General features: G+C 68.0%; 103 protein-coding genes and 4 pseudogenes. 48 read left to right on the forward strand and 59 right to left on the reverse strand.

Annotated features, from left to right (window positions below):
* The 3 genes and pseudogenes from ACFXKA_RS31220 to ACFXKA_RS31230 all read left to right on the forward strand — a co-directional run.
* Positions 1-423 (forward strand): annotated as a pseudogene (locus tag ACFXKA_RS31220) (DNA-directed RNA polymerase subunit beta); the annotation flags it as partial.
* 99 nt (positions 424-522) lie between these two features.
* A complete protein-coding gene (locus ACFXKA_RS31225) occupies positions 523-1,437 on the forward strand; it encodes an ADP-ribosylglycohydrolase family protein (protein ID WP_379430029.1) in 915 nt (304 codons plus the stop codon).
* Between the two features lie 418 nt (positions 1,438-1,855).
* Positions 1,856-2,113: a hypothetical protein gene (locus ACFXKA_RS31230; protein WP_354849952.1), complete on the forward strand. Its 258-nt coding sequence runs from the start codon at positions 1,856-1,858 to the stop codon at positions 2,111-2,113.
* A gap of 232 nt (positions 2,114-2,345) precedes the next feature.
* Here the strand turns inward: ACFXKA_RS31230 and ACFXKA_RS31235 are convergent, their stop codons facing one another.
* Positions 2,346-2,600 carry a response regulator transcription factor gene (locus ACFXKA_RS31235; protein ID WP_379430030.1) on the reverse strand — a complete coding sequence of 85 codons (255 nt, stop codon included), beginning with the start codon at positions 2,598-2,600 and terminating at the stop codon, positions 2,346-2,348.
* Between the two features lie 209 nt (positions 2,601-2,809).
* Complete coding sequence (locus tag ACFXKA_RS31240) at positions 2,810-3,319, reverse strand: ATP-binding protein (protein ID WP_379430031.1); 510 nt, start codon at positions 3,317-3,319, stop codon at positions 2,810-2,812.
* A gap of 560 nt (positions 3,320-3,879) precedes the next feature.
* Between ACFXKA_RS31240 and ACFXKA_RS31245 the strand changes: the two genes are divergently transcribed.
* Positions 3,880-5,949, forward strand: coding sequence for an SDR family oxidoreductase (locus ACFXKA_RS31245; protein ID WP_379430032.1), 2,070 nt, complete (start codon positions 3,880-3,882; stop codon positions 5,947-5,949).
* 209 nt (positions 5,950-6,158) lie between these two features.
* On the opposite strand, the gene ACFXKA_RS31250 is transcribed toward ACFXKA_RS31245, so the two are convergent.
* Positions 6,159-6,809 (reverse strand): cutinase family protein, encoded by a 651-nt coding sequence (locus ACFXKA_RS31250; protein ID WP_379430033.1) that lies wholly within the window; start codon positions 6,807-6,809, stop codon positions 6,159-6,161.
* Positions 6,810-7,077: 268 nt separating this feature from the next.
* Between ACFXKA_RS31250 and ACFXKA_RS31255 the strand changes: the two genes are divergently transcribed.
* Complete coding sequence (locus tag ACFXKA_RS31255; RefSeq protein WP_379430034.1) at positions 7,078-8,478, forward strand: wax ester/triacylglycerol synthase family O-acyltransferase; 1,401 nt, start codon at positions 7,078-7,080, stop codon at positions 8,476-8,478.
* A gap of 16 nt (positions 8,479-8,494) precedes the next feature.
* On the opposite strand, the gene ACFXKA_RS31260 is transcribed toward ACFXKA_RS31255, so the two are convergent.
* Together ACFXKA_RS31260 and ACFXKA_RS31265 are read right to left on the reverse strand one after the other, a co-directional pair.
* The gene (locus ACFXKA_RS31260; protein ID WP_379430035.1) at positions 8,495-9,418 is read right to left on the reverse strand and encodes an alpha/beta fold hydrolase; all 924 of its coding nucleotides are present in this window, start codon (positions 9,416-9,418) and stop codon (positions 8,495-8,497) included.
* An 84-nt stretch (positions 9,419-9,502) separates the two neighbouring features.
* Positions 9,503-10,348 (reverse strand): expansin EXLX1 family cellulose-binding protein, encoded by an 846-nt coding sequence (locus ACFXKA_RS31265; protein ID WP_379430036.1) that lies wholly within the window; start codon positions 10,346-10,348, stop codon positions 9,503-9,505.
* 281 nt (positions 10,349-10,629) lie between these two features.
* Here ACFXKA_RS31265 and ACFXKA_RS31270 point away from each other — a divergent pair, with 281 nt between their 5' ends.
* Positions 10,630-11,487: a cyclopropane mycolic acid synthase family methyltransferase gene (locus tag ACFXKA_RS31270; protein WP_379430037.1), complete on the forward strand. Its 858-nt coding sequence runs from the start codon at positions 10,630-10,632 to the stop codon at positions 11,485-11,487.
* Here ACFXKA_RS31270 and ACFXKA_RS31275 read toward each other — a convergent pair.
* Positions 11,471-12,484 carry a zinc-binding alcohol dehydrogenase family protein gene (locus tag ACFXKA_RS31275; protein ID WP_379430112.1) on the reverse strand — a complete coding sequence of 338 codons (1,014 nt, stop codon included), beginning with the start codon at positions 12,482-12,484 and terminating at the stop codon, positions 11,471-11,473. The two genes, ACFXKA_RS31270 and ACFXKA_RS31275, sit on opposite strands and share 17 nt — an antisense overlap.
* A gap of 264 nt (positions 12,485-12,748) precedes the next feature.
* Between ACFXKA_RS31275 and ACFXKA_RS31280 the strand changes: the two genes are divergently transcribed.
* Positions 12,749-14,335 (forward strand): glycosyltransferase family 39 protein, encoded by a 1,587-nt coding sequence (locus ACFXKA_RS31280; RefSeq protein ID WP_379430038.1) that lies wholly within the window; start codon positions 12,749-12,751, stop codon positions 14,333-14,335.
* A gap of 102 nt (positions 14,336-14,437) precedes the next feature.
* Here the strand turns inward: ACFXKA_RS31280 and ACFXKA_RS31285 are convergent, their stop codons facing one another.
* The 17 genes from ACFXKA_RS31285 to ACFXKA_RS31365 all read right to left on the reverse strand — a co-directional run bounded on the left by ACFXKA_RS31285 (position 14,438) and on the right by ACFXKA_RS31365 (position 28,856).
* On the reverse strand, positions 14,438-15,190 hold the full coding sequence (locus ACFXKA_RS31285) for an SDR family NAD(P)-dependent oxidoreductase (RefSeq protein WP_379430039.1): 753 nt from the start codon (positions 15,188-15,190) through the stop codon (positions 14,438-14,440).
* A 110-nt stretch (positions 15,191-15,300) separates the two neighbouring features.
* Positions 15,301-15,915 carry a methyltransferase domain-containing protein gene (locus ACFXKA_RS31290; RefSeq protein ID WP_379430040.1) on the reverse strand — a complete coding sequence of 205 codons (615 nt, stop codon included), beginning with the start codon at positions 15,913-15,915 and terminating at the stop codon, positions 15,301-15,303.
* 118 nt (positions 15,916-16,033) lie between these two features.
* On the reverse strand, positions 16,034-16,672 hold the full coding sequence (locus ACFXKA_RS31295) for a TetR/AcrR family transcriptional regulator (protein WP_379430041.1): 639 nt from the start codon (positions 16,670-16,672) through the stop codon (positions 16,034-16,036).
* A complete protein-coding gene (locus ACFXKA_RS31300) occupies positions 16,669-17,373 on the reverse strand; it encodes a TetR/AcrR family transcriptional regulator (protein ID WP_379430113.1) in 705 nt (234 codons plus the stop codon). The genes ACFXKA_RS31295 and ACFXKA_RS31300 overlap by 4 nt, the downstream gene beginning before the upstream one ends.
* Positions 17,313-18,002, reverse strand: coding sequence for a hypothetical protein (locus tag ACFXKA_RS31305; protein WP_379430042.1), 690 nt, complete (start codon positions 18,000-18,002; stop codon positions 17,313-17,315). The genes ACFXKA_RS31300 and ACFXKA_RS31305 overlap by 61 nt, the downstream gene beginning before the upstream one ends.
* Before the next feature lie 14 nt (positions 18,003-18,016).
* The gene (locus ACFXKA_RS31310; protein ID WP_379430043.1) at positions 18,017-18,967 is read right to left on the reverse strand and encodes an MlaD family protein; all 951 of its coding nucleotides are present in this window, start codon (positions 18,965-18,967) and stop codon (positions 18,017-18,019) included.
* Positions 18,968-19,993, reverse strand: coding sequence for an MlaD family protein (locus tag ACFXKA_RS31315; RefSeq protein WP_379430044.1), 1,026 nt, complete (start codon positions 19,991-19,993; stop codon positions 18,968-18,970).
* Positions 19,990-20,919: an MCE family protein gene (locus tag ACFXKA_RS31320; protein WP_379430045.1), complete on the reverse strand. Its 930-nt coding sequence runs from the start codon at positions 20,917-20,919 to the stop codon at positions 19,990-19,992. Before ACFXKA_RS31320 ends, ACFXKA_RS31315 begins: the two co-directional genes overlap by 4 nt.
* On the reverse strand, positions 20,920-21,933 hold the full coding sequence (locus ACFXKA_RS31325) for an MlaD family protein (RefSeq protein ID WP_379430046.1): 1,014 nt from the start codon (positions 21,931-21,933) through the stop codon (positions 20,920-20,922).
* Entirely contained in the window at positions 21,933-22,940 is a 1,008-nt protein-coding gene (locus tag ACFXKA_RS31330; RefSeq protein WP_379430047.1) for an MCE family protein, read from the reverse strand. Before ACFXKA_RS31330 ends, ACFXKA_RS31325 begins: the two co-directional genes overlap by 1 nt.
* Positions 22,937-23,965 carry an MlaD family protein gene (locus tag ACFXKA_RS31335; protein ID WP_379430048.1) on the reverse strand — a complete coding sequence of 343 codons (1,029 nt, stop codon included), beginning with the start codon at positions 23,963-23,965 and terminating at the stop codon, positions 22,937-22,939. The genes ACFXKA_RS31330 and ACFXKA_RS31335 overlap by 4 nt, the downstream gene beginning before the upstream one ends.
* Positions 23,966-23,968: 3 nt before the next feature.
* Complete coding sequence (locus tag ACFXKA_RS31340) at positions 23,969-24,838, reverse strand: MlaE family ABC transporter permease (RefSeq protein WP_379430049.1); 870 nt, start codon at positions 24,836-24,838, stop codon at positions 23,969-23,971.
* On the reverse strand, positions 24,838-25,668 hold the full coding sequence (locus ACFXKA_RS31345; protein ID WP_379430050.1) for an MlaE family ABC transporter permease: 831 nt from the start codon (positions 25,666-25,668) through the stop codon (positions 24,838-24,840). Before ACFXKA_RS31345 ends, ACFXKA_RS31340 begins: the two co-directional genes overlap by 1 nt.
* Positions 25,669-25,967: 299 nt before the next feature.
* The gene (locus ACFXKA_RS31350) at positions 25,968-27,257 is read right to left on the reverse strand and encodes an NAD(P)/FAD-dependent oxidoreductase (protein WP_379430051.1); all 1,290 of its coding nucleotides are present in this window, start codon (positions 27,255-27,257) and stop codon (positions 25,968-25,970) included.
* Positions 27,254-27,436: a rubredoxin gene (locus ACFXKA_RS31355; RefSeq protein ID WP_379430052.1), complete on the reverse strand. Its 183-nt coding sequence runs from the start codon at positions 27,434-27,436 to the stop codon at positions 27,254-27,256. Before ACFXKA_RS31355 ends, ACFXKA_RS31350 begins: the two co-directional genes overlap by 4 nt.
* Positions 27,433-27,618 carry a rubredoxin gene (locus ACFXKA_RS31360; protein WP_379430053.1) on the reverse strand — a complete coding sequence of 62 codons (186 nt, stop codon included), beginning with the start codon at positions 27,616-27,618 and terminating at the stop codon, positions 27,433-27,435. The genes ACFXKA_RS31355 and ACFXKA_RS31360 overlap by 4 nt, the downstream gene beginning before the upstream one ends.
* Entirely contained in the window at positions 27,618-28,856 is a 1,239-nt protein-coding gene (locus tag ACFXKA_RS31365; RefSeq protein ID WP_379430054.1) for an alkane 1-monooxygenase, read from the reverse strand. The genes ACFXKA_RS31360 and ACFXKA_RS31365 overlap by 1 nt, the downstream gene beginning before the upstream one ends.
* Before the next feature lie 108 nt (positions 28,857-28,964).
* On the opposite strand from ACFXKA_RS31365, the gene ACFXKA_RS31370 reads away from it, so the two are divergent.
* Complete coding sequence (locus ACFXKA_RS31370) at positions 28,965-29,573, forward strand: TetR family transcriptional regulator (RefSeq protein WP_354849888.1); 609 nt, start codon at positions 28,965-28,967, stop codon at positions 29,571-29,573.
* Positions 29,574-29,619: 46 nt separating this feature from the next.
* On the opposite strand, the gene ACFXKA_RS31375 is transcribed toward ACFXKA_RS31370, so the two are convergent.
* Positions 29,620-31,569: a GMC family oxidoreductase gene (locus ACFXKA_RS31375; RefSeq protein ID WP_379430055.1), complete on the reverse strand. Its 1,950-nt coding sequence runs from the start codon at positions 31,567-31,569 to the stop codon at positions 29,620-29,622.
* A 348-nt stretch (positions 31,570-31,917) separates the two neighbouring features.
* Between ACFXKA_RS31375 and ACFXKA_RS31380 the strand changes: the two genes are divergently transcribed.
* The 4 genes from ACFXKA_RS31380 to ACFXKA_RS31395 all read left to right on the forward strand — a co-directional run bounded on the left by ACFXKA_RS31380 (position 31,918) and on the right by ACFXKA_RS31395 (position 40,982).
* Positions 31,918-32,583 (forward strand): respiratory nitrate reductase subunit gamma, encoded by a 666-nt coding sequence (locus ACFXKA_RS31380; protein ID WP_379430056.1) that lies wholly within the window; start codon positions 31,918-31,920, stop codon positions 32,581-32,583.
* A gap of 103 nt (positions 32,584-32,686) precedes the next feature.
* Entirely contained in the window at positions 32,687-36,982 is a 4,296-nt protein-coding gene (locus tag ACFXKA_RS31385; RefSeq protein ID WP_379430057.1) for a TIR domain-containing protein, read from the forward strand.
* Positions 36,979-37,860 carry a DUF4231 domain-containing protein gene (locus tag ACFXKA_RS31390; RefSeq protein WP_379430058.1) on the forward strand — a complete coding sequence of 294 codons (882 nt, stop codon included), beginning with the start codon at positions 36,979-36,981 and terminating at the stop codon, positions 37,858-37,860. The genes ACFXKA_RS31385 and ACFXKA_RS31390 overlap by 4 nt, the downstream gene beginning before the upstream one ends.
* Positions 37,861-37,970: 110 nt before the next feature.
* Positions 37,971-40,982: an alpha-mannosidase gene (locus tag ACFXKA_RS31395; protein WP_379430059.1), complete on the forward strand. Its 3,012-nt coding sequence runs from the start codon at positions 37,971-37,973 to the stop codon at positions 40,980-40,982.
* Positions 40,983-41,035: 53 nt separating this feature from the next.
* On the opposite strand, the gene ACFXKA_RS31400 is transcribed toward ACFXKA_RS31395, so the two are convergent.
* The 4 genes from ACFXKA_RS31400 to ACFXKA_RS31415 form a co-directional block, all read right to left on the reverse strand.
* A complete protein-coding gene (locus ACFXKA_RS31400; RefSeq protein WP_379430060.1) occupies positions 41,036-41,467 on the reverse strand; it encodes a hypothetical protein in 432 nt (143 codons plus the stop codon).
* 643 nt (positions 41,468-42,110) lie between these two features.
* Positions 42,111-42,461: a hypothetical protein gene (locus ACFXKA_RS31405; RefSeq protein ID WP_379384847.1), complete on the reverse strand. Its 351-nt coding sequence runs from the start codon at positions 42,459-42,461 to the stop codon at positions 42,111-42,113.
* A gap of 91 nt (positions 42,462-42,552) precedes the next feature.
* Positions 42,553-42,810 carry a hypothetical protein gene (locus ACFXKA_RS31410; protein WP_379430061.1) on the reverse strand — a complete coding sequence of 86 codons (258 nt, stop codon included), beginning with the start codon at positions 42,808-42,810 and terminating at the stop codon, positions 42,553-42,555.
* A gap of 115 nt (positions 42,811-42,925) precedes the next feature.
* Positions 42,926-44,305 carry an ABC1 kinase family protein gene (locus ACFXKA_RS31415; protein ID WP_379430062.1) on the reverse strand — a complete coding sequence of 460 codons (1,380 nt, stop codon included), beginning with the start codon at positions 44,303-44,305 and terminating at the stop codon, positions 42,926-42,928.
* 170 nt (positions 44,306-44,475) lie between these two features.
* Here ACFXKA_RS31415 and ACFXKA_RS31420 point away from each other — a divergent pair, with 170 nt between their 5' ends.
* Positions 44,476-46,026: an acyl-CoA carboxylase subunit beta gene (locus ACFXKA_RS31420; RefSeq protein WP_379430063.1), complete on the forward strand. Its 1,551-nt coding sequence runs from the start codon at positions 44,476-44,478 to the stop codon at positions 46,024-46,026.
* 16 nt (positions 46,027-46,042) lie between these two features.
* Here ACFXKA_RS31420 and ACFXKA_RS31425 read toward each other — a convergent pair whose 3' ends face one another.
* Together ACFXKA_RS31425 and ACFXKA_RS31430 are read right to left on the reverse strand one after the other, a co-directional pair.
* Positions 46,043-47,422 (reverse strand): lipase family protein, encoded by a 1,380-nt coding sequence (locus ACFXKA_RS31425; RefSeq protein WP_379430114.1) that lies wholly within the window; start codon positions 47,420-47,422, stop codon positions 46,043-46,045.
* A gap of 182 nt (positions 47,423-47,604) precedes the next feature.
* The gene (locus ACFXKA_RS31430; RefSeq protein ID WP_354849857.1) at positions 47,605-48,438 is read right to left on the reverse strand and encodes an acyl-CoA thioesterase domain-containing protein; all 834 of its coding nucleotides are present in this window, start codon (positions 48,436-48,438) and stop codon (positions 47,605-47,607) included.
* Between the two features lie 144 nt (positions 48,439-48,582).
* Here ACFXKA_RS31430 and ACFXKA_RS31435 point away from each other — a divergent pair, with 144 nt between their 5' ends.
* The 3 genes from ACFXKA_RS31435 (at position 48,583) to ACFXKA_RS31445 (ending at position 50,068) form a co-directional block, all read left to right on the forward strand.
* A complete protein-coding gene (locus ACFXKA_RS31435; RefSeq protein WP_379430064.1) occupies positions 48,583-49,170 on the forward strand; it encodes a hypothetical protein in 588 nt (195 codons plus the stop codon).
* 70 nt (positions 49,171-49,240) lie between these two features.
* A complete protein-coding gene (locus ACFXKA_RS31440) occupies positions 49,241-49,486 on the forward strand; it encodes a hypothetical protein (RefSeq protein ID WP_354849852.1) in 246 nt (81 codons plus the stop codon).
* A gap of 333 nt (positions 49,487-49,819) precedes the next feature.
* Positions 49,820-50,068 (forward strand): hypothetical protein, encoded by a 249-nt coding sequence (locus tag ACFXKA_RS31445; RefSeq protein WP_354849849.1) that lies wholly within the window; start codon positions 49,820-49,822, stop codon positions 50,066-50,068.
* A 123-nt stretch (positions 50,069-50,191) separates the two neighbouring features.
* On the opposite strand, the gene ACFXKA_RS31450 is transcribed toward ACFXKA_RS31445, so the two are convergent.
* Positions 50,192-51,079, reverse strand: coding sequence for a helix-turn-helix transcriptional regulator (locus ACFXKA_RS31450; protein WP_354849846.1), 888 nt, complete (start codon positions 51,077-51,079; stop codon positions 50,192-50,194).
* Between the two features lie 86 nt (positions 51,080-51,165).
* Positions 51,166-51,396 (reverse strand): DUF397 domain-containing protein, encoded by a 231-nt coding sequence (locus tag ACFXKA_RS31455; RefSeq protein WP_354849842.1) that lies wholly within the window; start codon positions 51,394-51,396, stop codon positions 51,166-51,168.
* Positions 51,397-51,890: 494 nt separating this feature from the next.
* On the opposite strand from ACFXKA_RS31455, the gene ACFXKA_RS31460 reads away from it, so the two are divergent.
* Together ACFXKA_RS31460 and ACFXKA_RS31465 are read left to right on the forward strand one after the other, a co-directional pair.
* Positions 51,891-52,082 carry a hypothetical protein gene (locus ACFXKA_RS31460; RefSeq protein WP_354849841.1) on the forward strand — a complete coding sequence of 64 codons (192 nt, stop codon included), beginning with the start codon at positions 51,891-51,893 and terminating at the stop codon, positions 52,080-52,082.
* 135 nt (positions 52,083-52,217) lie between these two features.
* Positions 52,218-52,511 carry a hypothetical protein gene (locus ACFXKA_RS31465; protein WP_379430065.1) on the forward strand — a complete coding sequence of 98 codons (294 nt, stop codon included), beginning with the start codon at positions 52,218-52,220 and terminating at the stop codon, positions 52,509-52,511.
* A 78-nt stretch (positions 52,512-52,589) separates the two neighbouring features.
* Here the strand turns inward: ACFXKA_RS31465 and ACFXKA_RS31470 are convergent, their stop codons facing one another.
* Positions 52,590-53,366, reverse strand: coding sequence for a GntR family transcriptional regulator (locus ACFXKA_RS31470; RefSeq protein ID WP_379430066.1), 777 nt, complete (start codon positions 53,364-53,366; stop codon positions 52,590-52,592).
* Between the two features lie 173 nt (positions 53,367-53,539).
* On the opposite strand from ACFXKA_RS31470, the gene ACFXKA_RS31475 reads away from it, so the two are divergent.
* Complete coding sequence (locus ACFXKA_RS31475; protein WP_379430067.1) at positions 53,540-55,546, forward strand: APC family permease; 2,007 nt, start codon at positions 53,540-53,542, stop codon at positions 55,544-55,546.
* 3 nt (positions 55,547-55,549) lie between these two features.
* Here ACFXKA_RS31475 and ACFXKA_RS31480 read toward each other — a convergent pair whose 3' ends face one another.
* Entirely contained in the window at positions 55,550-56,254 is a 705-nt protein-coding gene (locus tag ACFXKA_RS31480; RefSeq protein ID WP_379430068.1) for a polysaccharide deacetylase family protein, read from the reverse strand.
* 7 nt (positions 56,255-56,261) lie between these two features.
* Complete coding sequence (locus ACFXKA_RS31485) at positions 56,262-56,621, reverse strand: winged helix-turn-helix transcriptional regulator (protein WP_379430069.1); 360 nt, start codon at positions 56,619-56,621, stop codon at positions 56,262-56,264.
* Positions 56,622-56,680: 59 nt separating this feature from the next.
* On the opposite strand from ACFXKA_RS31485, the gene ACFXKA_RS31490 reads away from it, so the two are divergent.
* From ACFXKA_RS31490 to ACFXKA_RS31505, 4 genes are all read left to right on the forward strand, one after another.
* Positions 56,681-57,457, forward strand: a complete 777-nt coding sequence (locus ACFXKA_RS31490) for an SDR family oxidoreductase (protein ID WP_379430070.1) — start codon at positions 56,681-56,683, stop codon at positions 57,455-57,457.
* Between the two features lie 271 nt (positions 57,458-57,728).
* Positions 57,729-58,370, forward strand: coding sequence for a LysE family translocator (locus ACFXKA_RS31495; protein ID WP_379430071.1), 642 nt, complete (start codon positions 57,729-57,731; stop codon positions 58,368-58,370).
* Between the two features lie 406 nt (positions 58,371-58,776).
* Positions 58,777-59,127 carry a hypothetical protein gene (locus tag ACFXKA_RS31500; RefSeq protein WP_354849816.1) on the forward strand — a complete coding sequence of 117 codons (351 nt, stop codon included), beginning with the start codon at positions 58,777-58,779 and terminating at the stop codon, positions 59,125-59,127.
* A gap of 141 nt (positions 59,128-59,268) precedes the next feature.
* Positions 59,269-59,475 carry a hypothetical protein gene (locus tag ACFXKA_RS31505; RefSeq protein WP_379430072.1) on the forward strand — a complete coding sequence of 69 codons (207 nt, stop codon included), beginning with the start codon at positions 59,269-59,271 and terminating at the stop codon, positions 59,473-59,475.
* Here the strand turns inward: ACFXKA_RS31505 and ACFXKA_RS31510 are convergent, their stop codons facing one another.
* The 4 genes from ACFXKA_RS31510 to ACFXKA_RS31525 form a co-directional block, all read right to left on the reverse strand.
* Positions 59,476-60,873, reverse strand: a complete 1,398-nt coding sequence (locus ACFXKA_RS31510; RefSeq protein ID WP_379430073.1) for an FAD-dependent oxidoreductase — start codon at positions 60,871-60,873, stop codon at positions 59,476-59,478.
* A 53-nt stretch (positions 60,874-60,926) separates the two neighbouring features.
* Positions 60,927-62,459 (reverse strand): LCP family protein, encoded by a 1,533-nt coding sequence (locus ACFXKA_RS31515; protein ID WP_379430074.1) that lies wholly within the window; start codon positions 62,457-62,459, stop codon positions 60,927-60,929.
* A gap of 207 nt (positions 62,460-62,666) precedes the next feature.
* Entirely contained in the window at positions 62,667-64,070 is a 1,404-nt protein-coding gene (locus ACFXKA_RS31520; RefSeq protein ID WP_379430075.1) for an amino acid permease, read from the reverse strand.
* A 162-nt stretch (positions 64,071-64,232) separates the two neighbouring features.
* Positions 64,233-64,646 (reverse strand): pyridoxamine 5'-phosphate oxidase family protein, encoded by a 414-nt coding sequence (locus tag ACFXKA_RS31525; RefSeq protein ID WP_354849802.1) that lies wholly within the window; start codon positions 64,644-64,646, stop codon positions 64,233-64,235.
* 400 nt (positions 64,647-65,046) lie between these two features.
* On the opposite strand from ACFXKA_RS31525, the gene ACFXKA_RS31530 reads away from it, so the two are divergent.
* Positions 65,047-65,814: a hypothetical protein gene (locus ACFXKA_RS31530; protein WP_379430076.1), complete on the forward strand. Its 768-nt coding sequence runs from the start codon at positions 65,047-65,049 to the stop codon at positions 65,812-65,814.
* Between the two features lie 2 nt (positions 65,815-65,816).
* Here the strand turns inward: ACFXKA_RS31530 and ACFXKA_RS31535 are convergent, their stop codons facing one another.
* Positions 65,817-67,253 carry a hypothetical protein gene (locus ACFXKA_RS31535; RefSeq protein ID WP_379430077.1) on the reverse strand — a complete coding sequence of 479 codons (1,437 nt, stop codon included), beginning with the start codon at positions 67,251-67,253 and terminating at the stop codon, positions 65,817-65,819.
* Positions 67,254-67,963: 710 nt separating this feature from the next.
* Between ACFXKA_RS31535 and ACFXKA_RS31540 the strand changes: the two genes are divergently transcribed.
* The 5 genes and pseudogenes from ACFXKA_RS31540 to ACFXKA_RS31560 form a co-directional block, all read left to right on the forward strand.
* Positions 67,964-68,680 carry a type 1 glutamine amidotransferase domain-containing protein gene (locus tag ACFXKA_RS31540; protein WP_379430078.1) on the forward strand — a complete coding sequence of 239 codons (717 nt, stop codon included), beginning with the start codon at positions 67,964-67,966 and terminating at the stop codon, positions 68,678-68,680.
* 217 nt (positions 68,681-68,897) lie between these two features.
* Complete coding sequence (locus ACFXKA_RS31545) at positions 68,898-69,815, forward strand: acetoacetate decarboxylase family protein (protein ID WP_379430079.1); 918 nt, start codon at positions 68,898-68,900, stop codon at positions 69,813-69,815.
* A 58-nt stretch (positions 69,816-69,873) separates the two neighbouring features.
* Positions 69,874-70,827 (forward strand): alpha/beta hydrolase, encoded by a 954-nt coding sequence (locus tag ACFXKA_RS31550; protein ID WP_379430080.1) that lies wholly within the window; start codon positions 69,874-69,876, stop codon positions 70,825-70,827.
* Between the two features lie 13 nt (positions 70,828-70,840).
* Positions 70,841-71,209, forward strand: a pseudogene (locus ACFXKA_RS31555) (aldehyde dehydrogenase family protein); the annotation flags it as partial.
* Between the two features lie 24 nt (positions 71,210-71,233).
* Positions 71,234-71,518, forward strand: a pseudogene (locus ACFXKA_RS31560) (zinc-binding dehydrogenase); the annotation flags it as partial.
* Positions 71,519-71,562: 44 nt separating this feature from the next.
* Here ACFXKA_RS31560 and ACFXKA_RS31565 read toward each other — a convergent pair.
* Positions 71,563-72,156 (reverse strand): TetR/AcrR family transcriptional regulator, encoded by a 594-nt coding sequence (locus ACFXKA_RS31565; RefSeq protein ID WP_379430081.1) that lies wholly within the window; start codon positions 72,154-72,156, stop codon positions 71,563-71,565.
* A gap of 442 nt (positions 72,157-72,598) precedes the next feature.
* Between ACFXKA_RS31565 and ACFXKA_RS31570 the strand changes: the two genes are divergently transcribed.
* On the forward strand, positions 72,599-72,961 hold the full coding sequence (locus ACFXKA_RS31570) for a hypothetical protein (RefSeq protein ID WP_379430082.1): 363 nt from the start codon (positions 72,599-72,601) through the stop codon (positions 72,959-72,961).
* A 14-nt stretch (positions 72,962-72,975) separates the two neighbouring features.
* On the opposite strand, the gene ligD is transcribed toward ACFXKA_RS31570, so the two are convergent.
* Together ligD and ACFXKA_RS31580 are read right to left on the reverse strand one after the other, a co-directional pair.
* Complete coding sequence (ligD, locus tag ACFXKA_RS31575; protein ID WP_379430083.1) at positions 72,976-74,022, reverse strand: non-homologous end-joining DNA ligase; 1,047 nt, start codon at positions 74,020-74,022, stop codon at positions 72,976-72,978.
* A gap of 217 nt (positions 74,023-74,239) precedes the next feature.
* Positions 74,240-74,938 carry a response regulator transcription factor gene (locus ACFXKA_RS31580; protein WP_379430084.1) on the reverse strand — a complete coding sequence of 233 codons (699 nt, stop codon included), beginning with the start codon at positions 74,936-74,938 and terminating at the stop codon, positions 74,240-74,242.
* 218 nt (positions 74,939-75,156) lie between these two features.
* Between ACFXKA_RS31580 and ACFXKA_RS31585 the strand changes: the two genes are divergently transcribed.
* The 4 genes from ACFXKA_RS31585 (at position 75,157) to ACFXKA_RS31600 (ending at position 78,614) form a co-directional block, all read left to right on the forward strand.
* On the forward strand, positions 75,157-76,824 hold the full coding sequence (locus ACFXKA_RS31585; RefSeq protein WP_379430085.1) for a cytochrome bc complex cytochrome b subunit: 1,668 nt from the start codon (positions 75,157-75,159) through the stop codon (positions 76,822-76,824).
* A gap of 215 nt (positions 76,825-77,039) precedes the next feature.
* Entirely contained in the window at positions 77,040-77,465 is a 426-nt protein-coding gene (locus ACFXKA_RS31590) for a hypothetical protein (protein ID WP_379430086.1), read from the forward strand.
* A 26-nt stretch (positions 77,466-77,491) separates the two neighbouring features.
* Entirely contained in the window at positions 77,492-77,644 is a 153-nt protein-coding gene (locus ACFXKA_RS31595; protein ID WP_354850676.1) for a hypothetical protein, read from the forward strand.
* Between the two features lie 52 nt (positions 77,645-77,696).
* Complete coding sequence (locus tag ACFXKA_RS31600; RefSeq protein WP_379430087.1) at positions 77,697-78,614, forward strand: 2-hydroxyacid dehydrogenase; 918 nt, start codon at positions 77,697-77,699, stop codon at positions 78,612-78,614.
* Between the two features lie 24 nt (positions 78,615-78,638).
* Here ACFXKA_RS31600 and ACFXKA_RS31605 read toward each other — a convergent pair whose 3' ends face one another.
* Together ACFXKA_RS31605 and ACFXKA_RS31610 are read right to left on the reverse strand one after the other, a co-directional pair.
* The gene (locus tag ACFXKA_RS31605) at positions 78,639-79,232 is read right to left on the reverse strand and encodes a hypothetical protein (RefSeq protein ID WP_379430088.1); all 594 of its coding nucleotides are present in this window, start codon (positions 79,230-79,232) and stop codon (positions 78,639-78,641) included.
* 336 nt (positions 79,233-79,568) lie between these two features.
* The gene (locus ACFXKA_RS31610; RefSeq protein ID WP_379430089.1) at positions 79,569-80,162 is read right to left on the reverse strand and encodes a dihydrofolate reductase family protein; all 594 of its coding nucleotides are present in this window, start codon (positions 80,160-80,162) and stop codon (positions 79,569-79,571) included.
* Between the two features lie 170 nt (positions 80,163-80,332).
* Here ACFXKA_RS31610 and ACFXKA_RS31615 point away from each other — a divergent pair, with 170 nt between their 5' ends.
* Positions 80,333-81,325, forward strand: coding sequence for a sigma-70 family RNA polymerase sigma factor (locus ACFXKA_RS31615; RefSeq protein WP_379430115.1), 993 nt, complete (start codon positions 80,333-80,335; stop codon positions 81,323-81,325).
* Positions 81,326-81,698: 373 nt separating this feature from the next.
* Here ACFXKA_RS31615 and ACFXKA_RS31620 read toward each other — a convergent pair whose 3' ends face one another.
* Both ACFXKA_RS31620 and ACFXKA_RS31625 read right to left on the reverse strand, forming a co-directional pair.
* The gene (locus tag ACFXKA_RS31620; protein WP_379430090.1) at positions 81,699-82,355 is read right to left on the reverse strand and encodes a TetR/AcrR family transcriptional regulator; all 657 of its coding nucleotides are present in this window, start codon (positions 82,353-82,355) and stop codon (positions 81,699-81,701) included.
* Between the two features lie 33 nt (positions 82,356-82,388).
* Positions 82,389-83,948 carry a multicopper oxidase family protein gene (locus ACFXKA_RS31625; protein WP_379430116.1) on the reverse strand — a complete coding sequence of 520 codons (1,560 nt, stop codon included), beginning with the start codon at positions 83,946-83,948 and terminating at the stop codon, positions 82,389-82,391.
* 251 nt (positions 83,949-84,199) lie between these two features.
* Between ACFXKA_RS31625 and ACFXKA_RS31630 the strand changes: the two genes are divergently transcribed.
* Positions 84,200-85,501 carry an MFS transporter gene (locus tag ACFXKA_RS31630; protein ID WP_379430091.1) on the forward strand — a complete coding sequence of 434 codons (1,302 nt, stop codon included), beginning with the start codon at positions 84,200-84,202 and terminating at the stop codon, positions 85,499-85,501.
* Positions 85,502-85,562: 61 nt separating this feature from the next.
* On the opposite strand, the gene ACFXKA_RS31635 is transcribed toward ACFXKA_RS31630, so the two are convergent.
* The gene (locus ACFXKA_RS31635) at positions 85,563-86,069 is read right to left on the reverse strand and encodes a nitroreductase family protein (RefSeq protein ID WP_379430092.1); all 507 of its coding nucleotides are present in this window, start codon (positions 86,067-86,069) and stop codon (positions 85,563-85,565) included.
* 96 nt (positions 86,070-86,165) lie between these two features.
* Here ACFXKA_RS31635 and ACFXKA_RS31640 point away from each other — a divergent pair, with 96 nt between their 5' ends.
* The 5 genes from ACFXKA_RS31640 (at position 86,166) to ACFXKA_RS31660 (ending at position 89,442) form a co-directional block, all read left to right on the forward strand.
* Positions 86,166-86,504, forward strand: a complete 339-nt coding sequence (locus ACFXKA_RS31640; RefSeq protein WP_379430093.1) for a hypothetical protein — start codon at positions 86,166-86,168, stop codon at positions 86,502-86,504.
* 77 nt (positions 86,505-86,581) lie between these two features.
* On the forward strand, positions 86,582-87,778 hold the full coding sequence (locus tag ACFXKA_RS31645) for an AI-2E family transporter (protein ID WP_379430094.1): 1,197 nt from the start codon (positions 86,582-86,584) through the stop codon (positions 87,776-87,778).
* 199 nt (positions 87,779-87,977) lie between these two features.
* A complete protein-coding gene (locus tag ACFXKA_RS31650) occupies positions 87,978-88,226 on the forward strand; it encodes a hypothetical protein (protein WP_379430095.1) in 249 nt (82 codons plus the stop codon).
* Positions 88,227-88,235: 9 nt separating this feature from the next.
* Positions 88,236-88,832 (forward strand): transglutaminase family protein, encoded by a 597-nt coding sequence (locus ACFXKA_RS31655; protein ID WP_379430096.1) that lies wholly within the window; start codon positions 88,236-88,238, stop codon positions 88,830-88,832.
* Positions 88,833-88,938: 106 nt separating this feature from the next.
* On the forward strand, positions 88,939-89,442 hold the full coding sequence (locus tag ACFXKA_RS31660; protein WP_379430097.1) for a flavin reductase family protein: 504 nt from the start codon (positions 88,939-88,941) through the stop codon (positions 89,440-89,442).
* Between the two features lie 178 nt (positions 89,443-89,620).
* Here the strand turns inward: ACFXKA_RS31660 and ACFXKA_RS31665 are convergent, their stop codons facing one another.
* The 3 genes from ACFXKA_RS31665 to ACFXKA_RS31675 form a co-directional block, all read right to left on the reverse strand.
* On the reverse strand, positions 89,621-89,893 hold the full coding sequence (locus tag ACFXKA_RS31665) for a hypothetical protein (RefSeq protein WP_379430098.1): 273 nt from the start codon (positions 89,891-89,893) through the stop codon (positions 89,621-89,623).
* 278 nt (positions 89,894-90,171) lie between these two features.
* Entirely contained in the window at positions 90,172-92,478 is a 2,307-nt protein-coding gene (locus ACFXKA_RS31670; RefSeq protein ID WP_379430099.1) for a glycoside hydrolase family 65 protein, read from the reverse strand.
* On the reverse strand, positions 92,475-93,248 hold the full coding sequence (locus tag ACFXKA_RS31675) for a beta-phosphoglucomutase family hydrolase (protein WP_379430100.1): 774 nt from the start codon (positions 93,246-93,248) through the stop codon (positions 92,475-92,477). The genes ACFXKA_RS31670 and ACFXKA_RS31675 overlap by 4 nt, the downstream gene beginning before the upstream one ends.
* Positions 93,249-93,383: 135 nt before the next feature.
* Here ACFXKA_RS31675 and ACFXKA_RS31680 point away from each other — a divergent pair, with 135 nt between their 5' ends.
* The 5 genes from ACFXKA_RS31680 to ACFXKA_RS31700 are packed head-to-tail and all read left to right on the forward strand — an operon-like array spanning position 93,384 to position 101,646.
* Entirely contained in the window at positions 93,384-93,674 is a 291-nt protein-coding gene (locus tag ACFXKA_RS31680; protein WP_354850629.1) for a hypothetical protein, read from the forward strand.
* Between the two features lie 14 nt (positions 93,675-93,688).
* Positions 93,689-95,638, forward strand: a complete 1,950-nt coding sequence (locus ACFXKA_RS31685; protein ID WP_379430101.1) for an aconitate hydratase — start codon at positions 93,689-93,691, stop codon at positions 95,636-95,638.
* Positions 95,639-95,660: 22 nt separating this feature from the next.
* The gene (locus tag ACFXKA_RS31690; protein ID WP_379430102.1) at positions 95,661-100,127 is read left to right on the forward strand and encodes an HAD-IC family P-type ATPase; all 4,467 of its coding nucleotides are present in this window, start codon (positions 95,661-95,663) and stop codon (positions 100,125-100,127) included.
* 47 nt (positions 100,128-100,174) lie between these two features.
* Positions 100,175-101,200 (forward strand): DoxX family membrane protein, encoded by a 1,026-nt coding sequence (locus tag ACFXKA_RS31695; protein WP_379430103.1) that lies wholly within the window; start codon positions 100,175-100,177, stop codon positions 101,198-101,200.
* 14 nt (positions 101,201-101,214) lie between these two features.
* Positions 101,215-101,646, forward strand: a complete 432-nt coding sequence (locus ACFXKA_RS31700; protein ID WP_379430104.1) for a hypothetical protein — start codon at positions 101,215-101,217, stop codon at positions 101,644-101,646.
* Between the two features lie 47 nt (positions 101,647-101,693).
* Here ACFXKA_RS31700 and ACFXKA_RS31705 read toward each other — a convergent pair whose 3' ends face one another.
* Positions 101,694-102,464, reverse strand: coding sequence for an RNA polymerase sigma factor SigF (locus tag ACFXKA_RS31705; RefSeq protein ID WP_379430105.1), 771 nt, complete (start codon positions 102,462-102,464; stop codon positions 101,694-101,696).
* A gap of 97 nt (positions 102,465-102,561) precedes the next feature.
* On the reverse strand, positions 102,562-103,029 hold the full coding sequence (locus ACFXKA_RS31710) for a DUF6328 family protein (RefSeq protein WP_379430106.1): 468 nt from the start codon (positions 103,027-103,029) through the stop codon (positions 102,562-102,564).
* Between the two features lie 143 nt (positions 103,030-103,172).
* On the opposite strand from ACFXKA_RS31710, the gene ACFXKA_RS31715 reads away from it, so the two are divergent.
* Positions 103,173-103,328 carry a hypothetical protein gene (locus ACFXKA_RS31715; RefSeq protein ID WP_354850610.1) on the forward strand — a complete coding sequence of 52 codons (156 nt, stop codon included), beginning with the start codon at positions 103,173-103,175 and terminating at the stop codon, positions 103,326-103,328.
* Between the two features lie 75 nt (positions 103,329-103,403).
* Here the strand turns inward: ACFXKA_RS31715 and ACFXKA_RS31720 are convergent, their stop codons facing one another.
* From ACFXKA_RS31720 to ACFXKA_RS31740, 5 genes are all read right to left on the reverse strand, one after another.
* Positions 103,404-105,083 (reverse strand): SulP family inorganic anion transporter, encoded by a 1,680-nt coding sequence (locus tag ACFXKA_RS31720; protein ID WP_379430107.1) that lies wholly within the window; start codon positions 105,081-105,083, stop codon positions 103,404-103,406.
* A 70-nt stretch (positions 105,084-105,153) separates the two neighbouring features.
* Positions 105,154-105,639 (reverse strand): anti-sigma factor, encoded by a 486-nt coding sequence (locus ACFXKA_RS31725; RefSeq protein ID WP_379430108.1) that lies wholly within the window; start codon positions 105,637-105,639, stop codon positions 105,154-105,156.
* Between the two features lie 126 nt (positions 105,640-105,765).
* Positions 105,766-106,494, reverse strand: coding sequence for a PAS and ANTAR domain-containing protein (locus ACFXKA_RS31730; RefSeq protein ID WP_379430109.1), 729 nt, complete (start codon positions 106,492-106,494; stop codon positions 105,766-105,768).
* Positions 106,491-106,907: a CBS domain-containing protein gene (locus tag ACFXKA_RS31735; protein ID WP_379430110.1), complete on the reverse strand. Its 417-nt coding sequence runs from the start codon at positions 106,905-106,907 to the stop codon at positions 106,491-106,493. The genes ACFXKA_RS31730 and ACFXKA_RS31735 overlap by 4 nt, the downstream gene beginning before the upstream one ends.
* A gap of 77 nt (positions 106,908-106,984) precedes the next feature.
* Positions 106,985-107,173, reverse strand: a complete 189-nt coding sequence (locus ACFXKA_RS31740; protein WP_379430117.1) for a hypothetical protein — start codon at positions 107,171-107,173, stop codon at positions 106,985-106,987.
* 234 nt (positions 107,174-107,407) lie between these two features.
* Between ACFXKA_RS31740 and ACFXKA_RS31745 the strand changes: the two genes are divergently transcribed.
* Positions 107,408-108,535 carry a glutamate--cysteine ligase gene (locus ACFXKA_RS31745; RefSeq protein WP_379430111.1) on the forward strand — a complete coding sequence of 376 codons (1,128 nt, stop codon included), beginning with the start codon at positions 107,408-107,410 and terminating at the stop codon, positions 108,533-108,535.
* Positions 108,536-108,652: 117 nt separating this feature from the next.
* Here ACFXKA_RS31745 and ACFXKA_RS31750 read toward each other — a convergent pair.
* A pseudogene (locus ACFXKA_RS31750) lies at positions 108,653-108,790 on the reverse strand (CsbD family protein); the annotation flags it as partial.

Genomic DNA, 108,790 nt, shown 5'->3' on the forward strand with positions numbered 1-108,790 from the left:
GACGACAAGATCCACGCGCGTTCGACCGGTCCGTACTCGATGATCACGCAGCAGCCGCTGGGTGGTAAGGCGCAGTTCGGTGGTCAGCGCTTCGGCGAGATGGAGTGCTGGGCCATGCAGGCGTACGGCGCGGCCTACACCCTGCAGGAACTCCTCACCATCAAGTCGGACGACGTGGTCGGCCGGGTGAAGGTGTACGAGGCGATCGTCAAGGGCGAGAACATTCCGGAGCCGGGCGTCCCCGAATCCTTCAAGGTCCTGCTCAAAGAACTCCAATCCCTCTGCCTCAATGTCGAAGTCCTCTCCGCCGGCTCCGCCGTCGAACTCCAGCAACCCGACGACGACTTCGACCGCGCGGCCACCGATCTCGGAATCACCCTCACCCACAACGAATCCGCCACCATCACCGACCTGACCAGCTGATCCACCCGGCCGCGTGCCGCGTTCCGGCTCCCCGGGACGCGGCACACGCGCTGGTTCGGCATTGCGACGGCTCCACGCGCTTGGCAGGATGTCCGCCGTATGTCTTTTCATTCGAATTCCGCCCGGGACAGTCTCGAAGGGCTGTCCGTCGGGGATGCGCTGGGGGCGCAGTTCTTCGTGCCCGGGCGTTCGGTGCCCGAATTGATCGCCGGTCGGCCACCGGCCCCGCCGTGGGAATGGACCGATGACACCGAAATGGCCTGTACGGTTTTCGGCGAGATCCGGGCGCGGGGCCGAATCGACCGCGATGCGCTGGCGGCGGCGTTCGCCGATCGGTGTGAGCCCTATCGGGGATACAGCGGCGGTACCGTCGCTCTGCTGCACCAGATTCGCGATGGCCGGCCCTGGGCCGAGGCGGCGGGCGCGCTGTTCGACGGGCGCGGGTCCTGGGGCAATGGCGCGGCGATGCGGGTTGCCCCGCTCGGGGCGGCGTTCCCCGGGGAACTGGACCGGGTGGCGGCGCAGGCCGCGTTCTCGGCGGAGGTGACGCATCGGCACCCGGAGGCGATCATCGGCGCGATGGCCGTCGCCGTCGCGGCGAGCCATGCGGCGGCCACGCGCGGAAAACACTGTGCACCAGACGAATTGCTCGACGCTGTCGAGCCGTATCTGGTCGACGGGCGTACCGCCGACGGCGTGCGCCGAGCGCGGAAGCTGCTGGGCCGATCGGTTGCCGAGGCGGCGTACGACCTCGGCAACGGCACCCAGGTCACCGCCCACGACACGGTACCGTTCACACTCTGGACCGCCGCGACCTTCCTCCGGGACTACCCGGCCGCGATCACCGCGTGCGTCGAAGCGGGCGGCGACGCCGACACCACGGCCGCCATCGTCGGCGGAATCGTGGCCGCCCACACCGGAATCGGCGCCGACGGCGACCTGCGCGGAGTGCCCCGCGAATGGCTGTCGGCGCGGGAACCCCTGCCCTCCTGGGTGACGACACCCGCACGGTAATCCCCGGGCGGCACAGGCTCCGAGACCACCACCCGCTGGGCCGGCTACATCGACGGCGCCGCTGAATCCGGCCACCGCGCGGCGGGGGAGATCGCCCCGCCCGCTCGTGGAGCAGCGTGTAACCGGTCGGGAACAGGCCCCGCAGATCCGGATCACACGGACCGGCACCGGGAGCGTCCGTCGATCCGGAAGTCGTCGGCGGCCGCGGTGTGACCGGGCTCATGCCGGCACGGGGGCGGGCCCCTGGTCGCGGCAAGTGTGATGCTTGTCGGATTCCCTCGGCGGTAGACCGATCGTCATACTTGATCGTGTTTCGTAGCGGGCGGTCGTTGCTCGCCGTATCGATCAGATGCTGGGGACCGCCCGTGGTGAGTGCGGTTCGAAGAGTCCTCGGCAGTTCTGGAGATCAGGAGGGTTGATGGATCGCCGTCGAGTGGCAATCGGGATTGTTGTCACCGGTCTCGCGTTGAGTGCTCCCACCGTGGCCATGGGCGCGGGCTTGGCCGGGGCGGCACCGGTAACGGAGGGGTGCCACAGCGGTACCCGGGCTCCCACCGAGGACCCGCACGAGTACGACTCGTGCATCGCGGGTGAGTGGGGCAATGTGCGGCGGTGCCCGCCGTTCACGGTCGTCGATCAGACCGTGGACGGCGACGTCCGCTGCGTGAACGAGTGACGTTCACGCCCGCGGCACACGGGTTCCGGGGATCGGCCTCCGGCGCCGTGCACGCCTGACGGGCGCTGGCCGGCGAGGACCGCCCGGGGCGCGGCAAGACATTCCTCGACGAGTCGGACCGCCTCGGGCAATTCGATGTGGTCTTCCGGATAGGCCCCGAGATGGCCGCCGTCGGCGTCGGACAGGTCGCCGGCCAAGGAGCCGTGGAAGCCGCGCGAAGGCCGGGAGTCCGTCAGATGACGTACGCATGGCGCAGCAGAGCATCACGCAGCGCACCGCGGCGGGTGATCCCGAGTTTGTGGAAGACGCGCTGGAGGTGGGTGGAGACCGTTCTGGACGACAGGAACAGCTGCTCGCCGATCTGCTTGTTGGTCAGCCCCGCGGCAGCGAGTTCGGCGACGGCAAGCTCGCGCGCGGTCAGCGGATCCGGCCCGCCCGCAGCGGAATTCGCGCGGGCGGCGCCGAGCTCGCCGCGCGTGCGCTGCACGCAGCAGGCGGCCGGTGTCGGAGAGGTCGCCGGTGACAAGGGAGCCCAGGTAGGCCGCCCGCGCGGTCGGATTGCCCCGGGCATCGGTGCGCAGCCTGCGCCGTACCGCGGCCGGGAGGGCGGGGAACTCCGATTCCAGCAGCTCCTCGGCGCTGTCGTCGTCCAGCGGCTCGACCTCCCGGATCCGAAACCCGCTGCGCGTGAACGCATCACCGGCATCGGAGCGCCGCCGCCAGCAGCCGGATATCGGTGACTCCCAGGCGGCGCAGGGCGTAGATCAGCACCATACTGCTGGCCAGGTCCAGCCATTGCAAGTCGTCGATCACCAGCAGCACCGGACCGCCCTCGGCTCCGGCCCAGACCCGCAGCAGCGCAAGGGTTGCCGCGCCGGCGAGCAGGGTCGCGGGCAGGCTCCCCGGCTCCAGCCCCATGATCACGCGCATGGCATCCCGGTGCGATGCCTCGAGCCGATCGACGTATCCGGCCATCGGTTGCAGTAGTTGGTTCAGGGTGCCGAACCGCAGGCCCGCCTCGAATTCCAGGGCGGCCGCACGCAGCACCCGGGTCCCGTTCCAGGCCGCGATCTCGGCGGCCGCGTCCAGCAGCGCGGTCTTGCCGACCCCGGCCTCACCGCTGAGCACCAGCACGGTGTCATCGCCCGGAACACCGGTGACGAACGCGGAGATCACCACGATATCGACCGCCCGACCGACCAGCATCCGCCACCGCTCTCCCACCGCACCGCATCGTCCCGATCATTCTCACCACGCGGCATTCCAGGCCCCGCGCATTTCGGGGAATACCCGCCGAATCCGCCCACTCAGCGGGCGCAAATGCGAGCCGGGTGCGGCCCGCGAATTGCACGGCGGGCTGGGCGGCGATGGTTCGGCGGCCGAGGCGGCGGAGGCGGGCAATTCCGGCCGCCGGAACCGGGCGCTGACCGGGCAAACTCCCAGAGATCCAACAAGTGAGCGCACGCTCAGGACATTTGACCAGTTGCCTGTGAATTGCCAAGGGGGCCGATAGGTTACATCAAACCCTTTGTTACACATATCAACTCGAATAGCTCCGAGGTGACCATCCCCACAGCGCCGAAATGGCGATTCCAGTTGAACGCCCAACCTGGAATCCGTAAAGTTACTCACTAGTTAGGCACGAAGGTGTTCCTACCTCGGCCCAACATTCTGCTAGGAGGCCAATCGCATACCGTCCGCATCCACCGACGCATGTCGGACGAACACCGTTGGGTACCAACAGGTTCGTATTTAAGGAGGGGACGATGGTTTCCTACATCGTCACGGGCGGAACCGGATTCCTGGGCCGGCGCGTTGTCGCCGCGCTGCTGGAGCGCGACCCGGAGGCCGTGGTCCACGCACTGACGCGTGAGGCCTCGGTGGCCAAGCTGCGCGAGCTGGCGGCGGGCTGGGGCGCCGAGGATCGGGTGTTCCCACTGGTCGGAGACCTGGCCGCGCCGGGACTGGGCCTGCCGGAGGGCGCCGACAGCCGTTTCTCGGAGGCCCCGCGGGCCGATCACATCATCCACCTCGGCGCGGTCTACGACATGACCGCCGACGCCGAGGTCACCTACGCGGCCAATGTGCAGGGCACCCGCTCGGTCATCGACCTGGCCCTGGAACTCGGCGCGGTGCTGCACCACGTCTCGTCGGTCGCGGTCGCGGGCGATCACAAGGGCAAGTTCTTCGAGGACGACTTCGACCTCGGCCAGGGCCTGCACTCCCCCTATCACCGCACCAAGTTCGAAGCCGAGAAGATGGTCCGCGAGGCCGCGGGCCTGCGCTGGCGGGTCTACCGCCCGGCCATCGTGGCCGGTGACTCCCGCACCGGCGAGATGGACAAGATCGACGGGCCGTACTACTTCTTCCCCGCCATCGCGGGGCTGGCGGCACTGCCCTCGGAGCTGCCCATGCCGATCCCCGACCTGGGCGCCACCAATATCGTTCCGGTGGACTACGTGGTCGACGCCATGGTCGAGCTGATCGGCAAGCCCGGGCTCATCGGCCGCACCTTCCACCTCACCAACCCGGAACCGCAGCCGTTCACCGAGATCTACAACGCGCTCGCCCGCGCGGCCGGCGCACCGACCGCCATCGGCACCGTGCCCGGCTCGCACACCGCGCTCAACGCCCTCGGCGGGCTGCCGGGCGTGCCCGCGGTGCGGGACTTCCTGCTGGAGCGCTTCGGCATTCCCGCCGAGGTGGCCCCGCACACCTCGTTCGAGTCGACCTTCGTCTCCGAATCCACCCGGGCGCAGCTGCGTGGCAGCGGCATCGAAGTGCCGGCGTTCGAGGACTATGCCGCCGCCCTGTGGAAGTACTGGCGCGCCAACCTGGATCCCGATCGCGCCCGCCGCATCGAGGGCGATCGCCTCGCGGGCCGCATCGTGCTGATCACCGGCGCGTCCACCGGCATCGGCCTGGCGACCGCGCACGCGGTGGCCAAGCGCGGCGCGACCGTGCTCATGGTGGCGCGCACCGAGGAGGACCTGAACGCCGCGGCCGCCGAGGTGCGGGCGGAAAGCGGTGCGGCGCAGGCGTACATCTGCGACATCACCGACGAGAAGTCGGTGGAGCTGCTGGTCAAGCAGGTGCTGGCCGATCACGGGCACGTCGACTACGTGGTGAACAACGCAGGCCGCTCGATCCGCCGCTCGGTGCTCAACTCCACCGATCGCATGCACGATTTCGAACGGACCATGGCGGTCAACTACTTCGGCGCGGTGCGGCTCATCCTGGCGCTGCTGCCGTCCATGCGGGAGCGCCGCTTCGGGCACTTCGTGAACATCTCCTCGATCGCGGTGCAGACCAAGGTGCCGCGCTTCGCGGCGTATGTGGCCAGTAAGTCGGCGCTGGACAACTTCAGCGAGATCGCGGCGGTCGAGAACGCCGACGCCGGAATCACGTTCACCTCGGTGCGTATGCCGCTGGTGCGCACCGCCATGATCGCGCCGACCGACCTGTACAAGTCCATCCCGGTGCACAGCCCGGATCAGGCGGCCGACATCGTGGTGCGCGCGCTCGAGCATCGGCCCAGCCGGATCGACACCCCCATCGGCACCTTCGCCCAGGTCGTGGACACGGTCATGCCCTCGGTGAAGCGCGCCATCCTGCACCAGGGCTTCCGGATGTTCGGCGAGTCCAAGGCGGCGCGCACGCCCGCACCGGCCGCCCCGGTCAACACCGAAACCACCCCGGTGAACGCCGAAACCGCCACGGAGAAGCCGGAATCGCGCAGCCCGCTGCTCGCGCTGGCCCCGATCGTGCAGCCGCTCATGGGCCTGCCCGCCCCGGCCGCGCGCATCACCAACCGCATTCCGGGCCTGCACTGGTAAACAGCCCGTCCGCCAACACGGTTCGGCCCGGTGTGGAACAGCACACCGGGCCGGCCGTTGTTCGGTACCCGCGGTCCGGTGGTGGGCGAGGCCCCAAGTGCCGTGACACCTGACGCCCCCCGAACCGCGGATACCCGGACCCCGCTCCGGGGTCTCGTCAGCAAGTCCACGAGACCGCCCGGGAGCCGGGCCCTTTCCCCTCCCCGGGGTCAGATGCGGTCCGCGGCGAAGTTCGCCGCGTCCACCAGATCGCTGCCGTAGGCGACGTGCGCGTCGGCGTCGATACCGGAGCCGCAGATGGGATCGCCGCCGGTGCACCAGTCCCCGGTGCGGAACTGGTACGCGCCGGGCACATTCCAGCCCAGGCCGCGCATGGGGTCACCGAACAGCAGCACCGCGGCGACGCGCGCGCCGAGGTAGCCCGGCAGCTGCACCCGGCTCGGATACCAGGACACCACACCGGTGCCCAGTGCCGCGTGCACGACCGCCGCGCCCTGCGAGTAGCCGACCAGGACGAACTCCTGGCCCGGGCAGGCGGTTGCCGCAGCGACCAAGTGCCCCACCAGATCCGCGCTGCCCGCCCCCACGGCGAACGAGTAGTCGGCGGGGTAGTTCACGCGATAGGAACTCGTCGAAACGGGCAACCGCTCCTGCAGCATGTCGTAGAGCGGATCGCCGATCTCGTCGCCGAGCCACCCGGGTTCGCCTGTGCCCCTCGCCACTACGACGTCCACCGCAGCGCATCCCGCATCCGCGTGGGCCCTCGATGGTGGAACGAACACGGTCGCGATCGTCAGCATGATCGCGAGACCCCAAGCCGTACGCCACTTTCCGGGCAGCAATACCTTCCGGTCGCCCATTGTTCTCACCTCTCACGTCGTTGTGAGAAGCCCAGTGACTCTTGTCATTGACTAGAGACCGATCACCGGGCCATGTGACCCAAGGTAGGAAGGGTCCAGGAGAGCGGCAACGAATTCTACTGGAGAGACACCCGATTGGTACCCAAACGTTTCATCATGAAACTTGTTATCTACGTGCTACTTTGGCGCTACGAATCGGCCACGGAAAGGATCCGGGCTACACCGCGAACCGCGCGCAAAATGGAACTAGTTCTCATAGTGTGTTGGTATGGAACGACTTACCGGGCTCGATGCGAGCTTCCTCTATCTCGAAACAGACACCCAACTCCTGCACGTCTGCGCAATGCTGATACTCGATCCCGCCGCCGACGGGGTGAGCTACGAGCACGAGGCCTTCAAGGACGAACTCGGACGGCGGCTGCACCTCATCCCGGCCATGACCCGGCGGCTGCGCGCGGTGCCGCTGAACCTCGATCATCCGGTCTGGGTGCGGGATTCGAACTTCGACCTGGACTACCACGTGCGCCGGCTCGCGCTGCCCGCCGGGGCCGGGGACCGGGGACTGGCCGAACTCGCCGCCGACATCGCCGGACGCCCGCTGGACCGCGGCCGGCCGCTGTGGGAGATGTGGGTGGTCGAGGGCCTGCCGCACGGCAAGGTGGCGGTCATCTCGAAGTACCACCACGCGATCGTGGACGGCATCACCGGCACCAACATGATGATGCACCTGTGCGATGTGCAGCCGGGTGTGTCCTACACCCCGCCCGCCGAGATCGGCCCGGCCGAAACGGAACCCAATGATCTGCAGCTGGCCGGGGAGGCGCTGCTGAAGCTCCCGGGCCGGCTCGGGATGGTCGGCATGGTGCCCAAGACCGTTGGCATTCTGGGCGGTCTGGTGCAGCGGCGGCGGGGCAACGGAAGCCGCGGCATGCCCTTGCCCTTCACCGCGCCGCGCACGCCGTTCAATCGGGCAATCACCCAGCATCGCGCCATCTCCTTCGTGCAGACCGAGCTGTCGGATATCAAGGAGATAAAGACCGCCTTCGGGGTGAAGGTCAACGACGTGGTACTGGCGGTGGTCGGCGGCGCGCTGCGCAGCTACCTCGAGGTACACGACGAACTGCCCGAAACCTCGCTCATGGCCTCGGTTCCGGTGTCCACGCACGAGACCTCACGCCACGAGGAGGGCACCAACAAGGTGTCGACCATCTTCGCGCGGCTCTACACCGAGATCGAGGATCCGGTGGCGCGGGTGCTGGCCATCGCCGAGGACAATCGCGGAGCCAAGGAAGAGCACAATCTGATCGGCGCCGACTTCCTCCAGGACTGGGCGAAGTACGCGCCGCCCAACACCTTCCAGCTGGCCGCCCGGGCGTACTCGTCGCTCAAGCTGGCCGAGCACCACCCGGTGGTGCACAACCTGGTGGTGTCGAATGTGCCCGGGCCCAACTTCCCCATGTACTTCCTGGGGGTCCGAGTGGCGTCGATGTATCCGTTCGGGCCGGTGTTCCACGGCGCGGGACTCACCGCCACCGTGATCTCCAACAACGGGCACCTGGATTTCGGGTTCATCGCATGCAAGGAACTGGTACCGGATGTCGACACCATCGCCGACGCCGTCCCCGAGGTGATCACCGCGCTGCTCAAGGCCGCGCGCGAAAAGGCCTGACCCGGGCCCGAATCCGTTACACCCGATCCACCACCGATTGAACGGCCTCGAGGAACACCGGGACAAAGACGTCCGCCTCGAGTGCGCAGGCCGCGTGACCGGCCTTGGCGAGGAAGATCTCCGCACCCGGAATCGCCTTCGCCATCTCCAGCTGACGGAAGACGGGCAGCGCCCGATCCCGCGTGGTGATCACCACCGCCGTCGGCACTTTCAGCGTCGGCAGCCAATCCGACGCATCGAAACGCCCCAGCACCGCGAGCGCCTGTGCGAGCGCCCAGCCGCTGGTGGCCCGCAGTTCCGTCATGGCCCAGCGATCCATCCGGCCCACCGGCCACGAGGATTCCGGCAGCGTGGGCAGTTTGTCGCGGCGCAGTTCGGCGCGGCGGAAGGACCATTCGGAGAACAGCATGGCGGTGGCCGACCAGCCGCGGTGGAAGGCGCGCTCGCGCCACTTCTCCTGGAAACGGTAGGTGGTGGCGGCCAGTACCAGCCCGCCCACGCGATCCGGATGCCGGTGCGCGGTCAGCTGGGCGACCACGCCACCCATGGAATAGCCTGCGAGAATCGGGCGTTCGACGCCCACCGCATCGGCGACGGCGACGACGTCATCGGCGAGATCGTCGAGATCGAAACGCTCGGAACGGATTCCGTGACCGTGCCAGCGCTGATCGAACAGGACCACGCGGTAGCGCTCGTTGAGTTCGCGCAGGCACGGGAACCAGTTGAGCATGGCGGTGGTGGCCATGCCGTGCAGCAGCAGCACGGTCGGCGAATCCGCGGCCGGGCCCGGCAGGTCCACCAGGTAGGTCGAGCCCCGGCCGGGCAGCTCCACCATCGCGCCCTGCGGCACCTCGGTCAGCCGGGAGATGCGCGGCGAGAGCCGCCGGCCACGGCGGGGCGCGGCAACGGGCGTGGTCAGGTCCGAGCTGGGGTTCGTCATCGAAGGCCTCCCGGCACACCGCCTCGGCGGTCCAAATGGAACACGTTCCACTTTATGATGCCATACCGGGGACGGACCTGCGGGTTACGGCTCGCAGGCGTCCGGGGCGGTGACGACCGTGGTCACGACCACCGGAGCGGCCGGCGAGGGCGGGGTGACGGGCGGGTCGGCGGGGATCTCGTAGAGGTGAATTCCGGTGCGGCGCACCTGCCCCGGCTCCAGGGTGACGCCCGAAACGAAGGCGGCGTGACCGTAGATGTCGATCACCTCGGCCGTGAACGGGCCCGGACCCAGACCGGAGAGGTTCCAGTAGTTGTCGTTGCCGCGCCGCAGGGGCCGGTAGTCACCGCCCGAGGCGGGGCGCAGCGCGACCTGACGGATGGGATTTCCGGTGCCGGAGAACAGGATTCCGATCCAGCTGGGCGAGGAGCTCGGCTGCACGCGGTAGAAGAGCTCGGGCGCCGGCGCAGGGTCGCGCACCTGGCTGATCCGGATCGGCACGACACCGTCGGTGGCCTCGGCGACGACTTCGAAGGCCGAACGGCTCAAATCGTATTGGTCTGGGCCGCAACCGGGGCAGCGGTCCACGACCAGGGCGCGGACGCTGCCGAGCGGGCCGTCGATATCGACGTAGGAGCCGCAGGGGGCGGAACCGTCGTACTGACCGGTCGGGACCCCGACGTAGTAGCCGTCCAGCGGCAGATTGGGCAGCGAGCACGCCGCCACGCCCTGATCGAAGGCGTAGAACCGGGCTTCGCCCGGTTCCGGGGCCGGTTCCGACTCCTCGATTTGAATCTGCTGCGGAGTAACCGAACTCAGTGCCGCAGCCGCGGGAAGCGTGATGACGGTTGTGGTCGGTGAGGCCGTACTACAGCTGAGGGACTGCGGTCTCATCCACCACGTGGCCAGTCCCGCCACCACCGCTCCCACCAGAATCGTCCACAACCATGGCCTGCCAGAATGGACCTCTTCGTGCCCGGTGCGGTGCATGGCCGGTCCCCAACCCTCCGTATTGTGTTTGCTGACGCGATGCTGCACTCCACATCAGGAAAGCAGCCGACGTCGTTTCGCCAGGCTCGAATCGGAAAGTCGGCGGGAAAACGGCGGCGTGTTGTCGGCGTGTCCAGGAGTTAGAACCGCAGGCCACGGCGCTTCGTATGTCCGGGTATCCCGCATCTCCGGATGCCCGCTCGCCTCAGGAGACCGCCGCCATGGCCCAGCTCGCGCCCTTCTACCGGCAGGTGCAGTCCCACTACGACCTGTCGGACGCCTTCTACGCGCTGTTCCTCGACCCGACCATGACCTACAGCTGCGCCTACTTCGACCGCGCGGGCATGAACCTGGAGGAGGCCCAGCTGGCCAAGATCGATCTCGCCCTGGGCAAGCTGGGACTCGAGCCCGGGATGACACTGCTCGACGTCGGCTGTGGGTGGGGGTCGACGATGATCCGCGCGGTGCTGACCTACGGCGTGCGGGTGATCGGACTGACCCTGAGCCGCAATCAATTCGAGTCGGTCCAGACGCGGCTGCGGGAACTCGGCATCTCCGAAGCCGAAGTGCGGCTGCAGGGTTGGGAGGAATTCGAGGGCACCGCCGATCGGATCGTCAGCATCGGGGCCTTCGAGCACTTCCGCAAGGAGCGGTACGCGGAATTCTTCACCCGGTGTCATCGGATGCTGCCCCCGGACGGACGCATGCTGCTGCACACCATCATCGGGCGCACCCTGGCCGAGCTGCGGTCCGCCGAGATCCCGGTCACCCGCGAGGATGCACTGTTCCACATTTTCGTCAAGCGGGAGATCTTCCCCGGAGGCCAACTGCCGCAACCCGATACGGTCCCGCGGGAGGCGGAGGCGGTGGGATTCCGGACCTCGCGGATCCAGTCGCTGCGGCCGCACTACGCCAAGACCCTGGACCTGTGGGCCGCGGCGCTGGAGTCGCATCACGACGAGGCGGTCCGGATCACCTCCGAGGAGATCTACCAGCGGTATATCCGGTACCTGACCGGGAGTGCGCACTACTTCCGGGCGGGCCACCTGGACGTCGTGCAGTTCACCCTCCAGAAGTAGGCACCAGGACCGCCGCGCCCGCGAATCGCCCGTGGGCCAGGTCCCGGAGGGCCTGATCGGCGGCCTCGAGCGGGTAGGGATGGACGGTCACCTCGAGGCGATGGCCGCCTGCGAAGGCGAGGAAATCCCTGGCATCCTGCCGGGTATTGGCGGTGACGGATCGAATCTCCCGCTCCTGGAACAGATGCCGCTGGTAGTTCAGCGGCGGAATGTCGCTGAGGTGGATCCCGGCGATCGACAGCACCCCACCGCGATCCAGCGCCGCCAGGGCGGGCAGCACCAGATCGCCCACGGGCGCAAAGAGAATCGCCGAATCGAGCGGCTCGGGGGGTGCGTCGGCGGCACCCTGGGCCGAGGCCGCGCCCAGCTCCAGCGCGAGCTCCTGAGCCTCCTTGTCGCGGGTCATCACATGGACCTCCGCACCCTGCGCCAGCGCCACCTGCGCGGCCAGATGGGCGCTCCCGCCGAATCCGTAGATACCGAGACGTCCGCCCTGCGGCAACGCCGCCCGTCGCAACGCGCGGTACCCGATGATGCCCGCGCACAGTAGCGGCGCGAGCTCGGCATCGGTGTATCCGCCGGGCAGGGGTAGCGCGTAATCCGCTGGTACGGTCGCGAATTCGGCGTAGCCGCCGTCGGCGTCCCAGCCGGTGTAGCGCGACTCGGGGCACAGGTTCTCGTCACCCCTCCGGCAGAATCTGCACACTCCACACGTGTGCCGCAGCCAGGCGATCCCGACCCGATCGCCCACCCGGATCTCGCCGTCCACCCCCTCCCCCACCTGCACGACCTCACCGACGACCTCGTGTCCGGGGACCACCCCGGGCCGATGCACCGCCAGATCCCCCTCGGCGACGTGCAGATCGGTCCGGCACACCCCGCATGCCAGCACCCGGACGAGCAACTCCCCGGAGGCGGGTTCGGGCACGGACATCTGTTCGAAGATCACCGGCCGCTCGTCGATCGGGCCCGGCCGCTCGACCCGCCACACTCTCATCGTCGCCATTCCCCCAGTTTCCTCCCGCCGGGCTCGCGGCCGGGAGAAACCGCCCTGGTTCCAGAGCGTCGCGAGGGCCGCCATCAGGGGTTGACCCGGGGTTTCGGCGTGGGCATCCTGGGCGACCGGCGGCAGCTGAGCAAGCCCCGGAAAGGAACGGGGCGACCAAATCGGCGGAAACCAGTTATTCTGCAGCCTGATCGACGCCCGGCCTCGCCGAAAATTCGGTGTTGCCGGGCGTTTTTTCGTGGTCCGGGAGGATGGATGTCAACGATCGACGCGGCGCCCGAGGTGGACGCCGCCGAAACGGCAGCCGATCCGGTGCCGTTCGCCTGGCGCGGCGTGCTCGCCGTGTCCCTGGGCTTCGCCATTGTGCTCGGCGTGCCCGCGGCGCGGGTCAACTACTTCGGCGATGAGCTGTACTTCCTGGCGGCCGGTCGGCGGCTGGCGTGGGCCTATCCGGACCAGGGGCCGCTGGCGCCGTTCGTCGCGCACATCATGGATGTGATCGCGCCGGGTTCGGTGCTGGCGCTGCGGATTCCGGCGCTGTTGCTGATGGCGGCCGCGGCGGTGGTGGCGGCGGCGACCGCGCGGGAGCTGGGGGCGGGGGCGCGGTATCAGGTGCTCGCCGCGGCGGCCTACGCGGTCTCCCCGCTGGCGTTCAACCAGATGCAGCTGATCACGCTGACCTTCGACATTCCCCTGCAGGCGGCGATCGTCTGGCTGCTGATTCGGTGGGTGCGGACCCGGCAGGACTGGCTGCTGATCGCCGCCGGCGTGGCAGCGGCGGTGGCGTTCCAGGCGAAGTGGATGATGCCGGGTGTGTGGGCGCTGCTGGGTCTGGGCGTGCTGATCGCCGGACCGCGCGAGTTGCTGCGCCGCCCGGCGCTGTACGTCGGCACGCTGATCCTCACGGTCTCGATGATTCCCGGCATCCTGTGGCAGATGGATCACGACTGGGTGGAATCCAAGATGACCGAGATCATCGCCCAGGAGCAGTACGCCGCCCACACCGGACCGCTGGTCTGCGCGGTGGAGATCGCCGTCCAGTGCGGCCTGCTCGGCGGCCTGCTGAGCATCCTGGGCCTGTGGGGCCTGGTGCGGCTGGAGTCGTTGCGGCCCTACCGTTTCGCCCTGATCGCGGGCTTGGGACTGCTGGTGATCGTCCTCGTCGAGAACGGCCGCTCCTACTACGTCGCGGGCTTCTGGCCGGCCCTGATCGGCGCGGGCGCATTCGCGCTGAGCACGGTCGAGGCGCGGCGTCAGGTGCGCAAGGCGGTGAACGCCGTGGCCGTGCTGTCGGCCGTCCTGTTCACGGCGTGGATGTGCGCGATCCCGGTGCCGTACAGCTGGGCGTGGGCCCGGGACTTCACCGGGATAGATCGCCCGATCACCGACCAGGCCCAGTACTGGCAGCGCGAGTCGCTGACCGGCCCGGCCGGCTACGAAACCTTCACCAAGGCGGTCGCCGACGCGGTGGCCGGACTGCCCGAATCCGAGCGCCGCGAGACCGCGGTGGTCGCGACCGCGTACGTGCAGGCCAGCGCGCTGGAGGAATTCGGCCGCGCGTACGACATGCCGCCGGTCTACAGCCCCAACCGCGGCTTCGGCTACTTCGGCCCGCCGCCGGACTCGGCCCGCACCATCGTCTACCTCTCCGTGGACGGCGTCGGCGACAAGGAGTTCCTCGCCAAGTTCGCCTCCACCACCCAGGTCGCCCGCCTCGACGACCCCAACGGCCTCCCCGGCCTGGAACGCCTGGTCACCGTCTACGTCTGCCACGATCCCCTGCAACCCTGGTCCGGAGTCTGGCCGGGCCTGATGACCCTCACCTTCCCCAGCGGAATCTGAGCTACCCGAGCCGGTATGCGGCCGCGGCGTCACCCGCCGCGGCCGCACCCGTTTCCCTGCCGGACGGCTTGCGGCGGCTGATTCCGCGGTCGCGGAGTGGGGTCAGAGGGACATCTTGCCGTTGTCGACGGTGTAGATGGCGCCGTGGACCGCGGAGGCTTCCTCGGAGCAGAGGAAGGTGATGACGTTGGACACCTGGGCCGGGTCCATGAGGCCGCGGGCGGACGCGGTTTTCATGATGAGGGTGTAGTCGGGGTCCGTGGGGAAGGTGAAGTTCTCCAGGAGGGGCGTGGTCATGCCGCCCGGGCAGACGGCGTTGATCCGGATTGCGCTGCTGTCGAATTCGAGGGCCATGGCCCGGGTGAGCCCGATGAGGCCGTGTTTGGCGGCGCAGTAGCCGGCCGAGTAGGCCTGGCCCTCGAGGCCGGCGATCGAGGCGACATTGACGATGCAGCCGCCGCGCTCGAGCAGGTGCGGGAGCGCGGCGCGGGAGAGGAAGAACGGCGCGCTGAGGTTGACGGCCAGGTCGTACTGCCACTCCTGGTCACTGACCTCGGCGGTGTGCCGCATGGTGTGCGCCCCTGCCGCATTGACCAGAATGTCGATCCCGCCGAACCGCTCCGTACACGCCCGCACCACCTCCGCGGACGCGCCCGGATCAGTGAGATCCGCTGCCAGCCAGCCTGTTTCGTCCCCTTCGAGGGCCGCCTGCAACCGTGCCGCGTCGCGCCCCACCCCGAACACCCGGGCCCCGCCGTCACGCAGCGACTGCGCCACGGCCCGCCCCAACCCGGAAGATGCCCCGGTCACCACCGCGACCCGGCCCTCGAACCGCCCCGCACCATTGCCCGCCATACCGTCTCCGTTCCATCCCCGGGCAGCCGCGAAACCGCCACCCGCTCGAGCGGCCTCCAAAGTAGCTCAGTCGGCAGCGGTAGCTCAGCCGGCAGCGAGGACCGGCAGCCTCATCGCGCCCGGTCGAAGACGAACAGGTCGCGCCCGCCGAAGGGCGCCGGCCAGCGATCCGGATCGAAGGCGATCTCCCGTAATCCCGCCTCCCGCGCCGCGGCTCGGACATCGTCGCGGGACAGCACGCGCCGTACCTGGAGCGCGATACCGGCCGCCATGCCGGAATCCACGCAGCCGACCAACCGGGAGAGTTGAAAGGCCAAGCGGCCGAAGAAGAATCCGCGCACCACCAGCGACGCGCGGCCCAGCCGGCCGTCGGAGGTGGACTGGAGCACGATCACGCGCGACGCCACCCGGGCCGTCTCACCGAGCACGGCCGCGGGATCGGCGGGGAACTGCAGGACGTGCAGGACCAGCGCTGTCTCGAAGGCGTCACTGGGAAACGGCAGCACGCCGTCCGCGCACAGCACCGGCCCGTGCCCCACGACATGCATGTCCACGACATCGGTTTCGATCACGTCGAGCCCGGTGATCTTGCGCAGCAGGTCCGCATTGTGGCCGGTCCCGGAGCCGACATCGAGCACCGGCCCGGCCGCGGGCAGATACGGTGCGATCCGCTCGGCGATGCGCGCCGCCCGCTCGCCGGCCGCCCGCTCGAGCCGGGCCTTCACGCCACCCGCTCCGGATCGTGGAACAGCCCGGTCACCTCGACGCCCACCGTTGATCTCCTCCCCACCCGGCGAACATAGCACCGTCCCCGGACGGCCCTGGGCAGCCGCGCGAGTGAGGTCATTCCGGGTCGCCGGCGAGTGCGATCCGGAGGAAGGAGACCAGTTGGTTGCGGACACGGTCCTGGGTGAGCCCGTCGGATCCGGCACGTAGGGCCGACAGCAGCGCCGAGACCAGGATCGAGAGCAGGACCTCCCCCGCGATCTCCGGATCGAGCGACGGATCCAGGTACCCGCGGGCGATCCCGCGCCGCACCACCTCCACCGATTGCGCCCCATAGGCGCGGGCATGGCGCAGGCAGCGGTCCAGGACTCGATCGTCGATCGAAGAGGCCTCCAGCAGAAAGAAATTCACCAGCCCGCGTTCGGTCTCGACCAGGTCGTAGCAGCGGTCGACCACGCGGGCGTAGCGCGCGCAGAAGGCGTCGAGGGTGGCGGGGATGTCGTCCCCCTCGGGCCCCAGCAGACGGGTGCGGATGAGGGTGAAGCAGTGGTCGATGACGGCGTCGAGAATGTCGCGTTTGTTGGCGAAGTAGTTGTAGAAGGTGCCGTGGCTGACCCCGGCGGCCGCGGCGATGTCGTCCACGCCGATGCCGCGGAAGCCGCGCGTGACCACCAATTCGTAGGCGGCGCCGACCAATTCGGCCCGGCGCTGCGCGGCGCGCGGGTGGCGGCCGCGCTCTGCCCGGCCGGCTGTCACGGCGGAGCGCTCCGGGGGCGCAGGGTCTTGTCGAGGACGCCGATCACCGCGATCATGCTGCGCTCCCGGATGCCCGGATTGCCCGCGCCCAGCAGTTCCCGCATGACCCATGGCCCGACCATGGTGAGGATGGTGTGCCCCAGCACATCCGGGTCGATATCGGGACGAATCCACCCTTCCTCCCTGCCGCGTGTGAGTTCCCCCGCGATGAGCGAGGCGGTCAGCGCCTCCAGCCCGAGCAGCCGGTGCGCCAGCTCCGGATCGATGGCCCCGGCCTCGACCACCAGCAGCCGCAGCACCTGCGGCTCCCGCTCGAGCAGGTCCCAGAGCCGGTCGAGGGCCGCTCGCACCGCCGCGACCAGCTCGCCGACCTCGCCCGCGGCGCCGAGGACGGTGTCGAGTTCCATGGCATCGGTCACCTTCTCGATGCCGAGATCGATGACGTGGTCGAGGATTTCGCGCTTGCTGCCGAAGTAGCGGTAGACGGTGCCCTGTCCGATCCCGGCCCGGGCGGCCACCTCGGAGATGGCGGTGGCCTCGTAGCCGTTGGCGGTGAAGACCTCGAAGGCGGCCTCGATGATCTGCCGGCGGCGCCGCGACGGGAGTTCGGGCTGCGGCGGCCGCCCGATGCGTCGCGAGGTTATTTCGCGGCCCCGCCCTTCTGGCCGAGATCCTTGGGGCCGTAATCGGTGACCAGCCAGTCGCCGCCGCTCTTGGCCACGGTCAGCACCAGCAGGTTCGGCACGGTCGCCGGGTCGGTCTGCTGCACGTTCTGGGTCTTCTGGGTGGCGTAGACGGTGACGGTGAACTGGTCGTTGCCCTTGGCCTCCACCGAGCTGCCGACCACGTCGCCGGTCGCCACCACCTGGGCGTCGGTCATGATCTTGGCCAGGGTGTCGTGCACCTGGGTGTACCTGTCCCGCAACGCATCCGAGGTGCCGCGCTGCACGCCGTCGAAGAAGGCGGGCAGGTTGCGGTAGTCGTAGGTGAGCGAGCGCAGGGTGTAGTCCTTGGCCACCTGGGCGGCGCGGTCGCGGTCGGCCTGGCCGTTCCGCAGCGCGTGGTAGTCGCCGGAGGAGTTGTGCCAGAGCACGCCGAGGACCACGGCCGCCACCGCGAGCACGGCGGCGACGACGGTCACGGCCGGGTGGGCGCGTTCGCCGAAACTCTTGGCGGGCACGGCTTTCGAGGGTGCCGGGACCGAAATCGAGATCGGTTCCGCCGCGCCGGTCGGCTCGGCTGCGCCGGTCGGCTCGATGGCTCCCGTCTGCTCGGTCGCGCTGGTCTGCTCGGTCTCGTCGTTGTGCGCGGTGTTCTCGTTCTCACTCACGAATTGCCTTCTCTCTAGCGAGGAATGTCGATGGCCACATGGGCGGCGCCGTCGCCGGGGAACACCGTGGACAGCAGGTCCACGATCGAGCCGGCGTCGACGCGCAGCGGTTTGATCGCGCTGGTCGCGGGTTTCAGGACGGTGGCGATATGGCCCAGGTCGGGCCCGATCAGCTGCAGATAGTCATTGATCTTGGTGAACAGCGGCCCGATCGGATCGTCGTAGATCTTTTCGCCGATGTAGGAGTAGTTCTGGAACGCGGCGATGATGTGCAGCAGCTCCGGCAGCGCGGTGTCGATGTCCCCGGCGGCCGCGCTCAGGGTGGGGGCGCGCCCGTCGAACTTGTCGCCGAGGTTCTGCACGTTCGCGTACAACCGCGCGATGGCATCGCGCTTGTCCCGCAACAGGTTCGCGGTGCCGACCAGCGCCCTGGTCAGGTTGGCGACATCGGCGTCGCGGCCCTCGAATCCGGCGGCGACCGTGGTGGCCAGGTTCTGCAGCTTGGCCGGATCCAGTTGCGCGGTCAGCGCGTCCAGCTCGGCGAGCGCGTCACCGACCGTGGTCGCGATCTTGACCTGCCGGTTCGGCACTACGCTGCCGTCGTGCAGGAACGGCCCCTGGGTGCCGCTCGGCCGGAAGTCGAGGAATTGCTCGCCCGCCGCCGACAGATTGGCGATCTGCACCACGCTGTCCACGGGAATCCGGTATTTCGAGTCGTATTCGAGGGTCACGGCCAATCCGCGGCCGGTGGCACCGATATCGCGGACCTTGCCGATGGGCAGGCCGCGCAGCGTCACCTCGGAGGTCTTCATCAGGCCACCGGAACTGTCCAGCAGCACGGTGACGGTGTTGTGCTGGCGGCGCGGGTCCAGATTCAGCACGCCGGCCGCCATGTAGCTGCCACAGACCAGGGTGAGCACCAGCAGCATGACCAGCGAAACCGGCCCGGAGAGTGAGAGTTTCATCTAGGGCACCATCCCGATCGAGCGCAGTGTGGTGATCAGCTGGTCGGCCTGCACATCGGCGGACACCCGCTGCACCTTCACGTCCGGGGCGCTGAGGAAGGGAATGATCTTCTCCTTCAGCAGGGTGTGGAAGGCGTCGAGATCGGCCGCCAGGGTCAGGTCGGCGTATCCGGCCGTGACCGCGGTCGGCGCGAGGATCGACACGATCGAGCGGAAGTCGCCGACGTGCGGCAGCAGCAGATCGCCGGCGTTCTTGGCCAGCGGGCCGCCGCTGATGATCAGGTTGACCACCGCCAGCAGCACACCCGACAATCCGGCGGCCCGGTCGGGCCCGAGCGTGAGGATCTGATCCACCGCCCCGCGGCCGGAATCCAGCTTGGCGGTGATCTGCTGGGCCGAGGTGAGGATGCGATTCAGATCGTCGGTGTGCGAGGCCATGTCGTGCAACGCCGCGCGGCCCGCCGCATTGATCCGGTCCAGCTCGGCCGGATCCGACGGGAACGCCGCGTTCACATCGGTGACCAGCTTCTGGATATCGGACCAGCGTCCACCGGTGATGATGTTGGACAGTGCCCGCAGAATGTCCTCCACATTCGTGGCGGGAATGGTCTGCGACATCGGAATCACATCACCGTTGGCGAGGAACGAGGCGTCCGCGTGCTGGGGCGCTTCCAGCGCGATGTGGATATCGCCCAGAATCGTGGACTGCCGCAATTCTGCGGTCGTGTTCTTCGGCAGTTTGGCGTCGGTGTGCAGTTTCACCGTCGCCACCGCGGTGGTGCCGATCAGATCGATGTGATCGAGCATGCCGACCTCGACGCCGTCGGCGATCACCTTGGCCCGGTCCGGCAGGTTCAGCACCGAGCCGAATTCGATTCGCACGGTGTAGGTGTCGCCGGAGGGATAGGTCCCCGGAATCGGGATGTCGGTGGCCTTCACCCCGCAGCCGGTCAGCACCAGCGTGGCCGCCGTGATGAGCGGCGCCAGCCGGATCGCGGTGCGTCTCAGGACCGGTGCGCGCCTCATTTCACACCCACCTGCGGGAGTTGCGCGGCCAGCGGCGGCAGAGCGGCCAGCAGCGAATTGATATCACCCTCGTGCTGCTGGACGAAGGTGTGCGCCTGCGGCAGTACCGCATCCAGCAGGCCGTAGATCTGCTGATCGTATTTGCCCACATTGCGGGCGATCACCGGGAGGAACTCCACCGCGATATCCACCGCGCCGGAGAATTCGGCCGAGAACTGCCCGATCAGCTGGAGCCCGGCGCGCAGATTGTTCAGCACCTCCGCCATATCCGGCCAGTTGGTCACGAACATGGTGGTGAGCTGGTCCAGATTGTCGACCAGCCGCCGGAAGACGGCATCCTTCTGGGTCGGATCGCCGATCACCGCGGACAGCCGCTGCAGCAATTGATTCCACTGCTGCCCGGTGCCGTTGATGGCATTGTTCGCCGCGGTGAGGGTGTCGTCGAGCAATGTGTCGGGTTTGCCGCCGGTACCGCCGCCCCCGGTCAGGTCACCGGCGAGCTTTCCCATGGCGTCGAGCGCCTCGCTGATGCCGATCGGCGTCCTGGTCCGCTCCAACGGAATGCATTGTGAGGTGTCGAATCGGGTGCCGCCGGTATACGGCTTGGTGAGTTCCACATGCCGGTCCGTCACAATGGAACTCGACATGGTGACGGCCTGAATATCGGCCGGGAGTTTCACCGAATCCGCGACGCTCATGGTGACCCGCATGCGGTCGCCCATGGCCTCGATCTTGGCGACGGTGCCGACCTCGACACCGAGCATGGTCACGCTATTGCCCTGGTACAGACCGACGGTATCGGTGAATTCCGCGCACACGCTCTGTTTCGGATCGCGTTTCGAATTCGCCCACGACACCCCGGTCACCCCGGCGGCCACCACCGCGACGGCGACTCCGGCGGCGAATGCTGCTCTGCCCCATTTCATTCAGCACGCCTTGCCTTCGTAGGGAATGCACAGCTGGACTCCGGCGGCCGGCTGCTCCACTTTCAGCTGGGTGCCCAGCATTCCGTTGAGCCGGTTGATGACATCGCGCATCCCGTTGATGACGGTGTCGATCCGATCCGGGTCCGCGGTCACCTTGGAGACCAGCTGCTCGAATTGCGTCACCGACGGCTCGATGCTGTCGCCGTAGGCCATGATCGGCCGGTGCAGGATGACCAGCAGCCTTTTGAGCAGGTTGAACATGCTCACGATGTCGTCCTTGCGATTGCCCAGCTGGTCGGCCACGGCGCCCAGTTGTTTCACGAAATCCGCGAGCAGCGCCTTGTCGTCGGCAATGGCGGCGATGTACTCGTCGGACACATCGAGCGCGCTGTTGAGCTGGTCGGTGCGCTCGGCGAGCAGCCCGGTCAGCTCATCGGCATTGCCGATGACCCCGCGCAGCGCGTCGGGCTGTTGCGCCAGCGCCGAATTCAGCTGCCCGATGGTGCCGCGCATGGTGGCGGCGTCGACCTTGCCGAAGATCGGCGTGCCCTTGTCGAGAATGTCGCTCAGCTCGAACGGGGTGGCGGTGCGCTCCGGCGGAATGTGCTTCGCGGCGAGCTCCTTGTCCCCGGCCGGGGACAGCGCCAGGTAGTGGCCGCCGATCGGGGTCAGCATCTTGACTTCGACCGCGGACCGATCCCCCACGCGCACACCGTGATTCACCGTGAAGCTGACCTCGACGTGGTCGCCGACCAGGTCCACCGCGCGGATCTTGCCGACATTGATGCCGGCCACCCGCACCTCGTCCCCCGAGCGCGCACCACCGGAGATCTTGAAGTCGGCCACGTAGGTGCGCTGCCCGAACGGGATCACATACAGCGCCCCGGCGATGGCCAGCGCGATCACGCACACCACGACACCGGCCATGCCCCAGCGCAATTGGGTGTTCTGGTCCCCGCGCCCGGTGAGCACGTCCCGAATCAGCTCGCCGGCATAGGCGATCAGTGCTCTCATCAGTTGCACACCACCAGTTTCTGGTTGGACAGGATGACGCCGACAACGGCCGGGAGCGCCGCCTCACCGTGCGAGCACGTGATGCGCGGCTGGTAGCCCTGACCCGGCACCGATTGGTTCAGCCCGGTCACCAATTGCGGCGTGAGGGCGAGGATCTGGGTGAGCTGATCGGTCTGCGGCACCAGCCGCCGCAACAGTCCGTCGACCGGTCCGTAACCGGTGTCGTAGGCGTCGCGGCCCTCCTCCAGGATCGGAACCATCGGCCCCAGCACGCCTTTCGCGGTGTCGACCGCGTTCAGCATGGTCCGGGTCTTGGCCGTGAACTGGTGCAGGATGCCCGAGAGCTGCCGCACCAGATCGCCCACCGCCTCGGATTTGCCGCCGAGGGAATCGGCGACCATCCCCAGGTTCCGGATGAGCAACACGATCACGGCCTCGCTGTTGCGGGCGTGCTTGGTCAGTGTGTCCAGATCCGCCAGCACCGGCCCGATACCCGAGCCGTCGCCCTGGATGACCCGCAGCAGGTTGGTGCCGAACTGGTTCAGTTGCGCCGGATCCAAGGTGTCGAACATCGGCTCGAAGCCGTTGAACAGCTTGGACACATCGAAGCTCGGGATCGTCCGATCAACCGGAATCGTCGCTCCGGTAGCTAGTTTCGCTCCACCCGGCCCCTCGGTGAGCAACTCGACGTACCGCTGTCCGATCAGGTTCTGGTAGCGCACCGCGGCCTTGGTGTTGTCGTACACCGGCCGCGTCCGATCGACCGTGAAATGCACCCGCGCCCGAGTGCCGTCCAGCGACACCGACTCCACCTTGCCGACGGCGACGCCGGACATGCGCACCGCGTCGCCGGCGAAAAGCCCGGAGACATCGGTGAACACGGCATCGTAGGTGACCTTGTCACCGGGAATCGGGGTGCGCAGCGCCGTCACGATGAAGGTGGTGCAGGCGGCCACGACCACCAGGAAGACGGTCAGCTTGAGGGCAGCTTTGGTGATCTCGCTCATTTCACCCCTCCCGCCAGCGAATCGGCCAGGTACGGCATGGTTTTCGCGATCAGCTCGAGCTGCAGCCGGACCCGGCCGTCCACCACCGGGAGGGCGCCGTCCATGGCCTGCAGCAGATTCGGCACGCGGTTGTAGGCCGGGGCCACCGACCCCACCGACACACTGATCGGCACCGCCAGGTCCAGAATGCTGTCCAGGATCTTCTGCAGATCCGGGTTGTTCTGCTGCAGCAGATTCGAAAGCCCCACCAGTACCGCGTCGTTCACGCCATTGGTGGACTTGTTGGTGCGCGCCTGGTTCTCCGGATCGCCGAAGTAGGCACTCTGCTCGAGCACGGCCAGGATGGCGTGCCCGGCCGAGGGGGTCAGGTCCCGGAACGCCCCGGTCATGTCCCCGCCGATGCGCAGGTAGTGGGCCAGGGTGTTCTGCTGACCGTCGGCCAGCAGCTTCGCGGTCGCGAAGAACGACTGCAGTACCGGGCCCATGCTCGGGGCATTGTCGAGCAGCAGATCGAACAGCCGGTGCACCGCGGCCGAATCCAGCACCTGGGTCAGGCGCGCGGCGCGCCGGAAGACCCCGGCCACGGTGGCATTGGTGGCGTTCGCCCCGATCTGCAGCACCGCATGCTCGCGCAGCTTCCTGCCGTCGGTGCCCGGCACCAATTCGATGGCGCTGGAACCGAATACGTTCGACGAGGTGAAGCGGGCGCTGACGTCGTCGGTGAGGGCCTCGGCCTGGCGGCGCTCGATCGCGAGATCGATGCGCTGATGCCCGTAGCCGACGGTCTCGACCTTCTCGACGGTGCCGATGGCATAGCCGCGGAACTTCACCTCCGCGCCCGGCGCCAAGCCCTCACCCAGCGTCGCGGCATCGACGGTGACCTCGAACCGGTCCGAGAAGCCGCCCCGCGCATAGGAACTCACGACAATCGTCACAGTGACGAGCACGATGGCGACCACCAGGCCGCGCGCCCGCAACATCCAGGGACCGGCGCTACGGCCGGAATAGTCCTTGAACACGGCCATGTTTCACCCCGAGATCCGGATGCCGACATCCAGGCCCCAGATCACGATCGTGAGGATCATGTCCAGGATGACCACCAGTACCAGGCTGGCGCGAATGGCCCGGCCCGAGGCCCGGCCCACGCCCTCCGGGCCGCCCGAGGCGTAGAAGCCCTGGTAGCCGTGGATGAGAATGATGACGACCACGAAGATCGTCGCCTTGACCAGCGAGGCCAGCACATCGCCGGGCTGCAGGAAGGCGTCGAAATAGTGGTAGTAGGTACCCGAGGACTGCCCGTGCAGCACGTTCACCACGGTCGCGCACGAGAGGTACGACAGGATCAGCGTGAGCAGGTGCAGCGGCACGATGGTGATCGCTCCCGCGATCACGCGGGTGGTCACCACGAAGGGCATGGGCCGGATGCCGATGGCCTCCAGCGCGTCGATCTCCTCGGAGATGCGCATGGCCCCGATCTCGGCCGTCATGCGGCAACCCGCCTGGGCCGCAAAGCCGATGGCCGCCACCATGGGCGCCATCTCGCGGGTATTGGCGTAGGCGGAGACGAACCCGGTGAGCGGGCCCATGCCGACCATGTTCAGCGCGGTGAAACCCTCCACCCCGATGGAGCCGCCGACCGCGATGCCCAGGAATGCCAGCACCGCGACGGTGCCGCCGCCGACGATGATCGCACCGGAGCCCCAGGTGATGTCGGACAGGATGAGCATGGTCTGGCGCCGGTAGATCCGCAGTGTGTGCGGGATGGCGGCGAGCACCTCGTAGACGAAAGTCGCCTGGTGGCCCAGGGATTCGATGACGGACAGGGGCGCCTGCGCGCTCGCGCCGATGACCCGGCCCACCGTCCCGAGCGGCGCGTATCTGGCTGGTACCTGTGTCATCAGCCCACCTGCGTCGGGATGAACATCGAAACCAGCTGGGTGATCACCAGATTCACGCCGAAGGCGGCGATCACGCCGATCACCACCGCGGCGTTCACGGCATTGGCCACCCCGCGCGGGCCGGCCGTGGCCTCGAGTCCGCGCTGACAGGACACCACCAGCACGATCACCCCGAAGACGATCGACTTCGCGATGGCCACCCACAGGTCGGTCAGCTTGGCGAAGGCCGCGAACGCGGACAGGTAGGAGCCGGGCGTCACGCCCTGGAGACCGACGGCGATCACATAGCCGGTGAACACGCCCATGAAGATGATCAGCATGCACAGCAGCGGCGTGAGCGCGATCATGGCGGCCAGCCGCGGCGCGACCAGCCGGCGGACCGGATCGATTCCCATGACGCGCAAGGCATCCACTTCGTCGCGAATCGTGCGCGCGCCCAGGTCCGAGGCGATGGCCGACCCGGCCGCGCCGCCCAGCAGCAGCGCGGTCACCATGGGCGCGCCCTGCCGGATCACGCCCAGGCCGCCGGCCGCGCCGGACACCGAGCTCGCGCCCACCTGCTGGGTCAGGCTCCCCACCTGCACCGCCACGATGACGCCGAACGGAACCGACACCAGCACAGCGGGAATCGCCGTCACGCTGACGATGAACCAGCCCTGCTGTAGCGTGTCACGCCACGGATGGCGCAGTGTGACGATATCGACGACCACGAACCGGAACGCCGCGATCGCCAGCTGAATGGTGCGTCCGAATGTCCGCAGCCCCGAGAGAACGAATTCGATTGCCTGCCGCACCAACGGTTCCGGCCCCCGAACAGCCTTGTCGACCAATGTTCACCACCCCACAGCCCCACTGTTGGTCGATGCCGACCGGTCCCTCTGCCGACCGGTTCGAACTGACCGAGACAGTAATACAGATTTCGGACTGACGTGTCAGTCTTCACGGAAATACTCGCGGGCTTGACAGGTGGCTGCCGGCCAGGGAAAGATACGCGCGCCGCGCGAATAGCATGTCCTACCAGCAGGTTTCAGCAATGAGTCGGCAAATGCGAAATGCCGCTGAACCATTCGACCGGTCCAGCGGCATTTCGGATTTTGCGGGCGGTTAGCTCAACTGCGGGCGCATGCCCTCATGACTGTCCGGACAGTGCGACCGCCTCGGCCAGCGGCCGGGTTTCGTCCACGCAGGCACCGGGATCCAGCACCGCGCCCCGCCCGATCAGGTCCTTTGCCGCCCGGAACTCCGCCGGCCGGGCAATGGCGACCGCACCGGCCGCGCGGCCCTCGCGCAGAGCGAGCACCGTCGCGTCCCCCGCCTCGACCCGGCCTCGCACCACCAGCTCGTCACCAGCGTGGATCACACCCGCGAACTGCACGTTCCGGCCATATTGCATCGACCAGCCCCAGGGGACCTCAGCAGCCGCGGCGGGCAATCCCAGCATCGATCGGGCCGCCGCCGCGCCCTGGGACTGGGCGCTGTTCCAATGCTCCTCGCGTCGATACCCGCCCGACACGGGATCGAATCGGGCCACCGCGTCACCGGCCGCATAGACCCCGGGCGCGGATGTCCGATAGTGCTCGTCCACCCGAATCCCGTCATCCACCGCCAGTCCGGCGGCTTCGGCGAGCCGAGTGTCCGGGACAGATCCGATCGCGACCAGCATCGCGGCCGCCGTCCAGGTGCTGTCATCGGCGGCCACGGCGACCACCTCCGCACCGTCCTGGGCGAGATGCGTCAGCCGGACGTCGGTGTGGATCGCAACCCCGTTGTCCGCGTGCAACTTCCGGAGATAATCGCCGATCGCCCGTGGCGCGACGCGCTCCAGCGGCACGGCCGCCGCGTCCAGCACCGTGACCTCCGCACCGAGCCCCCGTGCGGTTGCCGCGACCTCGCAGCCGATCAGCCCGGCCCCGACGATCAGCAGCGATCCGCCCTGTGCGATCGCCTCCCGCAAGACCTCCGCATCCGCCCGGCCGCGCAGCGTGTGGATCCGCTCGCCCGTGTCGGGACGCCGTCCCCCGATCTCGACACCCCTGCGGTCGAGATCGGGGCGGACCGGCGTGGCGGCCATCGACAATGCGCGCGGCCGGGCTCCGGTGGCCAGGAGGAGGGTGTCGTAGCCGATCGCCGTGCCGTCGGCCAGCCACACCAGCGCCGGGCCCGGGTCGACGGATTCGACCGTGGTGCCGGGGCGCAGGTCGATCCGGTGGGTGTGCCAGAAGTCCATGGGCTGCAACAGGGTCCGGCGGTCCTCGACGGTTCCGGCGAGGAGTTCCTTCGACACCATGGGACGGCGGTACGGGTGGCCGGGTTCCGCGCCGAGCAGCACGATCTCACCGGTGTACCCCTCGGTGCGCAGGGTGCGGGCGGCGGTGGCACCCGCGACGCCCGCGCCCACGATGACGATGCGGCCGCTCACGCGCGGCTGACCTCGACCATCTCGAAATCGCTCTTGGCAGCGCCGCAATCCGGGCAGGACCAGTCGTCGGGGATGTCGTCCCAGCGGGTGCCGGCGGCGATGCCGTCCTCGGGCCAGCCCAGGGCCTCGTCGTATTCGAAGCCGCACTGCAGGCAGCGGAAGAGTCTGTAGTCGCTCATGAGTGGTGTCCTGTCGAGGTGGAAGTGGGTTCGAAATCGATCTTTTCGCGCACCCCGCAGTCGGGGCAGCACCAGTCGTCGGGAACCGCGGACCAGGGTGTGCCGGCCGGGAAGCCTTCCCGCGGCGCGCCTTTCGCCTCGTCGTAGACGTAATCGCAGACCGGGCAACGGTAGGACGACATCACGCCACCCCGTACTTCGCCAGCACGCGCGCACGCTTGCGGGGCTGGATGTTCACCTTGGTGATGTCGCCCGAATAGTGCTCGAGCACCCGGTGATCCATCACCCGCCGCCACAGTGGCGGGAAGTAAGCCAGCGAGATCATGCTGGCGTAGCCACTGGGCAGGTTCGGCGCCCCGTCCATACTGCGCAGCGTCTGGTAGCGGCGGGTGGGGTTCGCGTGATGATCGCTGTGCCGCTGCAGGTGGTACAGGAAGATATTCGTGACGATGTGGTCGGAGTTCCAGCTGTGCTCCGGGGTGCACCGCTCGTAGCGGCCGCTGGCGGTCTTCTGCCGCATGAGGCCGTAGTGCTCGAGGTAGTTGACGGTCTCGAGCAGGGTGAAACCGTAGATCGCCTGGATCACCAGCCAGGGCAGCACCGCCGGGCCGAAGACCGCGGCCAGCACGCCCCACAGCACCACCGACATCAGCCAGGCATTGAGCACGTCGTTGCGAATCGTCCACGGACGCTTACCCAGTCGCTCCAGTCGCTTGGCCTCCAACTCCCACGACGAGCGCAGGCTGCCCCATACGCTGCGCGGCAGGAAGGACCAGAAGGTCTCGGCGAAGCGGGCGCTGGCCGGATCCTCGGGCGTGGCGACCCGCACGTGATGGCCGCGGTTGTGCTCGATGTAGAAGTGGCCGTAGAAGGTCTGGGCGAGCGTGATCTTCGACAGCCAGCGCTCCAATTCGTCCTTCTTGTGGCCGAGTTCGTGCGCGGTGTTGATGCCGACGCCGCCCATGACACCCATGCTCAGCGCCAGGCCGATCTTGGAGACCCCGCCGAGGCCGCCGTCGATGCCCAGCCAGGACAGGTCGCTCGCGGTCCACAGGTAGCAGGCGACGGCCAGGCTCAGCAGCTGGAAGGGAATGTAGGTGTAGACGCAGTACCGGTAGTACTTGTCGTTCTCCAGGTACTCCATCACCTCGTCGGGCGGGTTCTGGCCGTCCGGGCCGAAGAAGCGGTCCAGCACCGGCAGCAGCCCGTAGACCAGCAGCGGACCGATCCACCACCAGACCGGGGCGACGACCGACCAGCCGAGCTCGTTGAACGCCCACACCAGCACCATCGCCATGAACAGGGCGGTCGGGGGTACGAGACCGAACAACCACAGATACCGCTTGCGGTCACGCCACTGCGGGCGGGCCGAAGCCTCCGGCTCCCGGCCGCGCTCAACTCGAGAACGAGACGTCGTCATTGCCGTACTCCTTGCGTTTACACTTTCCGAAGATCTGTATTCATTAGATACACTGTGATCCAATCTGTCAACGACGGGACGAAAGTTGAGCTCATGTACCATCAGGACGTGGTTGAAGCGCCGAACTTCCAGACAGAGATGCGGCAGTTGCTGCGTGAGCGGATCATCGACGCGGGCCGGCGGATAGTCATCACCGAGGGCTGGGGCGCGGTGAACATGTCGCGGCTGGCCAAGGAGGTCGGTGTGAGCCGGCCGGTGCTCTACAAGGAATTCGCCAACAAGCACGAGCTGGCCGAAGTGGTGATCCAGCAGGAGGTCGACGTCTTCCTGGTCGGCATCGCCGAGAGCCTGGCCGCGCATCCCGCGGACGTCGCGGCCGGCATGACGCAGGCGGTGGACTACACGCTGCGGACGGGCGCCGACAACACCCTGCTCAAGGCGGTACTGGCCGGACGGTCGGAGACCGATACCGCCCTGCTGCCGGTGCTGATGACCGAGACCGAGCCGGTCCTGGGCCGCGCGATCACCGCGGTCTCGGGCGCGCTGCGCACCCAGTACGGGCTCGACGATATGAGCGATGCCGAGCTGACCTCGATGTCGGAGGTCTTGGTCCGGCTCGCCCTGAGCCATCTGTTCCAGCCGACAGGCCCGATCGACCGGGCCGTCGGCCAGATCCATCGGGTGATCGTCGGCGCCTTCGGCGCGGCGCTGGAATAGCCTGCCGCGCAGGCAGATCGGGAAATCTCGCCACGTCGGGACGACATCAGGTCAGGCGCGCGGCGAGCCTGGTGGCGTTCATGTGGGCGATGGCCTCGATGCTGACCATCGGGTTCACGCCGGAGGCGGTCGGGAAGCAGGAGCCGTCGGCCACCACGATATTCGGGACGTCCCAGGTGACACCGTCGGGATTGGTGGCCGAATCCGCGGGTGAGCCGCCCATGCGGGCCGAGCCCATGATGTGCAGCGCGCCCATCGAGCACCGGCCCGGCGCGTACCCGGCCGCGGCGGCCTGCGCGGCGAACTCCTCGTGCGAACCGCTCGCGCCGGGCTCGTAGCCGACGCCGGCCTGATGGCCGGAGAAGATCCGCTCCGCCCCGGCCGCCTCCAGAATGCGTGCGGCATTGACGATTCCGGTGTGCATGTGGGCGGCGTCGCGGGCGGAGATGCGGTAGCGCACCACCGCCTCACCCCGGCGGTCGGTCTCGACCGTGCCGTGGTCGCGGTCGCGGGTGATCACGCCGACGGCGACGGTATTGGCGAGCTTCAGCATGCGGTCGCGATGGGTGACCGCGCCGGTCCAGGCCTGGAAGCCGACCGACATGCCCGGGGTCATGGGTCCGGTCTCATAGATGACGCCGTAGCCGTTCCCGTCGAGGTCACGGTCCTGCTTGGAGTACCGGGTCTGCATGCCGCCCTCCCAGGGACGGATATCCTCGGCGAAGATCCCGAAAACCGCTGTGGCCGGGTGCAATCGGAGGAAGTCGCCGATACTGCGGTTGCCCAGGCCGGAACGGCGCAGCAGGGCGGGAGTCTGGATGGCCCCGGCGGCGACCACCACCGCACGGGCCCGCACCCAGACCGAACGACCCTCGGCCGTCACGGCTTCCACGCCGGTGGCGCTGCCATTGGCGACCACGATGCGCCGCACATCGGTGCCCACGAACAGGCGCGCGCCCGCCGCGGCCGCGTCCGCCAGCCAGGTCTTGACGACCGACTGCTTCGCGCCGATCCGGCAGCCGAAACCGCAACGCCCGCATTCGGTTCCGGCATCGCAGTGGGTGACATTGCGGGGCAGCGGCTCGACGTGCCAGTCCAGCTTGCGCAGGCCGCGCTCGAGAATCTCGTCGCGGTGCGAGGCGGATGAGTGATCGAGGTTCACCCCGAGACGCGACACCACGGCCTCGAGGGCGTCGGTGTACTCTTGCTCGGCGAACTGCCGTGCGCCCAGCCGGGCCCATTCCGCGCGGACATCGTCCGGGGTGCGGAAGGAGGTGGTCCAGTTGACCACCGTGCCGCCGCCCAACGCGGTCCCGGCTACCAGCCCGAGCTGACCTTCGGCGGTGGCGGCCGGGCCCGGGGCGTACAGCTTCAGCAAGCCTTCCTTCTCGCCGATGCCGAAATCCGGATCGTCGTAGTACTCACCGCGTTCCAGCACCACCACGTCGAGCCCGGCCCGGGCCAGCACCGCCGCGGCCGTGCCACCGCCCGCACCCGACCCGATCACCACCACATCGCACCCGACGGTGGTGTCGGCATCCGGACGCTGCGGGCTGAGCCCGCGCTGCGCGCCCTCGACGGGTCCGAAGGCGGGCGGAATACCGATCCGATCCCACACCGGATTGATCCCGGTGGGTCCGGGCGTCAAGTAATAGGAGGTGACCGCCGCCCCCTTCAATGCCTGGAACAGCGCTCGCTTCTGTTCGAGCCGCGAATTGGCCATCCCCAGCAACCAGCGTTCCCGTTCTTCGGCGCTCAGCCGCGAGAACTTCCGCCAGCCCGCGCCGTTGAGCAACCCGAACAGCCGTGAATCCCATACGCGCATCAGCAGTTCGAACTGCCGCCGTTCCGCGTCCCGAGGATTGCGCCCGAGTAGTTCGGTGACGGTGTCGACCACCCCCAGCTCGGAGGCCGCCGGCAGATCACCCCCGTCCCCCGGCGCGAAGCTGTCACACACCATTCCGAGTACGGCACGCCGGGCCGCGTCTGAAGCCATGCCGCCATCATGCGCCACACCCCCGCGGCTGTCCCGGCAAATGCGGCACACCGCCCTCACTTGTCTCGCCGGAATCCGGAGGAACTGCGGCAGGTACGGAATCGGGTGCGAATTCCCGTGCGCCTCGAGGGTGGCCGACTGCTGTGGTCGGATTTCAGCCACGTCCGGGATTTCACCTTCACCGACCATCGACCGGTTCGGTACCCGCACATGATGTCTCATCTCTGGCAGTAGTGGGGGCCGAGGCGGTCCGCCGGGATGGCACGATTCGACACTTCTCTGCAGGCGTCGGGCGTGCGAAAGTTGCTCGGCGAGTAGTGCGGATACCGATCTCCGTGAGGTGAGGGCATGATGATCGCGTTGTGGGTGGCGCTGCCTTACGCCGCCATGCTGTCGTGCGCGGTCGGGCATGTCTGGCGGTATCGGCGCGATGGGTTCCGCGGGTATCTGTATGGGCCGCACATCGATCGAGCGCAGCGGGCCGGGATCGCGGCGGTGCGCGCTGGCTTCCCGATCGTGTTCCTGGTGCGGGTGGTGGAAATGCTTGCGTCGGGGCCGCATTCGCGACCCGGCCACGGTATCCAGCTGGTGCTGGCGGCCATTCAGATCGTGGCCGTGCCGGTGACCATCGCGGGGGTGGCGCTCATCCTGATACCGCCGCTGATCGACGCCGATGTCCGGCAGCGGGTGACCCCGGTGGACCGCATCACGCTGCCGCTGCTGGCGGCGGCCCTCATATCGGCCGTGCTGGTGACCTTCGACGGCGGGTCCACCGACGGCCGATACCGCACCGCCGAAACGCTTTTCACCTGGGCGCGCTCGCTGATCGCCCTGCATCCGGAACCGGCGGTCATGGACCACGCCCCGATCCTGTACCAGGCGCGCGGACTCATCGTGGTGCTGATCATCGCGGTCTGGCCCTACACCCGCCTGGCCGGCATCCTCACCGTCCCCGTGGTGCGCGTCGTCCGCCAGGTCGCCGTCGCCCCCTACCGGTCCGCGCCGTCGGTCTGATCCTCCCGGAACCGCGATTACCGGGAGGTTGCTTCCATTCCCCGAGTAATTCGAGTAATGCGGTACTCAGAACGCGGCCACCGGAGTTGGCAACACTCGGGCAATGGCGCGCATTTTCCTCAGCCATTCCAGCCCGGACAACCGGCAGGCTATCGCGCTGAAGGCCTGGCTCGTCGAGCAGGACCCGGCTCTGGTCGACGAGATCTTCCTCGACCTGGATCCCGACACGGGTATCGCGCCCGGGGTCCGCTGGAAGGATGCCCTGGTCCGGGCCACTTCCCGGTGCGAGGCCGTGATCTGCCTGATCTCGGAAACATGGGATTCGTCGGCGGAATGCCGCACCGAGGTCCGGACCGCGGAGAACCTCAACAAGCGAATTTTCGCCGTGCGTCTGGAACCGTTCGCGAGCCGCGAATCCACCCGGGAGTGGCAGCAGAGCGATCTGTTCGGCCCCGGCCCCATGACAGCGATCCCGGTGCCCGGGGGTCCGCCCGTCGAATTCGCGAGCGAGGGCCTGCGGCGGCTGCGCCGCGGATTGCGCGAAGCGGGTATCGGAGCCGAATACTTCGAGTGGCCGCCACCGAATGATCCCGGGCGCGCGCCCTATCGCGGATGGGAGCCGTTCGAAGCGATCGACGCGGCCGTGTACTTAGGCCGGGACGCCCAGATCGTGCGCGGCCTGGACATGCTGCGCGGCATGCGGGCCGCCCGCGTCGAGAACCTGTTCGTCATCCTCGGCCCGTCGGGCGCCGGCAAGTCGTCGTTCCTGCGGGCCGGACTACTCCCCCGGCTACGCCGGGACAGCCGGCATTTTCTGGTGCTCGACATCGTCCGGCCCGAACGCGCCGCGGTGACGGGCCCGATCGGCCTGGCCGCAGCACTGTTCGAGGTGCGGCAACGGCTGGGGCTCACCCAACCCACCCTCGGTGCGATCAAGGCAGCGTGCGGGTCCGATCCGAGGCAGGTCACCACCTGGCTGCGGGAGGCACAGGCGGCCGCGACGGACGCCGTGCCCGATTCGAGCGACTCCAAGCCGCCGACCCTCGTGCTCCCGGTGGATCAGGCCGAGGAACTGTTCGGCGGCGAGGCCGGACCCGAGGCCGGGTTGTTCCAGTCGATTCTCGCCCGGCTCGTCGCCGACGGCCTGGATCTCATTGCCGCACTGACCATTCGGGCCGACCGCTACGAACCGCTGCAGACCTCGCCCGCGCTGGCGGCCGTGAAGAGCATGGTGTTCGACGAGTTGCGTCCCCTGCAGCCCGCGCGGTTCGCCGAGGTCGTCCAGGGCCCGGCGGAGCGCGCGACCGCGGCCGGCAATCCGCTCGTGGTGCGCGAGGATCTCGTGGAACGGCTGCTCGCCGACTGCGCGGACAGCGCGAACCCCCTGCCGCTGCTGTCCCTGACACTGTGGCGGCTGTACCTCGACTACGCCGCCGCCGGAGAACTGACCGTCGCCGACTACCAGGCGATGGGCGGGATGGCGCACGTGGTCGAGTCGGAGATCGATTCGATTCTCACCCAGGACGACTCGATGCGGCCGCGGCAACTGGCCGAGTTGCGCGCCGCCTTCGTGCCCTGGCTGGCCACCATCGCCCCGGACCACGACCAGCCGCTGCGCCGCATCGCCCGCCTGAGCGACCTGCCCGCCACCAGCCGCCCGCTCATCGCCGCGTTCGTCGACCACCGGCTGGTGGTCCAGGACGAACGCGGCGGCGAGACCACCGTCGAGGTGGCGCTGGAAAGCCTGCTCAGCGAATGGCCCGCGCTCGCCCAATGGCTGCGCGAGGAGGCCACCGATCTGCGCACCGCCGACGGCCTCGACCGCGCCGCCGCCGAATGGGAGAACAGTGGACGCGACGACGCCTGGCTGATGGCGGGCGCCCGCCTTCACGAGGCCGAAAAGGTCGCCGCGACACCGAATTTCGCCGATCGACTGGCCTCCGCGCGTGAGTTCCTCACCGCCTCCCGGCAGCGACAGGATGCCGAGACCGCAGCCGAACAGCGCCGCCACGACAAGGAACTGAACGACGCGCGCGACTACGCCGCCGGACTACGCCGCCGGTCACACATCCTGCGGGCGGTGCTGGCGCTCACCGTCATCGCGGCCCTGGTCGCCGGATTCTTCACCGTCCGAGCGACATTGGCGCAGCACGAGGCCGATCAGCGGCTCCACGAAGCGACCGCACTGCGCCTGGTCTCCGAGGGGCAGGCCATGCTCGCCGGGGCCCGGCCCGGCGGCGACACGCGAGCCATCCAGCAGATCCTCGCGGCGCGCCAGATCGGCTCGCGGCCCGACGACGGCGCGGTCCTCGACGCGCTGTCGGTCACGCCCGACGAGGTGAAGATATTCGATACGCCCACACATGATGACGTCACAGCCTTCGCCGTCAGCCCCGACGGACGCCATGCGGCGGCCGCGAGCGCGGGAACCATACAGCTGAGAGAGGGCGTCACCGGACAGGCCACGGGGGCACCGTTCACCGCTCACAACAAGAGTGCCGTCAATGGTCTCGCATACAGCTCGGACGGCACCCGGCTCGCCTCTGCGGACAATGACGGAACGGTACAGGTGTGGGATGCGCAGAGCGGTGCGCACGTCGCCGGCCCCTTCAACACCGGACACGGGGCCGTCTTGTCGGTGGCGTTCAGCGCGGATGGGCGACGCCTGGCCGCAGGCATGTTCCCCGGCGCGATCCAGATATGGGATGTCGTTGCCGGACAACAGCTTCGCCAGTGGAACGCCGACATAGCTTTCCAGCTCGCCTTCCTGCCCGATGGAAACCGCCTCGTCGCCACCGCGGATTCCGGATTGCGACTCTGGGACACCGAATCCGGCGTGGCGATCGCGGAGACCCCGGACCAGGTACACAACACGGCATTCGCCGTCGCGGTCGCTCCGGGCGGAGGCATGGTCGTGTCCGGCGGCTACGACAAGCTTGTGCACTTCTGGGACGCGACAACCCTGCAGCCGGCAGGGTCTGCTCTCAGCGGACACGACAGTACCGTCAGCGCCGTCGCATTCAGCGCGGACGGGCGCGTTGTGTCCGGCAGCTCGGACGGCACGATCCGGCTCTGGGATGTGGTATCCCGGCAGCCCATCGGCAACCCGCTGATCGGGCATCACAGCGCCGTCAAAGGAGTTGGATTCAATCCTGGCGGACGCGAAGTCCTCTCGGGCGGCGATGACACCGTGCGGGTATGGAACGCCGACGCCGCCGGTTCAGGCACGGTGATCGCCGCGGACGACACCTCGATCCTGTCGGTCCACTACAGCGCGGACGGTACCCGTCTGGTGTCCGCCGGCGCCCGGAAGGATCCCACGACGAGTGCGCCCGGCGTCATTCGGATCTGGGATGCCGCGACCGGAACCGTCGTCTCCAGCATCCGGACGGACCCGTGGATACCGGCCAATGCCATGTTCAGTCCCGATGGCTCGCGCATTATCGCCCTCGAGACGGGTTACAAGATGCCGGCCGATCGAATCGCCACATCCATCGACGATTCGACCATCTCCTTCCGGGTCGCGACGTTCGACACGAAAGACGGTGCACCCGCGGCCGCCTGGGATATCGAGGCACAACCGGCGGTGGTCACCTCGGTGCTGAGCCCGGACGGAACGAGCCTGGCCACGGTCGGCGGAGTGACACCGAAGAACTTTCTGACCGACGGTTTCCGGGTCTACGACCCGGCGTCGCCCACGCTCGGCATCGACCACAGCGTGATCCTGTGGGATTCGAGCTCCGGGCACCGCATCGGCGCCCCGATCGACGAACATTCGGTCGTCACCGCGGTAGCGTTCAGCCCGGACGGCCGACGCATTGTCACCAACGGTCGCTTCGCCAAACTCGAAGTCTGGGATGCGGACTCCCATCGTCAGGTCGGTGAGCCGCTCTCCGACACCGACATCTCGACCTTCCTCGCGTTCAGTCCCGATGGCCGCCGATTCGCCTCGGCAAGTGCCGACTCCATCCGGCTGTTCGATGTCGACTCCCGGAAGCTGATCAGTGATTCGATGCGAGCTCCCCTGAATGACATCCATGCGGTCTCGTTCAGTGCTGATGGCCGATACCTGATCGCAGGGGCCGGTAAGTCCGTTCGGATCTGGGATACGGAATCGGGCCTCCCCGTCGGCAAACCGATGGTCGGCCCCGCAGACGACATCCGAGCGTTGGCCGTCAGTCCCGACGACCGCCAGATCGCGACCATCGGATCACCCCTCGGAGACGGCCGACGCGCACCCATCCGTCTCTGGCCCGGTCCCGCCGTCTGGCCGGACCGGTTGTGCGACAAGCTCAGCGCGAACATGAGCCACAAGGAGTGGAACGAATGGGTGTCACCGAGCATCCCCTACCGCAAGGCCTGCCAGAACCTGCCGGTCGCACCGGACGCGGGCACATGAGCACGAACGACGAGGTCGTCGCCGAACTGTGGTCCGAACGACTGCGCTGGTCACAGACCGCCGGGCGGCTGAAGCACCGCCTCGATCGGGCGCGGATCACCGCGTTCGCGGCCGGCACCCTCGGAGCGTTGTGCACGACCACCACCGCGACCGTGCTGCATTCCGGCGGCCCGGTACGAACCTGCGCCGCGGCCCTCGGCGCGGTGTGCCTGGCCCTCGCCGCCTTCGTCGGCATCCAGTTCCTCACCCCCGATACCGTCCGGGCATGGACGCGGGCGCGCGCGACCTCGGAGGGCATCAAGCGGCTGATCTATGAATTCCGCGCCGGCGCCGTGATCGGCATCGACGTCCTGCGTCACAAGGCCGCCGAAATCGTCACCGCCGCGACGGATCTGCTGCCCTACGTCGACTCCGACCCGACGCCGGGGATCCCGCCGCCCGCCGCCATGACGCCGGAAACATATGTCCGGCAACGGATTCGGGGTCAAATCGACGACTACTACCGGCCGATGGCCCGCCGGTACACGCAGCGCACGGCGCGCTGGCGCCGGTTCGCGATAGCCCTGGGCATGGCGACCGCGCTGATCGCGGCCGCCGCCGCCATCACCCCGGGCACCGGCCCCACCGCCCTGGCGCCCTGGGTCGCGGTCCTCACCACGGCCACCGCCAATATCGCCGCCTACGTGACCGCCCAGCGCTACGACTACCTGGCCATGACCTACCTGGCCGCCGCCCACCACCTCCAGAGCCTCGCCGACAACCGCGCCACGAGCGTGATCACCGACTGGCCCGCCTTCGTCGCCGCGTGCGAATCCGTCATCGCCACCGAGAACACCGCCTGGATGGCCAAGTGGTCCGAACAGGACAGCGCCCGTTGAGAATCGGCCCGCGCGGACGGTGCGATCGTCCCGGCCCGCGGACCCCGGGCCGCTAGAGTCGGGCTCGACACGGTTGCCGGTCCCGACCCACGCCCGAGGGAGCCACCGACATGCACGATGACCGCCGGTTGATCGAAGACAGACTCGGGCGCGTGCTCGACCGCATCGTCCCCGCCGTCTATCCGGAGTCGGTGCCACTGCGGGCCTCGATCTGGGCGGCGCCGGGCGAACCGGTGCCGGTCGCCGAGGGGCTGGCCGCGCCCCGGACGCCGACCGGGCCGGGCGCCCGCTGGGGTGCGCCGTGGGGCACCAGCTGGCTCACCGTCGAAGGGACGGTGCCGCCGAGCTGGGCCGGCCGGACCGTCGAGGCGATCATCGATCTCGGGTTCGACCAGGGCATGACCGGATTTCAATGCGAGGGCCTGGTATATCGCGCCGACGGGACGCCGGTGAAGGGGCTGCATCCGCGGAATCGGTGGGTACGCGTGGCGGCGCCCGCGGCCGGGGGCGAGCAGGTGCTGCTGCATGTGGAGGCGGCGTCCAATCCGGTTATCCCGTTCTTCGGGCCGACCGCGCTCGGCGATCGGGAAACCGCCGGGACCGAACCCCAATACCGTTTGGGCCGCATGGATCTCGCGGTGTTCGACGAGGAGGTCTGGCAGCTGGTGCAGGACCTCGAGGTGCTCGGGGAACTCATGCACGAGATGCCGGAGGATCCCGCGCGGCGCTACGACATCGTGCAGGCCATCGAGCGCGCGCTCGACGCCATCGACCTCCAGCACGTGAACGCGGGTGCGAGCGCCGCCCGCGCCTGCCTGGCCGAGGCGCTGGCCCAGCCCGCCGTCCCCTCGGCACACCGCATCTCCGCGGTCGGGCACGCGCACATCGACACGGCCTGGCTGTGGCCGTTGCGCGAGACGGTGCGCAAGGTCGCGCGGACCGCCGCCTCCATGACCGCCCTGCTCGACGACGACCCCGACTTCATCTTCACCATGTCCCAAGCGGCGCAATACGACTTCCTCAAACAGCACCGGCCCGAGATCTACGCGCGAGTCAAGGCGGCGGTGGCCGAGGGGCGGTTCGTACCGGCCGGCGGCATGTGGGTGGAGTCGGACACCAACATGCCGGGTTCCGAGGCCATGGCGCGGCAGTTCGTGCACGGCAAACGGTTCTTCCTCGCGGAGTTCGGCATCGAGAACGAGGAGGCCTGGCTGCCCGACACCTTCGGCTTCGCGGCCGGGCTGCCGCAGATCATCAAGGCCGCGGGCTCCCGATGGCTGCTGACCCAGAAGATCTCGTGGAGCCAGACCAACCGGTTCCCGCACCACACCTTCCTGTGGGAGGGCATCGACGGGACCCGCATCTTCACCCACTTCCCGCCCGTCGACACCTACAACTGCTCGATGCAGGGCCGCGAGATCGCCCATGCGGCACGGAATTTCAAGGAGAAGGGGCGGGCGACCCGGTCACTCGCACCGACCGGGTGGGGTGACGGCGGCGGCGGAACCACCCGCGAGATGGTCGCCAAGGCCGCCCGCATGCGCGATCTCGAGGGCGCGCCCACGGTCCGGTGGGACCGGCCCGCCGACTTCTTCGCCGCGGCCGAGGCCGAATACCCGAATCCGGCGGTGTGGGTGGGCGAGCTGTACCTGGAGCTACATCGCGCGACCCTGACCAGCCAGGCCAGGACCAAGCAGGGCAATCGGCGCAGTGAGCATCTGCTGAGCGAGGCCGAGCTGTGGGCCGCCACCGCGGCCGTGCGGACCGGGTTCGAGTACCCCGCCGCCGAGCTGGACCGGCTCTGGAAAACCGTACTGCTGCACCAGTTCCACGACATTCTGCCGGGCTCCTCGATCGCGTGGGTGCATCGGGAGGCCGAGCGCACCTACACCGAGGTCGCCGCCGAGCTGTCGGCGATCATCGAACGCGCGCAGTGGGCCCTGGGCGGTGAACGGTCAGGGCCGAACGTCTTCAATCCGGCGCCACACGCCTGGCGCGGAATTCCCGCCGGTGGCGCGGCGGCCGAGGAGCCGGGCCGGGACTGCACCGTGACCGAGCGGACCGGCGGCGGGTTCGTGCTGGCGAACGGCCTGGTGCGGGCCGAGGTGGACGCGCGCGGACTGCTGGTGTCGCTGTACGACATCGAGCACGACCGCGAGACCCTGCCGCCCGGGGCGGCCGCGAACCTGCTGCAGCTGCACCAGGATTACCCCAACTCGTGGGACGCCTGGGATGTCGATCGCTTCTACCGCAACAGCGTCACCGACCTGGCCGGCATCGACTTCCTTGCGGCGGAGACGGATTCACCGGCAGCGGTCGCGGTTCGCCTCGGGCGGTCCTTCGGGTCCTCGACCGTCGAGCAGACCCTCACCCTGCGATCGAACGACCCGGCCCTGGAGATCGCCACCTCCGTCGACTGGCACGAGACGGAGAAATTCCTCAAACTCGCGTTCCCCCTGGACATTCACGCCGACCGCTACGCGTCGGAAACCCAGTTCGGTCACCTCTTCCGCCCCACCCACACCAATACCAGCTGGGAGTACGCCAAGTTCGAGGCGTGCAATCACCGGTTCATCCACCTGGCGGAACCCGGCTGGGGCGTGGCCCTGGTCAACGACTCCACCTACGGCCACGACCTCACCCGCACGGTCCGGCCGGACGGGGGCGCCACCGTCACCGTGCGCGCCTCCCTGCTGCGTGCGCCGCGATTCCCCGACCCCCGGACCGACCAGGGCACCCACCAGTTCCGCCACGCCCTTGTCCCGGGCGCATCGATCACCGATGCGGTCCGGGCTGGATACCGAATCAACCTGCCGCCCTTCACACCCGGCGTCGCCGAACCGGTCGCCCCGCTGGTCACCATCGACAACGACGATGTGGTGACCAGCGCCGTCAAACTCGCCGACGACGGATCCGGCGATGTGATCGTGCGCGTCTACGAGGCGGGCGGCGGCCGCGCCTCGGCGCTGCTGACCCCCGAGTTCGCGACCACCGGCCACCACTGCTGCGACCTGCTGGAGCGACCGCTGCCCGGTGAGACGACCGCGACGCCGGAGGGCCGGGGAATTCGATTGCGACTGCGGCCTTTTCAGCTGGTGACTCTCCGATTCGTCCGCCGGTGACGCCATTTCGTTCCGAACTCCGAAAACCCATGTCCCACAGCGGACATAACTATTCAGATCGACCGCACATAGTTGAATCGCCGACCGCTCTGATCGAGCGAATTGAAATTCCCGACCACAGTCCCGGGCCCCGGACAGATGAACGCCGTACTCTTCACCATCGCCGTCTGATTGCCCGGCCGCGCGACATCCTCGCCGCTGTCGGTCAGACGTAGAGTGGCCGTGAATCCACCGGACGGAATGACCGTGTACATGCCCTCACCGTTGCCGAGCCTGGCACTGCGGAAAGCGATGCCGCCCGTGCCGTCGAAACTCAGCACATTCGTGGAGTCCTCCGCCGCGGTGTACTCACCGCGATAGTCCCCGAGGCTCGCCCCGCACGATCCCGCGGCGACACCGGAGGGCGCGGTGGCGGTCAGTGCGGCGGAAAGGGCCAGCGTGAGCGCCCCCGCGATGGCAATCCTCGAACCCGGCCCAGCGGTCATTCGGCTTCCTCCCGGTCGGACAACCCGGGTAGTGAACAATAGAATCGGGCAAATCTCCCGCAGACACGCCAGTTCGTCATCGAAATGTGCGCTGGTACGGCCCATAAACCAGTAGATTGAAAACGATCTATTCCGACCGATCAGTCTTTTTGTGCCGCAGCCGAATTCATAATCCTGAACACATGATCAGCAGGTCGGCGACATTCCGAGGCGACGTAGCCTCCCACGAATTGCATTGAGCTGGTTGTACCGTCGCATTCCATGACACGAAAGAAAGCCATTGGCCTGCTCGTCAGTGCATTCGTTTGTGCAGCTGTCTTCACCATGAACCCCTCCGCGGCGTGGGGTTCGGGTGACATCGGGACGCCCGACCCCGGAGCAGGGGCTCCCCACTCCTCAGTTCCCGCCGGCAATGTCCCGGCGGCACCGGCGCCGGAAAGGATCGTTCCGGTCCCGCCACCCGCCGGTGGATTCCTCTGCCCGACTGCCTGACATTCTCGCGCCCGTCCACCCGTCCACTCCGGCTCGCCTCGTGCCGTAGCCACGCGAAAGGCTTCCGCCACGCGAGAAAGGCTTTCGGCACGAGCGGCATCGGCCCCGGGGAATGCAGCCGCCGAGATCGACTCCGGCCGCCGTCGCCCGATCAGGCCGCAATCGCCGAGGAGAGCTGCCGCAATGCGAGCTGCGGATCAGCAACATCCACGACCAGGCGGGTGATCTCCGACCCCGCCAGATCGATCAGCACGCCCTGACCGTCGAAACGCGTATCCCAGAACTCTTTCCGGCCCTTGCCCCGGAAGATCCCGGCGGCGATCACGCCCGGGAAGAACGTACCCGGCGCCCGCACCCACGGCGGCCGCAGATCCACCGGCGCGGGCGCGAGGGCGGTGACCTGCGACAGGTCGAAGCTCACGTGATCACGCAGCGCGAGCAGCCGGTGAGCGCCGGTGACCCGCACCGTCACAGTGGTTCCGGTGACCTCGATTTCGACCATTCCGCACCTCACGCGCTCGCCCGACACTGTTTCCGTCATCCACAGTGCCGGGCGATGCTGGTCGTAGCCTGAGCGTTTCCTGGCTCTTCTCTCAGGCTTTCACAGCGCGGCCGTACGCCGTCCCGGCCGGCCCGCACGCCTTTGCGGTCAGCTCCGCGACCATGCGCTTCGCCTGCGCCCGCGCCTCCGCGCGCACCTCTTTCACCTCGGCCCTGCCGGGCCGCGGGAACGGCTGCTGCCCGGCGCGCGCCCGGGCCACCGACGCGGCCCGCACACTCTGCTCGGCCCGGGTCCGGGCCTGGTCCAGCCGGCCCGCGATCATCTCGGCGAGGACGTTGTTGTTCGACATCGTTGTTCTCCTTGTTCCGGTGCCGGAGCAGGTGTTTCCGGCTACGAGGAGAACAATGACGCCCGCCGCTGACGAGCCACCGACAGCGCGCTGACCACGCCCGCGGGTGCCGCTGTCAGTCGGTGGGGAGGGTGACGCCGTCCTCGGCGGCCTTGGCGGCCACTTCCGCGGGGAAGATATTGCGGAACAGGTACAGGTCGCGGCCGAGCTTCCAACCGGGGGCCAGGGCCACCGCGTAGCGCTCGAAGTAGCCAAGCTGCTTGCCCATCATGACCAGCTGCTGCGGGCCCGAGGTGCCGCGGCGCTTGCCGAATTCCAGCAGGCGGGCCGTGACCACGCCGAGGTCGAGCTTGTCGAGGCTGCCCGAGAGCACCGGCCCCAGGGCCACGGCGAGCTGGCGGCCGATGGTGGCGTCGTCACCGCTGTCGTCGGCGACCAGATCCAGTGCGCGCAGGGCGCGGGCGACCGGTCGGAAGTCGTTGTCGATGGAGCTGGCGTAGAACAGAGCGCGCACGAACTCGCGCCACTCGGACCCCATCCGGCCGACGATGCCGAAATCGAGCATGGCGACCCGGCCGTCGTCGAGCAGCCAGAGGTTGCCGGCGTGCACGTCACCGTGGAAGAGGCCGTGCACCGCGACCGATTCCATCCACGCCTTCACCAAGCGGCGGATCAGCAGCTCCGGCTCGGGGTGCGACGCGCGGATATCGTCGAAACGGTCGAGGGGCATGCCGCGCATGCGTTCCATGCACAGCACCCGGGGTGCGCAGTATTCCCAATACACCTCGGGCACGGCCACATTGGTGTTGTCGCCGAAGGCCGTCAGATGGTCGCGGGCGCGGGTCTGGTTGTCGGCCTCGATGAGGAAGTTCAGCTCGGCGACGGTCGCCTCGTACAGATCCCGCACCACCGCCTGCGCATTGGCGACGCGGGCGTTCTCCGACCGCTTCTCCAGGGTCCGGGCCAGCCGCATGGCCGCGCGCAGATCCACGATCATGCGGCGGGCGATCTCGGGCCGCTGCACCTTCACCACGGCAGGCCGGCCATCGGCGAGCACGCACGCGTGCACCTGTGCGATGGAGGCCGCCGACAGCGGCTCGTCGTCGAACTCGCGGAACAGCTCCGAGATCGGCTTGCCCAGATCGGCCTCGATGATGGCGCGGGCGTCCGCGGCCGGAAAGGGCGGCACGTCGTCGAGGCAGCGCAGGCAGGCATCGGCCAGCTCGCGCGGGAACGCGCCCGGCGAGGACGCGATGAGCTGGCCCAGCTTCACGAACATCGGGCCGAGCGTCTCGAAACCGTTCACCAGGCCCTCGGCCGCGGCACGCTTGCGCTTGGCGGGACGCAGGCCGCCGCGCAGCACGCTGCCCACGACCGAGCCGCCCAGTACCACACCGACCACGGCGGTTCGCCGCCATTCCGAGAACCCGAAGGTGTCGAGGTCGGGCCGGATCACCTCGGGCGTCCCCGCTCGCACAGTCATAGGTGAGCTCACGCGCCGCAGTGTATCGCTGACATTGCTAACACCGCGGCACAGGTTACCGACACGTTCAGTAGTTTCTGGTCCACACCGCACGGTACCGTGGTCGGTCGAGTCGCGATCCGGCTCGACACGGGCGCGATCGGGCCCACTCTGACTGTTGGCGGAAAGGCAAGACAGAGGTAATGACGGGTACAGCGGAAAAGCTGGCAGAACTGCGCAAGCTCCTGGAGATCGCCGAAGAACCCACCGGCGAGAAGGGCATCCAGAAGCGTCTTGCCAAAGGCGTCGGCAGCGCCCGAGAACGCGTCACGATGCTGCTGGACCCGGGCAGCTTCGTCGAGATGGGCGCGCTCATGCGCTCGCCCGGCCAGCCGAATGCCCTCTACGGCGACGGCGTGGTCACCGGGCGCGGCACCGTCGACGGCCGCCCGGTCGTGGTGATCTCCCACGACTCCGGAGTGCAGGGCGGCTCGGTAGGCGAGACCTTCGGCCGCCGCGTCCGGATCGCTATGGAATTCGCGTACAACAACGCGTGCCCGGTGGTCGTGATCAACGACTCCGGCGGCGCGCGCATCCAGGAGGGCGTCACGGCGCTGGCCTGGTACGCCACCATGTGCCGGCTGCAGGAGGACCTGTCCGGCTTCGTGCCGATGGTCGCGGTCATGTTCGGCAAGTGCGCGGCCGGTTCGGTGTACGGGCCGGTGAACATGGACGTGCTGGTCGCCACCGACGACTCGTACATGTTCGTGACCGGGCCCGACGTCATCAAGGGCATCACCGGCGAGGAGATCTCCGCCGAGGAGCTGGGCGGCGCGGCCGTCCAGGCCCGCAACGGACTGCTGCACCACGTGGCCAGGACCGAGGCCGACGCCCTGCAGTGGGCGCGCGACTACCTGAGCTACCTGCCGAGCAGCTGCCTCGAGCAGCCGCCGATCATCAACCCCGGCCTGGAGCCCGAGCTCACCGACTCCGATCGCGAACTGGACCGGATCATCCCGGATTCGGATCGCCAGGGCTACGACATGCACGAGGTGCTGCTGCGCATCTTCGACGACGGCGGGTTCCTCGAGATCGGCGAGGCCGCCGCGCAGAACCTCATCACCGGGTTCGCCCGCGTGGACGGCCGGCCGGTCGGTGTCATCGCCAATCAGCCGATGGTGCTGGGCGGTGCGCTCGACGCGGCCTGCTCGGACAAGGGCGCGTACTTCATCCGGCTGTGCGACGCCTTCAACATCCCGCTCGTCTACGTGGTCGACACCCCCGGTGTGCTGCCGGGTCTCGAGGAGGAGCGCAACGGCGTCATCAAGCGCGGCGGCCGTATGTTCCGCGCGCTCATCGAGGCCACGGTGCCGATCGTCACCATCGTGACCCGCAAGGCGTACGGCGGCGGGTACGCGGTCATGGGCTGCAAGCAGCTCGGCGTCGACATCAACCTGGCGTGGCCGACCGCCCGCATCGCGGTGATCGGCGCGGACGGCATGGTCACCGTCACCGGTAAGAAGACCCTCGCCGCCACCCCGCCCGAGCAGCGCGAGACCGTGCGCCAGCAGATGGTGGACTTCTACAACGCGCTCATCGACAACCCGTGGGTGGCGGCCGAGCGTGGTTACATCGACGCGGTCATCGAGCCGTCGGCCACCCGCCTCGAGATTCGCAAGGCGCTGCGCCTGCTGCGCGAGAAGGACGCTGTCCGCAAGCACAACCCGCGCAAGCACAACCTGTTCCCGATCTGAGAACCGTTGCCCGCGGTCAACATTCGTTGGGCGCGGGCACACCCTGCAGGCGCTGGTCCAGCCAGCTCAGCGATTCCGGATAGCCGGTGGCCGCGGCGATGAAATGTTCGCCGAACACACTGCGGTAGACCGCCGGCACGCCGAGTGCGCACTGTTCCTGGTAGAGGTTCTTCGCGCCCACGGCGGGTACCCAGAACTCCTGCTCGCCGTTGAAGATGAACAGCGGCACAGGCGATTTCCTACCGTCCATGCGGGTGATGCGGTAGATCTCGTGCGCCAGATCGCTGTCCAGCGGGTCCGGGATGTTCGCCGCGACGTCGATGGGCAGCTGCAGCACGCCCGGCACCGCGAAGACCTCACTGCACTGGCTGTTGAGCGCCGACACCGCCGCCCACTGCCCCAGATGGTTCATGCGGGCCAGGATTTCGGGCCGCTCGCGGCCGATCCCGAAGACCGCGCTCAGGAACACCCCCGAGGCCAGATTGGCGTTCATGGAGTGCGCCAGCAGGCTGAAGTCCGCGGGCACCCCGCCCAGGGCCGCGCCGACCACCACGTCGGCCAGCTCGGGCGCGTACTCGGACATGAGCTTCACCGCGCCATTGGTGGCGATTGCCCCGCCGGAGTAGCCGATCATGCCGAACCTGCTGTCGCCCAGCTCATCCGGCAGCTGATCGCGGACCGCGCGAATGGCGTCGAGGATGGCGTGCCCGGCCACGATGGGCTCGGCGTAGGCCATGCGCGGGCCCTCGTGGTCGGTGATCAGCACCGCGTAGCCGCGCAGCAGCGCCAGCTGGGTGGTGGGCAGGATGTACCCGGTGAAGTTGGAGGCCCGGGAGAAGCCGTGTGCGAGCGTGTAACTGGGGTTGCAGTCGCGGCCCAGCGCGTCGATGGGCAGGTTGTTGACCACCACCGGCCGCTCCCCCGGCCCGGCCCAATCGCCCACCGGCAGTACCAGACTGGCGATCCCGTAGGAGGGCTCGTCGTGAGAGTCGTTGGTGCGGTATTTCAGCTGCAGTACCTGCCGCACGGGCACGATCAGTGTGGGTGCGGCCGTGGCGGTTACGTCGCGGACCGCGACGATGCCGCCCGGGTCGACGTCGTCGAGCCCGTCGGGCCAGTCGTCGACGAAGGAGTCGCCGATGGCGGCGGGCATGGCCGCGGCCCGCAGCGCCGCCAAATCCGGTGGCAGCTGGGCGGTGTCGACCAGCGGCGAGTCTGCCGGGGCCGGCGCCAGGGGCGGCGCGGGGATCACCTTGTCGATCCAGTGCTGGATGTCGGGCAGTGAAGGCAGGGCGATTCCGGGCGGACCGGGTGGGATCGCCGGTGCTCCGGTGTCGGGTATTTGCGCGAATCCCGGTGCGGCACCGTAACCGACGATCGTGCACCATCCGATCATCAAGGCACCGGCGATATTTCGCAGGCGACGCAGCACAACACCCCCACGGATCAGAACTGTCTTCGTGCGAGTCGGCCCCGGGTCTCTCGCGCGCCCGAGCCTACTGGGACACTCCGATCCGCACTCCGGACTTGTCGGTTCGACGCCACATCGAGACCGGCCCGTGCCCGGAGGGTCGTGTTTCACATCCTCCGGCGCATCACCATGTCCAGCTGCGCATTGCTGATCTGGCGACCGGCATTGGACACCGAGGTGACCATGCAGCTGCCGAAGGAGCCGATCCGGTCGAACAGCGTCGCGACGCCGACCGCCAGGCCGCGCTCGCTGAAATGGCTGTCGGCCTGCACGCCGATCTCAGTGCCCTCGGGCTGGCGGGAAAGGCCCAGCGTCATATCGGTATTGATGAACCCGATGCCCTTGTCGCCCCAGTTGGTCATCATGCTGGTGGCCTCGGCCACCACCCCGACCCGCACGAACGGGGTCAGCTCCTCGCCGGTCACCACCCGGATCGGGTTCTGCCAGGTGCGTTTCCGGAGGTTGTTCTCGTGCTCGGTGGGCATCGAGCTCCACACCGGCGAGTCCTCCCCGCTGTTGAACAGCGGGGTCTGCGGCAGCGGCGAGGGCGGCGCGATCTCCAGTGACGGCGGCTGCGGCTCCCGCTCCCGGTGCCACAGCTCCCCCGGCGGCTGCTCGGCGGGCTGCAGCAGCACCGCGGTGGCGCGCGCGGCCACCGTGCCGCCCTGCACCACGCTCACGTCCGCGACCCGGATCCGGCGGCCGTCGCGCACCCGCACGGTCGGGGTGGTGGTGTGCTCGAAGCGCGCCGCGCTGAACAGGTCCACGGTCAGCCGCACCGGCACGAACCCGTCGGTGGCGTGCGCGCGTTCGAGCTCGCGGGCCAGCAGGCCGGTCAGGGCCGGGCCGACCACCTGCGCCGAGGACCACTGGCTGGCCGCGAACGGCGTCGGAAAGAAACCGCCGTCCACCTCGTCGAAATACGCGGGCACATCCACCACGGCACCGGCTCCGTCCACTCAGGTTGATCGATCCACTTCTTTTCAGACCTAACACACGGGTGAAACCCGTATCAATCCAGGGCCCGCGGGCCGGGCCGGCGGCGGTTCCGGATTAGCCCGCGAGACCACGGGTACGCCATCGCTATGGTCCGCACCATCGACCGGCTGCTCGGCACCCTGACGCGCACCGTGCAGGTCCTGCAGGACAACGGCATTCCCTGTGCGCTCACCGGCGACTGCGCGGTCTATGCGCGCGGCGGGCCGGTCACCGGCCCGCACTCCGAGGTCGATGTGCTGCTGCTGCCCGCGGACGCGGCCCGCGGGCAGCGCCTGCTGGCCGCCGCGGGACTGCGGCCGCCGCTGCCGGCCGCCGACGCCGAGCGGACCACGCTGTACGACCGCGATATTCGCGTCGATCTGGTCTTCCGCCCGAACTATCGTCCCGTCACCGATGAACTGCTGGCGCGGGCGGAGCGGCTGCCCATCGGGTCGATCGCCGCGCCCGTGGTGACCGTCGCGGACTTCCTGGTGGACGAGCTGACCGTGTCCAATCCACAGCGGCTGGATTTCACCCGGCTGCTGCACATCGCGCGGGAATTGCGTGCCCAGGTCGATTGGGGGCGGGTGCGGGCCGAAACCGCGGCCTCGCCCTATGCGCGCGCGTTCCTCGGCCTGCTGGACGATCTGGGCATCACCGACGGCCGGTGTGAACACGGGTCTACAGCGGTGTGATTCGCCCGAACCGGCCCGGGTATCCGGTTGTTATCGGCTCCGCAATACCCCGGGAGAAAGGACAGTGTTGATGCCTGTCACTCCGCCCGCCTACGACGACACCCATAATCTCCCGGGACCGATTCTGGCCGCGGCCGGAATCGTCGCGATCGCTTTGACTTTGACGACCGCCGGCTACGGCGCACTCACCTGGAGCGCACTGTGCGGGCTCGCCGGCGCGGTGTGTCTGCGTTTCGGAATCGGCCTGATGATCATCGAACATCGCCGGCTCAAAGCCGCGATGCGGCGAGACTCCGCCCATCAGGGAAGAGTTTGAGCACCTGGAGGGCCGAGTTTGATCTCCCGCTAATTCCTGGATAAATCGGAACAGTCCATTCTCGCCGGAACTTTCGATCGGAAGTACTGGAAAAGCCCTGTTTGGGGGCGGTTGCAACCTTTTGCCAACCCTTGTTTCGCAAACTCATAGCACACCGAAAAGTACTCTGGCGCTGCGAATTCGATGTTGCAGATGTACTTGCATCTGCGCAATGCACGGTCATAGACTCATCGTGCAAGGCACCAATAAGGGGACAACCAGAGAGCCGAGCGGTGAATCACCGGCGATTCTTCGCCCACGGTTAGCCGTCGGCCTGGCGTCAGGGGCGTTCGAATGAATCAGCCAATCAACCTCAGCCGACTCGGGTTTGCCGACAGAAGTCAGCCGGAGCAAACCTATTCACGTGAGACGGCAACCGCTTTCGTCATCCGCCAGGTCGAATCCACTGGAGCGGCCACTCGGTATGATTTCGACATCGAGCGGATCGTCACCACGGCGCACGCCATGGTGAACGACTGGGATCTGCACTGTATGCAACCGGAGGCGTTCTGGCGCATCGCCTCCAGCTTCATCAGGCAGTAATCCGAATCCGGCCGTGCCGCAGGCCGACTCGTCAGGTCGACGGCACGCTGATAGGGGCCCCGCGAGGGGCCCCTTATCCATGTGTACGGACGTTCCGTCCGCGGCTGGGGACCAGCCCGGAGCTCAGTCGAGCTCCGCAGCAATCCGCGCCAGCTCTTTGCGGGAGCGCTCCGGCGGCTCCGCCTGCACGCTGAGCTGATCCATGACCTGACGGTAGAGCTCCAGATCCTGGCGGCGATCCAGGTACAGCGCGCTGGTCAACTGCTCGAGGTAGACGATGTCGGGGAGTTCGGTCTCGGCGAAGCGGAGCATGGTGAACGAACTTCCCGCAGCCGCATGGCCACCCGCCGCGTAGGGCAGCACCTGGATGGTCACATTGGGCAATTTGGACATCTCGATGAGGTGCTCGATCTGGCCGCGCAGCACGCCGGGACCGCCCACGGGACGGTGCAGCACAGCCTCGTCCAGCACGGCCCAGAAACTCGGCGCGCCGTCGCGGGTGAGTAGCTCCTGGCGGCGCCGGCGCAGCGAGACGCGGCGCTCTCCATCCGCATCGTGCCCGAGGGCGACGATCGAGCGAGCGTAGTCCGGGGTCTGCAGCAGACCCGGGACCAGCTGACCCTCATAGGTACGAATGGATTTCGCCGCGTGCTCGAGGCCGAGATAGGTTTCGAACCAGGGCGGCAGCAGGTCGCTGTAGCGATGCCACCATCCCGGCTGATTCGCCTTGCGGACCAGTTCGAGGAACTGCTCGCGCTCACCGGGATCGTCAACGCCGTACAGCGCCAACAGATCCCGGATATCGCGCTCCTTGAATCCGGTCCGCCCCAGTTCCAGACGACTGATCTTCGCGTGCGAACCGCGGATGTGGTCACCCGCGGCCTCGCGCGTAATACCGCTGAGTTCCCTCAGCTTCCGTAGCTGGCTGCCGACCGCGATACGCAGTGCAGTCGGGCCACGTTCGGCGACAGCGGAATCCGCCCGATCGTGGGCAACGGGTTCTGCGATCATGGGGTCCACTCCGATGCTCGGGTTTGCCGGCAGTGGACTCACAACCGCTTGTCGCGAACCACCGCGCCGATTGCCAATGCTACCGCTCAGCGCGCGAGGTCGTCGAATTCTCCACTCTTCGCGCCGCGCAGGAACGCGTCGATCTCGGGCCGCGTGTACACGATCAGCGCGCCCTCGGGGTCTCGGGAGTTGCGAACGGCCACTTGCCCATCGGCCATGGGAGCCATCTCCACGCAGTTACCGCTGGGATTGCTGAACGTGCTCTTGCGCCACAACAGGTTCGAGCGATCGATCGGGGTTGCCGAGATGTCCGTCATTTCAGACTCCTTGCCAGTACCGCCCGCAGACGGTGGTCCCAGTACTTGCAAATGTTCGATCAGGTGTACTTACAGTTGCAACCGCAAGCACGACGATAGCACGCTGATTGCTCGCTATCGATGCCTCGGAGCGGCACATCCTTTGCAACACAACAGGTTTGATCTTGGTTCACCGAAAAGCCAAGCGAAGTTGCGAAGGATTTCAGACAATCCCGGCTAGCTGGTCCCGTTCGTCCGATTACTCCGGAACTCGCCGTCCGAAAAGTCACGTGACACCGACATTCCGCGAGGGCAGCGGATTATCCTGCGGGGACAGCGGATTCGAGACCCGTGGCGACATCGGTTCGCACCCGCGGAGATACCGGGCCGCGGCCGCGGGGAAACCGGGTCGCACCCAGGGAGACACCGGATTCGAGCGTGCAGATGTGCTTGCATCTGCACGATCCGAGCTCCTAAACTCAGTGGATCATCCCCCAATCGGCCAGAGGCATCCCATGACGCAGATGCTCGTCCGTTCCACCGATGTTGCAGCTCGCAACGATAGTCCCGGTGATTGCGCGGTCGAACCACGCACCCTCACCTATCGTCAGGCCCGCACCATCCTGCGCGCGCACGATCAGCACTTCGCGTGCCGGCAGTATCTGGCGGCCATCGCCTATCTGTCCGCGGACAACGACGTGGACTGAGTGCGCCGGGCGGGCGCACTATTGCTTTCGCGTGTCCACGCCCGATGACTGATCGAAGCGCGACTTCCCTTGCGCGGCACCGTGTCCGGCGAGTACCCCGGAGATGGACATGCCATCACCTGGAAGAGCGCCGAGATGTTTCCAACTGCCGCCCACGAGTTGCTGACTCAGCTTCAGCACGCGCAGATCTTCGATCCGACTCCCGAGACGCCGCCGGCGGCCGACAAGCTGCTGCGCCTGGTCCGGTATTTCACCTGGTTCGTGCTGCTCTCCGGGGTGCTGGCCATCACCTACGCCGGTGGCCGCTTCGCCTGGGAGAAGTGGAGCGGCGGCGCGGTGCAGGCGCCCAAGCAGGTCGCGGGCGCGCTCATCGGCGGCATTGTCGCGACGAGCGCGGGCACCATCATGAACGCCGTGATCGGGCAATAATTTCTGCCAAGCGGGGTTGTCTGAGACGAAACCGACCCGTCGGATTTGAAACGGACGTGATCGGGTCGGTCCAGCCCTTCAGGCGGTCGCGGCCACCTCGCCGGCCGACTCGGCCCCGGCCGCGCCGACCAGTTCCTCGAAGCGCGCCACCACCTTCCGGTGGTACATGCCGAACAGATCCTCGAACAGCGCCAGCTGCGCCTGACTCGGCCCGCTGTCGGACTCCCACACCGCGACCAGCGCCCGCCACACCAGCACGTGCAGATCCGGCGAGACCGCGAAGTAGGCCTCCACCGCCTCCGGCACCTCCAGCACCATCTCGCCGATGGAGTTGAGCACCGCGCGCTGCACCGTGTGCCCGAGCGTGGTGAGCAGCCGGCGCAGCAGCCCGAGCTCGATGCTCAGCATGCGGTGCGGATCCGGGTCCGCGCCGCGCGCAAGGGTTTCCAGTTCGTCGATCTCGTCCTTGAGGACCGCCGGATCGAGGGCGCGCTCGCCGCCGGTGTACGCGAGCAGCGCCTCGAGCGCGATGCCGCGTTCCTCGTCGACGATATTGCCGAACATGTCGGCGGCGATCTCCGGATCCGGCATGGACAGCCGGAACAGCCGGCCGTACACATCGACGCCGCCCTCGGCGCGCACATCCCGGATGACGAACCCCTTGCCGCGGTACGCGTCCACGAATCCGTAGGATTCGAGGCGGCCCAGAATCAATTGCGCCGTCGCACGATTCAGGTCGAATTCGTCGGCGACCTGGCGGACGGACGGCATCAGACCACCGGGCTCGTACTCCCCGGATGCCACACGGCGTGCCAACTCGTCGGCAACGTCGGCGACGACCGTCCGGTCTCCCATCGTGTCACCTCTCCATAAATCCTCGACTACGTCCCAGACAGTCTAGGTGGTTGTTCGATCAACTGCACAAGTCTGGAACTCGCAAGAGAAAGCACCGGACTGTTCAGTATCTTTACGAAATCCATACGGCATGGGGTTCCGATTCATGCGGTTTTCCGCCCTAGGCTCCGAGCGTGGTTTCACCGATCGACGTAGCCAAACGACTCGTGCTCGGACGCCCGTTTCGCAGCGATCGGCTCGGGGAGACCCTGCTGCCCAAACGACTCGCGCTGCCTATTTTCGCCAGTGACCCACTGTCGTCGGTCGCCTACGCCACACAGGAGATCCTGCTCATTCTGACCCTGGGCGGGCTGGCCTACCTCCATTTCACCCCGGTGGTGGCCGCGGGCGTGGTGGTGCTGCTGGCCGTGGTGGCGCTGTCGTATCGGCAGGTGGTGCAGGCGTATCCGTCCGGCGGCGGCTCCTACGAGGTGGTGGCCGAGAACCTGGGGGCGCTGCCCGGCCTGGTCGTAGCGGCGGCACTGCTGGTCGACTATGTCATGACCGTCGCGGTATCGGTGGCCGCCGGAGTGGACAACATCATTTCCGCCATTCCGGATCTGAATCCGTACCGGGTGGCCGTCAATCTCGCATTCATCGTTTTCCTGACCGCCATGAATCTGCGCGGCGTGCGGGAATCCGGGCGGGCTTTCGCGATTCCCACCTACGGATTCGTTCTCGGCGTGTTCGCGCTCATCGTGGTGGGGCTGGGCCAGACACTGCTCGGGCACACGCCGGTGGCGGAGAGCGCGCACTATCAGATTCACGCCGAGCAGGTCGGGCTCTCGACCGCGGGCGTGGCGTTCCTGCTGCTGCGGGCGTTCTCCTCCGGATGTACCGCGCTGACCGGCGCCGAGGCCATCTCGAACGGGGTGCCCGCGTTCCGGAAGCCCAAGGCGCTCAATGCCGCCCGCACCATGACCGCCATGGGCGTCATCGCCATCGCCATGTTCTCGGGCGTCACGGCGCTGACCATGATCACCAAGACCCGGGTGGTCGAAAATACCTGCGATCTCATCGGATTCGAGGGCGACTGCCGGACCGACGCGCAGAAGACCGTCATCGCGCAGATCTCGGCCGCGGTGTTCGGCGGGCACAGCGTCGCCTTCTACTACCTGATGGTGACCACGGCGCTGATCCTGATCCTCGCCGCCAACACCGCCTACAACGGCTTCCCGCTGCTGAATTCGATCCTGGCGCAGCGGCGCTACATGCCGCGGCAGCTGCACACCCGCGGCGATCGGCTGGCCTTCTCCAACGGCATCATTCTGCTGGCGGTGGTGGCCGGCGGGCTCATCTACGCCTTCGACGGGTCCACCACCCGACTCATCCAGCTCTACATCATGGGCGTGTTCACGTCGTTCACACTGTGCCAGACGGGCATGGTCAGGCATTGGAACAAGGAGCTGCGCACCGCCGACAGCCGGGTCGAGCGCCTGCGAATCCACCGGGCGCGCTTCATCAATGCCTTCGGCGCCTGCTTCACCGGGGTGGTGCTGGTGGTCGTCATGATCACCAAATTCACCCATGGCGCCTACCTGGTGGTCATTGCCATGCCGGTGCTGGTGGCGATCATGTGGCTGATCCACCGGCACTACTCGTCGGTGCGGGCCGAACTGGAGATCGACCGGGACGATCTGGAGACGCTGCCGGGGCGGGTGCACGCGCTGGTGCTGGTGTCGGGCTGGCACAAGGCGACCCAGCGCGCGGTGCAGTTCGCGCGCGCCACCAGGCCCGACACCCTGACCGCGGTGACCGTGAACGTGGACGACGCCGACACCCGCCACCTCGCCCGGGACTGGGAGATCTACCAGGTCGGGATTCCGCTGAAGGTCATCGAATCGCCGTATCGCGAAATCACCCGGCCGGTGCTGGAAGAGATCAAACGCCAGCGGAAGTCGCGGCCACGCGATGTGGTGAGCGTGTTCATCCCCGAGTACGTGGTCGGGCGCTGGTGGGAGAACCTGCTGCACAACCAGAGTTCGCTGCGGCTCAAGGCACGGTTGCTGTTCGAGCCGGGGGTGATGGTGACCAGTGTGCCGTGGCAGCTGCGTTCCTCGCACGCGCGGGCCATGCCGCGGGAGGAGCACACGCCCGGTGAGATCCGGCGCGGTATCACCGGATCCGGCGACGCGGCCTGAGCGCTAGCGCGCGAGCAGCTGGGAGACCGTGACGAAGCGGTAGCCCTGATCCTGCAGCGCCCGGGCGATGCGGGGAATGGCGGCGAGCGAGGTCCCGCCGGTCGCATACATGGTGTGCAGCAGGATGATCGAGCCCGGGCGCACCTTCGACAGGGTCTCCGCCACGATCTGGTCGGTGGACGGCGCCTTGCCGGAGTCGGGCTCGACGTCCCAGGTGACCGTGATGCGATCGTGGCGGGACAGGTACCAGGGCAGGGCGAAGAGCTTCTTGCCGTTGGGCGGCCGGAACGTGATCGGCCCCCGGTAGCCGGTTTTCGCGATCTCGGCGTCGGTGCGCTCCACTTCGTCGCGGACGAAGCCGGGGGTCACGAAGATCATGCGCTGGTGGTGGTAGGTGTGATTGCCGATCTCATTGCCGGAGGCGGCGATGGCCCGGCCCTGGTCGGGGTGGGCGGCCAGTTCGCTGCCGATGAGATAGAAGGTGGCCGGAATGCCCGCGTCGGCAAGGGTTTTCAGGATCTCGGGGGTGCGCTCGCCGGGGCCGTCGTCGAGGGTGAGGGCGACGATCTTGTCGGTGGTGTCGACGCGCGGCACGATGCGACCGGCGACCTGGTAGGTGCGTGAGTTCATCAGGGTGTACAACCCGACGGAGATCAGGGCCAGCACCACCAGCGTGAGGACGCCGCCGATGAGCAGCCTGCGTTTCATTCCGTTCCTACGTCTCGTCCTCGCCCCCTGCGCGCTCGAGGCTACCTGCCCAGCGCTCCGACCACCGCCAAACCCGTTCCAGGGCGTCGCCCAATTCCATTCCGGCAGTGGTCAATTCGTAGGACTTGTCCGGCTTCTTGTCCACCACACCCGATTCCACCAGCCGCTGCAGTCGCACCGACAGCATGCTCGACGAGCAGTTGCCCATGCGCCGGCGCAGTTCCAGGAAGCCGAGCGGGCCGGGCTCGAGTTCCCAGATCACGCGCAGCATCCAGCGCTGGCCGAGCAGCTCCATGGCGGCCAGTAGCGGGGTCGCGGAGGCATCGGCGCGGCTGTTGGCGGGGGGTGGCTGACTTGCGCTTCTCATTTCGAAGTACCAATATAGTGCTTCTGTATTAGAAGCAACTCACTGGATGGAGGTCGCAGATGGCGACAACGGATACCGGGCGGCGCATCGTCCTGATCACCGGGGCCTCCCGCGGCATCGGCGCGGAAACCGCGCGGGTGCTGGCCGCCCGCGGTGACCACGTGGTGATCAACTACCGCGAGAAGCGCAAACGCGCGGAGACCCTGGCCGCCGAGATCGCCGCCGCGGGCGGCAGCGCGTCGGTGGCGGGGGCGGATATCGCCGACCCGGACAGCGCGCGGTCCCTCATCGACACGGTGATCGCCGAGTTCGGCCGGCTGGATGTGCTGGTGCTCAACGCCTCCGGCGGATTGGAACGCGACGCCGCCCCCGGCTACGCCATGCTCCTCAACCGCGACGCGCAGACTCGCCTGACCCGGCTCGCGCTGCCGCATCTACCCGAGGGCGGTCACATCGTCTTCGTCACCAGCCACCAGGCCCACTTCTCCCCCACCCGCGAGGTCCCGCCCGGCTACGAGCCCATCGCCGCGAGCAAGCGCGCCGGTGAGGACGCCCTGCGGGCCATGACCGGCGAATTCATCAGCCGCGCTATCGGTTTCACCGTGGTGTCGGGCGACATGATCGACGGCACCATCATCGTGCGCCTGCTCGAACGCCGGGACCCCGATGCCGTCACCGCGCGGCGCGACCAGGGCGACCTGCCGACCGTCGAGGACTTCGCGACCGCCGTCGCCAACGCCACCACCCTCGAAACCCCGCCCGGCCACACGGTGTATGTCGGCGGACAGGACTACCTCTCCGAGACGGTCAGCGCACCGGCCACTTCGCAAAGCTGACTCTTCGTCCGCGCCTCTGCGTGGCGATCCGCCCGGGCCCGAGGCGGTACAGCAGGCCTTTATGCCCCGAAGCGGCGCGTCAGGCCGAATGTTCTGAGGGACGAGGTGGCGGGCGCTGGAGCATGGCAGGCGGCAGGCGGCAGGCGAGGATCGGGGTCCGGTTGGGCGAATGATGGCGTGTCGTGGCAAGACTCGCCGGTTGGGGGTGCGAAGTCGGCTCGTGCGGCGGAATCCGCTGGCCGGGCTCGGGCGGCGGTGACAGCATCGACGGATGCCGCATTGGATCGAAGTACTTCCCGCCTTCACGCTCGCCTGTTTGATTCTGGCTGCGCTGCCGGGTCCGGCGACCGCGCTGTTCCTGCAGCGGTCGGTGCGGGACGGCCGGGCCGCCGGGCTGGCGGCGGTGGCGGGCAATGAGATCGGCATCTTCGGCTGGACGCTGGCGGGCGGCGCGGGGCTGTCGGCACTGCTGGTGGCCAACCGGGCGCTGAATGTGGGCATCCATCTGCTCGGGGCGGTCGTGCTGGTGTGGCTCGGCATCCAGGCCTGGCGCGGATCGCGGGGCGACGACGCCTTCGGCGCCGCGCTGACCTCGGCCCTGCCCGGCGGCCGCACCCCGGCCTCCGCCTTCCGGGCATCGCTGATCTCCATTGCCGCCAATCCGAAGGCCGCGGTCTTCGGCCTGACGATCCTCCCCCAATTCCTACCCGCGAGCGGCCCGGTCCTCCCCACGGTCCTGATCCTGGCCGTCATCCAGCTCGCGATCGACACCACCTGGTGCATCGGCGTCGTCCTCGCCGCCGACCGAGCCGGAACCTGGCTGCGCCGCACCGGAATCCGCCGCCGCATCGAACGCACCCTCGCCGCCGTCCTCGTCGGCCTGGGCCTGGGCCTCGCCGCCGACGCTCGCTGAACACGGACTCCGCATCCTTCCGACGCAGGCGGGTCGGCCACGACCTCATGGCGCCACGAAGCGCCCGACGCAGCAGGCGGTGGAATCAATCGGGCTGCACCGATACGAATTCCGCCGCATCGAACGCATCCCGGCCGCCGTGCTGGTCGATGCGTTTCGGGTCGTCATCGAGTGCCCGCCGAACGGAACGTTGCACTCCCGGTTCGGTGTTCGAGGGCGTGTCGAAACGAGTGGCCGGGAAGTGGGGTGCGCGGCATTCGATGAGGCTTGCGCGCATAAGTACGGTATCCGGTGGAAGTCAGGGGGTACGACGCGGTGGTGTTCGGCATGGCAGGGGGTGGCGGGCAGGACGACCATGGTGGTACCGGCGGATGCGGATCGGGCGCTGAGCGGAGGTGGTGTGGTCATGGTGAACGACGTGGAGAAGCGGTGGAATGATCCCTCGATGTTGCGGCATGCGACCACCTATGTGCTGGCCGTGCTCGGCGGGACCGCAGTGGTCGCGGTCGTCGTGCTGGTTTGGGCGGCGGCGCGGCCTGCGTGCCTGAATGCCGGGTCGAGCCTGTGTGATGGCACCTCGCGGGTGGTGGTGGGGCTGGGGCCGGGTGGGGTCTTGCTGTTCGGGGGGATCGGGGCGTTGGTGATCGCGTTCCGGGCATGGCGGGCGGAACGGGCGTGGCCGATCTGGCAGGGGGCGGCGTGGTTTCTGTTCACGATCATGGTCGTGTACCTGAGCATTGCCGGGACGCAGGGTTGAGCGATCGGACCGGGCAGTGGGCGGCTTCGGCGGAGGTGTCGTGGTGGTCGAAGGGTGTGCCGCGGATGCCGACGCGGGCGGCGATCACGTCGACGAGGGTGCGCCGGTTCCTTCGAGCAGCAGATCGGTGAGCTGGCCCGGGTGGCGCTGTCCCTGCGGCCGTATCCGATTCCGGCCGAGGCGGACGCCGATGCCGTGGCCTGGATGCTGGTGCGCACGGTCGAGCATCTGACCATCCGCTACCTGCTCGACGCTCCGCCCATTCCCCGTGAGCGGTTCCTGGCCGACATCACGCGGCTGATCCTGAACTTCTTCCGGGAGCCGCCGGTGCGAGCAGAACGCGAGTAATCAAACCGCTTGGTCGACGCGGCGGGCGGCGGGCAGGGCCAGCAGCAGATCCACGGCCTTCGCGGCGCTCTGGGCGGCACTCTCCATCGTGGCCGACCAGTCGGTTCGGGTCCAATCCCCCGCCAGCACCAGCGTCGGCACCGAGGTGCGCTGCCCCGGCCGCAGCCCATCGGTCCCGACCACCTGAGAGAACGTGGCCCGCGGCATCGGAACCACCTGTGCGTGCACCACTTTCGCGTCCGCGGCGTCGGGGTAGTAGCGCCGCAGCAGCGCCATCTGCTCGTCCACCACCGCGTGGTGCGGCTGGTGGATCTGCTCGTAGGCGCCGCTGGTGGTCAGGCAGTACAGCCAGCCGTCGAGGGTGCCGCGCCCGTGCATGCGCTGCCGGTCGAACACCTCGTCGACGACGCCCGCCCCGCCGATGAGCGCCTCCATGGCGGCCTCGGTGCCGAGTGGGCGATCGAGGTACAGGTTCGTGCTGACGATCGGGGTGTAGCCGAGTTTGTCGGCGGCAGAATAGATCCGGTCGTGCTCGGGTAGCTCGTCGAGCAGGCCGCCGAGGTAGGAGTTGGGCACCGCGCACACCACCGCGTCGGCGGGCTGCACCTCGCCGCCGGCCAGCACCACACCGGTCACCGCGCCGTCCTCGATGCGAATGCGCCTGGCCACCGCCCGGTGTCGCACCTGTACCCCGTACCGGTCGAACACCCGCTGCGCGCCGGAGACGAGCAGGGTGTCGAGGTCGGTGGTGGGATAGCCGATGCTGACGGGCCGCAAATGCCTGACGCCCAGCCGGATTCCGGTGGCCAGCACGTCGGCGAACACCTTGGCAGACTCCTGCCGCACCGGTTCGGCGGCGATGCCCAGCGCCAGCCAATCCCACAGCGCCTCCCGCGCGGTGGCGGGCATGCCGAGCCGCCGGAACCACTGGTCGGTGGTGAGGTCGGCCAGATCACCGGGCTGACGCAGGCACTGCCACCCCATCCGGAGGGTGGCCGTGGCCGCGCGCAGCCGGTCGCCGGTGCTCGCGTCGGGATGCGCGCCGAACAGGGCCCGCAGCGCGGGAAAACCGGTGGTGCCCATGATCGCGGTGCGTCCGCCCGGCCAGCGCAGGACGCCCTGCTGCGGGAAGGTCACGTACTGGCGGGTGCCTACGCTGGTCAGGTATCGGAACAGATGCTCGTAGCCGCTGGCGATCACGTGCTGGCCGTTGTCGGGGATGTCGCGCAGCGGTGCGACCTCCAGCGCGTGGGTGCGGCCGCCGAGGCGTCCGCGCCGTTCCAGGAGCGTGACCTGTTTCCCGGCCTCGGCCAGCCAGACCGCGGACGCCAATCCCGCCAGTCCCCCGCCGATGACCACATAGCGCCGCGGATCGTTCATGTTCGCCCCTCGAACCATAGCCTGCACCAAGAAAGCTACGCCCGCCGTGCCCGGGACATGCGCGAATTCGGTTACCTCACACAGGGAATGCCGCCGGTATCCATCTGCGACAGGTCGGTGGCCTCGGGCGCGTTGGCGCCTGGGGCGGTGGCCGAGACCGGGACGGGCGGGGTGGTGGAGGTGGCCGGGGTCCTGGTGCGGGTGGCCGAGGTGGGCGGATCGGCCTGGTCGACCGGCACATTCGCGAGGGGTCCGCTGCGGGCGTCGCTGCCCAGGGTGAGCTGGACGGCCTGGGCTTCCACGGCCGCCGAACCGGTGGCGGTGAGTCCGAGTTGGGCCGCGAGGGCGGTGGCGGCGGATTCGGCGCCCGCGCCGTAGGTGAGCGTGGTGGTGTCGCGGGCCGCGCCGGTGGTCGCGGCGCCCTGCGTGAAACCCCGTGTGGCCAGGGCCTGTTCGACCTTGGCGGCCAGGCCGTTCTCACCGGAGCTGTTGACGACGTTCAGCACGATGCCGGTGGCATCCGGGATGCCGGTGGTGGCGGGCGCGGGCGTAGTGGTCGTGGTGGTGCCGGAAGCGCCCGGGGACAGCAGGTTTCGCACGATCCCCTTGATCTCGTCCGAATCCACGATATTGATCGACTCCCCCGCGTCGTCGGTGCCGAAGTCCTTGACCGGCAGCGTGTACAGCGACAGCCCGTCGTCGAGCAGCGCGGAGGCGCGCTGCGCGAACGACAGTGGGTCCAGGCCGCTGTCGATGGCGGTGTTCTGCTTGGCGATATCCAGCAGCGCGCGCAGCTTGCCGGGACTGCTGAGGGTGCCGCCGTCCTGCAACTGCCGGGCCAGGGACACGATGAAGGCCTGCTGGCGGCGGGTGCGGTCCAGGTCGGTGAACAGCGGCTGATCCGGGTCGCGCCGCTGGCGCACGAAGGCCATGGCCTGCGCCGCGTCGATCTGCTGCTTGCCCTTCTTGAAGTTGGCGCCCGAGTAGCCGTCGGAGGTGTCCTCGTTGAGGCACACGGTGATCGGCTGTTCGGCCTCGGCGATCTGGAAGAAGGCGGCCAGGGTGATCTCGACGAAATGGTCGACGGGCACATTGCCGAGGAACTTGCCGACCGTATTGCTCTCGGCGAGGCGGCCCGCGTCGCGGGACTTCTGATCGAGTTCCAGTGGATCCTTGACCCCGGCGGCCGCGAGCTTGTCCTTGGCCCGCGCGTAGGCGAATCCGTACGCCTGCTTGATCTTTCCCTTACACGGGGAGGTGGCGCAGGACGCGGGATCGAGGGTGACGTAGTCGTCGCGGGGAATGGAGATGGCGGTGGATTTGGAGCCGTCGCCCGGAATGTGGACCAGGATCAGCACATTCGCATTGAAGCCGCCCTCGCTGTCGTCCCCCGCGTGCAGCGCGTCGTACATGTCCTGGGGCAGTGGATTGCCGTGCTCGTCGAGGCGGCTGTCCAGGCCCATGACCAGGATGTTCTGGGTCTTGCCGCTGGATTTGGGGCCGTCCGGAGTGACACCGGAGATGGTCAGCCCGCTCAATTCCTGATGGTATCTACGCCAGGCCGCGCCGGTGGCGGTCAGCACCGCGACCGCCAGCAGGGCCATTGCCACCCGCCCGGCCGCCAGCGCCCGGCGTGTTCGCTCGGGGCGTTCACGAGGGCGGTGGGCGGTGGGCGGGCGGGGTCTGGATTGGCCGGGTCTTGTCGACCTGCTGGGTCTCGTCGGGCGTAGCGGCACCGTGGCGGGGTCGTACGCCGCCGATTGCCTCCCCCGACGATCTCGAGCATGCGTCATGCCCATCGAGACTAGCTGTTAAACAGCGCTCGCCGAACGCTTGCGGGAAAGCAGGGGGTAGCCGGCGCAGACCAGGACGCCCCAGACCAGGCCGACCACCAGGGCGCTGCGGCCGTCCTCGGTGAAGAACAGCAGGACGACGACCAGTGCCAGGAAGGCCAGGGCGAGCACGGTGGTGACGGGTGCGCCCGGCAGGCGGTAGTCGCTGCCCGGCAGCACACCCTGCTTGACGCGGCGGCGGTAGAGCAGGTGGCAGACCAGGATCACGCCCCACACGAAGATGATGCCCATGGTGGACACCGACGTGATGTAGCCGAAGGCCTTGTCGGGCGAGAAGTAGTTCACCGCCACGCCGATCACCATGACCGCCGCCGAGACCGCGATACCGGCCGCGGGCACCGATCGGCCGCTCAGTGAGCCCAGGGCGGCCGGGGCCTCCGCGCGCTGCGACAGGCTGCGCAGCATGCGGCCGGTGGAGTAGATGCCGGAGTTGCAGGACGACAGCGCCGCGGTCAGCAGCACGAAATTGATGATCCCGGCCGCGCCCGGGATACCGATCTGCTCGAAGATCTCCACGAACGGGCTGCGGCCCGCGTGGAAGGTGCGCCAGCTCGACACCGACATGATGACCACGAGCGCGCCGACATAGAACAGGCCGATGCGCAGCGGCAGGCTGTTGATCGCCTTGCGCAGCGTGCGCTTGGGGTCACGCGCCTCACCCGCGGTGACGCCCACCAGTTCGACACCGACGTAGGCGAATACCACGATCTGCAGGGCCAGCAGCGCCTGCCCGAAGCCGTTGGGGAACACGCCGCCGTCGTTCCACAGGTTGGTGACGGTCGGGTTCGTGGCGTGGCCGAAGTGGAAGATCAGCACGCCGACGCCGATCACGATCATGGCCACGATGGCGGTCACCTTGATGGCGGAGAACCAGAATTCGCCCTCGCCGAACAGCCGCACCGACACCAGGTTGGCGATGAACATGATGCCCAGCACCACCAGCGCGGTCACCCACTGCGGGATGTCGAACCAGTACTGCACGTACTTGCCGGCCACGGTGATCTCGGCCATGCAGGTGGCCACCCAGACCGCCCAGTAGGTCCAGCCGGTGGCGAAACCCGCGAAGCGGCCCAGGAACTCATTGGCGTATTCGGCGAAGCTGCCGGTGACGGGCCGGTAGGTGAGCAGTTCGCCCAGGGCCCGCATGATCACGAAGATGGCCAGGCCGGCGGCCAGATAGCAGAGGATGAGCGCCGGGCCGGCCTTCTGGATCGCGCCGCCCGCGCCGTAGAACAGGCCGGTGCCGATCGCGCCGCCGATGGCGATCATCTGAATGGTGCGCGGCGACAGGCCGCGGGAATACCCCTCGTCGTCCGTGCGTGCGGTACCGATGTCCGGTAGCTGCCTTTCCGAGGCTGTCAAATGCGGTTCCTCTCGCGTGCGTGCGGCCGGAACCCGCCGTTCGTGATCGGGAGCCACCGGCCGCGCCGAGCCTGCCGGCGGTTTGCCGGGCTCGGTCCAACGGCGTGCCACGCTACCGGAGTGGTATCCGGCGTCACAGTCACCGCCGCACGTGGCGTGCGGTCAGCTGCCCTCGTCGATCAGCTCGAGGCCGGTGACGACCTCGGCCTCGATACGGATGACGTGGTCCATCGGCAGGTTGATCCAGGGGTCGAGCAGCGTCTCGTAGCGCTGCACCTGCTCGGGATCCATCACCACCCGCGCGACCCCGGTGACGATCACGCTCCAGCCCTGCCGGGTGTGCTCGTCGAACGAGTCGGCCTCGTACGCCACCACCTGGCCGTCACCCCGCAGCAGGCTGGCGCCCAGCTGTGCCCGCACCACCACCACATCCTCTTCGACGATGTGATTGACCGGCCGGATGATCGGAAGTCCACGGCGCGAGTACACAATTCGCCCGAATTGCGCGCCGGCCAGCCGTTTCAGTGACTCGGCAGCCGAGAGCTCGCGTAGCTTTCGTGCCCCAACGCCACCCATTCCTTCAATTGTGGTCGATCGCTTGCGATTACGCCAATTGCCTTGCCGCATCTCATAGTTCACTCGCAGCATCGCCGCTGACCCGGCACCGCGCCAGCGAACCGGCGGCACCGTGGCGGCGGCATCGCCCTCGCCGGCGCACGTGTCACGCGGACTCGCTGCTCGCAGAGCGGCAGCACGGACACCAGTTCTTGGTTTGATGGATCGGAGTCTCGGATCACCGGTCGAAAGTCGAGCTGAGGGAGGTATTCGTGACCTCGCCCGTGCGGCAGTCGCCCATCGACCCATCGCTCGTTCCGTGAAATCCCGACCATCGGCGGCTCGGCGAGCATCCGCGGCGCGCGCCCGAGCCGCTATCCGCTGGTTACGCGCCACACCTGCCGGCCGGACAGCATGGCGCGTGGGCGAAACACTCGTCGAGATCGAGCTCGTCGATCGAGCACTGGCGTTGGCAGCGCAGATCTTCACCTCGGTGCTTCCGGTGATCATCGCCGCGTCGGCGTTCAGCGGCTGGCAACCGACCACCGACACCATTCGCGATCAGTTCGGCTTCGACCCCGCCGTCTTGCACGCCGGGGACGCGGCCACGTCATCGGATCGGTCACTGGCCGCGTTCGGTGTGGTCGGGCTGCTGATGATCATCCTCAGCGGCACCTCGTTCGCTCGGGCGCTCGGCCGGGTCTACGGGGCGGTGTGGCGGGTGCCGTCGATGGGGCCGCGGGATGCCTGGCGGTGGTTGACCGCCCTGCTCGCGGTGGCGTTGTCGACCGCACTCGTCGAGCAGACCCGCGATCTGACCCGGATTCGGGTCGCGGGGCAGCCGCTCGCGCTGCTCGGTGAGATCGCGGTGTGGACCCTGGTGTGGGCGTTCGCGCCGTTCCTGCTCACCAAGGGCGCGCTGACCAGGCGGGTGCTCTGGACGACCGGCGTCCTGACCGCGGTCGGGCTGACCGCGGTGCACGTGGTCGCTCGTCTCGTGCTGCCACGCATCACGGCGCAAGCCCAGCGGCACTTCGGGCCGTGGGGGCTCGCTTTCACCTCTGTCAGTTGGCTTTTCGTGATGTCGGTGGTGATCGTGGGTGCGGCAGCGATCGTCAAGGCCGTCGCATCGGACGACACGGCTGTCGGGCATTATCTGCGGCACCGGGCCCCGGCGACCGGCGCGTGAGATCAGCGGTGAGCTCGGTCGCGTCGAACGGGCCGCGGTCCGGCCACCAGTTCCACGGCGAGCAGAGCGGCGACGGTGACGAGCACTGTCCCGACGACGACCAGCCCCGTCGGATATCGCCAGAAGACGAGGACGATCACCGCGACGGCGATGATGCCGCCCAGGAGCGGGCCGCGAAACCGGCCGACGGCGGATTCGATCGCCTGTTGATCTCGGCCGTCTCGCCGTGATCGCATCGCGGCGAGGGCCCGGTTGTAGCCTTCCCGCACCGCGACCGCGGATCTCGAGGGCCCGCTGAGGAACCCGGCGAGCGCGATCACCACGGCGGCCGCGAACACCGCGCGCACGGTGGTCCGCAATGGCACGAGAAAGGCATCGATCACCGTCGCGGCCGCTTGCGGAGTCATCACCTCGGCGGGCACCGCGTGCAGGTACGCCGATCGTGCGATGCCGATGGCTACCGCCAGTGTCGCCATGGCCAGCGCCAGCGCCACCCCCACCCAGGAAAACGCTTGCCGGCGTGCGCCTTTCGGCGCGACCCGGACGGCGCAGGCCGCCACGAGCACGGTGAGCCACGGCGCCACCCGGTCGACCCGGTCCAGGAACGACACCCACCACCGCGCCTCGACCAGTTCCGGCGAACGGAACAGCACCAAGGACCGATCGATGGCCGGCACCTGCTCGACGAAGGTGAAGCCTTCTTCGGTCAGCACGGTCCGCACCCTGTCGATGATCGGCCCGAGCGACACGCTCACGGTGCCGTCCTCGCTCATACCGACTGCCGCATCGGCGTGGCCGGTGAGAACGGCGGCAATGCCCGTGTGCGCCTGCCGGTTCGCCTGAATCCACAGGGCTTCGAACTCATTCGACGCGAGGACGGACGTCACCGTGTCCCGCACGAAGTCTCGTGCCTGCTTGCCGACCAGCGGGGCGACCCCGACCAACGCGGCGGGCACCCGGGGGTTGTTCTCGGTGATCGCCGCCAGCGCCTGGGCCGTGATGGCCTCGACGTCGACATGGTCCATGATCGCGTCGGTGATCCGGTCGGCCAGCTCGCTCTGCAGCGCCGGATCGGCCCCCAGCGGCGTGACGATCCGGATGTAGCGGTCGGTGTCGAGCACTTCGCCGTGGGCGAATCGCGCGAGTACCGAGCCGACTGCCAGGACGGCGACGAGGGCCAGCAGCACGACCGTGGCCGCCCAGCGCAGTGCGCCGCGGTGTTCGCGCCCCGCCCGCCCACCGGCCGGGTCGCCGGTGCCGGGCGCATCGCGATGCGCCGCGAGTTCCCGCAACCGCGTGAGCTCCTCGCGCTCGCTCTCGCCCAGTGGGCGATCGGATTCAGCGGCCTCCATGAGAATTTCCGCCTCGGTCCTGCGCTGGTCGATCCCGCACTCGATGGCATCGGCGATCTCTTGCCCTCCCGCGATGGTATCGATCACCCCGGCATCACGTCAGCGCATACGATCGATCAGATATCGATCCATCCCCTGGTTCACGGAATTGACACAACTCGCATTCGCCGCATCTCTGATGCGAATTCTCCGAGTTCGGGAAGTGACATGCGCACCCGTCGCACGGGCGATCACCGATGCGGGACCAGCGCTCGCCCGACCCATCTCAGCGGCGAATACCTCATACCCAATTCCTGATGAGGCGGCAGGCCGGGGTGGCGAGTTGCTCTGCGGCCCAAGCCATCAGGTCTCCCGTCGAGCGGTGCATGAGACGACGGTCGCGTACTTGCGGCCACCGCGCACGGTGAAGACACGGATCGCGGAGGGGGTACGTTCGCCCACCGGCCGATGCCTCCGCATCGCGATCATGTTCGGCCACAATGGGTTTCAGTCGCCTGCTCAGTAGCGCGCCGAGAACGAGCCCGCCCGTGTAGCCGCGCCTGGCAGTACGATGCGTCCGGTCATCGAGTCGGGTCAATGCATTCAGTGTCAACATGACGCGGAACTGCCATGTAAGCGCTGTCAACACCGTTGACGGGCGGCAACGCTGCCGCTAATGTTAGCGGTGAATACATTAGGTGGCGGCATTCGTCGCTTCGGCGGTGCGCGTCGAGTTGATCGACGCTTTCCCGATCTCGTCCCAACCCGGCCGCCGGCGCCCTATCCGTCTGCAGAACAACGCATCAGGAGGAACGAGCGTGACGAAGGTTCTGTTCGTTATCACGGCCGCTGACCGGTGGACATTGAACGACGGAACGCCGCATCCGTCGGGCTACTGGGCGGAGGAGGTGGCAGTTCCGCACCGGACCTTCAGCGAGGCCGGATGGGACATCACCGTCGCGACGCCGGGCGGCAAGGCTCCGACGCTCGATCGGCTCAGCATCGGAATCGCCGGTGGGATGCCATGGAAGCGCCGCGAAGTGGAGCGCTACCTCGACAGCATCGCGGATGTCCTGGCCACGCCGGAACCCCTCGATGCCGTCGATGCGGACGACTTCGATCTGGTGTTCTATCCGGGCGGGCACGGCCCGATGGAGGATCTCGCCTACGACAAGATCTCGGGTGCGCTGCTGAGCCATCGGCTGACATCCGGTCGCCCGCTCGCGCTGCTGTGCCATGCCCCCGCGGCCATTCTGGCCGCGACCGCGCCGGACGGAACATCGCCCTTCGCCGGCCGCCGGATGACCGGCTTGTCCAACCGGGAGGAGTTGCTCAACCGGTTCGCCCGGAAGGCCCCGTGGCTGCTCGAAGACAAACTGAAGGAGCTGGGCGTCGACTACTCCAAGGCGAGGCTGCCGCTGCGGCCGTATGTCGTGGTCGATGGAAATCTGTATACAGGCCAGAACCCGCAGTCTTCGGCCGATCTGGCACAGCGACTCGTCGCCGACATCGGTGCGACGCAGTCCTCGAGATGAGCTCATGACGGGCCGATACCCATTGCCCCCGAGGTTATTTCGGCCGGGGCAGGCCGTTGAGGCGTGGCGCGTCCGAGAGTCGCCCGGTCATGGAACATGGGGCGACGATCGGCCGCGCCGAAATCGGCCGGAATTCCCATATCCCAGTGTTGACACTGCTAACATTCGCGGTTAACGTCGGTCCGCCCACATACCAGCGAGCGAGAGAAGTACACCGATGTCACCGACTCGAGTCAGCACCGTCGAGGTCGATCTGGGTGGCCACCGGGTCACCGTGCCCGGAGGCGGTCTCTACGACCGGTTCCGGATGGACACCGACCTGGACGAAGTGGCGGGGGATCCCCGGGTGAGCAGTGTGGACTTCTTCCGGCAGCTACCCAAGGTCAAGGTCGACTCGCGGATCGGTGAGACCTTCACCCCGAACTTCTACTACCGCATGTCGAGTGCGCGGCTGACCATGCTGGCTCCGTCGCGCGCGAGCCGTTCCCGCCTGCCGGAGGAGCTGGCGCCGCTGGAGATCGCGCCCGGGATCGGCCTGATCTCGGTCATGTTCTTCCGATACGACGTGTGCGACATCGACTTCTACACCGAAGCCGCCGTCGGGGTCGCCGTCCGGCCGGCCCGGCACGGCCGGCTCGGATTCGTCGACCTCCTCGCCGGACTCGACAACGATCGCCTCGATTCCTATGTGCTGTCGCTGCCGGTGAACACCCATATCGCCCAGGTCCGCGGGCACGACGGCTACGGATTTCCCAAGTGGGTCACCGACATCGACGTCGACATCGACGCCACCCGCACCACGGCACGCGTCGCCGACGACAGTGGCAACACCGACTTGTCGCTCTCGGTCGCCACGCCCGCCCAGGCCGAATACCGCAGCGGCGAGCGTGTTTCGACACTCACCTCGTACACATCGATCGCCGGTGCGTGGCATTCGACGCTGAGCCAGACCAATGTGCTGTCGGCCGGCAGCGTGAGCCTGCCCCGCAATGTCGATCTGACCTTGGGCCGCGGCCGCCTGTCCGAAGACCTGCGATCGCTCGCACCGATCAGGACCGTTCGACTCGATGTGATCACCGAAGGGCAACTCGCCCTGCACATGCCGGTCCCGACCTCGGTCCCGGCCCGGCGCTGACCGTCCCGGAACGCGGTACATCCGGAACCCGAGAACACCAGACCAGAAGGAGAAGGCGATGACGGAAATCAAGCCGGTGCTCGAAAACGAGGCGGTCGAGTTCGCGAAGGCCACCGACACTCCGCCGTTTCTGTTCCAGCTACCGCCGGCCGAAGGCCGCAAGGCGGTGGACGAGGTTCAGTCCGGGGAGATCGACAAGCCGGCGATCGACGAGGAATGGATCACGGTCGAAGGCGGACCGACCGGGTCGGTGCAGGTCCGCATCGTCAAACCCGCGGGCGCCACCGGCACGCTGCCGGTCGTCTTCTACATCCACGGCGCCGGTTGGGTTTTCGGCAACGCGCACACCCACGATCGGCTGGTCCGCGAACTCGCGGTCGGCGCCGACGCCGCCGTGGTGTTTCCCGAGTACGACCTGTCGCCGGAAGCCAAGTATCCGACCGCGATCGAGCAGAACTACGCCGCCGCGCAGTGGGTGTTCGCCCACGGCGCCGAAAAAGGGCTCGACGCTTCACGATTCGCGGCCGCCGGAGATTCGGTGGGCGGCAATATGACCGCCGTTCTCACACTGATGGCCAAGGAGCGCGGCGATGTGCGGATCCAGCAACAGGTGCTGTTCTATCCGGTCACCGACGCGAACTTCGACACCGCGTCCTATCACCAGTTCGCCGAGCACTACTTCCTCGCCCGCGAGGGCATGAAGTGGTTCTGGGACCAGTACACCGAGAACGACGCCCAGCGTGAGGAGATCCACGCGTCCCCGCTGCGCGCATCGATCGAGCAGCTGCGCGGCCTCCCGCCGGCGTTGGTGATCACCGGCGAAGCCGATGTGCTGCGCGACGAGGGTGAGGCCTACGCGGCCAAACTCCGCGAGGCCGGTGTGCCGGTCACCCAGGTGCGGTTCGGCGGCATCATCCACGACTTCGTGATGCTGAACGCGCTGCGCTCGACCCAGGCGGCGAAGGCCGCGATCAAGCTGGCGCAGGACACCCTGCGCGCGGCATTGCACTGAATCCGGAGCCGCTATGACCATCGACCACGCCACCAGATCCACCCCGGCCCGTACCTCGGGCCTGCCCGCTTCGCTGACCCCGGCCCTGCTCGCGCGGCTCGCCGCACGCGTCGAGGCCGGACCGGACGCCACGTACGTCACCACCACGGCCCCCTACACCGGTGACCCGCTCGCCACCCTGCCGGTCTCGACGCCCGCGGACGTCGAGACGGCGTTCGCCCGCGCTCGCGGCGTCCAGCCGGCCTGGGCCGCCACACCGGTGCACGAGCGGAAAGCGATCCTGCTGCGCTTCCACGACCTGCTGCTCGAGCGACAGCACGAGGTCCTGGACCTGATGCAGGCCGAGAACGGCAAGACCCGTCGCGATGCCTTCCTCGAGGTCACCGATATCGCGATCGCGTCCCGCGGCCTCCAGGATGGGGCGGTCGCCGAGCTGAATCTCGGTGTGATGCTGGGCAAACGGGCCTCGGTCCACGTGACGAACCTGCGTCGCCGTCCCGAATATGGCCTCGGATCCAAGGCCGAGATCATGTCCGACCTGCGCCGGCGGCTGTGGCCGCTGATTTCCGCAGGCACCGTCGCGCCGGTCGTGTCCGCCGTGGTGCCCATCCACGATGTCTCCGAAGCGCACCCGCTGCTGGATTCCGCCGATACCGTAGGCAAGGTGTTGTTGCAGGTACGCGAGCCCTGATGCGCCCCTCCCTCACCGGCGAGCCCAGTCGCCCGCGGCCCGGATCAGGCGCCCGAGGGCTCGCTGGATGTGACCGTCGCGTCGAGCGCCGCGAAAACGGCGCTCCGGACGCGGCTTTCGACGGAATCGGCCTCGAACTTGCCGTGCAGGTACAAGAAGGCCAGGCCGTGGACCAACGCCCACAGCGCCGTCGCCAGGTCTTCCTCGCTGGCAGTGGGAAAGATCTGCCGCACAATCGATTTCACGTACTCGTGGATCGCGGTGGTCGCCGCCACCCGTTCCGGGCTGCTGGGATCGCACGGCTCGGAGAACATCACCCGGAAGAGCCCGGGCCGCGTCAGGGCGAACCGCACGTAGGCGACCGCGATCTCGGCGAGGTCCGCGGCATTGGCCGGCGCGGCGGCCGCGGCGACCAGTTGCGCAGTCAGCTCGCGGTAACCCACGGCGGCGACGGCGGACAGCAGGGCATCGCGATCGGCGAAGTGACGGTACGGCGCGGCGGTCGACACGCCCGCCCGCCGCGCGGCGGCGCGGAGCGAAAGCTCACCCGCACCGCTCTCCTCGAGGAGTTCCACAGCCGCGCGCACCAGCGCGCTGGGCAGATCGCCGTGGTGATACGGCGCGTTCGACGTTGCCATGGAACCAATTTAACAAGTGTTGACAGCGCTTACATCTCATCCTGACGTCAGCGCCTGCACACACGGTGGTCCATGTTGGCCGTGGTCGCCGATCAGGGTCCGCAGGTTCGCGCATGGCGCCGCTACACCCGGCGGCTGGAAGCACGGCGCGAGAATCAGCCACCTGCGACGAAGCCGGTCAGACCTCGAAGGCGACTCCGGTCAGCTGTTCGGAGACGGTCCACAGCCGCCGCTGCGCGGCACCCCCACCGACGCCTTCGTCGTACCCCGCGAGGTCGTAGACGCCGGGGTGAGCGCATGGCGTGGACGCGGGTGGCGAAATACCTGGACAGCGTGGCCCGCTCGGTATCGCGAGGCAGGCTCTTCCGGCCGCCGTACACCACGACGCACGCGGACGGGTCCGGCCTCGCCGATGTTCTCGTACCCCAGCAGGGACCCAGCTATGCGCTGGCCAAACGGCTCCAGCGCTGGCGCGGGATCATCGCGGGACGGTCAGCTCGTCTCGTTCAACGTCGCGCCGGCGTCGTGGACCCGTTCGGTCACCAAGAATCGCGCACTGGCTGCCGCCTATGGGGGTGCGCACCACTTCCGGGTCGAGGTATTCGAACCCGACACCTGCCGCGTGCTGATGGCCGCCCTGCTGATCCACGATCTGCACCGGCCGCCGACGCCGCGGCCGCACCCGGAAGCGCTGTTCAGCGACCAGGCCCTGCACGGCGGATTGTGGCGCGCCGCCTATGAACCCAGGTCCGCACTCGGGTTCGCCGCCTTGCTGGGAATGCTGCGCCCGGGCGCAACCCGCTGACCTCCCGCGCGGCGTTACGGCTCTCGGCGGACTTCGCGTGGGTTCTTGTCGAACCGCAATCCACGCCACGATGGGTGCCTGAGTCGGGCGTCGCTGGTCCAGCCGGTGAAGGTCACCTCGCCGACGAGTTCGGGTTCGACCCAAACCGCGTCGGGCACGGAAGCCGCGACCGAGGGCGTGTTGCGTTGCAGCGGTTGGAGTTTCGCACTCAGGTCGTCGAGCGTCGCCTGGGTGAAGCCCGTGCCGACGTTACCGATGTAGGTGAGTTCGCCCGTGTCGTCGTGAACTGCCATCAGTAGTGAGCCGATGTGACCGGCTCGCCGCCCGGCGCCCGGGCGCCAGCCGACGATGACGACTTCCTGATCACGAACGTTCTTGACCTTGATCCAGAGCGGGCTGCGCCGCCCCGGCAGATAGGGGCTGTCGAGGCGTTTGCAGACGATGCCTTCCAGCCGTAGCTGTCGCGATTCGTCGAGCACCGCCTCCCCGGGACCCTTCAGGCGGGGTGGCGTCTGCCAGTGCGGTCCGCGTAGGTCGAGTTGTTCGATTAATTCCCGCCGCTGCCGGTAGGGCAGGTCGATCAGCGAGCGATCACCGACGTGGAGCAGGTCGAAGATCATGTAGGTGGCCGGGATCGCAGTGGCCAGGGAACGAATCATGGCAGGGTTGCGCTGATGCATCCGCGGCTGAAGAGCTTCGAACGAGGATCGTCCATCCTCACCGAGCGCAACGATTTCGCCGTCCACGACGAAGGCGGGACTCGAGGGTCCGAGCGCGGCGAGTTCCGGCCAGGCCGCGGTGATGTTCCTGTCGTTGCGGGACATCAGCCGCAGATCATCGCTGACATAACAGATGGCGCGGATGCCGTCGAACTTGACTTCATAGTTCCATTTCGCGTCATCGCGGGGAACCACGCCGGCCGTGGCCAGCATCGGCGCGTAGCGCGGCAGCCCGGTCACTTCCGTCTCACTGCCATCGCCGGTCCTCTCGCGAACTCGAACGGTGTGTCTTGACAGCTGCTCGAATAATACCGACCGGTATGCCTTGTCGAGACCGTTCATTAGGCCAGGTTGTTCAGGAAATCCCCTCGATGGAGAAATCTGCGCACCGAAACCACCGACATCCTCACCGCACTCGACATTCTCGACTGACCGCCCGCGGGATGCCGAGCCGATCCTGCGCGGGATTGGTCTGCGGGCGTACCCCACCGTCGCGAGCACCGCCGCCATGTCCGGGTGAAAGCGACGGTGAGCTTGATGCGGATCGGCCGGCGGCGAATCATGCTGGGGAACTTTCTATCCGGCCACCGTCGCTACGCAGCCGATATCCCGCGCCGCGCACGGTCTCCAGCGATATCACGCCGAACGGACGGTCGATCTTTTCCCGTAGTCCGCGGATGTGGACGTCCACGACATTGGAACGCGATTCGTATGCGAAATCCCAGCAGTGCTCGATGAGCAGTTCCCGGGTCAGCACCGCGCCGGGCTGCCGCGCGAACATCTCCAGCAGTGCGTATTCCTTTGCGGTGAGCACGATTTCATCATCACCGCGCCAGCATCGCCGTGCCGCGGTATCGATGCGAAGATCGCCGACCCGCAGCACGGTCGGCCGTGGGACCGGGCCGCGGCGGATCAGAGCCCGCAACCGGGCGAACAGCTCGTCGAGATGAAACGGCTTGATGAGGAAGTCGTCGGCACCGTCATCGAGGCCCGTGACCCGGTCGCGCACCGCGCCGCGCGCGGTCAGCATCAGCACCGGCACCCAGACGCCCTCGTTCCGCAATCGCCGGCACACCTCGAACCCGGAGAATCCGGGCAGCATCACATCCAGTACGACCGCGTCGTACGCGCGGCTGGCCGCCGCACCGTAGCCATCGGGTCCGTCCGCCGCGACGTCGACGGCGTACCCCTCCTCGGTCAGCCCATGCCTCAGCAGCCGCGCCATCTTCGGCTCGTCCTCGACCACCAGTACCCGCATATGGATCAACCTCCCGCCCACACTCTCGGCATCGGCAACGCCGGGCAACCCCGACGCGAAAGTCCATCCCCTTCATGACCACGCCTACACCCCGCCTCCGGAACGCAGCGAGTTGATCTTCATGAATGCTTCATCTTCGCGGCGTAGACCAAGATCGACAAGGCGTTATGTCACGCTCTGCCGGGCGACGCGACCCGGCACGCCCAAGGAGACCGGTCATGGCACGGATCCGACGCCACACATCAGCTCTCGCCGTCCAGGCCAACGCGGCCGACGAGCGCTATCGTCTCGCGGCGTTCATCAAACGGTCGATCAACAAGGTCTTTCCCACGCACTGGTCGTTCCTGCTCGGTGAGATCGCCCTGTACAGCTTCATCATCCTGGTGCTGACCGGCGTCTATCTGACGCTGTACTTCGATCCGTCGATGACCGACGTGGTCTACAACGGGCCGTATCAGCCGCTGCGCGGAGTGACGATGTCCCGGGCCTACGAATCCACCCTGAACATCTCCTTCGAAGTCCGTGGCGGCCTGTTCATCCGTCAGGTCCACCACTGGGCCGCACTGCTGTTCGTCGCCTCGATGATCGTGCACCTGTTCCGCGTCTTCTTCACCGGCGGGTTCCGCAAACCACGCGAGGCCAACTGGGTCATCGGCGCCATCCTGTTGATCCTGGCCATGTTCGAGGGCTTCTTCGGCTATTCACTGCCCGACGATCTGCTCTCGGGCACCGGGCTGCGGCTGGCCTTCGGCGGCATCACGATGGGCCTGCCCATCGTCGGCACCTGGCTGCACTGGCTGCTCTTCGGCGGCGATTTCCCCGGCAACATCATCGTGCCCCGGATGTTCATCACCCACGTGCTGCTGATCCCCGGCATCATGCTCGCCCTGATCGCCGCCCATATCGCCCTGGTCTGGTACCAGAAGCACACGCAGTACCCCGGTCCGGCGCGAACCGAACGCAACGTGATCGGCACTCGGATCGTGCCGGTCTTCTCCCTGGACCAGGGTGCGTTCTTCGCGTTCACGCTGGCCGCGCTGGCGCTCATGGGCGGCCTGCTGCAGATCAATCCGATCTGGAACCTCGGCCCCTACAACCCCTCCCAGGTGTCGGCGGGATCGCAACCGGACTTCTACATGATGTGGACCGAGGGACTGGCCCGCACCATGCCACCGTGGGAACTGTATCTGGGCCGGTACACCATCCCGGCGGCATTCTGGGTCGCCCTGATCATGGGCCTGATCTTCGCGGTGCTGATCGTCTATCCGTGGATCGAGAAGCGCCTCACCGGCGACACCGCCCGTCACAACCTGCTGCAACGTCCCCGGGACGTGCCGGTGCGCACCGGCATCGGCGCCATGTCCATCACCACCTATGTGATCCTGACCCTGATGGGCGCCAACGACATCATCGCCTACAAGTTCCACATCTCCCTCAACGCGACCACTTGGGCGGGACGCATCGGCATCCTGGTCCTGCCGCCGCTGGCCTACTTCATCGCCTACCGGCTCTGCGTCGGATTGCAGCGAGCCGACCGGACCGTACTCGAGCACGGCATCGAAACCGGCGTCATCCGCCGCCTCCCCCACGGCGAATACATCGAGCTGCACCAATCACTCGGCCCCGTCGACGACCACGGCCATCCCATCCCGCTGGACTACCAGGGCGCAACGGTGCCGAAGAAGATGAACCGGCTCGGGATCGCCGGCAAACCCGGAAGCGGCAGCTTCTTCCTCGCCGACCCACCCGACCAAGTCGCGGCCATCCGCCACGCCGATCATGCCGCCGAATCGGCCCAGCTGACAGTCCTACGGACCTACCAGCAGCGCATCACTGAGCGCGAACAGTCCACGGACGCGACACCGGATGGCCGTGGGCCGACATGAGATTCCAGCACCGGCACGCCAACTGACCACGATCCGACAAGGGCGCTCTCAACCCACACCGCAATTGCCGCAACGGAACCGACCGGCGCCGCAGACTCCCCCCGGCGGGGCTCGCCGGACAATCCACCGGTCCAGGGTTTGACCAGCGGATGAACGGGCATTGCCCCAGTATGTTCACAATCATCGGGCTCATCGCTCTGCTGGGTGCTGTGACCGTGGGCGTGGCCGGGATCCAGGCCAACAGCGGTGGCGCACATGCGCTTCCCAATGGCTTCACCGTTTTCGACCACACCTATCACGGATCCGCCGGGCTGCTGTTCGCCTACGGAATCCTGATCGGCGCGATCGGCACGGCAGGATTCATCCTCACGCTGGCCGGAATCTGGACCACATCACGACGCGGCACGGTCGCGCGGCGCGAGCTGCGCCAGTCGCGGCGCGAGATGGCCGCGGCGCGAAAGGAACTCGCGAAACCGGCGCCGGCGGGCACGGCGGCGCGTAACGTGGAGCAGCCTCGAAAGCCGGCGGTTCCCATGGCCAAGACGACGCCGAAACGTGTATTCGCGAAGCCGAATTGGTCGGTCAACCGCTTCCTCAGCCGTCCGGGGACACCCGCGAAAACCGAATCCGCCGCCAAATAGGACTCCGGTCCGCAGAGGACAATCGAATGCTCGCCGTGCTCGGCCTCGCATTGCTCGACGCGGGCTGGCTCATCGCCACCCCGGCCCTCACCGCCCTCGGCATCATCGTGCTGACCGTGGCCCTGATCCGCTGGCTGCTGGGCGCACCCGCCCGCTACCTCGCCCATCCCCGATACTGATCGGAACCGACCGCGCCGACCAGGATTCGCCCGGTCGGCTAGCGTCGCTGACATGACGGTGACGGTGCTGGTTCCCGACGACCATGGTTTCGCGACGATCTCCCGGCTCGAGGGGGCGCGGCCGGTGCGCTACACCCTCGGCGAGCCGTTGCCCGCCGGGGCGGATGCGGCGGAGGTGCTGGTGCCCGCGTTCCTGGCCGGCCGGCCCGAGAGCATGGCGCTGGCGCGGTCGCTGCCGAAGCTGCGGCTGGTGCAGCTGCTGACCGCGGGCGCCGAGGCCTGGGTGGGCGAGCTGCCGGATCAGGTGATGATCTCGACGGCCCGGGGTGCGCACGGGGCGAGCACCGCAGAGTGGACGATCACCGGATTGCTCACGGTCTACCGGGAATTCATCGAATTCGCCGTGGCGCAGCGCGAGCACCGCTGGATCCAGCACCGCACGGACACCTTGCACGGCAAGCGAATCCTGATCATCGGTGCGGGTGATCTGGCGACGGAATTGCGGCGCATGCTGCTGCCGTTCGACACCACAGTCGAACTGGTCGGTACGCAGGCTCGGGAGGGCGTGCACGGCGTCGGCGAAATCCCGGACCTGCTCCCGCATTTCGATGCGGTCGTGCTCATGGTTCCGGTCACCACGGCCACCATCGGCATGGTCGACGCGGCGTTCCTGGCCCGCATGCCCGACCGCGCGATTCTCGTCAATGCCGCCCGCGGTCCGGTGGTGCGCACCGACGACCTGCTGGCCGAACTGCAATCCGGCCGGCTGCGCGCCATCCTCGACGTCACCGATCCGGAACCACTGCCCGCCGGCCACCCACTGTGGGACGCACCGGGCCTGCTGCTGACCCCGCACGTCGGTGGCAGCAGCAGCGGAAACCTGCAGCGCGGCTGGGCCATCGCCACCGCGGAGATCGCACGCTACCTGGCGGGCGAGCCGCCACAGAACCTGATCAACGGCGAATACTGAACCGGCGCAGCCGATCCCACCCCGTTACAGGGTGTCCTTCCCGATCGGCCGATTGATGCCACGCCACTCACGCTCCCAGCGCGCATAGCGTCTGGCATCGAACACCGTGCCCGTGAACCACACGGTCGCGGCGGCCGCACACCACGTCTCGACCAGCACCGCGAGCCCGGTCCCGATCCCCTCCGCGGCCGCGGCTCCCGGCCGTGCGGGCGCCTGCGTCGGCTGCCCGTTCTTGATCCACACCGTCACCGTGGCGCCCGCGACCTGCGGACCGGGCACGTCCACGGTGGCGGTCTCGATCTTGCCGTCGCTGTTCCACTGCACGGGCGCCTGATACCGCGCCTGATTACCCGCGTAATGATCCGAATCCGGCAGCCGCACGGCATCCGCGGTCTCGGTGGCCGTCACCCTGACCTTCCCCGCATCCTGCGCCGCGATCCGATCCTGCGCGCCGGTATAGCTCACGCTCCCCACCGCCCCCGCCACCGGCACCGCCGCGGCCACGACCACCACGGCCACCGCCCGCAGCACCACCTCGGCCCGATCCGAGACGCGCAGCAGCGGATTCCGGTTCCACGGCCGCACCCGCCAGAGCCGAGTCGGCAACGAAGGACGCATCGACACCTGGACCGCCTCTCTCCACGCGCCGTCGTACCGTTTACATAGGTAGCTCTACCCCATTCGATACGCCACCAACCGGCCGAACGTCAAGGTCAGCGCGTCGCGACTCCTCTACGGACCAGCCAAATCCCACGTCACACACATCGGCGGCCGAGGCACCTTCGCTAGTCGACGAGCCGGTACAGCGGCGGCCGGAAGTTGTACGGGCATCCCGAGTGAGCAGCTCCCGGAGCGTCCGCGTCGCCGGCGCGAGTGGGTCTCGTTTCTGACCTACGAGGGCAACCACGATCCCATCGACCCACCCGCCATCAAGCTTCTCCCCGAATTCAGCCGTTAGCCTTGCACGAATTCGTAGGTGTTGAGCATCAGGCCGTCACCGATCTTTCGTGTGTCGACCAGGTGCAGCGGCTTCTTGTCGCTGGTCTCGTCGAAGAGACGCAGGCCGGTTCCCAGCACGACCGGGAAAACTACCAGCCGCAGTTCATCGGCCAGGTTCTGCGCAATCAGTGTGCGCACGAGCTGATAGCTGCCGTAGACCAGGATTTCCCCGTCCACTGTCCGCCTCAGCTCCGAAATCTCCTTTACCGCAGCGCTGTTGAGGACCGTGGTGTTGCACCACTGAGAATGTTCGAGAGTCGACGACACGACGTACTTGGGGATGCTGTTCATTCTGTCCGCCCACTCGCGGCTTACGCGGACCTCCGCGCCATCGCGCATGCGGGACTCGAACCACTCACCGCTCCGCCTGCCCAGCAGTAGCGCCTGGGCACCCAGCAGTTCCTCCGTCTCGTTGGCGGCCCAGTCTTCGAGGTCCTTGCCCCCTACGAACTGGTGGAACCAGCCGCCCAGTTCGAAGCCTTCCTGGCCGTCCGGGTCTTGGACCACTCCATCGAGTGTGGCGTTGGTGCTGATGACGATCTTTCCCATTTCCGTGCTCCTTTGACAGTGTTGTCGGCTATCACTGGTCCAGACGCCGCAGCATCGGAAAAGGAGGCGCTCCGCGACCGCCCCGTTCGTGCCTCGGCCGGCGTCCATACGGTGTGGAACTGCACACAAGGAATGAGGTGACGGGAGTGGAGTTGGCGAGAACGGACCTGATGTCGAGGGCACAGGGCGGCGATGGCGAGGCATTCCGAGCGCTGACCGAGCCACACCGTCGCGAGCTACAGGTGCACTGCTATCGGATGCTCGGATCGTTTCAGGACGCCGAGGACGCTCTCCAGGACACGATGCTCGCCGCTTGGCGAGGTCTCGAACGATTCGACGGACGCGCCTCACTTCGCACCTGGCTCTACCGCATCGCCACCAACCGGTGCCTCGACGCGCTGCGCTCTGCTCGCCGACGTCCTGCGAAGCAGTGGGACATCCCGGGAATCGAACTACCGGAACCCACTGGGCTCGGCGAAATCCACTGGCTCGAGCCCTATCCCGACGCCCTTCTGGACGGAGCGATCAGTGTGCCGCTCGGTCCGGAGGCGCGCTACGAGCAAACCGAATCCATTTCCCTGGCCTTCGTGACCGCCCTGCAGATCTTGCCGCCTCGCCAGCTCGCCGTCCTCATCCTGCGCGACGTCCTCGGATTCCACGCGAACGAAGTAGCCGACATGCTGGACACGACCGTCGAATCGGTCAAGAGCGCCCTCAAACGCGCGCGTGCGGGAATGCAGCGCCGACTGCCGGTGACTACTGCCCGCGAGCAGCCGCCCGCTGGCAACTCACCTGCAGAGGATGCGATCGTGGCGAAGTTCGTCAGCGCCTACGAATCTGCCGACATCGACGCGTTGGTGGCCCTGTTGACCGACGACGTCTTCATGTCGATGCCACCGATGCCGCTGGAATACCAGGGCCGGGACATCGTGGCCCGCTTCTTCGCCCTCATTTTCGGCTCGGCACAGAGATTCGAACTGGTGCCGACGCGAGCCAACGGTCAGCCGGCCTTCGGGGTCTACCGATACCCCTCCATCGGCATCCACGGATCCGGCCTCTTCGTCCTCACTCTCGCGGGCGACCGGATCGGCGCCATGACCCGCTTCGAAAACACAGTCCTCCCCATATTCGGCCTGCCGCAATCCCTCCCGAGTGCACAGTAGACCGCTGATGTGAGCCCGCTCGGGCCGCGGCGCGATGGTCATGCTCGGTGGGAGGAGCGTCCGGAGCGGGTTGTTGTGTGAAATCGGTTCGGTGACAGTGAAATTCGATACGGGTCAAGGGCGGGTACCGGCTTCGGGCCGGCCGGCCGTGACGTCGCTGGTCGGGTGGAGGGTGAGGAGATGTCGGTGCAGGAAGGACAGTTCTGCTTCGACGGTCTCTTCGTGGGCTTCCAGATAGGTTGCGTAGTGACCGCCGGGTACGCGAACGATCGCACACCGGCCTTTCGGTGGGTCCTTGACACCATGAAGTGAACCACCTGGTTCACTTCATGTCAACGGCAGGGACCCCGCTGTAATACCGTGCGGGACAGAGCTATTCGACGGCGGCCTCTTCCCGGTCCAGGACACGGGAGAGCGCCTCGAGCCCGGCCTCGGCACCGGCGGTATCCCCGCTGGTCAGCCAGTCGATCAGGAAGCCACGCAGGGCCGCGAGGATCAGCTCGGCCACCTCCCGCTTCCGGCCCTCCGGCCAGGCCACCGGGCACAGCGAAAGCAACAGCGGCAGATACTGTTTCGAAGCCTCTCGGCCCAGTGCGGCATGCCGCTGCGGGTCGTACAGCGCCAGTCCGATGGCCTGATCGAGAACTCGCAGCCCGGTTTCCGCGTCGACGAGCACCGGCCACAGCGCCCGCACCCGCGCCGACAGCGTCGGTTGCTGCCGGTCGAGGATCGCGAAGGCGGCGCCGATCCGCCTGTCCCGCAATCGCACGATCGCCTGCGCGAGCAGGTCGTCGACGCCGTCGAAATGGTAGAGCAGCACCTTGTGGGTGGTACCGGCCGCCCGCGCCGCCCGCCGCAGCGAGAAATCCACCAGGCCGTTGGCCGCGAGATCGTCGGTGACGCGGTCGAGCAGGTCGTCGCGCCGGGCCGTGCCGCGGGCCGAACCCCTGGATCGCCGGTAACCCGCGGGCCCCGGAGCGCCGGGCTCGGTGTCCGCTTCCTCGCGCTGGGACGGTGTCGTAGGGGCCATGCGGATGAACCTACCCGCGGCAGGGCGGCGGGCTCAGCGCACGTAGGACAGGATGCTCATCATGCCCGCTTCTCCGTGGTAGGCGTTGTGGCAGTGCAGCATCCACTGGCCGGGGTTGTCGGCGTCGAGGTCGACTTCGACCGTCTGCATGGGCAGCACGATGGAGGTGTCCTTGCGCGGCCCCGATCCGGCCCGGTTGACGAGCTGGAAGGTGTGGCCGTGCAGGTGCATGGGGTGGTACATCATGGACTGGTTACGGAAGCGCAGGCGGATCCGTTGACCCTGGGAGACATTCAGGGCGGCGTGGTCGGGATAGGCCTTGCCATTGATGGTCCAGACGTATTTCTTCATGTCGGAGCCGAGGGTGACGTCGAGGGTCTGATCGGGCTGCTTCGCCTGCAGGCGAACCGGTTCCGCGGCGGTGAGGCGATCCGCCGTCAGCGGCGCCACCGCGAGTTCGGCCGGCTGCACGTCGGCCGGGGGTGGGGTGCCGCCGCCGGTGCGGATCAGCGCGAAGCCGCGGCCGGTCTTGCCTTCGGCCGCGGCGACCAGCGGGAAGACGCCGTCCGCCAATTCGACGATGGCGTCGTAGCGTTCGCCCATGCTGATGAGCAGGCTGGAGGTCATGATCGGCTGCACCGGGAAACCGTCGGTGTGGGTGACCCGCAGCTGGTGTCCGCCGACGGCGACCCGGAACGCCGTGTCCGCGGCGGCATTGATGATCCGCAGCCGGATGCGCTGCCCCGGTCGCGCGGTGACGACGGTGGGATCACTGCCCAGGCGGCCGTTGATCAGGAAGTACGGGTAGGTGACGTCGCCGGCGTCGGAGCCGAGCGGCGCGTTCGGGTCGGCGGGCGTGGACATTCCGCCCGAGACCATGGTCGTGCCGTCGTGGTTCATGCCAGGCATCCCGCCCATGGCCATGCCCGCCATGCCCTTGTCCCGCAGGGCCTGCAACTCCTTGTCCGGGTCACGCCCGTTCACGCCGTCGAGCCAATCGTCGAGCACCACAACGGCTTCGGTGTCGTAGTCGCGGCCGTCGGCCGGATCCTCGACGATGAGCGGCGCGTACAGGCCGCGGTCGAGCTGCACCCCGACGTGCGGGTGGAAGAAGTAGGTGCCGGAGTCCGGCGCGGTGAACTCGTAACCGAAGCGGCCGCCGGCCGCGATCGGCGCCTGGGTGACGTCGGGGACGCCGTCCATATCGTTGCGCAGGGCGATACCGTGCCAGTGCACCGTGGTCGGCGCCGGAAGCGCGTTGATGAGGTTGGCGCGCACCACCTCGCCTTTGGCGATGCGGATTTCCGGGCCTGGCACCGTGCCCCCGAAGGCCCAGGTCGGCACCTGTACGCCACCGAGGTCGAGGGTGGTCGGCTCGGCGCGCAGCGTGACGTCGCGGACGGTGGCGCGGGCCGTGCGACGCGCGGCCTCCGCGGCCCGGACCGCCTCGGAATCGGGCTGCACGAGGCTGGGCGCCGCTGCCGTGTTCTTCGCGCACGCGGCCAAGGTCGCGGCCGCCGCGGCACCCGCTCCGAGCGCTAGGAATCCCCGCCGGTTCAGTGGCGCCGCGGGCGACCGGACGTATCCGGTCACTCGCGGCGCAATGTGCTGATCAGCCACGTCAGCCAGCATAGCCCGACGCGGCCTGCCACCCCCCGGGGGTATCCGCCGCGAACCTGATGCGCGGTGGCCCGCATCACAGCACACAACCTTGTATATACCCCCTAGGGGTATTAAATTCTCCCGTGTCGAACCACCCACTCACCGAGGAGCCACGAGATGTGCGAATGCGACTGTCCCCGCCCCCGCGACCCGCCCCAGCCCGTCTCCAGGAAGTGATTCCGATGCGTTCCGCGCCCATGCTCACCTCGCTCCTCCGCAACCGCGACTACCTGCGGCTGTTCACCGCCCAGGTCTCCGGGCTCTTCGGTACCGGATTGACCACCGTCGCACTGGGATTGCTCGCCTACGACCTCGCCGGCGGTGCTGCCGCCGGTGTCCTCGGCACCGCGCTCACCATCAAGATGCTCGTCTACGTCACGGTCGCGCCGATCGTGGCCGCGTATGCCGATCGCTTTCCCCGCCGGGCCTTCCTGACGGCCCTGCACCTCACGCGCGCCGCCGTCGTCCTGGCACTGCCGTTCATCGACCAGATCTGGCAGATCTACGTGCTCATCGCGGTCCTCCAAACCGCTTCCGCCGCATACACACCCACCTATCAGGCGGTCATCCCCGACATCCTGCCCGATGAGCGGGAATACACCCGGGCGCTCTCGGCCGCGCAACTGGCCGCCACCATGGAGACCCTGCTCAGCCCGATGCTCGCCGCCGCCGCACTGACGATCATGAGCTTCCACTGGCTGTTCGTCGGTACCGCCATCGGATTCGCCGTCTCGGCCGCACTGGTCATCGCGACCAGGATCCCGGACGCGACCGCCACCAGCGGAGACTCGTTCCGGGAGCGGATCACGGTGGGCCTGCGGATCTTCGCCGCGACGCCGCGCCTGCGCGGGCTGCTCGGCCTGAACCTGGTGGTGGCCGCAGCGGGTTCGATCATCATGGTCAACACGGTCAACTACGTCCGCGACACCCTCGGCGGCACTCAGACCGGAGTGGCAATGCTGCTGGCGGCCAATGGATTCGGCACCATGCTCGTGGCCCTGTCACTCCCCCGGGTGCTCGACCGCATCGGCGCTCGCCCGGTCATGCTCACGGGCGCGGCCATCCTGCTGGCCGGTCTCGGCGCGGCCATCGCCCTGTCGCTCGCCGGCTCGGGTGGCTGGCGGTGGGGCGCGGCCATCGCGGTGTGGGCGACCGTCGGCGTAGGTACCGCCGCGATCCTGACCCCGACCGGCCAGGTGCTGCGCAGCTCCTCGCAACCCGCCGACCGCCCCGCCGTCTTCGCCGCCCAGTTCTCGCTCTCGCACCTGGCCTGGCTGCTCACCTACCCGGTCACCGGATGGCTCACCACCACAACCGGATTCACCACCACCTGGGTGACGCTGGCGGTGTTCGCCACCATGGGAATCACGGTCGCCCGCCGGATGTGGCCTCGCCACGACCCGGAGCAGGTGATTCGACTGCACATCGAGCCTCACCCTCAGGCCACTGCGGACCAACGACCCGAACTCGCCGCCGCGGCCTGACCATCCCGATCGCCGCGCCGCCCAGCGTCCGGGCGGCGCGGCGGCATACATCTATCGACCGCTACTTCCAGGTCAGCAGCTCACCGACCGAGAGCCTGCCGCTCGGAATCGCATTCGGCGCACCGGCCGGCTGCGGATCCGGGTACCCGAGGGCGATGACATGCCGCGGCAGCCATCCCGGTGCGAGCTCGAGCAATTCGGCTGCGCGAGAAACATTCTCGGCGGGATACAGCGTGGTCGGGCAACTGCCGAGCCCCTGTTCGGCCGCGGCCAGACACAGCGACTGGGTCAGCCGGCCCATGTCGAACTCGGTATCGGCGAAGCCGTTGTCCTGCGAGGCCAGGACCAGCGCCAGGGGCGCGGCGGCGAGATGAACGGCATAGCCGCCGAGCCGGGACAGCTCACCCCGCACCGCCGAATCGGTGACGGCGACGAAGCGCCAGGGCTGCCGATTGCGCGCGGAGCCGGTCCAGCGGGCCGTGTCGACGATGCGCTCGATCACCGGGAGCGATACGGGATCCGCCCGGAAATGTCGCACCGCCCGCAGTCCCCGGATCGCTTCATCCACTCGGCAACCCTATCGGCTCGAGCGGTGCGTGGAGATTGCCGACCCGATGTCCGGGTACCCGCCGAACATCGGCACCTGCACCGAAGAGGAGGCATCATGCCCGATCGACAACAAGATGCAGCACAACCCGACAGCGCCGGGCAGCACGGCGACCGCACCGAGCAGTTCCCGGACCACGCCAGGACCACCCGATCACACGCGGGCGAGTCCGTGGTGGACGCGCGAAACTGGCCCGGTCTCATCCTGTTCGCGTTCGGAATCATCGCGCTCGTGGCCGCGTTGGCCGCGGCCGGTTACGGGTTTACGGGGCGGGCGGTACTGGCCGGGGTGGTCTGCGTCGTGTGGCTGGCCGCGGGCGTATCGCTGGTGATCAGCGAGCATGTGCGGGTCAAGCACGGCGAAGGTCGAAAGCTGGGCGATCCCGGCGGCCACTGAGCGGAAACGGGACTCATATCGGGGCATCGCTGACGGACGACGGCCAGCGCCCGCCTTCCCGACCGGATAGAGAATCGATGAACGACGAAAAAGCGCACAATCAATGGGTAGCGCAGCCGCATTCCGACAGTGAACCGGCGCCGATTTCGGAAGCCGAGGAGCGTGCTGCCGAGCTGTCCAGCGATCAGCATCCGCTGGGCAGGCCCGGACGCAGGTTCGACCGGCACTCGCCGTTCATGGTGGGACTGATGGCCTCCGCGGGTGTGCTGGTCACTGTGGGGACCGTGCGTGTCGTGCTCACAGCCCATCAGGCGCTGCTGCTCGTCGCCGCGGCGCTGTTCCTCGCCATCGGCATGGAGCCGGCGATCTCGTGGCTGGTGCGCCACCATGTCCGCCGCGGTTTCGCTGTCACGCTGGTGTTCCTGATCGTGCTCGGCGGCCTGGCCGGATTTCTCTGGGCCGCGATCACACCGTTGATCGGCCAGGGTCAAGGCCTGATCCACCATGCGCCCGACGCCCTGCACCATCTCGAGGACCGCTACCCGCTGGTCCGGGAGGCAACCGACCGCTTCCACCTCGACGAGTGGCTGCAGCACGCAACCGGCGCCGACTTCGGCAAGGTGTCACAGGGACTGGTCGGAGCGGGCAGGGTGGTCTTCAGCTGGGTCACCGCCACGATCCTGGTCGCGGTGCTCACCGCGTATTTCTCGGCGAACTTCCCGGCCTTGCGCGCGAACCTCTATCGGCTGTTTCCGCGGGAACGCCGGCCCCGCGCCATCCTCATCGGGGACGCGATCTTCGCCAAGGTCGGCGGTTACGTGCTGGGCAATCTGCTGATCTCGCTGATCACCGGAATCCTCACCTTCATCTGGCTGGCCGCCTTCGGAGTCCCGTTCCCTCTGGTGCTGGCCGTGCTGGTCGCGGTGCTCGACCTCATCCCCCTGATCGGCTCCACACTGGCCGGTATCGCCATAGCGCTTGTCGCGCTGACGGTTTCGCTGCCGGTCTGCCTGGCGACCGTCGTCTTCTTCATCGCCCTGCGCTGGCTCGAGGACTACCTGCTCGTCCCCCGCATCATCGGGCGCACGGTACAGGTCCCCGCTGTGCTCACGGTCGTCGCCGTCCTGGTCGGCGGCTCGATGCTCGGCGTCCTGGGCGCACTGCTCGCCATCCCCACCGCCGCGAGCCTGCTCCTGCTGGTCCGGGAGTTGCTCTACCCCAGGCTGGACCGTCCCCGGGCTTCCGGTGCGGCCGACCCGCCCGATAGCCGGTGAGCCGGTCAGGACGACCCGTTCGAGTCGGTCTCGGTCGCGGTGCGGTCGTCCACCCCGTCGTTGAGGTACCGTCGCCATGGGCGGTGGGCCTCGTACGGACCGCAACTGCCGCCGTGGTCCCGCATGCGGACCGCGTAAGCAGGCGAAAAATGGGCAAACCGCTAGCGCCGGTCAATCCACCATCGTTCAGGAGGCTGCCATGGTCGACGAAGGTGTCTATCGAGTGCGGTTCTGCGAGTCGTGCACCGCGACCACCGAGGAGGCCACGAAATTCCACGATCTCCTCAGAGCCCTGGGTGGAATGGTGGTCTACGGCACCTATCCCGGCCCGCTCGTGATCGGTATCGCGGTGGAGGCCGCCGAGCACGTCGCGTCCTTCCCGTTCGTCGAATCCGTGGTGTCGGTTAGCGACAACTCGGCGGTGAGCGGCCAGCCGACGCCGCACTAGGGTGGACCGGTGTCCTTCGCGCCCGTGTCGATGCTCAGCCCCTCGGCCTATCTCTCCGGCGATCCGATCGTCGAGGTCGATCACCCGGCGGTCCGGGCGCTCGCCCGCGAGATCCGATCGCAGTCCGACAGCGATATCGACTGCGCCCGAAGGGCATTCGAGTGGGTACGGGATGAGGTCGCGCACTCCTACGACGCGCAGGACTCCCGTGTGACACTACGCGCCTCGGACGTGCTCGAGCAGCGTGTCGGCCTCTGCTACGCGAAGTCCCACCTGCTCGCCGCGATCCTGCGCGGGCAGGGCATCCCCACCGCGCTGTGCTATCAGCGGCTCACCCACGGCGACGGGCACGTCCTGCACGGCCTCGTGGCGGTTCATCTCGACGGTGCCTGGCATCGCCAGGACCCGCGCGGGAACCGGGCGGACATCGCCGCCGAATTCTCGCTCGGCACAGAACGACTCGCCTTCCCGGTCGACCCGCAGTTGGGCGAGATCGACTACCCGCACCTGCACCGCACACCGGCAGACGTCGTCGTCGATGCTCTGCGGCAGGCGACCGACATACTCGCCGTGTACGACGCCGGATTGCCGTCGCAACTCACCTGAATCGGCGTCGTTTCCACTCACGCGGCATACAAACCAAATGGTCTGTGTAGGCTGAAGCCCGCTCCTGGACCACTGTCCCGACCGGCCCGAAACGGGGAGGTGCGGCGTGTCACGCGAGGTCGATTCCAGCGGCGCATTCGATCTCACCGTCGCGGCCGCCGACGCACCGGTGTGGATCGTCACCACCCTCGCCGACGGCCAGCGCGCCGGCTGCCTCGTGGGGTTCTCCACACAGGTCAGCATCGAGCCGCGGCGATTCCTCGTCTGCCTGTCGAAACGGAACCACACCTATCGTGTCGCGGCCCGGGCAGACCACCTGGCGGTCCACCTACTGTCACACGAGTCCCTCGCACTGGCGCACCTCTTCGGCTCCGAGACCGGACTCGAGCTCGACAAGTTCGAACACTGCGACTGGCAGGAGGGTCCGCACGCGCTGCCGATCCTGACGGCCACGGCCGGCTGGTTCGTCGGCGAGATCCTCGACCATGCCGATTTCGGCGACCACGTCGGCTTCCTTCTCGCCCCCACCGCGGCTCGACCACCCACGCCGGACACTCCCCCGCTCCGCTACGCCGCGGTGGCCGGCCTCATCCCCGGCAACCAGCCCTGAGACCGGTCACATGGCCATGTTCGGGAACATCATGTTCCACATCTGTCGGAGCATGTCCATTATCTGTGTCCACATCACGGTAATCACCTCCTGATCATTGCGAGGTCCTCCGCCTACGCGCTACGCGTCGGCGTCGAAGGTTTGCGAGGCGATCGCGCGGCCGGAGTGAACCGGCGGTTCAGCGCGGCGCCCGGTGCTCCGGTGCGATCGGGATGTCCGAGCCCTGTAAACGGGTGGCCAGTAGCTGCTTGCCCAGCTCGCCGCCCGTGCGGCTCTCGGTCTGGGCGCGGCGGAAGAAGTCGGCCAGTTCGGTATCGGCGTCACGTTCGGCGTCGGCGATGAAGGTGTCCAGCCGGAGCGCGTTGTCCAGCGACGCCTCGACGAACCAGATCAGGTTGTAGTCCTTGTCGCGGGTACCGGTGATGATGCCGGTTTCGCTTGTCTTGCCCATGGCGTTGGTTCCCTTCCGCCGAGTGTTCGTTTCATCTCCCCGCTTGCCGCTTACCCTCGCCCGCGCCGGGTAAGCGGGCGGTATGGAACTTGTACATCTCGATCTCCGTGCCGGACCGTACGCTGTTCCGGTGCCACCGATACGGCCGTCGGAACCGATCCCGCCGGTGGAGCCGGGGCAGCCCATTCCGGAACCCGCGCCGCCCGTGCCCTTCCCCGCACCCGGGCCACCGATTCCGGCGCCGCCGGATCCGCTTCCGGAGCCCGGGCCATCGGAACCTATTCCGCAGCTGCGCCCGCGGTTGCCGTCGGGTTGGGCAGGTCCACCGGGCTGTCTGTCAGGGTGATGCGCCGGCCGTGGTGGGTCAGGGTGACGCTGTCGCCGGATTCGAGTCGGTAGGTGGTCGACTCGGCGGTGATATGGACGGATATCCGGCTGCCGTGCCACAGGATTCGGAAGCACAGCCGATTCAGCTGCTCCGGGAGGCGCGGGGCGAAGCCGAGGTCGCCGTCGTGGTCGCGCATGCCGCCGAAGCCGCCGACGCAGCTGATCCAGGTACCTGCGACCGAGGCGATGTGGACGCCTGCGGCGACGTCGTGGTGCAGGTCGTGCAGATCGGTGAACGCGGCCTCACGGAAATAGTCGTAGGCGAGCGCGAGGTGACCGATCTCGGCGGCGAGGACGGCTTGGGTGCACGCCGACAGTGAGGAATCGCGGACGGTCAGCGGGTCGTAGTACTCGAAGTTGCGGATCTTCTGATCGCGACTGAAGGCGTTGGGGCACAGGTACATTGCCAATACGAGGTCGGCCTGTTTGACCACCTGCTGGCGATACAGATCGAAATACGGATAGTGCAGCAGCAGTGGATAGTTCTCCGGCGGGGTGGCGGCGAAATCCCATGGGGCGTACCGGGTGAACCCTTCGGACTGCTCGTGTACCCCCAGTTCGTCGTTGTAGGGCAGATACATGGAGTCGGCACAGTGACGCCAGCGGGTGAGCTCCGCGGGCTCCACACCGAGTCGTTCGGCCAGATCGGGCCGCCGCGTACAGGATTCGGCGGCCTCGCGCAGGTTCCGGGCCGCCATCAGATTGGTGTAGATGTTGTTGTCGGCCAGGGCGGAGTACTCGTCGGGGCCGGTCACGCCGTCGATGCGGAAGTCCCCGGCCGAGTCCTCGTGACCCAGGCTCACCCACAACCGCGCCGTCTCGACCAGCAGCTCGACACCGCACTCGGTCTCGAACTGCTCGTCGCCGGTCGCGGCCAGGTAGCGGGCGGTCGCGTCGGCGATATCGGCATTCACGTGGACGGCCGCGGTGGCGGTCGGCCAGTACCCGGACGCCTCCTCACCGTTGATCGACCGCCACGGGAACATCGCCCCGGCCTGCCCCAACTCCCGGGCCCGCTGCCGCGCCTGCCCGAGGGTCGAGTGCCGCCAGCGGAGCGCGTCACCCGCCGCCATCGGCATGGTGTACGTGAGCACCGGCAGCACATAGGTTTCGGTGTCCCAGAATGCGTGGCCGTCGTATCCGGGACCGGTGAGGCCCTTCGCGGGAATCGCCCGCGCCTCACCGCGCGCGCCCGCCTGCAGCACATGGAACAGCGCGAATCGCACCGCCTGCTGCAGTTCGGGGCTGCCGTCCAGTTCGATGTCGGCCTGCGCCCAGAAGTCGTCGAGATAGGCGCGCTGACGGTCGAGCAGCTGCTGCCAGCCGATCTCCAGCCCGGCCGCGAGCGCGGCCTCCACCTGGGCCCGCAGCGCGGACGCCGAGCGCCGCGCCGACCACCCGTAAGCCAGAAACTTGGTGAGGCACAGGCGATCCCCCGCGGGCACGCCCGCGGCGATCGTCATCCGGGCGAGGTCGTTCTCGGCGTGCACATCGCAGCGGGTGGCCACCGCGACATCGAACTCGTGGTCCATCGCGGCCGCCATGCGCAGCTGCGACCGCCGGGTGTGATGGACCAGCACCGCGGAGAGGTCGCGCGCCACGGCGCACTCCCCCACGAGCGGGTGATCGAGCGCAGCAGCCAGGCGGGGATCGTCCGGTTTCGCCGGATCCGGTTCATTGGCGAGCAGATCCGACTGCACGACCACTTCGAGATCACCATCGAGCGGCTCGACCTCGTAGCGGATCGCCGCCAGTGCCCGCTCGGTGAACGACACCAGGCGTTCCGAACGAATCCGCACGCGGCGGCCGGTCGGCGAGGTCCACACGGTGGAGCGGCGCAGGGTGCCGGACCGGAAATCCAGGACGCGGTCGTGCTCGACCGTAGTGCCATAGCGCAGATCCATCGGCTCGTCCTCGACGAGCAATCGGATGATCTTGCCGTCGGTCACGTTGACGACGGTCTGGCCCTCCGCCGGATAGCCGTATCCGGCTTCGGCGTACGGCATCTTCCGGGATTCGTAGAAGCCGTTGAGGTAGGTGCCCGGTTTGCCGACCGGTTCGCCCTCGTCGAGGGTGCCGCGCAGGCCGATGTGCCCGTTGGACAGCGCGAAGATCGATTCGGTGCGTTGCAGCGCATCGAGATCGAGCCCGCACCAACGCAATTCCCAGGGCGCTACCTCGAATCTCGCATCGCTCATGAGGATTCCCGCAAGTCGGCCAGGTCGCGGACGACGACGTCGGCTCCGGCCCGGTACAGCTGATCGGTATGGTCCGGGTCGCCGGTGCGGTCGACGCCGACGACGAATCCGAACGCGCCCGCGCGGCCGGCCTCCACCCCGGCGACCGCGTCCTCGAACACCGCCGTGGCCCGGGGATCGACGCCCAGGGCGTCCGCGCCCGCCAGGAACCCATCGGGTGCGGGCTTGCCGGGCAGGTCACGCTCCGCGAAGGTGTTCCCGTCGATGCGGATCTCGGCATAGCGGTCCAGACCGGTGGCGGCCAGCACCGCCGCGGCGTTCGCCGACGAGGATACGACGCCGATTCGCAGCCCGGACTGCTGCACAGCGGTAAGATAGTCCACCGACCCGGGGTAGGCGTGCACGCCTTCTCGTTCGATCAACGTGTGCACGAGTTCGTTCTTCTTCCCACCGATACCATGCACGGTCTGCGCATCGGGACCGTCTTCGTCAGAACCCTCGGGCAGCTCGATATCTCGCGACTTCAGGAATTCGCGCACCCCGTCCAACCGAGGTCTCCCATCCACGTACAGTTCGTAGTCCCGCTCCGAGAAGGGCTGGAATCCAGCGCCGCAGCGCTGGCGCAGAAAGCCGTCGAAAGCGCTCTTCCACGCCTGCTCGTGCACCCCGGCGGAATCGGTCAGCACGCCGTCCATGTCGAACAACACCGCGCTGATCGCACGCGGCAGTCCCAGGCGGCGGGTCCTGGTGTCCCGGTCGTCGTGGTCCATACCGGTGCCTTACCCGCGGCAACCCCGGACAAACACGATTCCCCCGGCGCGAGATGTTTCGCGGTGATTCTTCCGGTTACTCGACCGACTGCCGGCAGTCCGGCCGGCGCTCACGACAGCGGAAAGGCAAAAACCATGCTGATGCTCACCCCCACTGCCGTCGAGGCAGTCCGCGATATCACCTCCGGAGACGGCGCGCCGCAGGACGCCGGACTGCGGATCTCCACCCCCGATGACGCCCAGAGCTTCCACCTGGCCGTCGCCGCCGAGCCGTCGCAGGACGACGAGGTGCTGACTGCCGAGGGAGCCCGCGTCTTCATGGACCGCAAGGCCGCCGAATTCTTCGACGACAAGATTCTCGACGCCGGCCTCGACGCGAAGGGCAATGCCACCTTCGTGGTCGGACCGCAGGCCGCCACCTCCTAGACTCGTCCGCGACGATGTCGGCGAATCTGGCTCGGAAACTGATCGAGTCGCACCTGGTGTCCGGTGCGATGAAGCCGGGTGCGGAGATCGCGATCAGGATCGACCAGACGCTGACCCAGGACGCCACCGGCACCTTGGTGATGCAGGAACTCGAGGCCTTGAACCTCGAGCGGGCGCGCACCGAGGTCAGCGTTCAGTACGTCGACCACAATCTGCTGCAGACCGATGAGAAGAACGCCGAGGACCACGAGTATCTCCGCACGGCCGCCCAGCACTTCGGCCTGTGGTTCTCCAAGGCGGGCAACGGTGTATCGCACCCGACGCACATGCAGCGGTTCGGTATACCGGGCAAGACTCTCGCGGGCTCGGATTCGCACACTCCGGCGGCCGGCGCGCTGGGCATGCTGGCCATCGGAGTGGGCGGATTGGAAGTGGCGCTCGCGATTTCGGGTCGGCCGCTGCACCTGAGGATGCCCGAGGTGTGGGGTGTCCGGCTGGAAGGCGAACTGCCGCAGTGGTGTTCGGCCAAGGATGTCATTCTCGAGATGCTGCGCCGCCACGGCGTGAGCGGCGGGATCAACCGCATCATCGAGTACCACGGCCCGGGCCTGTCGAGTCTGTCGGCGATGGATCGCCATGTGATCGCGAACATGGGCGCCGAACTCGGGGCCACCACAACGGTATTCCCGAGCGACGCGGCCGTGCAGGCCTTCCTCCGCGAGGAGGGACGCGAGAACGAGTGGGTCGAGCTGGCCGCCGATGCCGACGCCGGTTACGACCTCGAGGACTCGATCGACCTGTCCACCCTCGAGCCACTCATCGCGAAGCCGTCCTCGCCCGGCAACGTGGTGCCGGTGCGCGAGGTCGCGGGCACCGATATCGCGCAAGCGGTGATCGGCTCCAGCGCCAATCCCGGCCTGCGCGATTTCGCGATCGTGGCGGCGATGGTGGCCGGGCGGCAGACCGTGCCACAGGTCAGTTTCGACGTGAACCCCACCTCGCGGGAGATCCTCACCGATCTGACCGCGATGGGTGCCGTCACCGACCTGGTGGCCGCCGGGGCCCGCATCCATCAGGCCGGATGCCTGGGTTGCATCGGCATGGGCCAGGCGCCGGCCGTGGGTCGCAACTCACTGCGCACCATGCCGCGCAACTTCCCCGGCCGCTCGGGCACCAAGGAGGACTCGGTCTGGCTGTGCTCGCCGGAAACCGCCGCGGCGTCGGCGCTCACCGGCGTGATCACCGATCCACGGGAGTGGGCGCGCACCGTGCGCATGGACTATCCGAAGCTCGACCTGCCCGCACGCGCCGCGATCAACACCATGATGCTGGTCGCCCCACTGGATCCGGAACAGGCCCGGCAGGTGCGGCCGGTGAAAGGGCCCAATATCTCCAGCCTGCCGCCCCTGGCCCCGCTGCCCGAACGGATCGAGGCGCCGGTGCTGCTGAAGGTCGGCGACAATATCTCCACGGACGAGATCTCTCCCGCCGGAGCACGGGCACTGCCCTTCCGATCCAACATCCCCAAGCTGGCGATGTTCACCTTCACCCAGATCGACGAGACCTATCCGGAACGGGCACAACGGGTCTCCGAATCCGGCCATCTGATCGTCGGCGGCGAGAACTACGGTCAGGGCTCCTCCCGCGAGCACGCCGCGATCACCCCTCGCTACCTCGGGCTGCGAGCGGTCATCGCAAAATCCTTCGCCCGCATCCACTGGCAGAACCTGGCAAACTTCGGTGTCCTGGCACTCGAATTCGCCGATCCCGCCGACTACGACGGCATCGACCGTGACGACTTCCTGCGCATCGACGATCCGGGCGAGATCGCGCACAGGACGACATTGCAGGTGCTCAACATGAGCAAGGAAACGACTTTCACCGTCCGGCATCGTCTTTCGCCACGACAGGTACAGGACATCCTGGCCGGCGGCCTGATACCCCGCCTGGCGCAACGCGCATGACCGACGCGGAAGGGAGGCGTTCGTGCTGTCCCGCCTGATCGGCCTTACCACCGGTACGGCCCGGGGGCTCGCCCGTGGCCTGGGAACCGCGGCCGAGGTCGGCGCACAAGTGCGCCACGATCTCGGAACGCTGCTCGATCCCAGCCTGCACCGCGACCGCCGGGTGGCACGTGTGGGTGATCGGGTGTTCGTGGAAGTGCACGGCCTCGGTTCCGAGCGCGGCCCGAAACTGGCCGCGGAACTGCGCGACACCTTGCGCGCGGTCCCCGGCGTCCAGCACGTACGGACCAATGCGATCACCGGGCAGGTCATCATCACCACCGATGCCGACATCGCCGACCTGGTGGCGGCTGTGGCCGGGATCGAGAGTGACTTCGGGGTCGCCGACCGTCCCTGGGATCCCACCACCCCGCATCCCGGAGACCTGGAACCCGCACTGTCCGCGGCCATTTCGCTGGCCGGCGACACCCTGGCCCTCGGTCTCGCGGTCGCCGGCGCGCTGGCTCCCCGGCGAGCACCCGTTCAGTTCTTCCAGGCCGCCGCCGCCATGTTCGATACGCAGCCGCGGCTGCGGGCCGTGCTGGAACAGCGCATCGGACTCGCGCGCACCGACCTGCTGGTGACGACCGCCAATGCTCTCGGGCAGGCGGCCGGTGAGGGTGTGGGCAGCCTGCTCGTGGACGCCGGGCAGCGAGCGCTGGTCCTGGCCGAGGCGGGAGCTCGGCACGCTCGGTGGCGGCAGTGGGAGCTGGACGGGGATCACTCCCAGCGGCTCACCGGGCCCAGGGAGCCGCTGCGACTCGGACCCCGCCCCGTCGAGCTACCGCCGGGACCGGTCGAGCAGTGCGCGGACGAGGTCGCCACCGGATCGGCGCTCGCCACCGCCACCGCCCTGTTCGGCCGCGGCGCCGCCGACATCGCACCCACGCTGGGTCTCGCCGCGCCGAAAGCCGCACGCACCAGCCGGGAATCGTTCGCGGCGGCCGTCGCCATCCGCCTTTCGCTCGCCGGGGTGGTGACCGTCGATCCCGGAGTGTGGCGGCGGTTGGACCGGCTCAGTGCCATTGTCATCGACGGTGAGGTGCTGCTCGGCTCCCATCGCCTGGTGCTCGACGCCGAGGCGGCGGACGAGCGTGAGCTGCGGCGGATCTGGAGCGGCGCGCAGGAGCGACTCTGGATCGCCGACGACGCGGATTCCCCGGCCGCAAGCGATGATTCGGACGCCGATGGACCGCTACGCCTCGTCGAGAAGGAACAGCCGGGATCGGATGGACTCACCCGGTTCGACGTCCACGATGGTTCCCGGCAGATCGGGCGCGTCCTCGTCGGACATGAACTGCATCCGCATGCCCAGGCTATCCTGCTGGCAGCTCGTGACGCCGGGTTGCGAGTGATTCTCGCCGGGACACCGGACACCGCCGAATTGCGCTCCTCCACAGACGAATTCGTTCCCCACACACAATCCCTGCACGACCTGGTGCGCCGATTGCAGGAGCACGGCCATGGCGTCGCGGTGGTCTCCGCGTCAGCGGATCGCGCGCTCGCGGCGGCCGACGCGGCGATCGGCGTGGTGCGTTACGACCCGGCGGGCGGGAGGCAGTCCCCGTGGGCGGCCGACGCCCTGTGCACCGACCTGGCGCAGGTAGTGGGTGTCCTGGCGTCGATCGCACCCGCACGCAACGCGAGTGCCCGGGGCCGCGCCCTGGCCCTCTCCGCGGCCTCGCTGGGCGCCCTGCTGGTCGCGGCCGCGCCGCAGCGCCACAACGAGCAGTTCCCGGTCACGGCCGCTCAGGCCACCGGCCTGCTCACCGGCGGCGTGAGCGGTTGGCAGGCAACCGATTCCGACCTCGACGCCGCCGACGCACCCCTGCTGCCCTGGCACGCACTCGAAGCGCACGAGGTGCTGACCCGGCTGCCCGAACCGGAGCCGGCCACCGAAACCTCCCGGCCGCATCCGCTCACACCGATCCTCGACCGAGCGACCGCGGCCGTCGCACCGTTCGGCCGGTTCGCCGGGCAGCTGCGCGCGGAGGTGGCCGACCCGCTGACGCCGATCCTGGGCGTCGGCGCCGCGGCTTCCGCAATCCTCGGTGCGCCGGCCGACGCACTGCTGGTGTCCTCGGTGATGACCGTCAATGCCGTGGTGTCGACGGTGCAGCGCCTGCGCGCCGAAGCCGCATTGCGCGATCTCCTGCACGGCGAGGAGCTGCACGCCTGCCGAATCGAACGGCGGGACGCGCTGGAGCGGAGCCCGGACGATCTGGAAGGCCTTGCCGGACAGCGTATCCCGGCCGAGAACCTGCACGTCGGCGATATCGTGCTGGTGCGCACCGGCGATGTGGTGCCCGCGGACGCCCGGCTGCTGTGCTGCGACGACCTCGAGATCGACGAGTCCGCACTGACCGGCGAATCGGTCACCGTGGAGAAACGAGTGGCCGCGACGCCCGGAGCCGCCCTGAGCGACCGATACTGCATGCTGTTCCAGGGCAGCACCGTCGTCAACGGCATCGCGGCGGCGATCGTGGTGGCCGTCGGCGCCGACACCGAGTCCGAACGTGCTGCCGCGGCGGCGATTCCACCGCGCCGGAGCGGCGTCCAGGCGCAGCTGCGCCGCCTCACCGATCAGGCCTTGCCCACCACCTTGGCCGGCGGGTCGGCGGTCACCATCCTGGGCTGGCTGCGCGGCCGGCCGCTGCGTGCCGCTCTGGCCGAGGGCGTGGCGGTCGCGACCGCCGCCGTCCCGGAGGGTCTCCCGCTGGTCGCGACGGTGGCGCAGTCGGCGGCCGCCCGGCGGCTGTCGCGCAGCGGAATTCTGGTGCGCGCCAGCCGGACCGTCGAGGCGCTGGGCCGGGTCGACACCATGTGCTTCGACAAGACCGGCACCCTGACCGAGGGCAGGCTGCGGCTCACCACCCTCGCCTCACTCGATCGAGAATGGGAGCCCGGAGATGCCGATCCCGCCGCCCGGCAGCTGCTGCGCGACGCCGCCCACGCCTGCCCGGATCCCGACGGCCCGATCGTGCACTCCACCGACCGCGCCGTCCTGGACGCGGCCGCCGACCTGCCCGCCGGCGAGGGCTGGGAAACGGTGGAGGAATTGCCTTTCGAGTCGAATCGGGGCTTCGCCGCCACTCTCGGCCACAACCCGAAGCGGCTGCGCCTGGTCGTGAAAGGTGCGCCCGAAGTGGTGCTCGACCGCTGCGCCCGGGTGCGGCAGAACTCCGAAAAGCCCTCCACCACCCCATTTTCCGACTCCGACCGCGAACGGGCCGACCACCTGGTGCACGACCTCGCGGACCGGGGTCTGCGCGTGCTGGTCGTGGCACGCCGCGAGCTGCAGTCGGCGCCGGACGATATCGAGAGCGCGGTCGAGAAACTCACCCTGATCGGCTTCCTGGGCCTGGCCGACACGCCGCGCCCGCAGGCGCAGCCATTGATCACCGCCCTGCGGCACAACCGGATCGGCGCCCGCATCATCACCGGTGACCATCCGGTCACCGCGGCCGCGGTGGCCCGCGAACTGGGTATCGAGGCCACCACCGTGACCACCGGCGCGGAACTCGACGAGCTCGATGAATCGGGTCAAGCCGACCTCATCGAACACAGCACGGTGTTCGCCCGGGTGAGCCCGCGGCACAAGGTCCGTATCGTCTCCGCGCTGCAGCAGAGCGGTCACGTGGTGGCGATGGCCGGCGACGGCGGCAACGATGCCGCCGCCATCCGCACCGCCGATATCGGAATCGGTTTGGCCGCACGGGGTTCCACGGCCGCCCGGAACGCCGCCGATCTGGTGCTCACCGATCCGGACCCGCTGGTGCTGCTCGAGGCGCTGACCGAGGGGCGCAGCATGTGGCGGCGGGTCAGCGACGCGGTGGGTGTGCTGGTCGGCGGCAACGCCGGCGAGGTCGCGTTCACCGTGCTGGGGACCGCGGTGGCCGGGCGCGCGCCGCTGGGGACCCGGCAGTTCCTGCTCGTCAACCTGCTCACCGACATGTTCCCGGCCATGGCCGTCGCGGTGTCGCCCGACCCGGCGGCCGAGGAGAACGCCGAAAGCTCCAGCCGCGCCGAGGAACTGGGCGCGCGCCTGGCCGCCCGGCCGCCCGCCGATCTGGGCGCCGAACTACTGCACGCCATCCTGTCCCGGGGCGCCACCACGACCGCGGGCGCCACCGGGGCCTGGCTGGTCGGCCGATACACCGGGACCGCCCGCCGGGCGAGCACCATCGGGCTCGTCGCCCTGATCGGCACGCAGCTGGGCCAGACCCTGCTGGCCGCCCGGCACAGCCCGCTGGTGTGGTTCACCACCGCCGCCAGCGGCGCCGTCCTGGTCACCGTCGTCATGACGCCGGGTATCTGCACCTACTTCGGCTGCCGACCGCTCGGCCCGGTGGGCTGGGCGATCGCCGGCGGCGCGGCCGGCATCGCGACCGCGATCGGCGCGTTTGACGGCGGGCATGCCGGGAACAGCGACAACGTCAGGCCCACGTAAGGAACGTCAAGCCCACGTAAGGCAACCCTTCCGGAAAGGAGTCCACCATGCTGCGGCGAATTGCCCACCCCATGCTCGCGACCGTTTTCGTCGTCGACGGAATCGACACTCTCGCCAATCCGGATCCCCGGGTCAAGACCGCGACCGCCGCGGTGCAGAAGGGCGAGCAGAAGCTCCCGCCACAGCTGGCGAAGTACCTGCCCGACGATCCGGGGCGCGTGGTCCGGATCAATGCGGCGGTCCGCATCGGCGGCGGCGTGCTGCTGGCGCTCGGGAAGCTGCCGCGGCTGTCGACCGCGGTGCTCGCCGCGACCGTGATCCCCGCGGCGCTGTCCGAACCGGGATATTGGACCGAGGAGGACCCGGAGCGGCGCGCGGCGAAACGCACTGCGCTGCTGAAGGATGTGAGCCTGCTGGGCGGCCTGCTCATCGCCTCCACCGATCGGCAGGGCAAGCCCTCGCTCGGCTGGCGCGGCCGTCGCGCTCTCGACAAACTCCACTCGGAAACCGGCCCGGCCCATGATCGCGTCGCCCAGCTCGCCGATGCCGCGAAGGAACACGGACCGGAACTGGCCGCGACGCTACGGGAGCAGGGCGAACGCCTCGCCGAGTCCGCCCGTGAGCATGGTCCCGAACTCGTTGCGGCAGTGCGTGATCGGGGCGAACGCCTCGCCGAGTCCGCCCGCGAGCATGGTCCCGAACTCGTTGCGGCAGTGCGTGATCGCGGCGAACGCCTCGCCGAGGCCGCACAGCACCGCGGCGAACAGCTCGCGGAGACCACCCGTGACGTCGGCGCCCAGTGGGGCAGGACCGCCTCCGATCGCGGCGGCCAGCTCCTCGATGCGGCCCGCGAGCACGGCGGCCACCTCGCCGAGAGCGCACGGGAACACGGCGGGCCGCTGTCGGACACCGTCCGGGAGCACGGGGCACAGCTCGCCGGAACAGCGCGGGAGCAGGGCACACAGCTGGCCACCACAGCGCGCAAGCGCGGCAGGCGGCTCGCCCGGGCCGCCCGGGAACGCGGCGAGCGGGCGGCGGACGCGGCTCGCGACGCCGCCGGCCGGACACGATGACGGGAGCCGGCACCATGACGTCTCAGCACGTCGTATCCCGAACGGCCCGACCGGGTTTGTGGCTGTGCGCGGCGGCGACGGCGGTCGCCGTCGCCGCCGGCTGCGCGAACAGCACGGCACCGGGCGTTCCGGGAACCGGTGCGCCGCAGCCCTCCGGGCAGTCGTCCGGCGGTCCCACCATCACCGCGGATGCCGCGAAGCAGCTCTGCGACATGATCCGGCCCGAGGTCGACAAGTGGCGTGCCGACGGCCCCACCGAGGCACGGCTGAAATTCAATGCCACCGTTCAGGATTGGGCGTTGCGCAACAACGGCGTGAATTTCGCGGTGATGCGCAATCGCTCCGTCATCGACCAGACCACCACCGCCACCTGCCCGGACGTCCACGACGCGGCCGTGCAGGCGATCCAATTCCCGGACCTGGCTTCGGGATTGGTGGGCTTCTGACATCCGCCGGGGCGACGCGAGCCGCCCCGGCGAGATCGGTCACGAGCTCAATTCGCGAGGGATTCGGCGCGGAGCTGCCCGAGGGTCTTGGCCAGAATGCGCGATACCTGCATCTGCGAGACGCCGAGACGTGCGGCTATCTGATTCTGGGTCAGCGACTCGAAGAATCGCATCACCAGGACCCGGCGCTCCCGATCCGGCAGCTCGGCGATGAGCGGGCGAACCGCGAGCAGCTGGTCCACGTGTTCGTAGCCGGTCTCTTCGGCCCCCAGCGCGTCCAGCATCGCCAGCGGAGTGTTCTCCCCGTCATCGGGGCAGGCCGCTTCCAATGAGGCGCTCTGGTAGGCGTTGGACGCCAGCATCGCCTGTGTCAGCTCTTCCGGATCGACGTCCAGCTCGGCGGCCAATTCGCTGGCCTTCGGCATCCGGCCCAGGCGCTGCGCCAAGGTCTCGATGGCGGTGCCCAGCCGGACCTGGGTCTCCTTGATTCGCCGCGGCACCCGCACGGCCCAGGTGCTGTCCCGGAAGTAGCGGCGGACTTCACCCATGATGGTCGGGACCGCGAAGGACAGGAAGCGGGAGCCGCGATACACATCGAAACGATCGATGGATTGGATCAGCCCGAGCCGTGCGACCTGGAGCAGGTCTTCGAACGCCTCGCCGCGACCGGAAAACTTGCGTGCGATGTGATCGGCCAGCGGTAGGCAGCGATCTATCGCTTCCTCTCGCAAGGCACTTCGCTCGGGAGCATCGGTTTCGACGGCGACAGCCAGTTGTTTGAGCAGCGGCTCGATATCGTCGTAGCTGTCACCCGTCATCGGAATCACCCCGTATTCGGCTGAACTGCATGAAGAAGGGGTACCCAGTCCACGCACCATTGAACGCCTTCTTCGCAATTGACCGCAAATTACCAGGTCAGACGCTTTTGCCACGGTGCTGATGCCAGGGATGGATCACCCATATCGCCGTGAACAGCGAGCCGAAAACAATTCCTGCCACGATTCCCGCCCAGGTCCCGCCGACGGTGTGGAAAATGAGCACGGCCACCCCGGTGAGTGCGATACCGAACAGTCCCAGACCCACGATGGCGTAACGGTGAGCGGCATTCACGACATTCTCGATCCGATGCCGCCGGAACAGCATCCGATGCGCGGCGACCGGCGCGACCAGGCAGATGGTGGCACCGATCGACGCGGCGACGATCACCAGATACAGCACACGCAGCGGCTCGGACAGCGTTCCGAACCGATTCTGGAACGGGATCGTCAGCAGGAATCCGGTCAGCAACTGCACGCCCGTCTGCACCACGCGCAACTCCTGCATCAGACTGTTCCAGTTCCGATCCAGCTGCTCGGTAGCGGTTTCATTCCGGCCGCCTCTCATTGGACCCGATTACCCGCGACCACCGGGATCAAGCGCTGTGGCAGCAGATATATCGCCGCTCAGCAAATTTCGGTAACCCGAGTTTGAGCGCCCGTGCGCCGGGAACAGCATGGATGTATCAATCGCCCCACAAAGGAATAATCATGATCATCCTGGGCCTCATTCTGCTGATCGTGGGAATTGTTTTCGGCCTCTCGATCCTGACGACCATCGGCGTCATCCTGATGCTCGTCGGCGCAGCGGCCTGGCTGCTCGGCATGGCCGGCCGCCCGATCGGCGGACGCTCCCACTACTGGTGACGCAACGGGCGACCCCCTGACCGATTCGATTGCAGGTCAGGGGGATACCGCTCCCAAACGATCTCGCCACTCGGTTCACCCCGACGACGGTCCCGGTTTCTCGCGGCGATAGGCGTCCACCGCCGTCGGCAGCGTCGGGTAGAGGCGGTTCGGTCCGATCCGGTCGATCAACCCGGCGGCAGCCAGCGCGTCGCGCAGGTCCTGCTTCACCCGGGCAATCGCGAAAACGATTCCACGAGAGCACAGTTCCTCTTGTAGTTGTACGAGCGCATCCAGCGCGGTGAGATCTACTTCGACATTCGCCTCCGCGTTGAGGACGAACCAGCGAACGGCTGCCGAACCACCGGAGCCATCGGCTGCGGCCAGTGCGCGGCGCCGGAAGTCCTCGGCATTGGCGAAGCACAGGGGCGCGTCGTAACGGTAGATCACCAATCCCGGAACGGTTTCGGCCTCGGCATAGTCGTCGACGTCGTGCATTCCGGCCAGTCCCGGGACGAAACCCTGAACGGCGTCATGCGCGCGAGCGACGCGACGCAGCAGGTCCAGTATCGACAACGCGACGGCGATCAGGACTCCGTACAGGACTCCGGCCGCCAGCACGGCGACGGCGGTGGCCAGCGCAAGTATCAGCTCGCTGCGGCGAAAACGTCCGAGGCGGCGAAATTCCGCCACGTCGATCAGTCGCAGCGCCGCGTAGATCACCAGGGCACCCAGCGCCGCGGCGGGGAAGTTCGCGAGAATGCCTCGGGCGCCGAACAACACGGCCAGCCCTGCCGCGAGCGTGACTACCGAGTACAGCTGGGTCCGCGCGCCGGCAGCGTCGGCAATGGTGGTCCGACTGCCGCTGCAGCTCACGGGGAAACCATGCGAGACGCCCGCGGCCAGATTGGTCGTGCCCAGGGCTACCAGTTCCCGATTGGCGTCGATCTCGCGGCCGTGCCGTGCGGCGAAAGCACGACCGGTGAGCACCGTATCGGAGAATCCGACCAGGGCGATACCTGCGGCGGGGAGCAGCAGCCGCATGAACTCGTGCACCGAGAAATCCGTCAGACCAGGCGCCGGAAGTCCCGCCGGCACCTCGCCGACGACCGCGATGCCGTGATCCCGCAACGAGAACACCCCTACCGCGAGCGTCCCGGCGAGGATCACCAGCAATGGCCACGGTACCCGGGGGAGAAACTGCGTGAGCACCAGCAGAGCGACCAGTGTGGTTGTTGCGAGAATGGCTGTCGGCCAGTTGATTTCATTCATGTGCCGGAGGAATGAGACCACTTGATCAGGTACCGTCTCTCCCGCTACGGCCACCCTCGTCACCCGGCCGAGTTGCCCTGCGATCATGATCCCGGCCGTGCCCGCCAGGAATCCGACCAGTACCGGCTTCGACAGCAGGTCAGCCAGCAGACCCAGCCGCGCGAACGCGCCGACCAGGCAGATCACGCCTACCTCCAGCGCCAGCATCGCGGCGAGCGCGGCGTACCGCCGCGCATCGCCCGCCACTATCGGCGCGAGAGTGGCAGCGGTCATCAGCGCAGTCGCCGACTCCGGCCCCACCGAGAGCTGCCGGGACGTCCCGAACAGCGCATACAACATCAAAGGTCCGATCGACGCCCACAACCCGACAACAGCCGGCAGTCCCGCGACCGTGCCATATGCCATGACCTGAGGCACCAGATACGCGGCAACGGTGATTCCCGCCAGCACGTCCAGCCGAAACCACTCCCGCCGGTATTCCCGGAACTGCTTCAGCCCCGGCATTATTCGCGTCCGCCCAAAGTTCACGGCACCCGACCACCCCGCACTGCACTGCTACTCGCCGAACTGGCTGTCACCATCCATCGGTTTCATTCCGTGATCGACTGAATCGCACGACTACGGGGTATCCGGCGAGCCCCACATTGAATGCCAATGTCGTAGTCTGTATCGAATCGGTCAGTATGCCGAGTGCCTTCCGGGCGAATCCATCCTCCTCCAGTGGGCTGTCGGTCTCGCACACAGTGGTCACCCGAATTCGGATTCTCCGGGCGTCATAGCGGAATTCGCACTCGATCACCGCACCGTGCACAGCGGAGACCATCAGCTCGCTCGCGACTTCGTCGAGGGCGACGCCGACATCGGTCATCACATCGAGGGTGAAATCCGCCGTCAACATGATGTTTTCGGTCACCGTGCGCAGCAGCCACAGGTATGACACCTCGGCGGGAACGTGCAATTCGACCGTTCCCGGAGCGGATTGCCGCGCCGCCTCGAAGTACGGTACGAATCGTTCGGCATCAGGGTCCGCGATCATCCTGGCGGCCACGGCGTCCGGCACCCGACCGCCGTTTCCACCCTTGTTCCGAGGTGAGTACATGTGCGTCCACCATTCACTGGTGCCGCTTCCGATCACGGCTGTTCATTACTCGCGTACCCGTTCTGCGAGGCGGAAAACACCGTGGAATCAATAGCCTTCGACGAATGGCGTGGATCGAATACGTTCGTGGACAGTCAGCAGCAGATGGTCGAACCTCGTCCGGAGCCGGGCACTCGAATCGGCGACCGAAGGCAAATCCGCAACCAGCTGGGTCGCGAGCACACGCAATTTGATGTTGGTTTCCTGAGACCGCCAGATCAGAATGCGAAACGCCTGGTCCGCGCTGATGCCGTAGACGAGCATGAGCGCGCCCTTGGCCTGCTCGACCACCGCGCGCGCGGCGTACAACTCCGGCAGCCGGTGGTCGAGAGTCTCCTGGCTGTGCTCGGCGAGCGTCTCGGTCATGTCCATGTAGTACCCGGCGGTTCCGACCACCTGGCCTGCTCCGTCGAGCATTTGATCACCGACAACCAGGACGTCGTGCACTTCCCCGGCGGTGTCGATGATGCGGTGGCGACTGCAGAACGGCTCCGCGTTCTCGACCGAACGGGCAATGGTGCCGGCGACCTTTTCCCGATCCTCCGAATGCTTGTGTGCGAGAAGCAGTTCCGTGGTCGGCTGCACGCTTCCAGGTGGATAGCCGTGCATCTTCGCCACCTCGGCGGACCACTCCCACCGCTGATCATCGAACCAGAAGCGGAAGCCACCGACGAGACACGGGCCTTCCACACCCATCACCGATTGGAACGCCCGGGTGCCCTCGGGTGAGATACCGCCACCCTCTGCCACACCGCGATTATCCGCCCGCCCGGTCATTCTTGGGAAATCGCTTCCACAACTTCACCGGAATCCCGGTGGCTGAGTGTTCGTGCGATATCGGCCTGGGCAATGATGCCGACCAGGTGGTCATTTTCGACCACCGGAAGCCGCCGCACCTGGTGCTGAGCCATCAGCTGCATGACGGTGGACACGTCGTCGTCGGCCTCGGCCACCACCAGCGGGCCATCGACCAACTCCCCCACCTTCACCTCGAGCGGATTCTCGCGCTGCGCCACCACGTTCACAGTGATATCCCGATCGGTCAGGATGCCGTGCAACCGGGAGTCCTCGCCGACGATCGGCAGGGCACCGACGCGCAGTTCCGCCATCATGCGTGCGGCATCGACCACCGTGTCGGTCGACCGGGCACAGCGGCAGTCCGGCGTCATTATTTCGCGCGCGGTAGTCATCGGCTATCTCCTCGATTCCCCGCGGATCCGGTCAGCACGAGCGTCAATTCACCGCCACGCCGGCCTGATGGGAGTGCTCATTGACTGGGCTGCGGCACATTGACATGGCAATTGGCGATTTTCGGGTTCACGCCGAGGTAGTTCAGCGGGCCCGCGATGATGGTCACCGCGATTGTTCCGGCGCTTGCGCAGTTGGACGGCGCGCTGTCGTAATAGTGCCGTTGACCCGCGGCCACGGCACCGATGACCAGCCACGCAAGCACCAGCACCACGATGAGGCTGCCCGCACTCGTGCGTCGTCCCAGCCAGCGGTCGTTTGCGTATGTTCTCACTTCGCATCTCCTTGTTCGACCACCCCACTGCTGACGCAGGTTCCAGATGCGGGCAGTCGCGATATTTCCTCTCTCGACGACCGGATACCCCGTCGAGTACAGGCCTAACAAGGCCGTTCCATGGTGTTCCGGACGAGCAACGCGGGACCCGCGAGTAACCTCATGGCAATGGACGCGGCACTGTCGACCGTCGGCGTTGAGGAAGAATTCCTGCTTGCGGACCCTGTGACGGGTGCGCCCGCCGCGAACAACGCAGAAGTGGCACGCACCGCCGCCGAGAGCGGGATCGACCTGAAGCTGGAGCTCACCCGATGCCAGGTGGAGACCAATACCCGCGTGCACTCCACCACTGCCGGGTTGATTCAGGAATTGCGCGCGCTACGTCTCGGTGTGACATCCTGCGCGGAGCAGAACGGCGCTCGCCTGCTCGCGGTGGCCATTCCGCCGACCGTCCCGCACCAGTTCCCGTTCACCGACACACCCCGCTACCGGCGCATCGAGCAACATTTCGGCCTGCTCGCCCACGAGCAGGGGCTCTGCGGCTGCCATGTCCACGTCGCGGTTCCGGATCGAGAAACAGCCCTCCAGGTCAGCAATTTCCTGCGCCCCTGGTTGCCGCTGTTCCTGGCACTGACCGCGAATTCCGCGGTCTACCGCAGCGTCGACAGCGGGTTCGCCAGCTGGCGAAACATTCTGTGGCAACGCTGGCCCAGCGCCGGACCTCCACCCTATTTCACGTCGACGGAGGATTACGACGCCCTGGTCGCCATGATGATTTCGAGCGGCAGCATTCTCGACGAGACAATGGTGTATTGGGATGTCCGTCCGTCCTTGAACTATCCGACCGTCGAGATCCGGGTCAGTGACATCCCCGCCACGGTCGAGGAGACCGCGCTGCTCGCCACCCTGGTGCGAGCCACGGTAATGACCGCGCGAAATTCATTGGAGCAAGGGATCATCGCGCCCCCGGTCCAGCATGAATTGCTGCGCGCGGCGTACTGGAAGGCTGCTCGTACGGGCATCGACGGCAACGGTGTCTACCCGATGAACGGCAGTGTCATGCCGGTTCGCGCGCTACTGGCCGAACTCGTCGATCACGTCGGGCCGGCACTCGAGGAGTTGGGGGACCGCGACTTCGTCACCAGCACCCTGCGGACCGTTCTCGCCCGCGGCAATGGCGCGCGTCGCCAACTCGGGGCCTTCCGGATGCGTGGAGATGTCGGCGATGTCGTCACCGAGTTGGCGAATGCCACCCTGGAGGGCTGCCACCGGCACCCCGTCAACCTGCCTTCCTGAGGAGGATCAGATCGGCGGAGGTCGCTGTCACCCCGGAGAGCGCACCACGCTCGCGAGCTGGACTCGCTCATCATGGGACGCCCGCAACTGCTCGACGTTCGTATCGGCCACGACCCGTCACCGATTCTGCTGTGCCCGCTGACGCGCTTCCTGAGCCTGAGCCACGGCACGGTCCTTCTCGGCCTGGGCCTCCCGCTCGGCGGCGTCGCGCTGGGCTCGAGCCTTGTCCTGCTGAGCGCGACCCTCCTCACGCAG

It is taken from the genome of Nocardia sp. NPDC059228 (genome assembly GCF_042754245.1).
Taxonomy (GTDB): Bacteria; Actinomycetota; Actinomycetes; order Mycobacteriales; family Mycobacteriaceae; genus Nocardia.

Bases quoted from the DNA above. Each gene is read 5' to 3' on its own strand.
- ACFXKA_RS31225 (WP_379430029.1), top strand. From the start codon at position 523: ATGTCTTTTCATTCGAATTCCGCCCGGGACAGTCTCGAAGGGCTGTCC.
- ACFXKA_RS31230 (WP_354849952.1), top strand. From the start codon at position 1,856: ATGGATCGCCGTCGAGTGGCAATCGGGATTGTTGTCACCGGTCTCGCG.
- ACFXKA_RS31240 (WP_379430031.1), bottom strand. From the start codon at position 3,319: ATGCTGGTCGGTCGGGCGGTCGATATCGTGGTGATCTCCGCGTTCGTC.
- ACFXKA_RS31245 (WP_379430032.1), top strand. From the start codon at position 3,880: ATGGTTTCCTACATCGTCACGGGCGGAACCGGATTCCTGGGCCGGCGC.
- ACFXKA_RS31250 (WP_379430033.1), bottom strand. From the start codon at position 6,809: ATGGGCGACCGGAAGGTATTGCTGCCCGGAAAGTGGCGTACGGCTTGG.
- ACFXKA_RS31255 (WP_379430034.1), top strand. From the start codon at position 7,078: ATGGAACGACTTACCGGGCTCGATGCGAGCTTCCTCTATCTCGAAACA.
- ACFXKA_RS31260 (WP_379430035.1), bottom strand. From the start codon at position 9,418: ATGACGAACCCCAGCTCGGACCTGACCACGCCCGTTGCCGCGCCCCGC.
- ACFXKA_RS31270 (WP_379430037.1), top strand. From the start codon at position 10,630: ATGGCCCAGCTCGCGCCCTTCTACCGGCAGGTGCAGTCCCACTACGAC.
- ACFXKA_RS31275 (WP_379430112.1), bottom strand. From the start codon at position 12,484: ATGAGAGTGTGGCGGGTCGAGCGGCCGGGCCCGATCGACGAGCGGCCG.
- ACFXKA_RS31280 (WP_379430038.1), top strand. From the start codon at position 12,749: ATGTCAACGATCGACGCGGCGCCCGAGGTGGACGCCGCCGAAACGGCA.
- ACFXKA_RS31285 (WP_379430039.1), bottom strand. From the start codon at position 15,190: ATGGCGGGCAATGGTGCGGGGCGGTTCGAGGGCCGGGTCGCGGTGGTG.
- ACFXKA_RS31310 (WP_379430043.1), bottom strand. From the start codon at position 18,967: ATGAAACTCTCACTCTCCGGGCCGGTTTCGCTGGTCATGCTGCTGGTG.
- ACFXKA_RS31315 (WP_379430044.1), bottom strand. From the start codon at position 19,993: ATGAGGCGCGCACCGGTCCTGAGACGCACCGCGATCCGGCTGGCGCCG.
- ACFXKA_RS31320 (WP_379430045.1), bottom strand. From the start codon at position 20,919: ATGAAATGGGGCAGAGCAGCATTCGCCGCCGGAGTCGCCGTCGCGGTG.
- ACFXKA_RS31325 (WP_379430046.1), bottom strand. From the start codon at position 21,933: ATGAGAGCACTGATCGCCTATGCCGGCGAGCTGATTCGGGACGTGCTC.
- ACFXKA_RS31330 (WP_379430047.1), bottom strand. From the start codon at position 22,940: ATGAGCGAGATCACCAAAGCTGCCCTCAAGCTGACCGTCTTCCTGGTG.
- ACFXKA_RS31335 (WP_379430048.1), bottom strand. From the start codon at position 23,965: ATGGCCGTGTTCAAGGACTATTCCGGCCGTAGCGCCGGTCCCTGGATG.
- ACFXKA_RS31340 (WP_379430049.1), bottom strand. From the start codon at position 24,838: ATGACACAGGTACCAGCCAGATACGCGCCGCTCGGGACGGTGGGCCGG.
- ACFXKA_RS31355 (WP_379430052.1), bottom strand. From the start codon at position 27,436: ATGAGCGACTACAGACTCTTCCGCTGCCTGCAGTGCGGCTTCGAATAC.
- ACFXKA_RS31360 (WP_379430053.1), bottom strand. From the start codon at position 27,618: ATGTCGTCCTACCGTTGCCCGGTCTGCGATTACGTCTACGACGAGGCG.
- ACFXKA_RS31365 (WP_379430054.1), bottom strand. From the start codon at position 28,856: ATGACGACGTCTCGTTCTCGAGTTGAGCGCGGCCGGGAGCCGGAGGCT.
- ACFXKA_RS31375 (WP_379430055.1), bottom strand. From the start codon at position 31,569: ATGGCTTCAGACGCGGCCCGGCGTGCCGTACTCGGAATGGTGTGTGAC.
- ACFXKA_RS31380 (WP_379430056.1), top strand. From the start codon at position 31,918: ATGATGATCGCGTTGTGGGTGGCGCTGCCTTACGCCGCCATGCTGTCG.
- ACFXKA_RS31385 (WP_379430057.1), top strand. From the start codon at position 32,687: ATGGCGCGCATTTTCCTCAGCCATTCCAGCCCGGACAACCGGCAGGCT.
- ACFXKA_RS31390 (WP_379430058.1), top strand. From the start codon at position 36,979: ATGAGCACGAACGACGAGGTCGTCGCCGAACTGTGGTCCGAACGACTG.
- ACFXKA_RS31395 (WP_379430059.1), top strand. From the start codon at position 37,971: ATGCACGATGACCGCCGGTTGATCGAAGACAGACTCGGGCGCGTGCTC.
- ACFXKA_RS31400 (WP_379430060.1), bottom strand. From the start codon at position 41,467: ATGACCGCTGGGCCGGGTTCGAGGATTGCCATCGCGGGGGCGCTCACG.
- ACFXKA_RS31405 (WP_379384847.1), bottom strand. From the start codon at position 42,461: ATGGTCGAAATCGAGGTCACCGGAACCACTGTGACGGTGCGGGTCACC.
- ACFXKA_RS31410 (WP_379430061.1), bottom strand. From the start codon at position 42,810: ATGTCGAACAACAACGTCCTCGCCGAGATGATCGCGGGCCGGCTGGAC.
- ACFXKA_RS31420 (WP_379430063.1), top strand. From the start codon at position 44,476: ATGACGGGTACAGCGGAAAAGCTGGCAGAACTGCGCAAGCTCCTGGAG.
- ACFXKA_RS31425 (WP_379430114.1), bottom strand. From the start codon at position 47,422: ATGATCGGATGGTGCACGATCGTCGGTTACGGTGCCGCACCGGGATTC.
- ACFXKA_RS31435 (WP_379430064.1), top strand. From the start codon at position 48,583: ATGGTCCGCACCATCGACCGGCTGCTCGGCACCCTGACGCGCACCGTG.
- ACFXKA_RS31440 (WP_354849852.1), top strand. From the start codon at position 49,241: ATGCCTGTCACTCCGCCCGCCTACGACGACACCCATAATCTCCCGGGA.
- ACFXKA_RS31445 (WP_354849849.1), top strand. From the start codon at position 49,820: ATGAATCAGCCAATCAACCTCAGCCGACTCGGGTTTGCCGACAGAAGT.
- ACFXKA_RS31450 (WP_354849846.1), bottom strand. From the start codon at position 51,079: ATGATCGCAGAACCCGTTGCCCACGATCGGGCGGATTCCGCTGTCGCC.
- ACFXKA_RS31455 (WP_354849842.1), bottom strand. From the start codon at position 51,396: ATGACGGACATCTCGGCAACCCCGATCGATCGCTCGAACCTGTTGTGG.
- ACFXKA_RS31460 (WP_354849841.1), top strand. From the start codon at position 51,891: ATGACGCAGATGCTCGTCCGTTCCACCGATGTTGCAGCTCGCAACGAT.
- ACFXKA_RS31465 (WP_379430065.1), top strand. From the start codon at position 52,218: ATGTTTCCAACTGCCGCCCACGAGTTGCTGACTCAGCTTCAGCACGCG.
- ACFXKA_RS31470 (WP_379430066.1), bottom strand. From the start codon at position 53,366: ATGGGAGACCGGACGGTCGTCGCCGACGTTGCCGACGAGTTGGCACGC.
- ACFXKA_RS31480 (WP_379430068.1), bottom strand. From the start codon at position 56,254: ATGAAACGCAGGCTGCTCATCGGCGGCGTCCTCACGCTGGTGGTGCTG.
- ACFXKA_RS31485 (WP_379430069.1), bottom strand. From the start codon at position 56,621: ATGAGAAGCGCAAGTCAGCCACCCCCCGCCAACAGCCGCGCCGATGCC.
- ACFXKA_RS31490 (WP_379430070.1), top strand. From the start codon at position 56,681: ATGGCGACAACGGATACCGGGCGGCGCATCGTCCTGATCACCGGGGCC.
- ACFXKA_RS31495 (WP_379430071.1), top strand. From the start codon at position 57,729: ATGCCGCATTGGATCGAAGTACTTCCCGCCTTCACGCTCGCCTGTTTG.
- ACFXKA_RS31500 (WP_354849816.1), top strand. From the start codon at position 58,777: ATGGTGAACGACGTGGAGAAGCGGTGGAATGATCCCTCGATGTTGCGG.
- ACFXKA_RS31510 (WP_379430073.1), bottom strand. From the start codon at position 60,873: ATGGTTCGAGGGGCGAACATGAACGATCCGCGGCGCTATGTGGTCATC.
- ACFXKA_RS31515 (WP_379430074.1), bottom strand. From the start codon at position 62,459: ATGGCCCTGCTGGCGGTCGCGGTGCTGACCGCCACCGGCGCGGCCTGG.
- ACFXKA_RS31525 (WP_354849802.1), bottom strand. From the start codon at position 64,646: ATGGGTGGCGTTGGGGCACGAAAGCTACGCGAGCTCTCGGCTGCCGAG.
- ACFXKA_RS31545 (WP_379430079.1), top strand. From the start codon at position 68,898: ATGTCACCGACTCGAGTCAGCACCGTCGAGGTCGATCTGGGTGGCCAC.
- ACFXKA_RS31550 (WP_379430080.1), top strand. From the start codon at position 69,874: ATGACGGAAATCAAGCCGGTGCTCGAAAACGAGGCGGTCGAGTTCGCG.
- ACFXKA_RS31565 (WP_379430081.1), bottom strand. From the start codon at position 72,156: ATGGCAACGTCGAACGCGCCGTATCACCACGGCGATCTGCCCAGCGCG.
- ACFXKA_RS31570 (WP_379430082.1), top strand. From the start codon at position 72,599: ATGCGCTGGCCAAACGGCTCCAGCGCTGGCGCGGGATCATCGCGGGAC.
- ligD (WP_379430083.1), bottom strand. From the start codon at position 74,022: ATGAACGGTCTCGACAAGGCATACCGGTCGGTATTATTCGAGCAGCTG.
- ACFXKA_RS31580 (WP_379430084.1), bottom strand. From the start codon at position 74,938: ATGCGGGTACTGGTGGTCGAGGACGAGCCGAAGATGGCGCGGCTGCTG.
- ACFXKA_RS31585 (WP_379430085.1), top strand. From the start codon at position 75,157: ATGGCACGGATCCGACGCCACACATCAGCTCTCGCCGTCCAGGCCAAC.
- ACFXKA_RS31595 (WP_354850676.1), top strand. From the start codon at position 77,492: ATGCTCGCCGTGCTCGGCCTCGCATTGCTCGACGCGGGCTGGCTCATC.
- ACFXKA_RS31600 (WP_379430087.1), top strand. From the start codon at position 77,697: ATGACGGTGACGGTGCTGGTTCCCGACGACCATGGTTTCGCGACGATC.
- ACFXKA_RS31605 (WP_379430088.1), bottom strand. From the start codon at position 79,232: ATGCGTCCTTCGTTGCCGACTCGGCTCTGGCGGGTGCGGCCGTGGAAC.
- ACFXKA_RS31610 (WP_379430089.1), bottom strand. From the start codon at position 80,162: ATGGGAAAGATCGTCATCAGCACCAACGCCACACTCGATGGAGTGGTC.
- ACFXKA_RS31615 (WP_379430115.1), top strand. From the start codon at position 80,333: ATGTCGAGGGCACAGGGCGGCGATGGCGAGGCATTCCGAGCGCTGACC.
- ACFXKA_RS31620 (WP_379430090.1), bottom strand. From the start codon at position 82,355: ATGGCCCCTACGACACCGTCCCAGCGCGAGGAAGCGGACACCGAGCCC.
- ACFXKA_RS31630 (WP_379430091.1), top strand. From the start codon at position 84,200: ATGCGTTCCGCGCCCATGCTCACCTCGCTCCTCCGCAACCGCGACTAC.
- ACFXKA_RS31640 (WP_379430093.1), top strand. From the start codon at position 86,166: ATGCCCGATCGACAACAAGATGCAGCACAACCCGACAGCGCCGGGCAG.
- ACFXKA_RS31645 (WP_379430094.1), top strand. From the start codon at position 86,582: ATGAACGACGAAAAAGCGCACAATCAATGGGTAGCGCAGCCGCATTCC.
- ACFXKA_RS31650 (WP_379430095.1), top strand. From the start codon at position 87,978: ATGGTCGACGAAGGTGTCTATCGAGTGCGGTTCTGCGAGTCGTGCACC.
- ACFXKA_RS31665 (WP_379430098.1), bottom strand. From the start codon at position 89,893: ATGGGCAAGACAAGCGAAACCGGCATCATCACCGGTACCCGCGACAAG.
- ACFXKA_RS31670 (WP_379430099.1), bottom strand. From the start codon at position 92,478: ATGAGCGATGCGAGATTCGAGGTAGCGCCCTGGGAATTGCGTTGGTGC.
- ACFXKA_RS31675 (WP_379430100.1), bottom strand. From the start codon at position 93,248: ATGGACCACGACGACCGGGACACCAGGACCCGCCGCCTGGGACTGCCG.
- ACFXKA_RS31680 (WP_354850629.1), top strand. From the start codon at position 93,384: ATGCTGATGCTCACCCCCACTGCCGTCGAGGCAGTCCGCGATATCACC.
- ACFXKA_RS31685 (WP_379430101.1), top strand. From the start codon at position 93,689: ATGTCGGCGAATCTGGCTCGGAAACTGATCGAGTCGCACCTGGTGTCC.
- ACFXKA_RS31695 (WP_379430103.1), top strand. From the start codon at position 100,175: ATGCTGCGGCGAATTGCCCACCCCATGCTCGCGACCGTTTTCGTCGTC.
- ACFXKA_RS31700 (WP_379430104.1), top strand. From the start codon at position 101,215: ATGACGTCTCAGCACGTCGTATCCCGAACGGCCCGACCGGGTTTGTGG.
- ACFXKA_RS31705 (WP_379430105.1), bottom strand. From the start codon at position 102,464: ATGACGGGTGACAGCTACGACGATATCGAGCCGCTGCTCAAACAACTG.
- ACFXKA_RS31710 (WP_379430106.1), bottom strand. From the start codon at position 103,029: ATGAGAGGCGGCCGGAATGAAACCGCTACCGAGCAGCTGGATCGGAAC.
- ACFXKA_RS31715 (WP_354850610.1), top strand. From the start codon at position 103,173: ATGATCATCCTGGGCCTCATTCTGCTGATCGTGGGAATTGTTTTCGGC.
- ACFXKA_RS31720 (WP_379430107.1), bottom strand. From the start codon at position 105,083: ATGCCGGGGCTGAAGCAGTTCCGGGAATACCGGCGGGAGTGGTTTCGG.
- ACFXKA_RS31730 (WP_379430109.1), bottom strand. From the start codon at position 106,494: ATGACCGGGCGGGCGGATAATCGCGGTGTGGCAGAGGGTGGCGGTATC.
- ACFXKA_RS31735 (WP_379430110.1), bottom strand. From the start codon at position 106,907: ATGACTACCGCGCGCGAAATAATGACGCCGGACTGCCGCTGTGCCCGG.
- ACFXKA_RS31745 (WP_379430111.1), top strand. From the start codon at position 107,408: ATGGACGCGGCACTGTCGACCGTCGGCGTTGAGGAAGAATTCCTGCTT.